Source organism: Variovorax stachyos (genome assembly GCF_051400855.1).
Lineage (GTDB): Bacteria > Pseudomonadota > Gammaproteobacteria > Burkholderiales > Burkholderiaceae_C > Variovorax.
Genome location: NZ_JBLFFN010000002.1, coordinates 389,745 through 500,573 on the forward strand (window position 1 = coordinate 389,745; position 110,829 = coordinate 500,573).

The 110,829-nt window shown below is 67.0% G+C and carries 106 protein-coding genes, 1 tRNA gene, 1 pseudogene and 1 riboswitch (2 of these 109 running past the window's edge); of the genes and pseudogenes, 42 read left to right on the plus strand and 66 right to left on the minus strand.

Translation table 11 applies throughout. From position 1 onward, the window contains the following. From ACMGEZ_RS05080 to ACMGEZ_RS05095, 4 genes are all read left to right on the plus strand, one after another. Window positions 1-930 carry the 3' portion of an adenylate/guanylate cyclase domain-containing protein gene (locus ACMGEZ_RS05080; protein ID WP_436821157.1) on the plus strand. It extends 18 nt beyond the left edge of the window, so the window shows 930 of its 948 coding nt (coding positions 19-948); its start codon lies beyond the left edge, outside the window; it ends in the stop codon at window positions 928-930. A gap of 106 nt (window positions 931-1,036) precedes the next feature. Next, window positions 1,037-2,425 carry a phenylacetate--CoA ligase family protein gene (locus ACMGEZ_RS05085; protein WP_436821158.1) on the plus strand — a complete coding sequence of 463 codons (1,389 nt, stop codon included), beginning with the start codon at window positions 1,037-1,039 and terminating at the stop codon, window positions 2,423-2,425. 100 nt (window positions 2,426-2,525) lie between these two features. Continuing rightward, window positions 2,526-2,750: a hypothetical protein gene (locus ACMGEZ_RS05090; protein WP_436821159.1), complete on the plus strand. Its 225-nt coding sequence runs from the start codon at window positions 2,526-2,528 to the stop codon at window positions 2,748-2,750. Window positions 2,751-2,884: 134 nt separating this feature from the next. Further along, window positions 2,885-4,312: a methyl-accepting chemotaxis protein gene (locus tag ACMGEZ_RS05095; RefSeq protein ID WP_436821160.1), complete on the plus strand. Its 1,428-nt coding sequence runs from the start codon at window positions 2,885-2,887 to the stop codon at window positions 4,310-4,312. Window positions 4,313-4,381: 69 nt separating this feature from the next. Here ACMGEZ_RS05095 and ACMGEZ_RS05100 read toward each other — a convergent pair whose 3' ends face one another. The 4 genes from ACMGEZ_RS05100 to ACMGEZ_RS05115 form a co-directional block, all read right to left on the minus strand. After that, on the minus strand, window positions 4,382-4,882 hold the full coding sequence (locus ACMGEZ_RS05100; RefSeq protein ID WP_436821161.1) for a GNAT family N-acetyltransferase: 501 nt from the start codon (window positions 4,880-4,882) through the stop codon (window positions 4,382-4,384). Beyond that, window positions 4,879-5,166 (minus strand): type II toxin-antitoxin system TacA family antitoxin, encoded by a 288-nt coding sequence (locus tag ACMGEZ_RS05105; protein WP_436821162.1) that lies wholly within the window; start codon window positions 5,164-5,166, stop codon window positions 4,879-4,881. Before ACMGEZ_RS05105 ends, ACMGEZ_RS05100 begins: the two co-directional genes overlap by 4 nt. A gap of 94 nt (window positions 5,167-5,260) precedes the next feature. Next, window positions 5,261-5,998, minus strand: a complete 738-nt coding sequence (locus ACMGEZ_RS05110) for an enoyl-CoA hydratase/isomerase family protein (RefSeq protein WP_436821163.1) — start codon at window positions 5,996-5,998, stop codon at window positions 5,261-5,263. A 56-nt stretch (window positions 5,999-6,054) separates the two neighbouring features. Then, window positions 6,055-7,278 carry a CaiB/BaiF CoA transferase family protein gene (locus ACMGEZ_RS05115; protein WP_436821164.1) on the minus strand — a complete coding sequence of 408 codons (1,224 nt, stop codon included), beginning with the start codon at window positions 7,276-7,278 and terminating at the stop codon, window positions 6,055-6,057. Between the two features lie 83 nt (window positions 7,279-7,361). Here ACMGEZ_RS05115 and betC point away from each other — a divergent pair, with 83 nt between their 5' ends. The 6 genes from betC to ACMGEZ_RS05145 all read left to right on the plus strand — a co-directional run bounded on the left by betC (window position 7,362) and on the right by ACMGEZ_RS05145 (window position 14,028). Beyond that, window positions 7,362-8,885 (plus strand): choline-sulfatase, encoded by a 1,524-nt coding sequence (betC, locus tag ACMGEZ_RS05120; protein ID WP_436821165.1) that lies wholly within the window; start codon window positions 7,362-7,364, stop codon window positions 8,883-8,885. A gap of 13 nt (window positions 8,886-8,898) precedes the next feature. Beyond that, window positions 8,899-10,398: an aldehyde dehydrogenase family protein gene (locus ACMGEZ_RS05125; RefSeq protein WP_436821166.1), complete on the plus strand. Its 1,500-nt coding sequence runs from the start codon at window positions 8,899-8,901 to the stop codon at window positions 10,396-10,398. A 33-nt stretch (window positions 10,399-10,431) separates the two neighbouring features. Beyond that, a complete protein-coding gene (gene mmsB / locus ACMGEZ_RS05130) occupies window positions 10,432-11,325 on the plus strand; it encodes a 3-hydroxyisobutyrate dehydrogenase (protein WP_436821167.1) in 894 nt (297 codons plus the stop codon). A 23-nt stretch (window positions 11,326-11,348) separates the two neighbouring features. After that, window positions 11,349-12,314: a Bug family tripartite tricarboxylate transporter substrate binding protein gene (locus tag ACMGEZ_RS05135; RefSeq protein WP_436821168.1), complete on the plus strand. Its 966-nt coding sequence runs from the start codon at window positions 11,349-11,351 to the stop codon at window positions 12,312-12,314. A 52-nt stretch (window positions 12,315-12,366) separates the two neighbouring features. Beyond that, window positions 12,367-13,029, plus strand: a complete 663-nt coding sequence (locus ACMGEZ_RS05140; RefSeq protein ID WP_436821169.1) for a GntR family transcriptional regulator — start codon at window positions 12,367-12,369, stop codon at window positions 13,027-13,029. Window positions 13,030-13,251: 222 nt separating this feature from the next. Next, a complete protein-coding gene (locus tag ACMGEZ_RS05145) occupies window positions 13,252-14,028 on the plus strand; it encodes an enoyl-CoA hydratase/isomerase family protein (RefSeq protein ID WP_436821170.1) in 777 nt (258 codons plus the stop codon). 136 nt (window positions 14,029-14,164) lie between these two features. Here the strand turns inward: ACMGEZ_RS05145 and ACMGEZ_RS05150 are convergent, their stop codons facing one another. Next, window positions 14,165-15,133, minus strand: coding sequence for a Bug family tripartite tricarboxylate transporter substrate binding protein (locus ACMGEZ_RS05150; protein ID WP_436821171.1), 969 nt, complete (start codon window positions 15,131-15,133; stop codon window positions 14,165-14,167). Between the two features lie 203 nt (window positions 15,134-15,336). On the opposite strand from ACMGEZ_RS05150, the gene ACMGEZ_RS05155 reads away from it, so the two are divergent. Both ACMGEZ_RS05155 and ACMGEZ_RS05160 read left to right on the plus strand, forming a co-directional pair. Continuing rightward, the gene (locus ACMGEZ_RS05155) at window positions 15,337-16,566 is read left to right on the plus strand and encodes a CaiB/BaiF CoA transferase family protein (RefSeq protein WP_436821172.1); all 1,230 of its coding nucleotides are present in this window, start codon (window positions 15,337-15,339) and stop codon (window positions 16,564-16,566) included. Then, a complete protein-coding gene (locus tag ACMGEZ_RS05160; protein WP_436821173.1) occupies window positions 16,566-17,183 on the plus strand; it encodes a glutathione S-transferase family protein in 618 nt (205 codons plus the stop codon). Before ACMGEZ_RS05155 ends, ACMGEZ_RS05160 begins: the two co-directional genes overlap by 1 nt. Window positions 17,184-17,200: 17 nt before the next feature. Here the strand turns inward: ACMGEZ_RS05160 and ACMGEZ_RS05165 are convergent, their stop codons facing one another. The 3 genes from ACMGEZ_RS05165 to ACMGEZ_RS05175 form a co-directional block, all read right to left on the minus strand. After that, window positions 17,201-18,034, minus strand: a complete 834-nt coding sequence (locus ACMGEZ_RS05165) for an amidohydrolase family protein (RefSeq protein WP_436821174.1) — start codon at window positions 18,032-18,034, stop codon at window positions 17,201-17,203. Further along, a complete protein-coding gene (locus ACMGEZ_RS05170; RefSeq protein WP_436821175.1) occupies window positions 18,031-18,570 on the minus strand; it encodes a carboxymuconolactone decarboxylase family protein in 540 nt (179 codons plus the stop codon). The genes ACMGEZ_RS05165 and ACMGEZ_RS05170 overlap by 4 nt, the downstream gene beginning before the upstream one ends. A 114-nt stretch (window positions 18,571-18,684) precedes the next feature. After that, window positions 18,685-19,725 carry a LysR substrate-binding domain-containing protein gene (locus tag ACMGEZ_RS05175; RefSeq protein ID WP_436821176.1) on the minus strand — a complete coding sequence of 347 codons (1,041 nt, stop codon included), beginning with the start codon at window positions 19,723-19,725 and terminating at the stop codon, window positions 18,685-18,687. A 182-nt stretch (window positions 19,726-19,907) separates the two neighbouring features. Between ACMGEZ_RS05175 and ACMGEZ_RS05180 the strand changes: the two genes are divergently transcribed. Further along, complete coding sequence (locus ACMGEZ_RS05180; RefSeq protein WP_436821177.1) at window positions 19,908-20,282, plus strand: helicase SNF2; 375 nt, start codon at window positions 19,908-19,910, stop codon at window positions 20,280-20,282. Between the two features lie 155 nt (window positions 20,283-20,437). Here ACMGEZ_RS05180 and ACMGEZ_RS05185 read toward each other — a convergent pair whose 3' ends face one another. The 5 genes and pseudogenes from ACMGEZ_RS05185 to ACMGEZ_RS05205 form a co-directional block, all read right to left on the minus strand. Then, on the minus strand, window positions 20,438-21,187 hold the full coding sequence (locus ACMGEZ_RS05185) for a class II aldolase/adducin family protein (RefSeq protein WP_436821371.1): 750 nt from the start codon (window positions 21,185-21,187) through the stop codon (window positions 20,438-20,440). Window positions 21,188-21,231: 44 nt separating this feature from the next. Beyond that, a complete protein-coding gene (locus tag ACMGEZ_RS05190) occupies window positions 21,232-22,263 on the minus strand; it encodes a Bug family tripartite tricarboxylate transporter substrate binding protein (RefSeq protein ID WP_436821178.1) in 1,032 nt (343 codons plus the stop codon). A gap of 39 nt (window positions 22,264-22,302) precedes the next feature. Beyond that, window positions 22,303-22,629: a Bug family tripartite tricarboxylate transporter substrate binding protein gene (locus ACMGEZ_RS05195; RefSeq protein ID WP_436821179.1), complete on the minus strand. Its 327-nt coding sequence runs from the start codon at window positions 22,627-22,629 to the stop codon at window positions 22,303-22,305. Between the two features lie 101 nt (window positions 22,630-22,730). Continuing rightward, window positions 22,731-23,303: pseudogene (locus ACMGEZ_RS05200) on the minus strand (tripartite tricarboxylate transporter substrate-binding protein); the annotation flags it as partial. Continuing rightward, window positions 23,303-24,739, minus strand: a complete 1,437-nt coding sequence (locus ACMGEZ_RS05205) for an amidase (RefSeq protein WP_436821180.1) — start codon at window positions 24,737-24,739, stop codon at window positions 23,303-23,305. The gene ACMGEZ_RS05205 and the pseudogene ACMGEZ_RS05200, both read right to left, overlap by 1 nt. A 118-nt stretch (window positions 24,740-24,857) precedes the next feature. Here ACMGEZ_RS05205 and ACMGEZ_RS05210 point away from each other — a divergent pair, with 118 nt between their 5' ends. Next, window positions 24,858-25,739, plus strand: coding sequence for a LysR family transcriptional regulator (locus ACMGEZ_RS05210; protein ID WP_436821181.1), 882 nt, complete (start codon window positions 24,858-24,860; stop codon window positions 25,737-25,739). Window positions 25,740-25,922: 183 nt separating this feature from the next. Here ACMGEZ_RS05210 and ligD read toward each other — a convergent pair whose 3' ends face one another. The 4 genes from ligD to ACMGEZ_RS05230 all read right to left on the minus strand — a co-directional run bounded on the left by ligD (window position 25,923) and on the right by ACMGEZ_RS05230 (window position 31,566). Continuing rightward, the gene (gene ligD / locus ACMGEZ_RS05215; RefSeq protein WP_436821182.1) at window positions 25,923-28,496 is read right to left on the minus strand and encodes a DNA ligase D; all 2,574 of its coding nucleotides are present in this window, start codon (window positions 28,494-28,496) and stop codon (window positions 25,923-25,925) included. 18 nt (window positions 28,497-28,514) lie between these two features. After that, entirely contained in the window at window positions 28,515-29,348 is an 834-nt protein-coding gene (locus tag ACMGEZ_RS05220; protein WP_436821183.1) for a tetratricopeptide repeat protein, read from the minus strand. Next, window positions 29,345-30,307, minus strand: a complete 963-nt coding sequence (gene ku / locus ACMGEZ_RS05225) for a non-homologous end joining protein Ku (protein WP_436821184.1) — start codon at window positions 30,305-30,307, stop codon at window positions 29,345-29,347. Before ku ends, ACMGEZ_RS05220 begins: the two co-directional genes overlap by 4 nt. Window positions 30,308-30,411: 104 nt before the next feature. After that, window positions 30,412-31,566 (minus strand): ABC transporter substrate-binding protein, encoded by a 1,155-nt coding sequence (locus ACMGEZ_RS05230; protein WP_436821185.1) that lies wholly within the window; start codon window positions 31,564-31,566, stop codon window positions 30,412-30,414. Window positions 31,567-31,767: 201 nt separating this feature from the next. Here ACMGEZ_RS05230 and ACMGEZ_RS05235 point away from each other — a divergent pair, with 201 nt between their 5' ends. Next, window positions 31,768-32,205, plus strand: coding sequence for a hypothetical protein (locus tag ACMGEZ_RS05235; protein ID WP_436821186.1), 438 nt, complete (start codon window positions 31,768-31,770; stop codon window positions 32,203-32,205). 24 nt (window positions 32,206-32,229) lie between these two features. Here ACMGEZ_RS05235 and trmB read toward each other — a convergent pair whose 3' ends face one another. From trmB to ACMGEZ_RS05255, 4 genes are all read right to left on the minus strand, one after another. Continuing rightward, window positions 32,230-32,964 (minus strand): tRNA (guanosine(46)-N7)-methyltransferase TrmB, encoded by a 735-nt coding sequence (gene trmB / locus ACMGEZ_RS05240; protein ID WP_436821187.1) that lies wholly within the window; start codon window positions 32,962-32,964, stop codon window positions 32,230-32,232. Window positions 32,965-32,966: 2 nt separating this feature from the next. Then, the gene (gene gluQRS / locus ACMGEZ_RS05245; protein ID WP_436821188.1) at window positions 32,967-33,881 is read right to left on the minus strand and encodes a tRNA glutamyl-Q(34) synthetase GluQRS; all 915 of its coding nucleotides are present in this window, start codon (window positions 33,879-33,881) and stop codon (window positions 32,967-32,969) included. Window positions 33,882-33,897: 16 nt separating this feature from the next. Continuing rightward, complete coding sequence (locus ACMGEZ_RS05250) at window positions 33,898-34,968, minus strand: NAD(P)/FAD-dependent oxidoreductase (protein ID WP_436821189.1); 1,071 nt, start codon at window positions 34,966-34,968, stop codon at window positions 33,898-33,900. Window positions 34,969-35,041: 73 nt separating this feature from the next. After that, complete coding sequence (locus tag ACMGEZ_RS05255; RefSeq protein ID WP_436821190.1) at window positions 35,042-35,995, minus strand: LysR family transcriptional regulator; 954 nt, start codon at window positions 35,993-35,995, stop codon at window positions 35,042-35,044. 155 nt (window positions 35,996-36,150) lie between these two features. Here ACMGEZ_RS05255 and ACMGEZ_RS05260 point away from each other — a divergent pair, with 155 nt between their 5' ends. The 4 genes from ACMGEZ_RS05260 to ACMGEZ_RS05275 are packed head-to-tail and all read left to right on the plus strand — an operon-like array spanning window position 36,151 to window position 38,870. Continuing rightward, the gene (locus ACMGEZ_RS05260) at window positions 36,151-36,852 is read left to right on the plus strand and encodes a pirin family protein (RefSeq protein WP_436821191.1); all 702 of its coding nucleotides are present in this window, start codon (window positions 36,151-36,153) and stop codon (window positions 36,850-36,852) included. 46 nt (window positions 36,853-36,898) lie between these two features. Beyond that, window positions 36,899-37,345 (plus strand): DoxX family protein, encoded by a 447-nt coding sequence (locus ACMGEZ_RS05265; RefSeq protein WP_436821192.1) that lies wholly within the window; start codon window positions 36,899-36,901, stop codon window positions 37,343-37,345. A gap of 26 nt (window positions 37,346-37,371) precedes the next feature. Next, window positions 37,372-37,935 carry a flavodoxin family protein gene (locus ACMGEZ_RS05270; RefSeq protein WP_436821193.1) on the plus strand — a complete coding sequence of 188 codons (564 nt, stop codon included), beginning with the start codon at window positions 37,372-37,374 and terminating at the stop codon, window positions 37,933-37,935. Between the two features lie 17 nt (window positions 37,936-37,952). Continuing rightward, the gene (locus ACMGEZ_RS05275; RefSeq protein WP_436821194.1) at window positions 37,953-38,870 is read left to right on the plus strand and encodes a pirin family protein; all 918 of its coding nucleotides are present in this window, start codon (window positions 37,953-37,955) and stop codon (window positions 38,868-38,870) included. 27 nt (window positions 38,871-38,897) lie between these two features. On the opposite strand, the gene ACMGEZ_RS05280 is transcribed toward ACMGEZ_RS05275, so the two are convergent. Next, a complete protein-coding gene (locus ACMGEZ_RS05280) occupies window positions 38,898-39,683 on the minus strand; it encodes a sulfurtransferase (RefSeq protein ID WP_436821195.1) in 786 nt (261 codons plus the stop codon). A gap of 62 nt (window positions 39,684-39,745) precedes the next feature. Between ACMGEZ_RS05280 and dnaE the strand changes: the two genes are divergently transcribed. Further along, window positions 39,746-43,246 carry a DNA polymerase III subunit alpha gene (gene dnaE / locus ACMGEZ_RS05285; protein ID WP_436821196.1) on the plus strand — a complete coding sequence of 1,167 codons (3,501 nt, stop codon included), beginning with the start codon at window positions 39,746-39,748 and terminating at the stop codon, window positions 43,244-43,246. A 97-nt stretch (window positions 43,247-43,343) separates the two neighbouring features. Here dnaE and tolA read toward each other — a convergent pair whose 3' ends face one another. The 19 genes from tolA to ACMGEZ_RS05380 all read right to left on the minus strand — a co-directional run bounded on the left by tolA (window position 43,344) and on the right by ACMGEZ_RS05380 (window position 62,162). After that, the gene (gene tolA / locus ACMGEZ_RS05290; protein ID WP_436821197.1) at window positions 43,344-44,321 is read right to left on the minus strand and encodes a cell envelope integrity protein TolA; all 978 of its coding nucleotides are present in this window, start codon (window positions 44,319-44,321) and stop codon (window positions 43,344-43,346) included. A gap of 3 nt (window positions 44,322-44,324) precedes the next feature. Then, a complete protein-coding gene (locus ACMGEZ_RS05295; protein WP_162575039.1) occupies window positions 44,325-44,762 on the minus strand; it encodes a biopolymer transporter ExbD in 438 nt (145 codons plus the stop codon). Between the two features lie 33 nt (window positions 44,763-44,795). Beyond that, window positions 44,796-45,512 carry a protein TolQ gene (tolQ, locus tag ACMGEZ_RS05300; RefSeq protein ID WP_436821198.1) on the minus strand — a complete coding sequence of 239 codons (717 nt, stop codon included), beginning with the start codon at window positions 45,510-45,512 and terminating at the stop codon, window positions 44,796-44,798. Then, entirely contained in the window at window positions 45,509-45,973 is a 465-nt protein-coding gene (gene ybgC / locus ACMGEZ_RS05305) for a tol-pal system-associated acyl-CoA thioesterase (RefSeq protein ID WP_436821199.1), read from the minus strand. Before ybgC ends, tolQ begins: the two co-directional genes overlap by 4 nt. Next, window positions 45,970-47,169 carry a pyridoxal phosphate-dependent aminotransferase gene (locus ACMGEZ_RS05310; RefSeq protein ID WP_436821200.1) on the minus strand — a complete coding sequence of 400 codons (1,200 nt, stop codon included), beginning with the start codon at window positions 47,167-47,169 and terminating at the stop codon, window positions 45,970-45,972. The genes ybgC and ACMGEZ_RS05310 overlap by 4 nt, the downstream gene beginning before the upstream one ends. Window positions 47,170-47,251: 82 nt before the next feature. Beyond that, a complete protein-coding gene (nusB, locus tag ACMGEZ_RS05315) occupies window positions 47,252-47,785 on the minus strand; it encodes a transcription antitermination factor NusB (RefSeq protein ID WP_436821201.1) in 534 nt (177 codons plus the stop codon). A gap of 10 nt (window positions 47,786-47,795) precedes the next feature. After that, window positions 47,796-48,266 (minus strand): 6,7-dimethyl-8-ribityllumazine synthase, encoded by a 471-nt coding sequence (gene ribH / locus ACMGEZ_RS05320; RefSeq protein ID WP_436821202.1) that lies wholly within the window; start codon window positions 48,264-48,266, stop codon window positions 47,796-47,798. Between the two features lie 28 nt (window positions 48,267-48,294). Continuing rightward, window positions 48,295-49,455 (minus strand): bifunctional 3,4-dihydroxy-2-butanone-4-phosphate synthase/GTP cyclohydrolase II, encoded by a 1,161-nt coding sequence (ribBA, locus tag ACMGEZ_RS05325; protein ID WP_436821203.1) that lies wholly within the window; start codon window positions 49,453-49,455, stop codon window positions 48,295-48,297. Then, complete coding sequence (locus tag ACMGEZ_RS05330; RefSeq protein WP_436821204.1) at window positions 49,452-50,105, minus strand: riboflavin synthase; 654 nt, start codon at window positions 50,103-50,105, stop codon at window positions 49,452-49,454. Before ACMGEZ_RS05330 ends, ribBA begins: the two co-directional genes overlap by 4 nt. Window positions 50,106-50,149: 44 nt before the next feature. Beyond that, window positions 50,150-51,247, minus strand: coding sequence for a bifunctional diaminohydroxyphosphoribosylaminopyrimidine deaminase/5-amino-6-(5-phosphoribosylamino)uracil reductase RibD (gene ribD / locus ACMGEZ_RS05335; protein ID WP_436821205.1), 1,098 nt, complete (start codon window positions 51,245-51,247; stop codon window positions 50,150-50,152). A gap of 31 nt (window positions 51,248-51,278) precedes the next feature. After that, window positions 51,279-51,884: a GspH/FimT family pseudopilin gene (locus tag ACMGEZ_RS05340; RefSeq protein ID WP_436821206.1), complete on the minus strand. Its 606-nt coding sequence runs from the start codon at window positions 51,882-51,884 to the stop codon at window positions 51,279-51,281. Further along, window positions 51,881-52,357, minus strand: coding sequence for a type IV pilin protein (locus ACMGEZ_RS05345; RefSeq protein WP_436821207.1), 477 nt, complete (start codon window positions 52,355-52,357; stop codon window positions 51,881-51,883). Before ACMGEZ_RS05345 ends, ACMGEZ_RS05340 begins: the two co-directional genes overlap by 4 nt. Next, the gene (locus ACMGEZ_RS05350; protein WP_436821208.1) at window positions 52,357-57,018 is read right to left on the minus strand and encodes a pilus assembly protein; all 4,662 of its coding nucleotides are present in this window, start codon (window positions 57,016-57,018) and stop codon (window positions 52,357-52,359) included. Before ACMGEZ_RS05350 ends, ACMGEZ_RS05345 begins: the two co-directional genes overlap by 1 nt. 1 nt (window position 57,019) lies before the next feature. Beyond that, window positions 57,020-57,646: a pilus assembly PilX family protein gene (locus ACMGEZ_RS05355; protein WP_436821209.1), complete on the minus strand. Its 627-nt coding sequence runs from the start codon at window positions 57,644-57,646 to the stop codon at window positions 57,020-57,022. Window positions 57,647-57,648: 2 nt separating this feature from the next. Then, window positions 57,649-58,587, minus strand: a complete 939-nt coding sequence (locus ACMGEZ_RS05360; RefSeq protein ID WP_436821210.1) for a PilW family protein — start codon at window positions 58,585-58,587, stop codon at window positions 57,649-57,651. Between the two features lie 50 nt (window positions 58,588-58,637). Continuing rightward, window positions 58,638-59,246, minus strand: coding sequence for a type IV pilus modification protein PilV (gene pilV, locus ACMGEZ_RS05365; RefSeq protein ID WP_436821211.1), 609 nt, complete (start codon window positions 59,244-59,246; stop codon window positions 58,638-58,640). A 153-nt stretch (window positions 59,247-59,399) separates the two neighbouring features. Next, window positions 59,400-59,843 (minus strand): transcriptional regulator NrdR, encoded by a 444-nt coding sequence (gene nrdR / locus ACMGEZ_RS05370; protein ID WP_106558758.1) that lies wholly within the window; start codon window positions 59,841-59,843, stop codon window positions 59,400-59,402. 19 nt (window positions 59,844-59,862) lie between these two features. Beyond that, on the minus strand, window positions 59,863-61,107 hold the full coding sequence (glyA, locus tag ACMGEZ_RS05375) for a serine hydroxymethyltransferase (protein ID WP_436821212.1): 1,245 nt from the start codon (window positions 61,105-61,107) through the stop codon (window positions 59,863-59,865). 42 nt (window positions 61,108-61,149) lie between these two features. Next, window positions 61,150-61,278: riboswitch (ZMP/ZTP riboswitch) on the minus strand. 38 nt (window positions 61,279-61,316) lie between these two features. Beyond that, complete coding sequence (locus tag ACMGEZ_RS05380; protein ID WP_436821213.1) at window positions 61,317-62,162, minus strand: lytic transglycosylase domain-containing protein; 846 nt, start codon at window positions 62,160-62,162, stop codon at window positions 61,317-61,319. A gap of 596 nt (window positions 62,163-62,758) precedes the next feature. Here ACMGEZ_RS05380 and ACMGEZ_RS05385 point away from each other — a divergent pair. Both ACMGEZ_RS05385 and ACMGEZ_RS05390 read left to right on the plus strand, forming a co-directional pair. Beyond that, window positions 62,759-66,559, plus strand: coding sequence for a DUF748 domain-containing protein (locus ACMGEZ_RS05385; RefSeq protein WP_436821214.1), 3,801 nt, complete (start codon window positions 62,759-62,761; stop codon window positions 66,557-66,559). Between the two features lie 93 nt (window positions 66,560-66,652). Then, window positions 66,653-69,481, plus strand: coding sequence for a DUF349 domain-containing protein (locus tag ACMGEZ_RS05390; RefSeq protein WP_436821215.1), 2,829 nt, complete (start codon window positions 66,653-66,655; stop codon window positions 69,479-69,481). 25 nt (window positions 69,482-69,506) lie between these two features. Here the strand turns inward: ACMGEZ_RS05390 and ACMGEZ_RS05395 are convergent, their stop codons facing one another. The 5 genes from ACMGEZ_RS05395 to ACMGEZ_RS05415 all read right to left on the minus strand — a co-directional run bounded on the left by ACMGEZ_RS05395 (window position 69,507) and on the right by ACMGEZ_RS05415 (window position 72,824). Then, window positions 69,507-70,304, minus strand: coding sequence for a M90 family metallopeptidase (locus ACMGEZ_RS05395; RefSeq protein WP_436821216.1), 798 nt, complete (start codon window positions 70,302-70,304; stop codon window positions 69,507-69,509). Further along, window positions 70,304-71,065 (minus strand): UDP-2,3-diacylglucosamine diphosphatase, encoded by a 762-nt coding sequence (locus tag ACMGEZ_RS05400; protein WP_436821217.1) that lies wholly within the window; start codon window positions 71,063-71,065, stop codon window positions 70,304-70,306. The genes ACMGEZ_RS05395 and ACMGEZ_RS05400 overlap by 1 nt, the downstream gene beginning before the upstream one ends. 2 nt (window positions 71,066-71,067) lie before the next feature. Further along, a complete protein-coding gene (locus ACMGEZ_RS05405) occupies window positions 71,068-71,577 on the minus strand; it encodes a peptidylprolyl isomerase (protein ID WP_436821218.1) in 510 nt (169 codons plus the stop codon). A 21-nt stretch (window positions 71,578-71,598) separates the two neighbouring features. Then, window positions 71,599-72,174 (minus strand): peptidylprolyl isomerase, encoded by a 576-nt coding sequence (locus ACMGEZ_RS05410; protein ID WP_436821219.1) that lies wholly within the window; start codon window positions 72,172-72,174, stop codon window positions 71,599-71,601. Between the two features lie 65 nt (window positions 72,175-72,239). Further along, window positions 72,240-72,824, minus strand: a complete 585-nt coding sequence (locus tag ACMGEZ_RS05415; protein WP_436821220.1) for a tetratricopeptide repeat protein — start codon at window positions 72,822-72,824, stop codon at window positions 72,240-72,242. A 193-nt stretch (window positions 72,825-73,017) separates the two neighbouring features. On the opposite strand from ACMGEZ_RS05415, the gene cysS reads away from it, so the two are divergent. The 7 genes from cysS (at window position 73,018) to ACMGEZ_RS05450 (ending at window position 79,036) form a co-directional block, all read left to right on the plus strand. Further along, window positions 73,018-74,394: a cysteine--tRNA ligase gene (gene cysS / locus ACMGEZ_RS05420; RefSeq protein WP_436821221.1), complete on the plus strand. Its 1,377-nt coding sequence runs from the start codon at window positions 73,018-73,020 to the stop codon at window positions 74,392-74,394. Window positions 74,395-74,410: 16 nt separating this feature from the next. After that, the gene (locus tag ACMGEZ_RS05425; RefSeq protein WP_436821222.1) at window positions 74,411-75,067 is read left to right on the plus strand and encodes a DNA-3-methyladenine glycosylase family protein; all 657 of its coding nucleotides are present in this window, start codon (window positions 74,411-74,413) and stop codon (window positions 75,065-75,067) included. Between the two features lie 15 nt (window positions 75,068-75,082). Beyond that, window positions 75,083-76,063, plus strand: coding sequence for an acetyl-CoA carboxylase carboxyltransferase subunit alpha (locus tag ACMGEZ_RS05430; RefSeq protein ID WP_106558746.1), 981 nt, complete (start codon window positions 75,083-75,085; stop codon window positions 76,061-76,063). A 33-nt stretch (window positions 76,064-76,096) separates the two neighbouring features. Further along, window positions 76,097-77,065, plus strand: a complete 969-nt coding sequence (gene tilS / locus ACMGEZ_RS05435; protein ID WP_436821223.1) for a tRNA lysidine(34) synthetase TilS — start codon at window positions 76,097-76,099, stop codon at window positions 77,063-77,065. A gap of 77 nt (window positions 77,066-77,142) precedes the next feature. Further along, window positions 77,143-78,411, plus strand: a complete 1,269-nt coding sequence (locus ACMGEZ_RS05440; protein ID WP_436821224.1) for an aspartate kinase — start codon at window positions 77,143-77,145, stop codon at window positions 78,409-78,411. A gap of 22 nt (window positions 78,412-78,433) precedes the next feature. Further along, window positions 78,434-78,526, plus strand: a tRNA-Ser gene (locus ACMGEZ_RS05445). A gap of 276 nt (window positions 78,527-78,802) precedes the next feature. After that, the gene (locus tag ACMGEZ_RS05450) at window positions 78,803-79,036 is read left to right on the plus strand and encodes a hypothetical protein (RefSeq protein ID WP_436821225.1); all 234 of its coding nucleotides are present in this window, start codon (window positions 78,803-78,805) and stop codon (window positions 79,034-79,036) included. Here ACMGEZ_RS05450 and ACMGEZ_RS05455 read toward each other — a convergent pair. The 3 genes from ACMGEZ_RS05455 to ACMGEZ_RS05465 all read right to left on the minus strand — a co-directional run bounded on the left by ACMGEZ_RS05455 (window position 79,033) and on the right by ACMGEZ_RS05465 (window position 82,227). Next, window positions 79,033-80,088: a trypsin-like peptidase domain-containing protein gene (locus ACMGEZ_RS05455; protein ID WP_436821226.1), complete on the minus strand. Its 1,056-nt coding sequence runs from the start codon at window positions 80,086-80,088 to the stop codon at window positions 79,033-79,035. The genes ACMGEZ_RS05450 and ACMGEZ_RS05455 overlap by 4 nt on opposite strands. A gap of 245 nt (window positions 80,089-80,333) precedes the next feature. Continuing rightward, window positions 80,334-80,789 (minus strand): hypothetical protein, encoded by a 456-nt coding sequence (locus tag ACMGEZ_RS05460; protein ID WP_436821227.1) that lies wholly within the window; start codon window positions 80,787-80,789, stop codon window positions 80,334-80,336. A gap of 205 nt (window positions 80,790-80,994) precedes the next feature. Next, a complete protein-coding gene (locus ACMGEZ_RS05465; RefSeq protein ID WP_436821228.1) occupies window positions 80,995-82,227 on the minus strand; it encodes an NAD(P)/FAD-dependent oxidoreductase in 1,233 nt (410 codons plus the stop codon). A 39-nt stretch (window positions 82,228-82,266) separates the two neighbouring features. Between ACMGEZ_RS05465 and ACMGEZ_RS05470 the strand changes: the two genes are divergently transcribed. Then, the gene (locus tag ACMGEZ_RS05470; RefSeq protein WP_436821229.1) at window positions 82,267-82,482 is read left to right on the plus strand and encodes a hypothetical protein; all 216 of its coding nucleotides are present in this window, start codon (window positions 82,267-82,269) and stop codon (window positions 82,480-82,482) included. A gap of 55 nt (window positions 82,483-82,537) precedes the next feature. Here the strand turns inward: ACMGEZ_RS05470 and ACMGEZ_RS05475 are convergent, their stop codons facing one another. From ACMGEZ_RS05475 to ACMGEZ_RS05495, 5 genes are all read right to left on the minus strand, one after another. Then, a complete protein-coding gene (locus tag ACMGEZ_RS05475; protein ID WP_436821230.1) occupies window positions 82,538-82,714 on the minus strand; it encodes a hypothetical protein in 177 nt (58 codons plus the stop codon). Window positions 82,715-82,835: 121 nt separating this feature from the next. Beyond that, entirely contained in the window at window positions 82,836-83,645 is an 810-nt protein-coding gene (locus ACMGEZ_RS05480) for a PPK2 family polyphosphate kinase (RefSeq protein WP_436821231.1), read from the minus strand. A gap of 48 nt (window positions 83,646-83,693) precedes the next feature. Next, window positions 83,694-84,122 carry an RNA-binding S4 domain-containing protein gene (locus tag ACMGEZ_RS05485; RefSeq protein WP_436821232.1) on the minus strand — a complete coding sequence of 143 codons (429 nt, stop codon included), beginning with the start codon at window positions 84,120-84,122 and terminating at the stop codon, window positions 83,694-83,696. Between the two features lie 20 nt (window positions 84,123-84,142). Beyond that, the gene (locus ACMGEZ_RS05490; RefSeq protein ID WP_436821233.1) at window positions 84,143-85,558 is read right to left on the minus strand and encodes a sensor histidine kinase; all 1,416 of its coding nucleotides are present in this window, start codon (window positions 85,556-85,558) and stop codon (window positions 84,143-84,145) included. Continuing rightward, window positions 85,555-86,235, minus strand: coding sequence for a response regulator (locus tag ACMGEZ_RS05495; protein ID WP_436821234.1), 681 nt, complete (start codon window positions 86,233-86,235; stop codon window positions 85,555-85,557). Before ACMGEZ_RS05495 ends, ACMGEZ_RS05490 begins: the two co-directional genes overlap by 4 nt. A gap of 104 nt (window positions 86,236-86,339) precedes the next feature. On the opposite strand from ACMGEZ_RS05495, the gene ACMGEZ_RS05500 reads away from it, so the two are divergent. From ACMGEZ_RS05500 to ACMGEZ_RS05510, 3 genes are all read left to right on the plus strand, one after another. Further along, the gene (locus ACMGEZ_RS05500) at window positions 86,340-87,299 is read left to right on the plus strand and encodes a Bug family tripartite tricarboxylate transporter substrate binding protein (protein WP_436821235.1); all 960 of its coding nucleotides are present in this window, start codon (window positions 86,340-86,342) and stop codon (window positions 87,297-87,299) included. Window positions 87,300-87,375: 76 nt separating this feature from the next. Beyond that, window positions 87,376-87,933, plus strand: coding sequence for a tripartite tricarboxylate transporter TctB family protein (locus ACMGEZ_RS05505; protein WP_436821236.1), 558 nt, complete (start codon window positions 87,376-87,378; stop codon window positions 87,931-87,933). Window position 87,934: 1 nt separating this feature from the next. Further along, window positions 87,935-89,452 carry a tripartite tricarboxylate transporter permease gene (locus ACMGEZ_RS05510; protein WP_436821237.1) on the plus strand — a complete coding sequence of 506 codons (1,518 nt, stop codon included), beginning with the start codon at window positions 87,935-87,937 and terminating at the stop codon, window positions 89,450-89,452. Between the two features lie 28 nt (window positions 89,453-89,480). On the opposite strand, the gene ACMGEZ_RS05515 is transcribed toward ACMGEZ_RS05510, so the two are convergent. Continuing rightward, entirely contained in the window at window positions 89,481-89,927 is a 447-nt protein-coding gene (locus ACMGEZ_RS05515; protein ID WP_436821238.1) for a hypothetical protein, read from the minus strand. Window positions 89,928-90,063: 136 nt separating this feature from the next. Between ACMGEZ_RS05515 and ACMGEZ_RS05520 the strand changes: the two genes are divergently transcribed. Then, on the plus strand, window positions 90,064-90,765 hold the full coding sequence (locus ACMGEZ_RS05520) for a Crp/Fnr family transcriptional regulator (RefSeq protein ID WP_436821239.1): 702 nt from the start codon (window positions 90,064-90,066) through the stop codon (window positions 90,763-90,765). Between the two features lie 35 nt (window positions 90,766-90,800). Here the strand turns inward: ACMGEZ_RS05520 and ACMGEZ_RS05525 are convergent, their stop codons facing one another. The 8 genes from ACMGEZ_RS05525 to ACMGEZ_RS05560 form a co-directional block, all read right to left on the minus strand. Then, window positions 90,801-91,439: a trimeric intracellular cation channel family protein gene (locus ACMGEZ_RS05525; RefSeq protein ID WP_436821240.1), complete on the minus strand. Its 639-nt coding sequence runs from the start codon at window positions 91,437-91,439 to the stop codon at window positions 90,801-90,803. Window positions 91,440-91,532: 93 nt separating this feature from the next. Then, window positions 91,533-92,276 (minus strand): carboxymuconolactone decarboxylase family protein, encoded by a 744-nt coding sequence (locus ACMGEZ_RS05530; RefSeq protein ID WP_436821241.1) that lies wholly within the window; start codon window positions 92,274-92,276, stop codon window positions 91,533-91,535. Next, on the minus strand, window positions 92,273-93,505 hold the full coding sequence (locus ACMGEZ_RS05535; protein ID WP_436821242.1) for an SDR family oxidoreductase: 1,233 nt from the start codon (window positions 93,503-93,505) through the stop codon (window positions 92,273-92,275). Before ACMGEZ_RS05535 ends, ACMGEZ_RS05530 begins: the two co-directional genes overlap by 4 nt. 18 nt (window positions 93,506-93,523) lie before the next feature. Further along, window positions 93,524-94,282, minus strand: coding sequence for an SDR family NAD(P)-dependent oxidoreductase (locus tag ACMGEZ_RS05540; protein ID WP_436821243.1), 759 nt, complete (start codon window positions 94,280-94,282; stop codon window positions 93,524-93,526). A gap of 14 nt (window positions 94,283-94,296) precedes the next feature. Next, entirely contained in the window at window positions 94,297-95,259 is a 963-nt protein-coding gene (locus tag ACMGEZ_RS05545) for an acyl-CoA dehydrogenase family protein (RefSeq protein ID WP_436821244.1), read from the minus strand. Window position 95,260: 1 nt separating this feature from the next. Beyond that, window positions 95,261-96,463 (minus strand): acyl-CoA dehydrogenase family protein, encoded by a 1,203-nt coding sequence (locus ACMGEZ_RS05550; protein ID WP_436821245.1) that lies wholly within the window; start codon window positions 96,461-96,463, stop codon window positions 95,261-95,263. Between the two features lie 8 nt (window positions 96,464-96,471). Next, window positions 96,472-98,613 (minus strand): acetate--CoA ligase family protein, encoded by a 2,142-nt coding sequence (locus tag ACMGEZ_RS05555; protein ID WP_436821246.1) that lies wholly within the window; start codon window positions 98,611-98,613, stop codon window positions 96,472-96,474. 1 nt (window position 98,614) lies between these two features. Next, complete coding sequence (locus ACMGEZ_RS05560; RefSeq protein ID WP_436821247.1) at window positions 98,615-99,385, minus strand: enoyl-CoA hydratase/isomerase family protein; 771 nt, start codon at window positions 99,383-99,385, stop codon at window positions 98,615-98,617. A gap of 232 nt (window positions 99,386-99,617) precedes the next feature. Here ACMGEZ_RS05560 and ACMGEZ_RS05565 point away from each other — a divergent pair, with 232 nt between their 5' ends. Next, on the plus strand, window positions 99,618-100,559 hold the full coding sequence (locus ACMGEZ_RS05565; RefSeq protein ID WP_436821248.1) for an SMP-30/gluconolactonase/LRE family protein: 942 nt from the start codon (window positions 99,618-99,620) through the stop codon (window positions 100,557-100,559). Window positions 100,560-100,569: 10 nt separating this feature from the next. On the opposite strand, the gene ACMGEZ_RS05570 is transcribed toward ACMGEZ_RS05565, so the two are convergent. Continuing rightward, the gene (locus tag ACMGEZ_RS05570; protein ID WP_436821249.1) at window positions 100,570-101,535 is read right to left on the minus strand and encodes a LysR family transcriptional regulator; all 966 of its coding nucleotides are present in this window, start codon (window positions 101,533-101,535) and stop codon (window positions 100,570-100,572) included. Between the two features lie 133 nt (window positions 101,536-101,668). On the opposite strand from ACMGEZ_RS05570, the gene ACMGEZ_RS05575 reads away from it, so the two are divergent. The 7 genes from ACMGEZ_RS05575 to ACMGEZ_RS05605 all read left to right on the plus strand — a co-directional run bounded on the left by ACMGEZ_RS05575 (window position 101,669) and on the right by ACMGEZ_RS05605 (window position 108,372). Further along, entirely contained in the window at window positions 101,669-102,748 is a 1,080-nt protein-coding gene (locus ACMGEZ_RS05575) for an LLM class flavin-dependent oxidoreductase (RefSeq protein ID WP_436821250.1), read from the plus strand. Between the two features lie 43 nt (window positions 102,749-102,791). Next, window positions 102,792-103,778, plus strand: coding sequence for a Bug family tripartite tricarboxylate transporter substrate binding protein (locus tag ACMGEZ_RS05580; protein WP_436821251.1), 987 nt, complete (start codon window positions 102,792-102,794; stop codon window positions 103,776-103,778). A gap of 219 nt (window positions 103,779-103,997) precedes the next feature. Next, window positions 103,998-105,065 carry an LLM class flavin-dependent oxidoreductase gene (locus ACMGEZ_RS05585; protein ID WP_436821252.1) on the plus strand — a complete coding sequence of 356 codons (1,068 nt, stop codon included), beginning with the start codon at window positions 103,998-104,000 and terminating at the stop codon, window positions 105,063-105,065. Window positions 105,066-105,083: 18 nt separating this feature from the next. Beyond that, a complete protein-coding gene (locus ACMGEZ_RS05590) occupies window positions 105,084-105,869 on the plus strand; it encodes an SDR family NAD(P)-dependent oxidoreductase (protein WP_436821253.1) in 786 nt (261 codons plus the stop codon). Between the two features lie 8 nt (window positions 105,870-105,877). Further along, window positions 105,878-106,243: a VOC family protein gene (locus ACMGEZ_RS05595; protein ID WP_436821254.1), complete on the plus strand. Its 366-nt coding sequence runs from the start codon at window positions 105,878-105,880 to the stop codon at window positions 106,241-106,243. Window positions 106,244-106,353: 110 nt separating this feature from the next. Further along, on the plus strand, window positions 106,354-107,334 hold the full coding sequence (locus ACMGEZ_RS05600; protein WP_436821255.1) for a flavin reductase: 981 nt from the start codon (window positions 106,354-106,356) through the stop codon (window positions 107,332-107,334). Between the two features lie 168 nt (window positions 107,335-107,502). After that, window positions 107,503-108,372, plus strand: a complete 870-nt coding sequence (locus tag ACMGEZ_RS05605) for a hypothetical protein (protein ID WP_436821256.1) — start codon at window positions 107,503-107,505, stop codon at window positions 108,370-108,372. A gap of 103 nt (window positions 108,373-108,475) precedes the next feature. On the opposite strand, the gene ACMGEZ_RS05610 is transcribed toward ACMGEZ_RS05605, so the two are convergent. Both ACMGEZ_RS05610 and ACMGEZ_RS05615 read right to left on the minus strand, forming a co-directional pair. After that, window positions 108,476-108,826: a hypothetical protein gene (locus ACMGEZ_RS05610; RefSeq protein ID WP_436821257.1), complete on the minus strand. Its 351-nt coding sequence runs from the start codon at window positions 108,824-108,826 to the stop codon at window positions 108,476-108,478. A 106-nt stretch (window positions 108,827-108,932) separates the two neighbouring features. Further along, window positions 108,933-110,829, minus strand: the 3' portion of a protein-coding gene (locus tag ACMGEZ_RS05615; RefSeq protein ID WP_436821372.1) for an efflux RND transporter permease subunit. 1,235 nt of this gene lie beyond the right edge of the window; 1,897 of the gene's 3,132 nt are visible here — the last part of the coding sequence; the start codon falls outside the window, past its right edge; its stop codon occupies window positions 108,933-108,935.

Genomic DNA, 110,829 nt, shown 5'->3' on the forward strand with positions numbered 1-110,829 from the left:
GTCGTCTTCGCTGACCTGACCGGAAGCACGCGGGTCTTCGAGGCCATGGGCAATGCCAGGGCCACCGAAACCGTCACGCGCCTCATCCAGTGGATCGGCGGCGTCTGCGAGGCGCACGGCGGCCGTGTCGTGAAATCGCTGGGCGATGGCGTGTTTGCAATATTCGCCGACGGCATCAATGCCACGAAGGCGGTGCTCGAGCTCCAGCGCAATCACCAGAAGCGCCTGCAAACCTGGCCGGCCCCGTTGCGCATGGAGTTGCAGATCGGCGTGGCGAGCGGCGAAGTGGTGGAGGTGGACGGCGACTGCTACGGCGATGCCGTCAACCTCGCTTCCCGGCTCAGCGACCTGGCGGGCCCCGGGCAGATCTGGGCCACCGAATCGGTCATCGACCAGCTGCAGGGCGGCGAGGCGCGGCATCGCAGCCTCGGGCCGATCAACATCCGCGGCAAGAACGAGATGCCGGTGGTGCACCGCATCGACTGGCAGGACGAGGTCACCGAGTTCCTCACCATGCCGGCCACCCTGGCCGTGCCGTCGCGCACGGCCGACTCTTCCTTCGCGCAGATCGAGCTCGCCTGGCTCGACGTGCGCTCGATGTTCCGCGCTGCCGAGCTGCCCATCCACCTGGGCCGCGTGGACGAGGCGCAGTTCGTCGTCAACGATCCGCGCGTGTCGCGCCTGCATGCGCGCATCGAGGCGCGGCAGGGCAGTTGCGTGCTGGTCGACATCAGCACCTACGGCACCTGGGTTCGGTTTCACGGCACGGCGGGCGCCAGCGGCGAGATCGCCTTGCGCCGCGACGAGTGCGTGCTGCATGGCAGCGGCGAAATTGGCTTGGGCGCGCCGTTGAGCGACTTCAGCGCGCCGACCATCTCCTTCAACACCACCGGCGGCAACGTGCAGCTCGCGCGGCGCGAAACGCGTTGAGGCGGCGACGCGGCGGGCCGATCGCCTGCCGCGTTCGACTGGTATTTCGATAGTCCTTGGCAAGCCGGGCGGCTGCGTCCACCATGGTGGGTTCTGCTCGCCCACGATGCTGCCACCCTTCGATCCCTGGCTCACCAGCCGCATTGCGCTCGATGCGGCCGCGGTCCCGCATGCCGGCGCCCGGGCGCTGGCCGATCGCCAGGCGCGGCGGCTGGCCGATCTCCTGCACGCGGCCGTGCGCGGATCGTCCTTCTACAGGCGACGGTACCGGGGACTCGATCCCTCGAGCGTGCAGCTGGAAGAACTGCCGGTGGTGCGCAAGGCCGAGCTGATGGGCGCCTTCGACGACTGGGTCACCGACCCGGCGCTGCGCCTCGATGCGCTGCGCCGCTTCACCGCCGACCGCTCCCGCATCGCCGACCCCTTCGCGGAGCGCTATGTGGTCTGGGAAAGTTCGGGCAGCAGCGGCGAGCCGGGCATCTTCGTGCAGGACGCGCGGGCGATGGCGGTCTACGACGCGCTCGAGTTCCTGCGCCGGCCGGCGGCGCGCTCGCTCGAGCGGCTGATGAACCCCTTCGGGCTCGGCGAGCGCATTGCCTTCGTCGGCGCCACCGGCGGGCATTTCGCGAGCACGGTCTCGATCGAGCGCCTGCGCCGGCTCAACCCGGCGCTATCGCTGAGCCTGCGCAGCATTTCCTTCCTGCAGTCTGCCGAAGCGCTCGCGGCCGAGCTCGATGCCCTGCGGCCCACCGTCGTGGCCACGTATCCCAGCGTGGCGCTGCTGCTGGCCGAGGAGCGCATGGCAGGCCGGCTGCACGCGGTGCCGCGGGAGATATGGACGGGTGGAGAGGAACTGTCGGCAACGCGGCGCGGCTTCGTGGCGCAGGCGCTGGGCTGCCCGGTGGTCAACAACTACGGCGCCTCGGAATTTCTCACCCTGGCCAGCGAATGCCGCCACGGCCGGCTGCATCTCAACAGCGACTGGGCGATCCTCGAGTCGGTGGACGCGCAAGGTCGCACGGTTCCGCCAGGGGAGCGCGGTGCCAGCACGCTGCTGACCAACCTCGCCAACCACGTGCAGCCGCTGATCCGCTACGAGCTCGGAGACCGTGTGCGCCAGGACGCCGAGGCCTGCCCCTGCGGCTCCGCCTTGCCGGCGATCGAGGTGGAGGGCCGCAACGACGATGCGCTGCAGCTCGGCCGCCCGGGCGCCCGCACCGTCTGCGTCCCACCGCTCGCGGTGAGCACCGTGCTGGAGGACGACGCTGGCCTGTTCGACTTCCAGCTGGTCCAGCAGGGCCCGTGCGAGCTGCTCCTTCGCACCGGGCTGCAAGGCGAGGCGGCGGATGCGAGCCTGCGCCGCGCACGTGTCGCGCTATCGGCCTTCCTGGTGCGGTTGGGCGCCAACGGCGTGCACATCCGCTGCCGCAGCGGCGAACGCGAATGCCGGGGCGTCAGCGGCAAGGTGCAGCGCGTGCTCGTTGCGCCCACTTGAAGGCGCGGGGGGCATCCACTAGGCTTCATGTTTCGACCCGGCGCAACGCGCCGCGGCCTTGCGAGCGACCCGCTTTCCATCCGAACACCTGGAGACCCCAATGACCCTCGCCTCCGCCGCCGATCTGTCGAACACGTACACGCCTTACGGCAGCTTCCAGCCGGTCCTCGAATGGCAGACCGCCATGATCGAAAACCTCATGCGCGCACAGCAGATCCAGCTGCAAATTCTGACCGCCTGGCAGCGCCCCTTCGCCGCCGTCAACCAGGAGCTCTGGGACCAGTGGGTCGTGCGCTTCGGCGGCGGCGTGCCGATCGACGGGTAGCCCGCCGCGGCCTGAAATCGCGATTCCGGCGCTTTCCTGGGGTTTACCCCTAGGCCGGTGCTCTCAAGTTCCTGCGGGTGCCTGCCGATAGGCCTCATGACGAGGCTCCGATCGGCGGCCGTCGAGGAACAAGCATGCGGAATATGAAGATCGCGACCCGGCTCGGCTGGGGTTTCGGGATCGTGCTTCTGTTGATGACAGCATCGATTGCAATTGGCATGGTGCGTTTGCGCGGCATGGCGGAGATCCACGAGCGTGCCGGGGCTGCGCAACAGGAGATGCTGCAGGGCGCCATCCGGCAGCTGGGGCAGGGCGCCGCGGGGCCGGAAGCCGTTCAGAAGCAACTCGCAGCCTTGGCGGAACAGCAGGGCCGCAAGGCCGGTGCGACGGCTGCCGAGCTCGAAAAGGCGATCGACGAGACACGCTGGCTCCTGCTGGGCCTGGGCCTGCTCGCGCTGGCGACAGGCATCGGCTGGACCATCGGACTGGTGCGCAGCATCGTCCGGCCGCTGGACGAGGCCATCTTCATCGCCGAAACGGTCGCGGCCGGCGACCTCAGCAAGGAATTCGAAACCGAGCGTGGCGGCGAGTTCGGCCGCCTGCTGCGCGGCATGGGCGAGATGGAAGACACGCTGACCGACGTGGTGACGCGCATCAAGGCATCGACGGATTCGATCGTGACCGCGTCGCAGCAGATTGCCGTGGGCAACCAGGATCTCTCGTCGCGCACCGAGGAGCAGGCCAGCTCGCTGGAGCAGACCGCGGCTTCGATGGAAGAGCTGACCTCCACCGTCAAGCAGAACGCCGACAACGCGCGGCAGGCCAATCAACTCGCGCTCTCGGCCTCCGACGTGGCCGTCAAGGGCGGCAGCGTGGTCAGCCAGGTGGTGGACACCATGGCCTCGATCCACGCCTCGTCGAAGAAGATCGTCGACATCATCGGCGTCATCGACGGCATCGCCTTCCAGACCAACATCCTGGCCTTGAATGCCGCGGTGGAAGCGGCACGCGCCGGCGAGCAGGGCCGCGGCTTCGCGGTGGTGGCCTCCGAAGTGCGCAACCTCGCGCAGCGCTCCGCTGCCGCAGCGAAAGAAATCAAGGGCCTGATCGACGACTCGGTGGGCAAGGTCGACGCCGGCACGGCGCTGGTGGGCGAAGCGGGCAAGACGATGGAAGAGATCGTGGGCAGCATCCGCCGCGTGACCGACATCGTGGGCGAGATCAGCGCGGCGAGCCACGAGCAGACCCAGGGCATCGAGCAGATCAACCAGGCGATCACCCAGATGGACCAAGTGACGCAGCAGAACGCGGCGCTGGTGGAAGAAGCCGCCGCCGCGGCGAGCTCGCTGCAGGACCAGGCCGGGAAGCTGTCGCAGGTGGTCGGCACCTTCAAGCTCGACGACGACGAAGCGCCGCGTGTACCTGCGCCGGTGCGTCCGGTGCAGATCAGGCCGTCGCCCCAGGCCGCCTCGCCGGCGAAGCCGCCCGTCCAGCGCATCGCCGCCGCCACGCCGCGCAAGCCCACGGCGTTGCCTGCCGGCGGCGATTGGGAGAGCTTCTAGAAAGCAATCGGAGGCCCGACAAGGGGACAAAAAAACCCGCCGAAGCGTACAGCCTTGATTGCCGCCAGCTCAGTTCTTCTTCGCAAGCGTCGCAATTGGAAGGACGAAGGTCAGCGGCTTGCTGCTGAATGCAGTGAAGCCGTGATGTTCATAGAACGCAGCGGCAGCCTCGTCCTTTGCATCGACAACCAACGCGAAGACGCCAATGCCTGACTGCATTGCGCGCAGCCCTGCATCCCATAGCAGTGCCGCTCCAAGCTGCCTCTTTTGGAACGCGATGCTCACTGCGAGGCGGCCAATGCGTGCGACGGGAACAAGGGGATAGCGAGGCAGCTTCTTCGCCATTGTCTCGGAAAGGTCCATGAGCGGCACGCTGCCGGCGGCCAGGGTGTAGTACCCAGCGATCGCATCCGACTTCGAATCGATGGCGACATAGCAGGCGCTGGTGCGGCGGCGCATGTCTTGCGACGCTTGCTGGCGCAAGTACTTGTCGAGTGCATCGCTCCCACAGACAAAGCCTGCGCGGTCATGCTCGGACGCAAGCGCCTCTATCCGGAACCGAACTGTCACCGCGAGGAAGCGATCAGTTTCTTGTGTGCCTTGGCCGCGCGTGCCATCGCAGGAGGGAGCGCTGGGGGATCGAGCAGCAGGGCGGCAAAGCGCTGCTGTTCTTCCATCGAGAGGCGAATAATCTGCGTCTGCTCAATCGTGCGGCGCGCGGCTTCTTGCGCAGCCCCGACGAGAAAATCACTGATGCTGCGTCCCTCGATCTCTGCGGCGCGTCGGACCACAGCCAGCACGTCAGGCGCAATGCGCGCTTCGACGCGTTCGGTTCGGCTGGTATCGGTGGGCATGGTAGACCTCGCTTTTCGCTCAAATGTACGGTACTTTACCGTACAAAGTCAACGGAAGACTGCTTTCCGCTTCCGAGCAAGCTCAACGATCACTTCATTGCCGATCCGCCAGGCTCGCCAGCCTTCTTGCGGTCTCCTTCGACGACAAGGACGCTTCGTACGCAGCCCTGCCCGAGCCCTCGTTCCATTCGCCTGCCGCAATGGCGTCTATGTGCCGTTTCATCGAGCGGACGGCGTCCACCTCGCAACGAGCAATGTGGTCCCGGTAGGTGTTGATCCGCGGCTGAAGCTCATCCCGTTCTACCAGCTCCGTGAGAAAGCCGATCCTTAGCAACTCTTCGCTGTCCATCGTCATCCCGGTCAGGAAGATCTTCTTGCTTGCGGAACAGCCCAGCCGTGTGACGAAGCGTCGCAGCCCGCCCGGGTAGTAGTGCAGGCCGAAGCTCGCGGCGGGCATGAACAGGCGGCATCCACGCACACCTATGCGGAAGTCGCACGCGAGGGCCAGGTCGGTGCCGCCGCCATAGGCACTGCCGTTCATGGCGCACAGCGTGGGTATCTCGATGGCCTCCAGGGCGTCGAGCATGTGTTCGAGCGAGCGGTCCAGGCGTGCGCCGATCTGGCCCAGCGTGTAGCCCGAGCAGAAGGTCTTTTCACCTTCGCCGGTCAGAACGAGCAGCCGCACCGAGGGCGTGGCTCGGACTTGCTCGATGTGTTGCAGCAGGACCGCAGGATCGTCCGGGTCGATGCGGTTGTGTTGCCCCGGACGACGCAAGGTGATGATCGCCATCGAGTCCACGATCTCCAGCGTGGGTGCCGAATCGCCGCTCATTGGAGTACCTTCGCCTTCGGCTGCGGTGCTGTTCGCCTTGGGAACGGCCCTGCGTCTCATGCGCCGACCTCTTGGGCATGCTGCACGATCACCCCCTTGCGAACCAGCGCCTGGAGGTCCGCCTCTGCGTAGCCGTGCTCCCGAAGCACTTCGAAGGTGTGTTCTCCCAGGGCCGGCGGTGCGCGACGGATCGACCCACCCAGGCGGCCATCGAACGAGATCGGGCTGCCCACCTGCCGGATCGCGCCGAGCTCGGCGTGCTGCACCTCCTCCACGATCCGCGAGTGGAGCACCTGTTCATCCGCGAAGACGTCGGCAAGGTTGTTGATAGGCCCGGCCGGGATGTCGGCGGCGAGCAGCCGTTGCGTCCATTCGGAGCGGCTGCGCTCCTTCAGTCTCGTCTCGATGAGCTCCTTGAGTTCCAGGCGCCGCTCGATCCGCGCGGCGTTGGTGGCGTAGCGCGGATCGTCGACCAGTTGCTGCAGCTCGAGCACCTCGCAAAGCCGCTTCCACATCTCGGCGGTCGCCGGCGCGATGTTCAAGGGACCGTCGGCGGTCTCGAACACGCCGTAGGGGGAGATGACGGGGTGGGTGTTGCCGGCGAGCGCTGGCACCTCGCCGAGGCTCAGGTAGCGCTGCGCCTGCACGCTCATGAGTCCGACCAGGCCGGCCAGCAAGGAGGTTTCCACCCGCCGGCCGCGGCCGCTCGCGTGCCGCTCTGAAATGGCGGCGAGCACGCCGATCGCGCACCACATGCCGGCGGTCTGATCTCCGATGGCCACCCCCACGCGAACAGGACCGGACTCGGCGGTCCCCGTGACGCTCATCAGGCCCGAGTAGCCCTGGGCGATCTGGTCGAAGCCCGGACGGCCGCTGGCCGGTCCCGTGCGGCCGAAGCCGGTCACGCTCGCGTAGATCAGGCGTGGATTCGCGGCCGCGAGCGTTTCGTAGGACAGGCCCATCGCCTCCATTGCGCCGGCGCGGAAGTTCTCCACGACGACATCGCAGCTTCCCGCCAGCTCTCGCAACAGGTCCAGCGCCGCAGGGTCGCGGAAGTTGACGGCGATGCCGCGCTTGTTCCGGTTGCCGCTCAGGTAGTAGGCACTGGTACCGCGGTCGAAGGGCCCCCAGTTGCGGATCATGTCGCCGCCGGTCGGCTCGACCTTGACCACGTCGGCGCCGAGGTCGCCGAGGACCATGGTGCAGAAAGGACCGGCCAGCGCGCGGGTGAGATCCAGGACGCGGACCCCGGACAGGGGCAGGGATGTGGGGTCGCTCATGTTTTCTCCGCTTGTCATATGGCTGAGGCCAGTCTATATTGCATACAACGGAAATGCAATCATTGTGCAATCAAGGAGACCCAATGCGAAAACCCAACATCCTGTTCGTCATGGCCGACCAACTGTCGGCCCCCGTCCTGCCGTTCCACGGCAACCCGGTCGTGAAAGCGCCTCACCTGCAGGCGCTCGCCGAGCGGTCCGCTGTTTTCGAGAACGCCTACTGCAACTTCCCACTGTGCGCACCCGCGCGCTTCTCGCTCCTGGCCGGCCAGTTCGCGACGCGCATCGGCGCGTTCGACAACGCCTGCGAGTTCCAGGCGGCCACGCCCACGCTGCCCTACTACCTCGCCCAGCAGGGCTACAAGACCATCCTCAGCGGCAAGATGCACTTCGTGGGGCCCGACCAGAAGCACGGCTTCGAAGAGCGGCTCACCACCGACATCTACCCCGCGGACTTCGGCTGGGTGGCGGACTGGACGGAAGGCGAGTTCAGCTTCTACTCGCCGGGCCACAACCTGAGCACGGTGGATGAAAGCGGCTCCTGCTTCAGAAGCCTGCAACTCGATTTCGACGAGGAAGTGGAGGCCAAGGCAATCCAGCGCCTGTACGACCTGGCGCGTGAGGACGAGCAGCCCTTCTTCATGTGCGTGTCCTATACGCACCCCCACCCGCCGTATCACATTCCACCGGAGTACCTCGAGCGGTACTCGCCGGAAGAAATCAACCTGCCCATCGTCGGCGACATGCCGATGCAGGAGCGCGACAAGCTCAGCCAGTGGGTCCAGTACTCCCACGGGCTCAACGAGAAGGGCGCGACCGACGAGCAGGTGCGCCGCGCGCGCCACGCCTACTACGCGATGGTCAGCTACATCGACGACAAGGTCGGGCGCCTGCTCGAAACGCTCAAGCGTGCCGGCTTCGACGACAACACGATCGTGGTGGTCACCTCCGACCACGGCGACATGCTGGGAGAGCGCGGCATGTGGTTCAAGCGGGTGTTCTTCGACTGGTCGGCCAAGGTGCCCCTGCTGGTCTTCGATCCCCGGGCACCCAAGCCGCGGCGCATCGCAGACCCGGTCTCGCACGTGGACCTGCTGCCGACCCTCGTGGACTACGCCACCGGTGCGAAGACGCCCGCCTGGGTCGAACCGATCGACGGCCGCAGCCTCGTGCCACTGGTGGCCACGGGCGATGGCAGCGGCGAGGCGGAAGCCTTCGTCGAATACACGGCCGAAGGCGTGACCGGCCCCTGCTGCATGCTGCGGCGCGGCAAGTACAAGTACGTGTACACGCACGGCCATCCCGACCTCCTGTTCGACATGGAGGCCGACCCGAACGAGCTCGTCGACATCGCACGGCAGCAACCGCAGGTCGTGGCCGAACTCAAGACGCGCGTGCTCTCCCGCTGGGACCCGGAGGCGATCACGCAGCAGGTGCTGGCCAGCCAGGCCAGGCGCAAGTTCATCAACTCGCTGCCCGACGCCATGCAGCCGGTCTGGGACTACCAGGCCACCACCGACGACACGCGCCGCTTCGTGCGCCGCGGCAGTGCCCGCGTGATCAAGGTCAAGAAGCGCTGGCCGCCACTGGCCGCCGCAGGCAAATGAAAGGAGGCCCAGCATGACCCATTCCAAGCTCATTGCGGATACCGATCCGCACCGTCTCGCCCGCGCCATCAGCGGGTACAACCTGATCGGCGGCGCATTGGTCGAGGCACGGTCGGGGCGCACCTTCCCGGTCGTCAATCCCGCCACCGGACGCGAAATCGGCCATGCCGCGCACAGCGATGCGAGCGACGTGGACCAGGCGGTCGCCGCGGCGGCAAGTGCCCAACCTGCGTGGGCTGCAACGGCCGCGCGCAAGCGAGGCACCCTCGTGGCCGAATGCTCGCGTCTCCTGGCCGAGCACGTGGAAGAACTCGGCCGGCTGGTCGCACTCGAGACCGGCAAGGCCTTGCGCACCGAGAGCCGCGTGGAGGCTTCGGTGGTCGCCGACGCGCTGCAGTTCTACGGCGGCCTGGGCTCGGAGCTCAAGGGAGAGACCGTCCCCTTCAGCCCCGACATGCTGACCCTCACCCAGCGCGATCCGATCGGTGTGGTGGGCGTGATCATTCCGTGGAACGCACCCATGATGCTGATGGCGCTGAAGATCGCGCCGGCGCTGGTGGCGGGCAACACGGTCGTCGTGAAGTCGGCAGAAGAAGCGCCGCTCGCGGTTCTGCGCGTCTGCCAGATCCTCAACCAGAAGCTGCCTGCGGGTGTGCTGAACATCGTCTCCGGCTACGGGGCGGACTGCGGGGCGCCGCTCGTCGCGCACCCTGGCGTCGGGAAGGTGACCTTCACCGGCTCGGTCGAGACCGGCCGCATCGTCGCGCGCACGGCCGGGGAAAAGCTCATCCCCGTCACGCTGGAACTCGGCGGCAAGAGCCCGATGATCGTGATGGACGACGCGGACCTCCCCAAGGCCGTCGCCGGCGCCGTCAGCGGCATGCGCTTCACCCGGCAGGGCCAGAGCTGCACCGCGGCCAGCCGCATCCTCGTGCACGAGAAGGTCCACGACGAATTCGTCGCCATGCTCAAGGCCCGCGTCGATGCGATGAAGATGGGCGACCCGCTCCATGAGGAGACGGACATCGGCACGATCATCTCGCGGCCCCAGCTCGACAAGGTGCTGGGCTACATCGAAAGCGGCCGCTCCGAGCCCGGCGCCCAGGCGCACGAATGCTCGCAGCTGCCCGCAGGCGAAGCGCTTCGCTCAGGCTTCTTCGTGAGGCCGGTCATCTTCACCGGGCTCGGCAACAACTCCCGCCTCGCGCGGGAGGAGATCTTCGGCCCAGTGACCTGCGTGATCCGCTTCTCCAGCTACGAAGAGGCCTTGGCGATGGCGAACGACAGCGACTTCGGGCTGGCAGCGACCATCTGGACGCAGAACCTGAAGACGGCGCTGGACGCCACCCGGCGACTGCAGGCCGGCTTCGTGCAGGTGAACCAGAACATCGTCGTCCAGCCCGGACTGTCCTATGGCGGCGTCAAGCAATCCGGGCTGGGGCGCGAGGCCTCGCTGGAGGCGATGCTGGACCACTTCACCCACAAGAAGACAGTGATCTTCAACATGAGCTGAGTCGACTGCTTTCCAAACCAAGGAGACAACACCATGGCTGTGATCGGTTTCATCGGACTGGGCAACATGGGCTTTCCCATGGCATGCCGCCTGAAGGAAGCAGGGCGCGAGGTGCGCTGCTTCGACGTGAGCGCGGGCGCCATGGAGCGCGCGCATGACGTGGGGCTGCACCCACGAACGTCCGTTGACGAGGCAGTGGCCGGCGCGCAGGTCGTGATCACGATGCTGCCCAGCGGGCGCCACGTACTGGACGTGCTCGCGGCGCGGCCGCTGCCTTTCGCCCCGGGCGCATTGGTCATCGATTGTTCGACGATCGATGTCGCGTCCTGCGCCGCTTTCCACGAGAGCTTGCAGGCCAAGGGGCTCGCCACGCTCGATGCTCCCGTCTCCGGCGGCGTCGGCGGCGCCGCCGCGGGGACGCTCACCATCATGGCGGGCGGGACGCAAGCGGCCTTCGCGCGTGCGCTCGAACTGCTGCGCGCCATGGGCAAGAACATCATCCACGCAGGCGCGGCCGGCGCCGGGCAGGCCGCAAAGATCTGCAACAACATGCTTGCCGGCATTTCCATGCTGGCGGTGTCCGAAGCCCTCTACCTGGCAAAGCGCCTGGGCCTCGATGCCCGGAAGTTCTTCGAGATCGCCTCGACATCGTCGGGCCAGTGCTGGGCCCTCACGAGCTACGCACCCGAGCCCGGCCTGGTGCCGTCCGCGCCCGCCAATCGCGGCTACGAGGGCGGCTTCGCGTCCGAGCTGATGCTCAAGGACTTGCGCCTGGCCGAGCAGGCCGCCGTCGAGAGCCACTCGCCTGCGCTGCTCGGCGCGGCCGCTGCGTCCGTCTACGCGATGCATTGCGCTGCGGGCCGGGGTCGGCTCGACTTTTCTTCCATCATCCAGATGCTCGGCGCTCCGCAGCCCGCGCGTTCCTGAACGAAGCGGACAAGGAGACGAGCATGAAGATGATCCGTCGCACCTTCAACAGCGCGATCGTCGCGCTGCTGTGCACCGGCAGCGCGGCCTTCGCGCAAAAGGACACGGGCAAGCTGATCGTGGGCTACCCGGCAGGGCAGTCCGTCGATGCGGTCGCTCGCCTCCTCGCCGAACGCCTGGGCCCGGCGATCGGCCGCACCCTGATCGTGGAAAACATGCCTGGCCAGTCCGGCAGCGTCGCCCTCGAGGCCGTCGCGCGAATGCCCCCCGACGGCAGCATCATGACCTTGTCGGCATCCGCAGCCGTCGCCGGCAATCCGGCCCTGTACAAGAACGTGCGCTACGACAGCGTGAAGGACTTCGAGCCTGTCGGCCTGATCTATGACGCGCCGCTCGTGCTGATGGTGAACGGCAGCCTGCCGATCAAGTCGCTCGAGGAGCTGATCGCGTACGCGAAGGCGAACCGGGGGAAGGTGAACTACTCGTCGCCGGGCAATGGCTCCGTGTCGCACCTCGCCATGTCGGAGCTCATGCGGCGCACCGGCATCGAAATGACGCACGTGCCCTACCAGGGCGCGGCCAAGTCGCTCACCGACCTGGCCGCGGGCCAGGTGCAGGTCTCCTTCGACGCCTATGCTGCTGCCCAGCCCTTCCTGGCGGGCGCGCGGGTGCGCCCGATCGCCGTGAGTTCGAGCGAGCGCATCTCCGTGCTGCCCTTGGTTCCGACGGTCGCAGAGAGCGGCCTGCCCGATTTCGATCTCGTGCCGTGGGTGGGCTTGCTCTCGCCTGCCGGCACGCCCAGGGCCGTCGTCGACAAGGTCAGCGAAGAACTCGCAAACATCGTGCGCTCGCCGGACTTCTCGCAGCGGATCATCGGCCTGGGCGGGCGGCCGCGAATCAAGTCGGCTGCGGAGTTCAAGAGCTTCGTGCGGGTCGAGGTCGACCGCTGGGCGGCCATCATCAAGAGCTCCGGAGCTCGGCTGGAGTGACGCCCGTCATCTCTTGTATAACGGTTGCATGACGCCAGAGAAGTCCAACGCGTTGCGAAAACGAAGTCCCCAGCCGCTGTCGGCCGAGCAGGTCTGCGACCGGATCCGCGCCGCGATCCTGAGCGGTGAGCTCAAGCCGGGATCGAAGCTCACCGAACAGGATCTCGCGGCCGAACTCGACGTGAGCCGCACGCCCATCCGCGAGGCCATCCGCCAGCTGGAGGTGGAGCGGCTGGTCAGCCGGACACCGTTCGTGGGGGTCACCGTGACCCAGCTGCGCCCGGAAGAAGTGATCGAGCTGCTGGACATCCGTGAAGTCCTCGAAGGATTGGTGGCTCGGCTCGCCGCGCGCAACATGGACAGCGTCCACCTGCAACGGCTCAAGAAACTGATGCAGCAGCTGGCCGCCAGCGCGAGGAAAGGCGACGTCGCCGTGTACCTCGATCACGCACTGGCGTTCCGGCGTGCGCTCGTGGAATGCTGCCGCAGCGCCACCCTGTCGGAGCATGTCATGGCGATCGAGAACCGCCTGCGCCTGACGGGCAGCCGCACCGCGCTGCTGCCGGGGCGCCTGGAAGCGGCCATCGAGGAACACCAGAAGCTGCTGGACGCGATCGCAGGTGGCGATGCCGAGGCTGCCGAACGGCTCAACCGCGAGCGCATCCGGCACATTCGCGATGCGGTCGCGAAGTCGATTTCGTTTTCCATTCTCTAGCTGTCGATCTGCGCCAGACCGCAGCGCCGCTTGCGTCGCACATGGGCTGCTTTGAACCGGCTTGACCCGATTTCCCGGGGGCGGCGCTCGCACCAGACACGCAGCGACTTGCGGAAAGCCGCATAGCAGCTCTGCGCAACCGATGGCTTCGTCAAATCCGGGCACGTCACTAGACTGGCAACACCGAACATGACGAGCGCCTTCGCGCCGGAAACGGAGACCATGAACGACCTGACCCAACTCGACTACGAGCTGAACGACTTCGTCGCCACCCTCACGCTCAACAGCCCGCCGGTGAATGCGCTCACGCGCACGCTCAACGACGAACTCACGCTGGCCCTGGACCGAATCTCTGAAATGGACGAAGTGCGCGTCGTCGTGCTGACCGGCGCAGGCAAGGTGTTCTGTGCCGGCGCCGACCTCAAGGGTCGCGCCTCGGTCATCAAGGGGCCGGGCGACCTGGCCGCACATTCGCGGAGAACGCGCGAATGCTTCCATGCGATCCGCGAGTGCGCCAAGCCGGTGATCTGCGCGATCAACGGCGCCGCGCTAGGCTCTGGCGTAGCGATGGCCGCCTCCAGCGACATCCTGATCGCATCGGACAAGGCATCGCTCGGCTTGCCCGAAGTTGACGTGGGACTGCTGGGCGGCTGCCGTCACGCAATGCGCCTGTTCAGCCACTCCCGTCTGCGTCGAATGATGCTGACCGGCATGCGCGTGCCAGGTGCCGAGCTCTATCGGCTTGGCATCATCGAAGAGTGCACTACGCCCGAGGACCTGATGCCCAAGGCGCTGGAGCTCGCGGCCACCATCGCGTCCAAGAGCCCGGTGTCGACCCGCATGGGCAAGCACACACTCAACGTCATCGAAGACATGAGCCTGCGCGACGGCTATCGCTACGAGCAGGACATGACGGCGCTGATCGGCAAGACCGACGACGCCAAGGAAGCGCAACGGGCGTTCGCGGAGAAACGCGCCCCGGTCTTCACAGGGCGCTGAGCTTGGGCCCTGGCGCGGGGCCTCCGAAGGACACAGAGCCCGCGGTGGCATCGTCGGACGCCACCAACATCCAGTGCACCATCGAGCGCGACGGCGACGAGTACGTCAATCACGGCGGCCGGCAAGGCCGCGCCGCTCACTCCATCTTGGCGCCTACCCCCTTTGCCAAGGTGCCCCAGCGTTCCGATTCGGCAGCAATGAAGGCGCCGAACTCTTCGGGCTTGCTGCCGACCACTTCCACGCCTTGCTGGTCGAACTGCTGCTTCAGTTCTGGCGAGCGCAACGCAGCCCCGACGGAGGTGTACAGCTTGTTGATGATCTCGGGCGAAGTGCGGGCCGGGGCGAGCATGCCGTACCAGTTGTAGGCCTCGGCCTTGGGCAATCCCAGTTCCGTCACCGTGGGCACGTCCTTGAGCACAGGGATGCGCTTTGTGTTGGTCACCGCCAGTGCGCGCAGCTTGCCCGACTGGATGAAGGGCAGTGCCACGGGAATGTCGACCAGCATCATGTCGACCTGGCCCCCCATCAGGTCAGTCAGCGCTGGTGCAGCGCCGCGATAAGGGATGTGGTTGATGGTCAGCTTGGCTTCGCGCTTGAGCAGCTCGGCCTGCAGGTGCGGCGTGGTGCCGCTGCCGGCCGAGGCGTAGTTGATCCTGCTGGCATCACCGATCGCGGCGGTCTTCAGTTCGGCAAAGGTCTTGTACTTCGAGTTGGCGGACACCACCAGGACTGCGGGCACCTTGAGCGCCTGGGTGACAGCCACGAGATCCTTCTGCGGGTTGTAGGGCATCGAGGGGACGATGTGCGGCACGATGGCCAGCGCGCCAGCCGAAGAGAAGAGCAGGGTGTAGCCATCCGCCGGCGACTTGGCGACCGCGTCGGCGCCCAGCAGCCCGCCCGCGCCGCCCTTGTTGTCGATGATGATGGATTGGCCCAGTGAAGTGCTGAGCTTGGCGCCGAGCGAGCGCGCCGTTTGGTCGACCGGTCCGCCGGCAGGGAAGGGCACGACCACGCGGATCGGCTTGGTGGGGTAGGCCTGCGCCCATCCTGAGATGGCGGCCGATGCAAGGGCCAGCGCGGCGGTGGATCTGACAAGTCGATTCATGGTCAATGTCTCCGGTTTCGTAATGAATGAACTTTAGGAACACGGCCGTCTCGTCGCATCGGTCTCCGGCGCATACCTGCTATGCAGCCTGGCACCATGCACATCTGCTGGTATGCGCCGCGGCGCATCACAGCGTTGCCGCCCAGCGCGTGGTCCGGAGCGCGTCGCAATTCCAGAATCGTCTCCAACCAAGGAGACTTCGCATGACCACCACCAAAGGCCCCCTCTCGCACGTCAAGGTGCTCGACCTGAGCCGCATCCTCGCAGCCCCGTGGGCCAGCCAGATCCTCGCTGACCTCGGCGCCGACGTCATCAAGGTCGAGCGGCCCGGGGCCGGCGACGACACGCGCACCTGGGGCCCTCCGTTCCTCAAGGATGCGCAAGGCAAGGACACGAAGGAAGCCGGCTACTACCTTGCCGTCAACCGTGGCAAGCGCTCGATCACCGTGAGCCTCGAAAAGCCCGAAGGCCAGAGGATCGTCAAGGAGTTGGCGGCAAGGGCCGACATCGTGCTGGAAAACTACAAGGCCGGCACGCTGAAGCGCTATGGCCTCGACCAGGCTTCGTTGCGCGAGATCAACCCGCGGCTCATCTATTGCTCGGTCACCGGCTTCGGCCAGACCGGCCCCCGCCGCGACCAGCCGGCTTACGATTTCCTGATTCAGGCCATGGGCGGCCTGATGAGCGTGACTGGCGAGAAGGATGGCCGCCCGGGCGGTGGGCCTCAGAAGGTCGGCATCCCCATCGTCGACTTGATGACCGGGATGTACACCGCCGTTTCCGTGCTGGCCGCACTGGCGCGCCGCAACGAAACGGGCGTGGGCGACAACATCGACATCGCCATGCTCGACGTGCAGGTGGCCACGTTGTCCAATCAGGCGATGAATTACCTGGTCTCGGGCAGGGTGCCGCGCCGCAATGGCAATGCGCACCCCAACATCCAGCCGCAAGACGTGTACGGCTGCGCGGACGGGGATGTGATCCTCGTGGTGGGAAACGACGGGCAGTTCGCGAAGCTGTGTGAAGTCTTCGGCCGTCCCGACTGGATCACCGATGAGCGCTTTGCCACCAACGCGCAACGCGTGCGCAACATCGGCGAACTCTCGGGCATGCTGCGCGACGTCTTTGCAGAATGGGAACGAGAACGGCTCATCGCCGCGCTAGACAAGGCCGGCGTCCCCTGCGGCCCCATCAACACCGTGGCCGACGTATTCAAGGAGCCGCAGGTCAAGGCGCGCGAGATGCTGCGCTACGTGCCGCATCCGTGCGGCGTGGACGTGCCGCAGGTGACGAGCCCGATGCGGTTTTCCGAATCCCCGCTGCAGACGCAAAGCGCGCCGCCTCTCCTGGGCCAGCACAGCGATGACATCCTGGCCGAGCTGGGCTACAGCGCTTCGTGCATCGAATCGCTGCGCTCTGCGGGAGCGATCTGATGACGGCGCAGATGAAACTGCATTGGTCACCCAAGTCGCCCTATGTGCGAAAGGTGATGATCTGCGCGCACGAGTTGGGCATGCTGCCCCGGCTCGAACTCGTTCGCTCGGTCGCGGCCATGCTCCAGCCCAACGCAACCATCATGGCGGACAACCCGCTATCGAAGATCCCGACGCTTGTGCGCGAAGACGGCTCGACGCTCTTCGATTCGATCGTGATCTGCGAGTACCTGAACGAACAGGCCGGCGGCTCGCTGTTTCCGGCACAGGGCGAGGCACGCTGGCAGGCCTTGCGCTGGCATGCGCTGGGGGATGGCCTGCTCGATGTGCTGATCCTGTGGCGCAACGAGCGCGAGCGAGAGCATCCATTGCAGGCATTGTTGGACGCCTTCGAGCTCAAGACACGCGCCTCGCTGAAGTTGCTGGACGCAGAGGCCGACCTGATCGGCAGCGCGCCTTTCTCCATCGGTCAGGTGACGCTGGGCTGCGCGCTCGGGTATGCCGACTACCGGTTCCAATCGCTGGGCTGGCGCACGCTGGCACCGCGGCTTGCCGACTGGTTTGCAGGCCTGCAGGCGCGTCCTTCCTTCCGATCCACGGAGCCTGTCGATGGCTGATCAATCACGATGCGCGTTCATCGGTAGAGCCCCTCCGGATTGATGCGCAGCACCCTGTCCGCAACGGCTTCGCTCCCCGCCCAGTCCTTGAACATGGCGAGCAGTTGCGCAGCATCCGGCGCAGGCGTCACGCGCAGGTGCGGCCAGTCGCTGCCCCACAGCAGGCGCTCCGGGTTGGCTTCCATCAACTTCTGCTGGAACGGCCGCCCCGCTTCCTGCTCCGTTGAACCGAGCAGGTTGCGGTAGGCGCAGAGCTTGACCCAGATCCTGCCGCTGGTCAGCAGGTCGAGCAGCGTGCGAAAGCCTGCATCGTCGATGCCGGCGTTGACGTCGAAGCCGCCCATGTGGTCTATCACGACGGGGACGGGCAATTCCAGCAACCGCGGCGCGACGGCCGGCAATGCCTTGCAATCTGTCCAGAGTTCCGCATGCAGGCCGGCATCGGCCAGTGCAGGGGCCAACGCACACAGGTCGTCGAACGACGCGCTGCCCGCGAAGTTGCTACCGGGGCCGCTGCGGTGGCTGAATCGCGCGCTACGCACGCCGCGTTCATGCAAACTGGCGAGTGCCAGCGGGTCGCCGGGTTGCACCACGACTACGCCGCGCAGGGCAGGCCGCGCTGCCAGCGCATGCAGCAGCAGCGAATGGTCCTTGCCATATGCGCTCGGATGCACCAGCACCCCATGGTCGAGGCCAAGTCGTGCAAGCAGCGCCAGGTACGCTGACTCCACCGCTTCAGGCGGCGTATAGCTGCGCTGGGGGGCCAATGGAAACTGCTCATAGGGTCCGAACAGGTGGGCATGGCAATCCCAACCTGTAGCAGCACTGGCCGTTGCAGCCGTGTCGATCATTGCAGTGCGGCGTGTTGAGGCAGTGGAAACGCCGGCGCCACGCCTTCCGGCAGCGGAATCTCGTGACAGTTGAGCGTCATCGCGACCATCGTGTAGTAGCCGACCAGTGCGGTCAGCTCGACCACGGTGCGTTCGCCGAAGCGTGCGAGTGCGACCGCGTAGGTCGCGTCGGAAACCGAGTTGTGGCGGTTGAGTTCAACGGCGTAGTGGTAGACGGCAGCGTCGTCTGCCGACATGCCGGGCGGTTCAGCCTGGGCGAGAAGCGCTTCGATGATCGGTTGCTCGATGCCCGCCCTCTCGGCTTCGGCCCGATGCGCGTACCACTCGAAAGGCGAATTGCAGGCGCGGCCGGTGACCAGGATGGCGATCTCGGACAGCCGAGGCGGCAGCGTCGTGCCGTAGCGCAGCAGGGCGCCGATCGCTTGCCATTTGTCCGCGAGCTCCGGGTTGTGGAGTGCGGCCCGCAGCGGACCTTGGATCCGCCCGCGCGGTCCGGAAACGATCTTGTCGTGGACCTTGCGCTGCTCGGGGCTCATGGTCTCCGGCGCGGGCAGGGAAATTCTTGGCATGCAGGTGTCTTCCTGGGGTATCGATACCGACGAGCTTAGGGGACAAGCGCAGCATGCGCATCTGCGTGCACCGCAACGCAGCTATGCTCGCGCGGGCAAGGCAGACCCGCCGAAATGCCACATGCCGCTGCGTGCGCTGTCTTCCACGATGCCGACGATCTCCGACGCAACAGCCGCTATCGCACGGCTCGGTCCCTTCGTTTGCGCCATTGCCATGGAAACGATCCGCTGAAGCGGTGGCGAGGTAATCCGGGAGGCCTGCAGTCGGCCCTCTTGCACCTCCGCCCACACGGCGTGGATCGGCAAGACCGTGTAGAGCTTTGCCTCGGCCACTGTCGATCGCATGAGGGGAAGCGAATCGGCCTCCAGCACCGGCGCCAGCGTGATGTGCTCGTGCCGCGCCAGGGTGTCGAGCGCTGTTCGCAATCCATTCGGCGCGCCTGGCAGGATGAACGGCAGTTCATGCAGCGACGAGAACGGGATCTCGGGTGCCTTCGTCAGGCGATCGCCCGCCGGACCGATCAGGTAGCTGTCGACGGTGGCAAGGGCTTGCTCCCGCTCCTGCAAGGCATTGCCGTACCTATAAAGGATGGCGATGTCGACGCGCGCATCCGCCAGCCATTCCTCCACCTGTCCGCTCGAGCCCTCGAGAATCTTGAGTTGAATGCCGGGGTGACGCTCGCGCAACTGCTTGAACAGGCGGCCGACGATCGGATTCGTGATCGAGGGCAGCGATCCGATCGTGACCCGACCCGCAGGCTCGCGCGCCTCGCCGTGAATTTCCAGCTCGAGTTGTTCCGCATCCGAAAGCAGTGCCTTCACCAGCGGGAAGATGCGCAGGCCCACATCCGACAGGGCCACACCGCGGCCGGTGCGGTTGAACAGGCGGGCCTTGCATTCGCGCTCCAGCGCATTCAGGTGCCGGCTCAACAAGGACTGGTTGCTGTCCAGGAACAGCGCCGCACGCGTCAGGCTGCCGAGTTCTGCAATGGCGAGAAACGCGCGCCACTTCTGCAGATCGGATGTGATGTCGAGCTGGATCTGGGTGGCTTTGCCGGATTGCATGGGACATGGCTCGCAGCGAGGGAAGCGTGCGATTGTCGTCCCGCCTGCGAGCGGCATGCAAATGCCGGCTTTCCTTGGGAGCGCTGTGATCTGAGTGCTCCGCCGCACGGCAGCATCCGAAGGGCCGGATTGTTTCCGCGACATGAACGCCGAGGTGCGAAAACGCACATCCATGAGGGCCCATGCCGGCGCAAACTTCATCCCACACCAACCCGTTCAACCACCTGAAGGAATCCGACATGAACACCGCTTCCAAGCTCCTCTCCGGTTTTGCGCTCGCGATCATCGCTGCCGCAGGCGTCCAGGCAGAAACCTATGACGGCGTCGCCAAGGTCAAATCGACCCAGAGCCGTGCTGCGGTCCGCGCCGAGGGCGTCGTGGCTGCGCGCAGCGGCGACACGTTCGGCGATGTGGCCGGGCAGGGCGTCGCCAGCGTCGCCAGTTCGGTCGACCGCGCTTCGGTTCGCTCGCAAGGAATCGTTGCCGCTCGCAGCGCAAACCCGTACGCGGAAGGCTACGGCCAAGGCGTGACCCGCGTCGAATCGACTGTCGACCGCGCCAGCGCGCGCATCCAGGCCCGCGCAGCCGCGCGCGGCGATCGCCTCGCGATCTGAAACGCGACGCTCCAGAGAAGCCGGGCCAGGCCCGGCTTTTCTTCGTGCATTCATTCCGCCGGCCGGCTGCTGGCGGTCAGGTCTTCCTCAGTGCTCGCCAGGTCAATCGCGAGAGCCGGCATCAATGCGCCACTCGCCGCGGTCGCGACCCTTGCTCACGTCCGGTAGGAGCTTCCGCGCTCGCGCTCCAGCTTGCGCAGCAGTCCCGGCCACTCCAGCTTGCCGACTTCCATGAAGCCGCCGGGGCCCAGCATCTTGCGGCCCTGGGCGCGGGTGTGCCGGATGGTGGCTTCGGAAAGTTCATTCAGCGGCACGCCGCCGGCTTGTCCGTCGATCTGGAACTGGCACGCCGTCTCCAGGCGCAGCATCCAGCAGAAGGCCTCCGCGACGCTGCGTCCCACCGTCAGCGCGCCGTGGTTGCGCAGGATCAGGACACGGCCCTCGGGGCCGAGGTCGCGCACAAGGCGCTCGCGCTCGTCTTCATCGAGCGCGGTGCCCTCGTAGTCGTGATAGCCGAGGAAGTCCAGCATGACGCAGGCCTTCTGGCTCAGGGGCCGCAGGCCCATGGCCTGCATCGCGATCGCATTGTTCGCACGGGTGTGGCTGTGCATGACGCACACGAGCCGAGTCTGCGCCATGTGGATGGCGCTGTGGATGATGAAGCCGGCAGGGTTGAGCCGTGACGGGTCTCCTTGCACCACGCGACCGTCGAGGTCGACCTTGATCAGGGCGGATGCCGTCATCTCGTCGAAGAGGGTACCCAGCGGATTGACGAGAAAGTGATGCTCGGGGCCCGGCAGCATCACGGAGATGTGGGTCGAGGCCAGGTCCGACATGCCGTGCAGATCGGTCAGCTGGTAGCAGGCCGCGAGGTCGCAGCGCAGCCGCCACTCGTCGGCATCCATCCCTTCGGGCTTGGCAGGCGAAGAAAGTTGCGCGATATCGTTGTTCACTTCGTTGTCTCCTTGGCATTGGGGGCGTCGGTGCCGAGCGTTCTGGACATGGCGATCCAACGTGCGAGATCCGCCTGCACGAAAGCCTGTGTCTCGGCGGGCGGTGCGGGTTGAATGACCAGCCCCAGGTCCTTGAGGCTGCCCTGGACATCGGGTGCCGCCAGCGCTTCCGACAGGGCGCGGGCGAGCGTGGCCAGCACCTGCGGCGGCAGCCCGGCCGGCGCCATCAGGGCGAACCAGTTCGAGATGGCCAGGTCGGGCATGCCCTGTTCGACGACGGTGGGCACCTGCGGCAGCGACGCGACCCGTGTGCTCGAGGTGACGGCGATCGCCTTGATCCTGCCCGCCTGGACCTGCTGGACGACCAGCGGCACGGTCATGGCCGTGACGCCGATTTCGCCGCGCACCAGGTCCGTCATCACCTCGGGCTGGCCTCGATAGGGCACGTGCGTCAGATCGATCTTCTGCTGGCGGTTGAGCAGTTCCATCGTGAAGAAGGGCGTCGTGCCGGCGCCCGCAGAGCCATAGTTGACCTGACCCGGCCGCGCCTTCGCGTAGCCGACGAGATCGGGCAGCGAGCGCACCGGCAATCCGTTGCTCACGATGATGGCCTGGGGAATGGTGCCGATCATCCCGATCGCGCTGAACGCAGTCTGCGGCTGCCAGGACGGCGCCGCCGCGCCGGGGGGCGCCATCGTCGTGGGGCCGCTGGCCACGACCAGCGTATAGCCATCGGGGGCCGAACGCGCGACCGCCGAATAGCCGATGCTGCCTGCCGCACCCGAGCGGTTGTCGACGACGAAGCTCTGCTTGAAGCGCTCGGAAAAATGCTGTGCGAGCCGGCGCGCAATCACGTCCACGATGCCCCCGGCGGGGAACGCAGAGACGATCGTCACCGGGCGCTCCGGGTAGTCCGCAGCGGCCGCACTCCCCGGCGGCAGCACGCACGCCGCCAGGAGCAGCGCCAAGGCCCGCACGGCTGCACGACGGTGCGTGCATGCGGAAGACTTCCTGATCGCTCTGTGCATGGTCATCTCCTTCGGTTGTGCGGTGGGCGCGCAGCGCCGTCACTCCTCGCTGCGGAATCCCGAGGCTTGCACCAGGGGCCGCCAGAAGTCACGCTCCGCACTCAGCGCGCGTTTCACCGCGTCACCGGGCAGGCCCGTGGCCACCATGCCCGCGCGGGCCATTGCGCTCTTGACCTGGGCTTGCTGCATGGCCGCCACGAAGGCGCGCTCCAGGCGCTGCACGACCGCCGCGGGCGTGCCTGCAGGAACGAAAGCGCTGTAGGAGGCGTTTGCATGGTCGAAGGCGTCGATGCCGGCCTCGTGCGCGGTCGGAACGTCGGGCAGGGACGCGTTGCGGCGCGTACCGAAGACAGCCAGGATGCGCACCTTGCCGGATGGAGTTCCAGCTGGCTGGCCAGGGCATCGGTGCTCAGGGGAACGTGGCCGCCCACCAGGTCCGTCACGAGCGGCGCACCTCCCTTGTAGGCCACGGGCGTCAGCGCAACGCCCACGCTCTTGGCCATGCCGAGGACGGCGAAGTGCAGGGTGCCGCCGAGGTTGGTGAGCCCGACGCTCGCCTGTGACGGGTTGGCGCGCACCCAGCTCACGTAGTCCTGCAAGGTCTTGTACGGCCGGTCCGCACCGGCGGAAATCACCGTGGGAACCTCGACGAGATGGGCCACGGGGATGAAGTCGCGATCGACGTCGTAGGCCAGCTGCCTGTAGGTCATCGGGAAGATGACCATCGGGGCGTTGGAAGACAGGAGCACGGTCCTGCCGTCCGGCGCGGCGCGCTTCACATACTCGATGGAGATCCGCGAGGCGGCGCCGGGCCTGTTGTCCACGACCACCTGTTCCTCGCCACCGATGCGCAGTTGCTCGGCCAGCGCTCGCGCCAGCGTGTCCAGTGCGCCGCCAGGCGGAAACCCGACCACGAGGCGCAGCGGAGGGGCGCCTGCGGCCGGCACTTGCGCCTGCGCGTGCGCCGGTGCCGAGGCGACTGCCAGCGCCGCGAGGCCTGCGATCCACAAGGTGGAACGGAAAGACTGGAACACATTCATCACTGCACCTCCATGTCCGGCCAACGGGCCAAAAGATTGCTGGCAGCCTCGAACACCGCGGCCGCGGCAAGAAGATCCGACTCCCGGCGCAGGCGCCCCACCAGCTGGAGCCCGATGGGCAGTCCGTCGCGCCCGAAGCCGCAAGGGATCGTGATGGCGGGGTGGCCCGTCAGATTGAAGGGCATGGTCCAGGGGAACCAGTTGGAGCGCACCTCGTCGAAGAGCCGCCCGTCGATCTCGAGCTTGCCGAACAGGTCCTGGTCGATCGGCAGGGCGGTTCGCGCCAGCGTCGGGACCACGATGAAATCGTGCTCCTGCAGCAGCGCCTGCACCTGCCGGAAGAGCCGGGTGCGGGCGAAATTTGCTCTCTGGTAGTCCACAGCGGTGTAGTCTTTCGCGAGCGCGATCTGCTGGAGCAATGAAGGGCTCAGCCGATCCGGCTGCTCCTCGGCCATCTTGCCGAAGCGTGCCTTCCACACCGTGTGATTGATGGTGCGCCAGAGCGGCTCGATGTCGAAGTCAGACGCCGGCGGCATCTCGGCCAGTTCCGCGCCGAGGTCGCGCAACAGGCCCAGGGCCGACTCGAAGCACGACGCAACGTCGGCCGCGATCGGCTTTCCGGGTGGCACGTCTGCGAAGAGGAAGCGCTTGCCGCGCAAGTTCCTCGCCGATTGCACGGCTTGCAGGTAGTCCTCGGCCCGAGCACCGGCCGACCAGGGGTCGCATGCATCCTCGCCCGCCATCGCCTGGAGCATGAGCGCGGTGTCTGCGACCGTGCGCGAAATGGGCGTGACGTAGGTGAGATTGCCGATGACGTCCTCCGCCTGCGAATGGGGAACCAGGCCGATCGACTGCTTCAGGCCCACCACCCCATTGCAGGCCGCCGGGATCCGGGTGGAGCCGCCGCCATCCGTGGCGATTCCGATCGGTGCGAGGCCTGCCGCCACCGCAACGGCTGCACCGCCGCTCGACCCGCCGCTCGTGCGCTCGGCGTGCCAGGCATTGCGCGTGCGTCCGAACAAGGGCGCATCGGTCAGGCATTTCGATCCGAACTCGGACGTCGTCGTTTTCCCGATCAAGATGGCCCCCTGCTGCCGCAGGCGAGCGGTGGCCACTGCATCCTCGGCCGGGACGTTGTCGGCGAACAGCAGCGAACCGAAGGTGGTCTTCACGCCCGTGGTGTTGACCAGGTCCTTGCAGGCATAGGGAATGCCGTGGAGCAGCCCCGTGGGCGCTCCTCGCATGACGGCCTGCTCCGCGGCCTTGGCGTCGCGCATGGCCTCGTCCGCGCAGAGCGTGATGAAGCAATTGAGCTTCGGCTGCAGCCGCGCGGCGCGGTCCAGCACCGCCCGGGTCAGCTCCACGGGCGAGACTTCACGGCGCGTGATCGCTTCGCGAAGCCGCACGGCAGTCCAAAGGCAAAGTTCCTCGGCCATCCAGCATTCCTCTGTGAGGTGCCGGCCACGTCAGCCGGCGACAAGACAAAGAGTGCCAACGACCTGCTTGCCGGTCCAATACTCGTTCACAATTCGCGCATACCGGAATCGTATGGGCATGGACCTCAAGAGCTTGCGCTATTTCGTCGCCGTGGCAGAGGCTCGCAGCGTCGGCAAGGCTGCCCAGCGGCTGCACATTGCACAGCCGCCGTTGTCCGTCCAGATCCGCAACCTCGAAGCCCAGATCGGTACCCCGCTGTTCCTGCGCGAATCGACGGGCATGCGGCTCACCGACGCAGGGGGCGCCCTCTTCGTGCGCGCTCGCGAAGCCCTTGCCCTGGCGCACGAAGGCTTCGAGGCCGCTCGCGCGGTCGGGTCCGGGCGGCGCGGCCGGCTCACGGTGGGCTACATGTTTTCGCTGGGCTACGCCATCCTGCCCAAGCTTGTCCCGCTTCTCCATCGTGGCCTGCCGGATGTCGAACTGCAATTCGTCGAGATGAGTGCAGCCACTTGCGAAGCGCAAGTTCTGCAGCACAAGGTGACCGTGGGTCTGTGCATGCCGCCGATCCAGCGCGCGGAGGTGGCGAACACCATCGTCGGATCGCAGCCGCTGCGGCTGGCCGTACCGGCAAATTCGTCGCTCGCTCGCCTCACGTCGATTCCAATGGCACGGCTTCAGGACCAGAAGATGATCGCGCTGCCCTCACTCAAAGAGGACGCGGACACGTCGATGGTCGCCGCGTTGCTTCGGCGGCATCAGGTAACGGTGCAAGTGGTCGAGCGTGTGGAAACGGTACATGCCGCGCTGGCGCTCGTGCTCGCGGGAGAGGGCTGTGCTGTGGTTCCTGCGTGCGCTGCCGCCGGCCTTCCTTCGGGCGTCGTCGTGCGCAAGCTGGCGGGTGTCACCGAAGGCTTCGATGTCGCCGTGAGTCGGCGCCACGATGTGGACAGTCCATTCATCGAGCCGTTCATTGCCGCTGCGAGACAGGCGCTGCAATGAGGTACCGGCGGTACTCGATTCACGATCTCGCTTGCACCTCCAGGATCGCGCCGATGCCTCGCGCACAGAAAAAACCCGCCGAAGCGGGTGAAGGACAGCCCTGGTTGAGGGAGGAGGGAGGAGGAGAGTGGGCTGCCGGGATGCAGTGTCTGCCGACAACCTTAGGGGAAACTTAAAGCACTCTCAACGCTTCGGCCGGAAGTCGAGCAGCTTCATCGCCGCCGCGAGCGGCTGCCTGCACTTCCAGTAGCCGGCCCACGGGTCCGCCGTCTGGAACGACAGATGCTCGCGCGCCGTGGCGATGCTCCACTGCGCGCCGCTCCTGAGCTTCGGGACTTCCTCCCACGCGATCGGCATGGAGACGCCCAGGCCCGGCCGGGCGCGCGCGGAGAAGGCGGCGGCGGTGGTGGCGCCATGCCCGTTGCGCAGGTAGTCGACGAAGATCCTGCCGACCCGGTTGGCCGCACCGCTGCGGGCCACGAAGCGCGACGGGATGACCCGCGCCAGGTGCTGGGCGACAGCCTGCGAGAAGGCCTTGACCGTGTCGTAGTCGTGGCGCGGGGCAATGGGCACGACCACATGCAGGCCCTTGCCGCCGCTGGTCTTGACCCAGGCCTCGAGACCCAACTCCGTCAGCAAGGTCCTGACCAGCAGAGCCGCCTCCTGGACCTGGGGCCAGGCCGTGCCTTCGCCGGGATCGAGGTCGAACACCATGCGGTCGGGCCGGTCGATGGCCCTGGCCTGCGAGTTCCAGGTGTGGAACTCGATCACGTTCATCTGCGCGGCGCCCGCCAAGGCTTGCGCGGTGCCGACCTCGAGCAGCGCCTGGTGCCCGGGCCACAGCGCAGGGTCCAGCTCCCGCACGCCGGGAATGCCGATCTTCTCGCCGTGCTTCTGGAAGAAGAGCTGGCCGCCCACGCCCTCCGGCCCGCGAACGAAGGAGCAGGGCCGGCCCGCCAGGTGCGGCAGCATCCAGTCGGCGACCGAGGCGTAGTAGCGCGCCAGGTCCAGCTTGGTGAGGCCGGTGCTCGGGTCGATGACGCGCTCCGGGTTGCTGACCTGGGTGTCGCCGATGAGCGCCGTGCCCGGCGAGCGGGTCGGTGCAGTGAGCGGCCGCGCGGTCTCGCGAACCACGGCCTCGGCGGGCTTGTCGCTGCGCAGCGAGACGAAGGATGCATGCCGGATCTGCCCGTCGGGCGTCCAGGCCGCGAATTCGACCTCGGCGACGAGGCGCGGCTCGACCCATTTCTCGCTGCCGGCGGAGCGCTTCGACCAGCGCCCCGGTTCGGGCGAGCCGGTGGGAAAGGGGGCCTGGGTTCGCTTGAGCGTCGCCAGCTTCTGCTTCAGCCGCTGAGCCTCGTCGCCGCTCCAGCCGGTGCCCACGCCGCCCACCGACTGCAGCACGCCGCCGGCATCGTGGACGCCGAGCAGCAGGCTGCCCACGCGGGCAGGGTCCTCGCTGTTCTCGGTGTAGCCGCAGACCACGAACTCCTGGCGCAACCTGCACTTGAGCTTGAGCCAGGTGTCGGTGCGCCGCGAAGAATAGGGTGCGTCGCTGCGCTTGGCGATCACGCCTTCGAGGTTCATGCGCGCGGCCGAGTCGAGGATGGACGCGGGGTCGGCCTCGAAGTCGGCGCTGAAGCGCACATGCTCGGTGCCGCGCTCGTCCAGCAGGGCCTGGAGAAGCTGGCGCCGTGCGACGAGCTCGACACCGCGAAGGTCGTAGCCTTCGAGGTAGGGAAGGTCGAACAGGAAGTAGACGATGTCGGCCGTCGCGACCCGGCTTTCCAGCGCCTTCTGCAGCGCATTGAAGCTGGGCAGGCCGTCGCTGCCGAACACCACGATCTCGCCGTCCAGCCAGCCGGACTTCAGGCCGAGCTTGCCGATCTCGCGCACCAGGTCCGGCATCTTCGATGACCAGTCGTGGCCGTTGCGGGTGATGAGCGTGGCCTTGCCGGCGTCGATGCGCGCAAGCAGCCGATAGCCGTCGAACTTGATCTCGTAGAGCCAGCGTCCACTGCGCGGCACCTCGGTCGAGAGCGTGGCGAGCTGGGGCGTCAGCCGTTGGGGCAGGGGCGCCTTCACCGCGCCGGGAACGGGCGCTTCCTCGGCCTGCTTGTTCGCCTTGGAGCGCTGCGCCTTCGCGGGGACCGGTGGCTGCACATCGGCACCTCGCGCCGCGGCGAGCGGCTTCAAGGGCTTGGCGATGACGCTGTCCGGCAGCGCGCTGACGACGTCGTACTCGGACCTCGGCCGTGCGAAGGCGTCGCGCTTCTTGAACAGGATCCAGGGTTCCTGGCGCTCGCCGCCCTTGGCGATCTTCACCAGCTCCCAGAGGCCTTCCATCTTCTGGCCGTGCAGGTGGAAGACCAGCTTGCCCTTGGCCAGGCCCTCGCGCGGATCGCCCACCGGTTCCCAGGTGCCGCGGTCCCACACGATGACCGTGCCGGCGCCGTACTGCTTCGGCGGGATGGTGCCTTCGAAGGAGCCGTAGGACAGCGGGTGGTCCTCGACATGGATCGCCATGCGCTTGTCCATCGGGTCGTAGCTCGGGCCCTTCGGCACGGCCCAGGAGAGCAGGACGCCGTCGAGCTCCAGGCGGAAGTCGTAGTGCAGCCGGGTCGCGGCGTGCTTCTGGATGACGAAGGAGAGCGCCTGCGTACCGGCCTTTGCGCGTTCGCCCCGGGGCTCGGTGGTCTTGGAGAAGTCGCGCTTGGCCCAATAGCGGGCCAGGGGATCGGCTTCACGCGCAGGCATGGGCAGCGGCCGTAGCGCTCAGCGGGTCAGTCGCCGGTACGCGTTGAGGTGGCGCAGCGCGCCGCGGGCGTCGCCGAAGAGCTCCTGCAGCCGGCCCAGGTTGTAGTGTGCGTCCGCAAAGTCCGGGTCGAGCTGCAGGCTGCGCTCGTAGTTCAAGGCCGCCGCACGCAGGCGGCCGAGTTCTTCCAGCGCGATCGCATGATTGAAGAACAGCAGGGCCGAGTCGGGGCAGCGCGGCAGGGCGAATTCGTAGAGCTGCACCGCGTCGTCATAGCGCTGCAGATCGCAAAGCAGGGCACCGAGGTTGACGTAGGCGTCGACATGGTCGGGTGCCGCGGCGATGAGCGCGCGGTAGGCGGCTTCGGCCTCGGCGGGATCGGTGTCCTCCAGCGCCTCGGCGCGGGCGAACAGCTGCTGCACGTCCACGGCGCTGGGCGGGGGAGCGGCGTTCGGCTCCAGGAAGGCCACGTGCCCGTCGACCGGCGCAACCTCGAAATCCAGCAGCAGTTGCCCCGAGCCCGCTTCCCAGGTGCCCCGGCGGTCACGGACTGCGACGTCGGCCCCCACGGCCGTGATGCGCATGCCGGTCAGCGGCAGCTCTTCCGGGAGCGTGGCCCGCAGCCTGCGCAGCGAGCGCAGGATCTTGCGCGGCGGGATCTGCGCCTCCTGCAGCCCCTGGGCCGTGCGCAGCAGCATCAGGTCCTGGAAGCTGAAGCGAAACTCGTTGCGCGTGCCGCGCGTCGGGGTGACGAACCCGGCGCTCACGAGGCGCTGGATCGCCACGCGCGAGATGCCGAGCATCTGCTGCACGCGCCGCATCGTGTACGGCGACGCGGTGCCTGCAGCGCTCATCCCTTCCTGGCACGCGCGCGCGCTGGCGTCGCGGCGGGTTCTTCGCTCTTGGCGGCGCGCTTGGGCGACTTTCTCTCACCGGTCTCGAACATCGGGGAGACGTTGCCGCGCGCGGTCTTTGCGGCGGTCTTGCCAGGCGCTGCGGGAGCGGCGGGTGTGGCAGGCGTGGCGGGCGTGGCGCGCGGCTTCTTGCCGAGACTGGCCTTGAGCGCGTCCATCAGGTCGATGACCTGGCCGCTGCCCGTCTCCTCGGCGCGGGCGGAGGCCACGATGTGCTTGCCGGCAATCTTCTCGTCGATCGCGGCGAGCACGCGCTTCTTTTCCTCGTCCTCGTATTGCGTCGGGTCGTAGGTGTCTTCCGAGATCTGCTCGATCAGCTGGAGCGCGAGCTGCAGCTCGGCCGGGGACACGCTGACCTTCTCGATGTCGAGGTCCTTCATCGAGCGCACCTCGTCGGCGTAGAGCAGCTGCTGGAGGATCAGGCCATCTTCCGCGGGCCGGATCTGCACCACGTACTGCTTGGCCTTCCATGACCACTTGGCCAGGGCGCAGCGCCCGCTCTTGCGCATGGCTTCGCTGAGCAGCGCATAGGGCTTGCCGCCGCGCTTGTCGGGCGCCAGGAAGTAGGCCTTGTCGTAGTAGATGGGGTCGACCGCGCGCTCGGGAATGAAGGCGGTGATCTCGACGATGTGGCTGCTGCCTTCCTCGAGCGCCTTCAGCTCGTCCGGCGTGAAAAGGACGAAGCGGTCCTTCTCGAATTCGTAGCCCTTCACCATCTCGGAGCGCGGCACCACGCTCTGGTCCTTCTCGGAGACGTACTGCTGCTTGACGCGGGAGCCGTCCTTGGCCAGCAGGTTGAACCTGACGGTGGACGCGCTTTCGGTCGCCGAGTACAGGCGCACGGGGATGGAGACCAACCCGAAACTCAGCGTCAACGAAGCAATGGAACGTACGGCCATGGTGTTGTCCTTCGCGCCCAAATGGCGTGTGCCGCGGACGGGGTGCCGCGGCATCGCGGAATCCTATGCGCTGCCCGGCAGGCTGTCACGTAGGACCTTTCCTGCTAGCGCAATACTCGCCCGTCCGCCGTGATGCTGATCAGGTCGATGGTGCGCTGCGGATCGCGCAGGCCCGGCCGGAGGTTGATGCGGAAGCCGCCGACGTCGTAGTCGGTCATGCCGGCCATCACCCGCTGCAGGCTCGCCGGCGTGAAGGCGCGCCCCGCGCGGCGCACCGCCTCGCCGGCGGCCTTGGCGGCGATGAAGCCTTCGAGCCCCTCGTAGGAGGCCGACTGGTCCGAGTTGTCGAGGGCGGCGAGGTATTCCTTGACGATGGGGATGGCCGCGGAGCGCGGCGAGGGCACGACCTGCGCGATCACGATGCCCCGGATGTCCTTGCCGAGCGTGGCGTAGAGCGGGTCGATGCCGACGACCGAGAAGGCCATGAAGTTGCCGGTGTAGCCGCTCTTGCGCAGCTTCCGGATGGCCTCCGCCGTGGTGCCCGAGAGCGACACCAGCACGACGGCCTGCGGCGAGGCCTTGAGCACGTCGGCCAGCGCGGCATCAAGCTGGCCGCCGGCGGACGGCACCAGCGCCTGGGCCGCCAGCGGGCCGAGCTTCTGCTCGCTCATGGCCTGCTGCACCGCGGCCAGGCCGGCGCGGCCCATGGCGTCGTCGTCGCCGACCAGCGCGATGCGGGTCTGGCCGACGGTGGCGCATTGGCGCACGATCTTGATGGCTTCGTCCGCCATGCTGGGCCGCACGTGGAACACGTTGGAATGGGCCGCGGAGCGCAGGCTGTCCGCGCCGGCGAAAGGCGCGAAGAGCACGGTGCCTTGCTGGGCCGCGGCTGCGGCGCCGGCCTCGCTGCTGGCGGTGCCCACGAAGCCGAACAGCATGTCGGCCTTGTCGTTGACCAGCAAGGTGCGCGCATTCGCCGCGGCGCGCTGCGCGTCGTAGCCGTCATCGAGCTGCAGCAGCTTCAGCTGGAGGCCGCTGGCCGCGTTGGCATCGTTGAACTCGGTCGCAAAGAGACGGCAACCCGCTGCGAAGGCCAACCCGATCTCGCTGGCGGCGCCCGTCAGCGGGACGGACTGCCCCAGGACGACCGTGCGGCCCGCGGGGCGGGGGGGTTGCGCCTGGCCGACCCTGGCAAGCCCGCCGCCCAGCAGCAGCGCCGCACCTGCCTTGCCCAGCCAGAGCCTGCGTGATCGATCCATAAGGCCCTTTCGTTACATCGAACAAAAAATGTAGCAACTTCGATGCCTTTACACGAAGGTAGTAAGTCACGTTAAGACGACTTCGGTGGATCGAAGATGAGTGTTAACTATTGTTTGTATTTCGTGGCTTATTGCACGCGGCGAAAGAAGGGTCCGATGGCAACATGCTGATTGATCCCGGATGACCCTTCGGCAACCGACATGAAGAAAAAGCCCTCTGATCTCTCCCTGCTGGAAAGCGCGCTCTGCGCCATCGAACAGGTGCTGGCGCGCGCCGACAGCGACATGCAAGGGGCGCCGTACCTCGGCCCCACCATCAATCTGCCACTGGATGGCCTGCAGGACGCTGCCTCTGGCGTAGCAGATGACGGCTTGCGGGTCAGCGCCGCACAGTCGGCGATCAACATCTGCCTCGGCTCGGCCGCCGCGCTGATCGATGTGAGCCAGGCACTGATGAACCGCAGCGTGGACCGTTCGCCCCAGAGCCTGGAACGCGAGTGGCAGACCATCATCGCCCACACCAAGATCGCGAGCCGCTCGGCCTACCGCGCGGCACTCATCATGGCCGCGCAGAAGCATGTGCTGGCGGCGCAGGGCGAAGTGCAATCGGAGACGGTTTACGGCGGTCTCGCGCAGTGAGCGAGGCCCGCCTTCGAGCGGGCTCTACACGCGCACGAAGACGAGATCCCACACCCCGTGGCCCAGCTTGAGGCCGCGGTTCTCGAACTTGGTGAGCGGCCGGTAGTCCGGTTTGGGCGCATAGCCGGCGGCCGTGTTGCGCAGCAGCGGCTCTTGCGACAGCACTTCCAGCATCTGCTCGGCATAGGGCTGCCAGTCCGTGGCGCAATGCAGGTAGCCGCCGGGCGCCAGACGCTCGGCCAGCTTGTGCACCAGGGGCGGCTGGATCAGGCGCCGCTTGTTGTGCCGTTTCTTGTGCCAGGGGTCGGGGAAGAACACATGCACGCCGGCCAGCGTGCCCGGCAGCAGCATGTGGTCGAGCACGTCGACTGCGTCGTGGGCGCAGATGCGGATGTTGGAAAGCTGCTGCTCGCCGATGCGCTTGAGCAGTGCGCCGACGCCGGGCTCGTGGACTTCGCAGCAGAGAAAGTTCGTCTCCGGCTTGAGCGCGGCGATGTGCGCGGTGGCCTCGCCCATGCCGAAGCCGATCTCGAGCACGGTCGGCGCGGCGCGGCCGAAAGCGGTTTCGAGGTCGAGCGGCTCGGCGCGGTAGGGCAGCAGGAAGAGCGGCCCCAGCTCGGCGAAGGCGCGCGCCTGGCCATCGGTGGTGCGGCCCGCGCGCCGGACGAAGCTCTTGAGGCGCCGGTGCAGGGGATGGGGCGGGCCGTCGCCGGAGGGCGGGTCTCCGTCGTGCGCGGGGTCGTTGGCAGGCAGGTTCATCATCAAGGGCGCGGATTGTAGAGAGCGCGCCAGCCCTCGACCCACCCGGCCAGGGCCTCGGCCGGCGTCGATGCGTGCACGGCAGGGAGGCCGAGCACGCCGGCCGCGGCATTCAGGGCGGCCACGGCAGCGGCGGGCGCGCCGGTGTCGATCGGCGCGGCGCCGTTCTGCTTCGACAGCTTCTCGCCATCGGGGCCGAGCACCACCGGCGTGTGGAGGTAGCGCGGCTGCGGCAGCCCCAGCGCGCGCTGCAGCAGGATCTGGCGCGCAGTGTTGTCGGCGAGATCCGCGCCGCGCACCACGTCGGTCACGCCCTGGTCGGCGTCGTCCACGACGACCGCGAGCTGGTAGGCCCACGGGCCATCCGCCCGCTTGAGCACGAAGTCGCCAACCTCGCGCGCGACGTCCTGGTACTGGCAGCCGAGCCGGCGGTCGGTCCAGCAGAGCCTTTTGGAGGTCCGGGCGGCTTCGTACTGCTCGGCGGCGAAGCGCCACGCCCGCGGCGGCTTGCCGTGCAGGCCGTCGCGGCAGGTGCCTGGGTAGACGCGCTCGCCGTGCCGGTGGTGCGGTTCGCCGCGCAGCGCGAGCGCTTCGTCGATGTCCTTGCGCGAGCAGCCGCAGGGGTAGGCCAGCTGCAGGGCCTTGAGGTGTTCCAGGGCGCGTGCGTAGAGCGCGCCGCGCTGCGTCTGCCAGACCGGCGGCGCGTCGGGCAGCAGGGCGCAGGCGGCCAGCTGCGACAGGATGTACTCGCCCATGCCGGGCAGACAGCGCTCGGTGTCGGCATCCTCGATGCGCACCAGCCAGTGCGCCTGCGGCCCGCGGGCGCGCACGTCGAGCCAGCTTGCGAGCGCGGCGACCAGCGAGCCGGCATGCAGGGGACCGGTGGGCGAGGGCGCGAAGCGGCCGACGGCAGTCATGGCGCGCACGCTCCGGTCAGGCCACCTTCAGCGCCAGGCTCAGGCCTGAGAGGAAGGCGTCTTCCACGCGGTGGCCGGTGCACCAGTCGCCGGCCAGGCCGACGCGGGCCTTGGCATCCCAAAGATGCGAGGCGCCGATCGGCACCTGGGTCTGCGCCTCCGGCCAGCAGCGCGTCTGCGCATGCGAAGGCGTGGCGCGGATGCCGGTGATCTCGGAGAAGGCGCGCAGCAGCTTGGCCTCGACCCGCGCGGCATCGTCGCGCAGGTGCTCCTTGGACCAGGCCGGGCTGGCTTGCAGCGTCCAGCGCTCGATGCGCTCGCGGCCCGGCTTGGAGGATTCGCGCGCGAGCCAGGCCACGCGATGGTGGTTGCTGCGGGCGGCGTTCCATTGCGGGCCGAGATGCGACAGCGTCGGCTGGTTGGCCTGGGGGAAAGCGATCATCAAGGTCCAGCAGGGGGCGATGCGCACCGCCTCGGTCTTTTCGCGCAACGGTGCCATGGCGGCACTGCCGCCGAGCAGCGCGCGTGCGCTCCCGGGCGGGACCGCCAGCAGGACGGCGTCGAAGCCGGAGTAGACATGCCGCACATCTTCCGCACCCTCGGTGCGCAGCTGCCAGCGCTGGGCGTCGAGCGCATCGGGCTCGATGGACGTCACCCGGGTACGGGTGACGAGCGCATCGCCCAACGGCGCCGCCCAGTTCGCGACCAGGGCATCCATGCCGGGCTGGGCCACCCAGTGTTGCTCCCGGCCCGGCAAGGCAGCCTCTGCCACGCGGCCGTGCGGGTCGAGCACGCGCACGAGGTTGGCGCTCCAGGGCCGGCAGCAGCCGTCCGCGGTCTCGAGCGCGCGTGCGAAGCGCGGATCGCGCACGGTGAAGTACTGGGCGCCGCTGTCGAAGCGCCCGAAGGGCGTCGACTCGCTCGCCATGCGGCCGCCGGGAGCGGCCTCGCGCTCGAAGACGCTGACGCGGTGCCCGGCCTGGACCAGGGTGCGGGCGCAGGCCACGCCTGCAATGCCCGCGCCGACGATGGCGTAGTGGCGCGGGGCGGGGGCTCGATGGCGGTCGGCGGGCGGGCGGAGGATCATGGCGTTGTCTCTCGATCGGTGGGGTTTGGCGGGGCAGGGGCCGACTCTAACCGGCTCGACGCACCGAGGGCGCTCAGCGTCCGCGATGGCGCTCCAGCAGTGCGCGGCGCGTGCCTTCGTGCTCGAACTGCTCGAGCCACCATTTGAGCGCGCGCCCCGGCTTGCCCGCGGTGCGCTCGCGCCAGGCGCAGTGCATGGTGGCCAGCGGCGGCGCACGCTCGGTCTTGCGCTCGACCAGGTGGCCGGCCTCGATGTACGGCCGCGCCATCGGCTCGGGCAGGAAGCCGCCGCCCAGGCCGTGCAGCTGCGCCGCCAGCTTGGCTTGCATGGTGGGCACGGTGAGAACGTCCTGGCCGCTCACGAGATTGACCGTCATGCTCGGCCCGGCGCGCGAGGAGTCGGCGGCGGCCACGGCGCGATGCTGGCGCAGCACTGCGTCGGACAGCGGGCCTTCAAGACGCGCGAGCGGATGGTGCGGCGCCACTGCATAGACGAAGCGCAGGTGCCCCAGCGGTCGGCTCCTGATGCCGGTACTGCCGAAGGCGAGGCTGGACGCATCGAGCACCGCACCCACGGCCAGGTCGGCCACGCCGCTGCTGAGCGCCTCGATGGTGCCGAGCAGGGTCTCGTCGCGCAGCTTGAGGCGGGTGGGCGGATCGAGGGCGAAGAAGGCGGTGGCCAGGTCGAGCATCGGGTCGCGAGCGATCACGCTGTCGATCGCGATGGTGAGCATCGGCTCCCAGCCGGTGGCAACGCGCTTGACCCGATTGGCCACCGCATCGATCTCGTTCAGCAGCCAGGAGGCCTCGCGCAGCAGCTCGGCGCCCGCTTCGGTGAGCCTCGCCTGCCGCGCGCTGCGGTCGAAGAGCAGCACGTCGAGCGCGTCCTCGATCTGTCGCACGCGGTAGCTCAGGGCGCTCGGGACCAGGTCCAGGTGGCGCGCCGCAGCGGCGAAGCTGCCGGTGTCGACCACGGTCTGCAGCATGGCGAGCGCATCGGGGGTGAGGACGTCGCGGGCACTGTGCATGGCAAACTCGATCGTTCAAACGATTTGAATGATGCCATCAAATCGCGGCGCTTTCGAGACCCCCGCGGGCCCCTAAAGTTCTCTACATCCGCTGCGCATGAGGCGCGGCATATGAAGGCTCCGAGCTTTGAGCACCGGGGCAGAAGGGTTCAGAGATGTTGAAGGTTCGCAAATCCCAGGAACGCGGTTATGCCGATCACGGCTGGCTGCGCTCCTTTCACAGCTTCTCCTTTGCGGGGTACTACGACCCTGCGTACATGGGGTGGGGCAACCTGCGCGTGATCAACGAGGATCGGGTCGCCGCCGGTGCCGGCTTCGGCACGCACGGCCACCGCGACATGGAGATCATCAGCTACGTCCTGTCGGGCGAGCTGGCGCACAAGGACAGCATGGGCAATGTCGAGTCGATCCCGCCGGGGGACGTGCAGCGCATGAGCGCGGGCCGCGGCGTGATGCACAGCGAGTTCAACCACAAGCCCGACGAGACCACGCACTTCCTGCAGATCTGGATCGAGCCCAACGTGCGCGGCATCGCGCCGGGCTACGAGCAGAAGGCCTTTCCGGATGCCGAGAAGCGAGGCCGGCTGCGCCTGGTGGCTTCGCCCGACGGTGCCGACGGTTCGGTGCTGGTGCATGCCGATGCGCGGCTGTACGCCGGGCTGTTCGACGGCGACGAGAAGGCCGAACTGGCGCTCGACCCGAAGCGCAAGAGCTACGTGCACCTCGTGAAGGGCGAGCTCGATGTCAACGGCACGAAGCTTGCGACCGGCGATGCCGCGCTGATCGAGGGCGAATCGCAACTCGCGCTCGGCGCCGGCAAGAATGCCGAGGTGCTGGTGTTCGACCTGGCCGCCTGAGACCGTCTGTTTTTCTTTCTTTTCATCAACCAGAGGAGTTTTTCCCATGTCCACCAGCACCACCACCGCATCGACCTTTGCCGCGCCAGCTACCGCGAGCGCGGCCCAGGACACGTTGGCCCTGATCGGGCGCGTGCTGATAGCGCTCTTGTTCGTTCCGGCCGGCTTCAGCAAGCTCACGGGCTTTGCCGGCGTTGTCGGCTACATCGGCTCGGTCGGCCTGCCGATGCCGCAGTTGGGCGCGGTGATCGCGATCGTCGTGGAGCTCGGCGTGGGCTTGATGTTCCTCGTCGGCTACAAGACCCGCATTGCTGCCGTCGTGCTCGCCGTGTTCACGGTCGCGGCCAGTGTCTTCTTCCACAACTACTGGGGCATGCCGGCCGACAAGGCCTTCGTGAACCAACTGATGTTCTTCAAGAACATCGCGGTGGCAGGCGGCCTGCTGGCGTTCGCTGCCTTCGGTGCCGGCCGCTTCAGCATCGACAAGCGCTGAAGAAGGTCGATCGCCAATAATCCCGCATGACCGACATCGTTGTTGTTTTTCATTCGGGGTACGGCCACACGCAGCGCATCGCGCAGGCGGTGGCCGATGGCGCGGAAGCCCGGCTGCTGCAGATCGACGCCGACGGCAACCTGCCGGCCGATGGCTGGGACCTGCTCGCCGCCGCCGACGCGATCATCATGGGCTCGCCCACCTACATGGGCGGTGTCAGCTGGCAATTCAAGAAGTTTGCCGATGCCTCCTCCAAGGTCTGGTTCGTCCAGGGCTGGAGGAACAAGCTCTTTGCCGGCTTCACCAACAGCGCCGCGATGAACGGCGACAAGGGCGCCGCGCTGACCTATCTGTGGCACCTGGCCAGCCAGCATGGCGGGTTGTGGGTGCCGATCGGCATGAAGCCGAGCAACGACAAGGCGGCGCGGCGCGATTCGATCAACTACGTCGGCGGCTACGGCGGCCTGCTGACCACGTCGCCGAGCGATGCCAGCCCGGCGGAAATGGCCAAGGGCGACCTCGAGACCGCCATCGCCTTCGGCGAGCACGTTGCCGAGGTGGCAGCATCACGGGGCCGGTCGCCGGCATGACCCACGGAGAACTAACCATGACCGAAGCACTGCTCCTCCAACCGCACGACAAGGACCTGGGCGGAGGCTTCAAGGTCCGCCGCCTGCTGCCAGCCGCCAAGCGGCGCTCGGTCGGCCCCTTCGTGTTCTTCGACCACTTCGGCCCGGCCACGGAGACGCCGGGCAAGGAGCACGACGTGCGGCCTCATCCGCACATCGGGCTGGCCACGGTCACGTACCTGTTCGAGGGCGCGATGATGCATCGCGACAGCCTGGGCGTCGTGCAGGAGATCCGGCCCGGCGCGATCAACTGGATGACGGCCGGGCGCGGCATCGTGCACTCCGAACGCAAGCCCGAGTCGCTGCTCGGTGCGACCTACGTCAACCACGGCCTGCAGCTCTGGGCCGCGCTGCCGCAGGCCTTCGAGGAGGTCGAGCCCGGCTTCTCGCACACCGCGGCCGACCAGATCCCGGCCGTCGAGGTGCAGGGCACGGCGGTGCGGGTGCTGGTGGGCGAGGCCTTCGGTGCGAGCTCGCCGGTCAAGACCTACTCGAAGACGCTTTACCTCGACCTGGCCCTGCCGGCCGGCGCACGCTTCGAGCTGCCTGCACTGGCGGATGAAATGGCGGTCTATGCCATCGACGGCGCCATCCGGCTCGATGGCGCAACGGTGGCGCAGCACCAGATGGCGGCCCTGCCGGACGGCCAGGGCGGCGTGCTCGAGGCGGACGCTGCGGTGCGCGTCGTGATCATCGGCGGCGAGCCGCTCGATGGCCCACGCTACATCACCTGGAACTTCGTCTCCAGCCGTCGCGAGCGCATCCTCGAAGCCGGCGACGCCTGGGCCGCGCAACGCATGGGCCAGGTGCCCGGCGAAACCGAGTTCATCCCGCTGCCGGGGCATCCGTTCCGGGTGCAGGGGCAGGAGCCGGACGTGAAGACCACGCCTGTCTGAATGCCGTGAAGGCGGGCTGTACGCTTCTCAGCCCTTGATCGCCAGGTCGGGATCTTCAGCGGCCCGAGCGCTTGCCCGGTTGGAGCGCGCGCTCAGATCCGGCGCCAGCGCCTCGCGGCCATCGAACACGAAGCACTCGCCGCGGTAGTGCGCGCCGCCCACCTGCTCGAAGTACTTGAGGATGCCGCCCTCGAGCTGGAGCACGTCGGCCAGGCCTTCCTCGCGCATCAGGATCGCGGCCTTCTCGCAGCGAATGCCGCCGGTGCAGAAGCTCACCACCGTCTTGCCGGCCAACTGCTCGCGATGCGTGCGCAAGGCCTTCGGGAATTCGGTGAACTTGCGGATGCGCCAGTCGATCGCGCCCACGAAGGTGCCGTGGTCCACCTCGAAGGCATTGCGCGTGTCGAGCAGCGCGATCGGCTTGCCCGCGTCGTCGTGCCCCTGGTCCAGCCAGCGCCTGAGCGTGGGTGCATCGACGCTGGGGGCTCGGCCGGCGGCGGGCTGGATGGCGGGATGATCCATGCGGATGATCTCGCGTTTGAGCTTGACCAGCATGCGCCGGAAGGGCTGCGCCTCGGACCAGCTCTTCTTGGCTTCGAGATCGGCAAAGCGTGCATCGGCACGCAGGCCATCGAGGAAGGAGTCCACCGCGGCGGCGGCGCCCGCGACGAACAGGTTGATGCCCTCTGGCGCCAGGAGGATGGTGCCCTTGAGCGCGAGCGCATGGGTGCGGGTGCGCAGCACCTCGCGCAGGGCCTCGGCGTCCTCGATGGCGACGAACTTGTAGGCCGCGATATTCAAAATCTCTTGCACGGGGGCGGATTGTAGGGATGACCAACTCACAGGGTGGAAGGGGGGCTTTCTACAATCGAGCCATGTTCGTTCACCTGCGCCTGCACACCGAGTTCTCCGTCGTCGACGGCACCAACCGCATCGATGAAGTCGTCAAGGCCGCCGCCGCCGACAAGCAGCCTGCGCTGGCGATCACCGACCTCAACAACATCTTCGGCGGCGTCAAGTTCTACAAGGAAGCTCGCGGCAAGGGCGTCAAGCCGGTGCTGGGCGCGGAGATCTTCGTCGACGGCCTGGGGACCGAGCCCGGCGCGCTGACGCGCATTGTGCTGCTGGTGCAGAACATGGAAGGCTACCTGCACCTGTCCGAGCTGCTGGCGCGCGCCTGGACACAGAACGTGGGCCGTGGCCAGGCGCAGGCAGTGTGCAAGCTGACATGGCTCGAAGAGCTGCAAGGCGGCCTGATCGCGCTGTCGGGCGCGCAGGCCGGACCGCTCGGTGCGCCGCTGCTGCAGGGCCAGGCCGAGCGCGCGGCCGAGGTCGCGTTGCAGCTCGCGGGCCTGTTCCCGCATCGCTTCTACATCGAGCTGCAGCGCGCCGGCCGGCCCGAGGACGAGCGGCACGTGGTGGCCGCGGTGCAGCTGGCCGCGCGCCTGAACCTGCCGGTGGTCGCCACCCACCCGGTGCAGTTCGCCACCGCCGAGGACTTCGAGGCGCACGAAGCGCGCGTGTGCATTTCCGAGGGCGAGATCCTCGGCAACGCGCGCCGCGTGCGCCGCTTCACGCCGCAGCAGTACTTCAAGTCGGCGGCCGAGATGGAGGCGCTCTTCGCCGACGTGCCGAGCGCGATCGCCAACACGGTGGAGATCGCCAAGCGCTGCAACCTCACGCTCACGCTGGGCAAGCCCCAGCTGCCGAACTTCCCGACGCCCAACGGCATGCCGATCGAGGAGTATTTCCGCGTCGCCTCCTACGACGGCCTGGAGGAGCGCCTCGAGCACCTGTACCCCGATGCCGCGAAGCGCGACGCCGAGCGCCCGCGCTACGTGGAACGGCTGGAGTTCGAGATCAACACCATCCTCAAGATGGGCTTCCCCGGCTATTTCCTGATCGTGGGCGACTTCATCAACTGGGCCAAGAAGAACGGCTGCCCGGTGGGCCCGGGCCGGGGCTCGGGCGCCGGCTCGCTGGTGGCCTACGCGCTGAAGATCACCGACCTGGATCCGCTCGAATACAAGCTGCTGTTCGAGCGCTTCCTGAACCCCGAGCGCGTCTCGATGCCCGACTTCGACATCGATTTCTGCCAGAGCAACCGCGACCGGGTGATCGACTATGTGAAGGACAAGTACGGCCGCGACGCCGTGAGCCAGATCGCGACCTTCGGCACCATGGCCGCGCGCGCCGCCATCCGCGACGTGGGCCGCGTACTCGACATGAGCTACACCTTCTGCGACGGCATCAGCAAGCTGATCCCGAACAAGCCGGGCATGTCGGTCACGCTGCAGTACCCGCCGGTGCCGAAGGTGGAGGGCGACAAGAACAACTACGCGATCGAGATGGAGCCGCAGCTCGCGGCGCGCATCGAGAAGGAGGAAGAGGTCCGCATGCTGGTCGAGCTCGCGCAGAAGCTCGAGGGCATGACACGCAACATCGGCATGCACGCGGGCGGCGTGCTGATCGCGCCGGGCAAGCTCACCGACTTCTGCCCGCTGTACCAGCAGCCGGGCAGCGACTCGGCCGTGAGCCAGTACGACAAGGACGACGTGGAGGCCATCGGCCTGGTGAAGTTCGACTTTCTGGGCCTGGCAACGCTGACCATCCTGGAGATCGCCAAGGAGTTCATCGTCAAGCGCCACAAGGGCCAGGAGAACTTCGCCTACGAGAACATCCGGCTCGACGACGCTGCCACCTACAGGCTTTTCTCCGAAGGCAAGACCGAGGCGGTGTTCCAGTTCGAATCGCGCGGCATGCAGGGCATGCTGAAGGACGCGCGGCCGACGCGGCTGGAAGACCTTATCGCGCTGAACGCGCTGTACCGCCCGGGCCCGATGGACCTGATCCCCAGCTTCGTCGCGCGCAAGCACGGCCGCGAGCCGGTGGAGTACCCGCATCCGCTGGTGGAGGAAATGCTCTCGGAAACCTACGGGATCATGGTCTACCAGGAACAGGTGATGCAGACCGCGCAGATCCTGGGCGGCTACTCGCTCGGCGGCGCCGACCTGCTGCGCCGCGCGATGGGCAAGAAGAAGGCCGAGGAGATGGCCGAGCACCGGCAGATCTTCCGCGCCGGCGCTGCCAAGAACGGCATCAGCCAGGACAAGGCCGACGAGATCTTCGACTTGATGGAGAAGTTCGCGGGCTACGGCTTCAACAAGTCGCACGCGGCGGCCTACTCGCTGCTGGCCTATCACACGGGCTGGCTCAAGGTCCACTACACGGCCGAGTTCTTCTGCGCCAACATGACCGTGGAAATGGACGACACCGACAAGCTGAAGGTGTTGTTCGAGGACGCGCAGAAGAACTTCGGCATGACCTTCGAGCCGCCGGACGTGAACCGGGGCAACTACCGCTTCGAGCCGGTGACCGACAAGGTGATCCGCTACGGCCTCGGCGCCGTCAAGGGCACCGGGCAGCTCGCGGTGGAGGCGGTGGTGCGGGCGCGGGAGGAGGGCGGGCCCTTCAAGAGCCTGTTCGACTTCTGCGTGCGGGTGGACCGCCAGCGCATCAACAAGCGCACGGTGGAAGCGCTGATCAAGGCCGGCGCCTTCGATTCCTTGCAGCAGAACCGGGCGGCGCTCGTGGCTTCCATCGATCGTGCCTTCGACTTCGCAGCGGCCACGGAGGCCAACGCGGCGCAGGTCGACATCTTCGGCGACTGCGAGCATGGCTCTGCCACGCAGGAGCCCGAGCTGGTCGACGCCACGCCCTGGGGCGTGAAGGAACGGCTGACGCTGGAGAAGACGGCCATCGGCTTCTACTTGTCGGGCCACCTGTTCGACGAGGTGGCGCACGAGGTGCGGCGCTTCTGCAAGCGCGAGATCGACGACCTGATCGACAGCCGCGAGCAACAGGTCATCGCCGGCATCGTGAGCGACTTCCGCGTGATCAATGGCCAGCGCGGGCGGCTGGCGATCTTCAAGCTGGACGACAAGTCTGCCTCCATCGAAGCCACGGCCGACGAGGCGCTGATCAACAACAACCGCAACACGCTGAAGGAAGACGAGCTGGTGATCGTGAGCGGGCGCCTGCAGCCCGGCCGCGGCGGCTTCGAGGCGCGCTTCCAGGTGCAGCAGGTGTGGGACTTGGCCACCGCCCGCTGCCGCTTCGGCAAGTTCCTGCGCGTGGCGGTCAACGGCAAGGCGCCCGACATCGCGCGGCTGGTGCGCGAGTTCCCGCCGCGGACCGAGCAGAGCGAACATGGCGAGCTGTTGCAGGGCTTGGGCGTGCGCCTGTCGATGGCGCGCGGCGGTGCACAGGTCGAATTGCAGCTGGGCGAGCGGGCGAAGTTCTTCCCGACCGATGCGGCGCTGGCGAGCTGGATGGCGCAGGCCGAGGCGGGCAAGGCTGCGATCGTGTACGAATAGGCTCTGCGCCCGGACGTTCTCTTTCAGAGGCTTCCGACCGGCGCGCCCGCCATGGACGCCCGCTCTACTACGCTCTACTGCGCACTACTGAGCGGTATCAGCGCTTCGGGCGCAGCGTAATGATCAGGCGGGGCGGCACGGTGCCGTCGACGTCGCGCGGCAGCTTCTCGGTCTTCTGCAGCGCGCGGAGGGCGGCCTCGTCCCAGTTCGACAGGCCGCTGCTCTTGACCAGCGCCGGCGTGCCGACGATGGTGCCGTCGGGCGCGAGGCGGACATCGAACTCTGCGCCTGGATTGCCGTTGACCAGGTCCGCCTCAGGGAACACCACGTTGGGCCGCACCGCCGCGGCGACCTTTCCGTTGTAGCTGCCCGAGGGGCCCGAGGAGCGCGCGGCATTGCCTTCGCCGCCGGTGCCGGCCATGGCCTGCATGCGCTTGAGCGTGGCGGCGCGGTCGGCTGCTGCCTGTGCGGCGGCCTTGGCTTCGGCTTCCTTCTTCTTGGCGGCTTCGGCCTCCTTCTTGGCCTCGGCTTCCTGCTTCTTCTTGGCCTCGGCCAGCTTCTGCTGCTGTTCCTTCTTGCGTTCGGCCTCTTCCTCGGCGCGCTCGCGCTCCTTCGCTTCCTGTTCCTTCTTTTCCTGTGCGGCCTTGCGGGCGGCCTCGAGTTTTTTCTGCTGCTGTTGCCGGGCCACTTCTTCTTCGCGCTCGCGCTCCTTCTGCTCCTTGAGCTTCTTCTCGCGTTCCAGGGCGATGTCGGGCTGCTTGGGTGGCGGAGGCGCGGGTTCCGGTGGCCGCGCGGCCTGTGGCGGCGGTGGCGGAGGGGGTGGCGGCGGTGCCGGCGTGGGGGCCGGGGCAGGTGCCGGCGGGGTCGGCGCAACGGCGCGCGGCGCTGCCTGCTGGATGGTCGAGGACCACAGCTCGGCCTCGACCGCGTCGTTCTCGGCCTCGCGCCGCCAGCTCACGCCCCAGGTCAGCGCAATGATCAGCAGCGCATGGGCGATCAGCGCCAGCAGCACTGCACGAAAGGTCCCGCGCTGCGGCGGCGGCGCGAACTCGGGGCGGTCGGCAGCCAGCGACATGGCTCAGCGGGTCCCCGTGGTCTGGACCGAGAGGCCGACGCGCTCGATGCCGCTGGCCTTGAGCTGGTTCATTGCCTTGACGACGGTCTCGTACTTGACGGACTTGTCGGCGCTGATGACGACCGGGCGCTGCGCATCGCCGCTCTGCGCGGTTCGCGCGGCGCTGCCGATCTGGGTCATCGGGATCGAGAGTGCGCCGGTGCCGGTGGACGGGTCCTTCTTGATCTGGATCTCGTCGTCGCTCTTGATCACGATCTCGACCGGCCGGTCGGGCTGCTTGTTGGCGCGGTCAACCGTGGGCAGGTTGATCACGCTCGGCGTGATCAGCGGCGCCGTGACCATGAAGATGATCAGCAGCACCAGCATGACGTCGATGAACGGGACCATGTTGATCTCGTTGATCGTTCGGCGGCCGCGGCCGCGGGAGGACATCGCTGGCATGGTGATTTCTCCGGCTGTCTGGCTGTGTGTCTGTCAGCGCACCGTGGCCGGGCCCATCTGGGATGGGTTGACGACGTGGGCCGTGAGGTTGCGTTGCAGGATGTTCGAGAACTCCTCGATGAAGGTCTCCAGGCCGATGGCGATCTTGTCGATCTCGCGGGCGAAGCGGTTGTAGGCAACCACGGCCGGGATGGCGGCGAACAGGCCGATCGCGGTGGCAACCAGCGCCTCGGCGATGCCGGGCGCCACGGTGGCGAGCGTGACCTGCGCCAGCGCGGCCAGGCCGGTGAAGGCATGCATGATCCCCCACACCGTGCCGAACAGGCCGACGTACGGCGAAACGGAGCCGACGGTGGCGAGGAACGACAGGTTCTGCTCCACGGCGTCGAGCTCGCGCTGGAAGCTCGCGCGCATCGCGCGGCGGGCGCCGTCGAGCAGCGTGCCGGCATCCGACACATGGCGCTCGCGCAGCTTCTGGTACTCGCGCATGCCGGAGGCGAAGATGCGCTCCATCGGGCCTGCGAACTTGGCGTGCTGGGCCGCCGAGGAGAACAGCTCGTTCAGGCTGGTGCCGGACCAGAACTCGCGCTCGAAGTCGTCGTTGAGCGAGCGCGTGCGCTTGAGCGAGAAGTACTTGCGGAAGATGGCCGCCCAGCTGGCGATCGACACCACGATCAGGAGCAGCACGACGAGCTGCACCGGAAGGCTGGCATGCAGCAGGAGGGAAAGGATCGAGAGTTCTTGATTCATGGCTTCTGAGGTTGAGACATGGAGCCCGCATAGCGCGCAAGGGTTCCCGAAACCTGCGCGGGGATGCGCGCGGGCCGCAGCGTGTCGGCGTGGACCCAGCCGATGCGGATCGTGCCCTCGCAGAGCACCGGGGCGTCGGCCGTCGGATCGGCGGCGGGGGTGCGTGCCGGCCGGGCCAACACGCGCTGGCCGATTATCAGGGACGCGGAGCCGATCTGGCGCAGCTCGGCGGTGACGAGCAGCTCATCGTCGAGCCGGGCGGGACGGTGGTACTTGAGCTGGGTCTCGCTGACCACGAAGATGCCACCGGTCTGCTCGCGCAGCGCGCGCTGCTCGATCCCCAGCGAGCGCAGCCATTCAGTGCGAGCGCGCTCCATGTACTTGAGGTAGTTGGCGTAGAACACGATCCCGCCGGCATCGGTGTCCTCCCAATAGACGCGGATCGGGAACGAAAAACTCATGCGGGAATGGCGGTGCCCGCCCAGGCCCGCAGGCGCTCCACCGATTCCTCGAGGTGTGCCATCGAGCTGGCCGTCGAGAAGCGGACGAAGCGAGCGGTCTGATCCGAGCCGAAGTCGCGGCCGGGCGTGATGGCGAGATGTGCCTTTTTCATCGCCTCGAAGGCAAAGTCCCAGCTGTTGGCAATGCCCAGGCGCTCGCCGAATGCGGAGCAGTCGGCCCAGGCATAGAAGGCGCCGTCGGGCACCACCGGCACGTGAAGTCCCAAGGCCTCCAGCTGCGGGATGAACCAGTCGCGCCGCGCCTTGAACTCGGCGCGGCGGCGCTCGTATTCGGCGATGCTCGCGGGCTCGAAGCAGGCCAGGGCGGCGTGCTGCGAGACCGTGCTGGCGCAGATGAAGAGGTTCTGCGCCAGCCGCTCGACCACCGGCACCAGTGCCTCGGGCACCACCAGCCAGCCCAGGCGCCAGCCGGTCATGCTGAAGTACTTGCTGAAGCTGTTGATGCTGATGATCTGGTCATCGATGCCGAGCGCGCTCTGGCCGAAGGTCTCGTCGTAAGACAGGCCGAGATAGATCTCGTCGATCAGCGTGATGCCGCCGCGCCGCGTCACCACCTCGTGGATGCGGCGCAGCTCGCCCGGCTCTATCGAGGTGCCGGTCGGGTTGGAGGGCGAGGCCAGCAGCACGCCGCGCGTGCGCTCGGTCCAGGCGGCCTCGACCTTGGCGGCGCTGAGCTGGAAGCGTTCCTCGGCGGTGGTCGGGATCAGCACCGCACGGCCTTCGGCAGCGCTCACGAACTGGCGATTGCAGGGATAGCTGGGGTCGGGCAGCAGGATCTCGTCGCCGGTTTCGATCAGCGCCAGGCAGGCCAGCTGCAGCGCGGCCGACGCGCCGGCGGTGACGACGATGCGGCGCGCAGGCACGTCGACGTTGAAGCGCTCGCGGTACCAGCCGCTGATGCGCTCGCGCAGGACCTCGAGTCCGGTCGCGTGGGTGTACTGGGTAGCGCCTGCCCGCACGGCGCGCAGGGCGGCTTCCTGCACAGGCAGCGGCGCGGTGAAGTCGGGCTCGCCGATGTTCAGGAAGATCATCGGCCGATCGGTGTGCGCGACCTCGCGTGCCAGTGCGGAGGCCGCCTTGGCGACCTCCATCACGTAGAAGGGCTCGATGCGCTCGGCGCGCTTCGAAATTTTCATAAGGCCCCCACGCTCGCCACTGGCGTGACATCGCTGTCCCCCGAGGGGGCGGTCGCTTGCCTGGTCCGGCCCGGCGCTGCGTTCATGGCCTGGCCTTGCCGCTCGCGCGGTCGGCTTCGACTTCGGCGGGGCGCAACTGCGGCGCGAGGCCGTTGAGCACCGCGTTCACGTACTTGTGGCCGTCGGTGCCGCCGAATTCCTTGGCCAGCTCGATGCACTCGTTGAGCACCACGCGCCAGGGCACGTCGAGGCAGTTCTGGAACTCGTAGACGCCGATCCACATCACGGCATGCTCGATGGGGGAGATCTCCTCCAGCTTGCGGTCGAGCAGGGGCACGATCAGCGCATCGAGCTCTTGCGCGGAGGCAATCGCGCCGTGCAGCAGGGCGTCGTAGTGGGCCGCGTCCGCCTTGTGGAAGCCGGCCAGGTCACGGGTGAACTGGTCGATGGAAGCGGCGTCGTTGCGCCCCACCAGGTGCTGGTAGAGCGCCTGCAGTGCGAACTCGCGCGCGCGGCTGCGGGTTGATTTGGCGGAGGCCTTGCGGGCGCCGGTGCTGGTGAGCCCCGGGCGCGACGGGCGCGGCCGCTCGCCGCTGGTCTTGATGTCGTCGGTCATGAAAGAGAAGTCAGGGCCTGTTGGCGGACCCGAGCAACCGCGCCATCTCGACCGCCACGCGTGCCGCGTCGCGGCCCTTGTCGGTCTGGCGGGCCAGTGCCTGTTCGAGGCTCTCGGTGGTAAGGATCGCGTTGGCGACCGGAATGCGATAGTCGAGCGCGATGCGGCTCACGCCGGCCCCGGATTCGTTGGCCACCAGCTCGAAATGGTAGGTCTCGCCGCGGATGATGCAGCCCAGCGCGACCAGTGCGTGGTACCGATTGCGTTCGGCCAGGGCCTGCAGCGCGAGAGGCACTTCGAGCGCGCCCGGCACGCTCACCCGGTCGATGTCCTCGGCCTCCACCCCCAGCTGCGCGAGCTCGCCGAGGCAGGCCGTCGCCAGCGCGTCGGTGATGTCCTCGTTGAAGCGCGCCTGCACGATGCCGATGCGCAGGCCTTTTCCGTCGAGCGTGACGGCGCCGCCCTTGTTCGCGTCCTGCATCAGTGTTCCTGCCTTGCCTGGTTGTGGGTCATTGTTCGTCCTTGCTGAGGTAGCCGGCGATCTCCAGGCCGTAGCCTGCCGCCATGCTGGGCATGCGGCGCGGCGTGCCCAGGAGGTTCATCCGGTGCACGCCGCACTCGCGCAGGATCTGCGCGCCGATGCCGTAGCTGCGCAGGTCCATGCGGCCGCGCTCGGGCGCCTGGGCCGGCCGTGCCGTGCCATCGAATTGCGACAGCAGCTCGGCGCCGGTCTCGCCGCAGTTGAGCAGCACGGCCACGCCCTTGCCCTCGGCCGCGATGTGCGCCAGGCTGGCATCGAGGCTCCAGGAGTGCAGCGAGCGGTTGACTTCCAGTGCGTCCAGCACCGAGAGCGGCTCGTGCACGCGCACATCCACCGTGTCGCCCGCATTCCACTTGCCGCGCACCAGCGCCAGGTGCACGCCCTTGCTGGGCTTGTCGCGGAAGGCATGGGCGGTGAACCAGCCCCAGGCGGTGTGGATCTCGCGACAGCCGACCTTCTCGATCAGCGATTCGGTGCGGCTGCGATGCTCGATCAGCGCGGCGATGGTGCCGATCTTGAGCCCGTGTTCGGCCGCGAAGAGCTGCAGGTCGGGCAGGCGGGCCATCGTGCCGTCCTCGTTCATGACCTCGCAGATCACGGAGGCCGGCGAGCAGCCGGCCATGGCGGCGAGGTCGCAACCGGCCTCGGTATGGCCAGCGCGCATCAGCACGCCGCCGTCGACCGCCTGCAGCGGGAAGATGTGGCCGGGCTGGACCAGGTCGGCAGCGACCGCATTGGGCGCGACGGCCGCCTGCACCGTACGCGCGCGGTCGGCGGCCGAGATGCCGGTGGTCACGCCCTCGGCCGCCTCGATAGAGACGGTGAAGGCGGTCGAATGCTTGGCGCCGTTGCGCGCCACCATCGGCGGCAGCTGCAGCCGCTCGCACATCTCGCGCGAGAGGGTGAGGCAGATCAGGCCGCGGGCATGCCGGGCCATGAAGTTGATCGCCTCGGGCGTGATGTGGTCGGCCGCGATGACGATGTCGCCTTCGTTCTCGCGGTCTTCCTCGTCGACCAGGATCACCATGCGGCCGGCGCGCAGCTCGGCGACGATCTCCTCGATCGGCGAAATGGGGGCGGGCGCCCGTCCGCTGCGGGGGGCGGGCATCGGGCTCACGGAAGCGTTCATGGCGTGGGGTCCTTGGGGGTGGCGGGCAGGGCGCCAGCCTGGAGCATGCGCTCGACGTAGCGTGCGACGGTGTCGATCTCGAGGTTCACGCGGCTGCCGGCCTCGAGGCCGCCGAGGGCGGTGTTCTCGACCGTGTGGGGGATGAGGTTGATGCTGATCTCGCTGCCGTCGGGGCCGTCGCTCACGCTGTTGACGGTGAGGCTCACGCCGTTGACGGTGATCGAGCCCTTGTACGCGAGGAATCGGGCCAGGGCTTGCGGCGCCAGCACCCGCAGTTCCCAGCTTTCGCCCACGGGGGCGAAGCGGCTGACGATGCCGATGCCGTCGACATGGCCGGAAACGATGTGGCCGCCCAGGCGGTCGCTGGCTCGCAAGGCCTTCTCGAGGTTGACCCGGCTGCCGGGCTCGGCAAGGCCGGCCGTCTTGTCGAGCGATTCGGCCGAGATGTCGATGGTGAAGAGGTTCTGCGCTGGATCGAGGGAGGTGACGGTCATGCAGGCGCCATTGAGCGCGATGCTGTCGCCCAGGCCCACGTCGTCGAGATAGCCGGCTGGCGCCGCAATGCCGAGCCGCTTGCCGTGGGAAGAAGAGCTGCCGAGGTCGTGGACGGCGGCGATGCGCCCCACGCCGGTAATGATTCCGGTGAACATCGCGGCATTTTCGCAGAGATGCGAGGCCGCCTCGGGAAGGCGGGCTAGAAGCGGTCCCGGTCGGCGATACGGGCGACGATCCGGAGGTCCGGGCCGACGGCCTCGAAGGACTTGAATTCGAGGCCCAGGGCCTGGTCCAGCCGCGTCAGGGCACCGGCGGCATGGGGCTGGTTCGCGATGCCCAGGCCCTCGCCGATGAGCTTGGGGGCGAGGTAGAGCAGCAGTTCGTCGACCAGCCCCTCGCGCATGAGCGAGCCGTTGAGCTTGTGGCCTGCCTCGACGTGCAGCTCATTGACTTCGCGCAGCGCGAGGTCGCGCAGCATGGCCGCGAGGTCGACCTTGCCTTGCGGGTTGGCGAGGTAGCGGACGATGGCGCCCTGCGCTTCGAGGGCTGCCTGGGCCGGCGCGTTGGGGGTGGCCGCATAGATCCAGACCGGCCGGGCTGGCTCGAAGAGGCGCGCGGTGGGCGGCGTCTGCAGCTGGCTGTCGACCACAACCAGCGGCGGCTGGCGCGGCGCCTCGACCAGGCGCACATCGAGGCGCGGATCGTCCTCGAGCACGGTGCCGACGCCCGTGAGCACGGCACCGGCGCGCGCGCGCCAGGCATGGCCATCGGTGCGGGCGGCTTCAGAGGTGATCCATTGGCTGGTCCCGTCGGCCAGGGCGGTCTTGCCATCCAGCGAGGCGGCGACCTTGAGCCGGACCCACGGGGTCTTGCGGATCATGCGGCTGAAGAAGCCGATGTTGAGTTCGCGCGCTTCCTCGGCGCCGGGGCCCACCTCGACTTCGACGCCGGCGGCGCGCAGGCGCTCGAAGCCCTGGCCGGCGACCAGCGGGTTGGGGTCGGTGAGCGAGGCGACGACCTTGCGGATGCCAGCGGCGACCAGGGCGTCGCAGCAGGGGCCGGTGCGGCCATGGTGGGAACAGGGCTCGAGGGTGACGTAGGCGGTGGCGCCGACGACGGAATGGCCTTGAGCCGCGGCATCACGCAAGGCCATGATTTCGGCGTGGGGGCCACCAGCGGATTGGGTGTGACCCACCCCGACGATTTGTCCGTCTGGTGCGCAGATGACGCAGCCTACGCGCGGATTGGGGTCTGACAGGGCGGTGGCATCAGCGCTCAGGTCCAGCGCCAGACGCATTGCTGGGTCCAAGGCTGGCGGGCGGCAGCTGTCAGTCGCTGTCGGAAGAATCAGGATCGGTGGATATGTGGCACTTGGCATCCGGAGCGCTGACAGGGCGACATGAACGCACCCGGCCAGCAAGGGAAATGATAACGCTCCGGGTATCGGTAAGAGCGGCCGCTCCGGTGAGGTCGGACGGGGCGATGGTGATGGTCAAACCACCAAATCCACCACCTATGGTCTTCGGATAGCCCGAAGCATCGAACATGATGTACGGTGGACTCGCGTTGCCAGTGCCATTGGCATTGGCTGTGAGATAGCTGGCCAGCGGCGCCTGCGTAAAGATGATCTTTTTGTCATCTACAGTGAATTTCTGATCTCGATTTTCATCGATGAACGCTATCCATCCATTCGTCCACTTGGTCCCGTCTGCAGGAACCAGCATTGCAGCCATTCCCGTCTTCATCGCCTCGCTGCGGACGGTCGCAATGGCTGAAATCAGGCGATTGGTGGTCGACGTCAACTCGGCATTGCGCTGGAACGCCATGAAGCCGGGCACAGCGATGACAAGCAAGATCGCCGCGACGGCGAGGGTCACCATGAGCTCGATCAAGGTGAAGCCTCCCTCGATCTCATGGCTGCGTTTCGAGATCATGGCCAGCAAACCCTCGGAGGAGAGGAAGTCGTGGTGCCGGCTGTTCCGCTGCAGTTCTTGGCACCTGAGCTCGTGGCCCACAGCGAGCCAGCTTCGGCATCCGTGAAAGTCGGTGTGGCCGTGACCCTTACGCATTCGGATATTGCTGGGCTGGCAGAGGCAGAGCATCTTGTGGCGGACAGTTGGTAAGGCGGGTTGGTTTCACTGTCTCCTGAAAAAGTCTTGAATGGAACGGTGGCGGGGACGGTTACACCAGCGACGTTTGAAAATTCCAGATAGGTGTTGTACTGGGTCATGTAGCGTTCCTGCTGCTGCAGCAAGTCCAGAATCGCCGTTCGGGCTTGCGCTCGTTTACCCTTGAGCACAGCCCAGGTGTAGGACGGGTACGCAATCGCTGCCAGGACGGCAACGACTGCCACCACGATCATCAGTTCGACGAGCGTGAAGCCCTTTTCTTGCATCCGTTTCGTCATCACTTGTTCTTCAAGTCCTGGTAGTTGTGAATCTGCCGCCAGCTCAGGCGCCCGGCAATCTGTACGGTCGTGACGGTTGCACTGGTGGCCAGGCCGGTGCTCCCTTGGCTCAAGGTCTGTGTCTTGATGGTGCGAGTACGCCGGCCCGTGCTGTCAGTGATCGTGGATTCCGTGGCCGATTCGACATCCATGGCCATGCTTGCGCCCAGAAGACCGACCGTCGAGGTGGACGAGGTGCCGTCGCCCGTATTCACATCCAATCGGTATTCGCGGCCACTTCCCACGGCGCTGCAGCTGCTCGCGTTGGTGCCCTGATTGGGGATGAGGCTGCTGAAAACCAGCGTGTCGCCTCGCAGCAGTGATGCGAATGCCTGGCGCTCTCCAGTTGCCGGAAAATCGAAGTACCAGCCTGACCGCTGCGTGGCATCGGTATCGCTGGTGGGGCGGCCCCACACGAAAGCCGAGACATCGATTCGACCCGTCTTGCTGTCGAACACTCCAGCTTGCAGCCGGCCGCGCCCCGTGATCGCGCTAATGGCGGCGGTACCGGTGCTGTCCACCGTCTTGGTGCCGTCGTCATGCACCACATAGAACGAATTGACTGCCGTCGAGGAGTGATCTGTGCCCTCGAGAAACTTTCCGGTGCCGAAAGCGACGTAGATTGATTCCCGGCCTTCGCCGCGGATCAGGAAGGGAGTAGCGCTGATCGGCTGCACATTGCCCAGACCATCCTTGGCGATATAGAGAGGGAAGGGATTTCCGCTGGTGTCGGCGAAAGCTGAAAGGTTGCTGATGTTCCAGCCGGTCGAACCCTGATCTCTGAAATCCAGCTTCCAAAGATTGCCATGCATGTCGCCCATGAACACCTTGTTGACTTCCTGTTGTGCGCCCAGCGTCACCTTAAAGTTCAAGAGACCCGTTGCCTTGCTGGCGCTTAAGCTGACGTCGACAGGCAAAGAAATCTTGTAGTAGTTGGTGTCGAGCATCCAGGCCGCGCCTGGGGCCTTGGCCAAGTCGAGCAGGTAAAGCGCAGGTTTGCCAGTCGTGCTGAAGTTGCCGGCGTTGTCGCGCACATAGTTGTTCACGCCACTGGCCACGACTGCAAACCATTTGTAGGTGGGAGTGGTGGCATCCGGCGCGCTGGTGCGGAACTTCAGAATCTCCGGACGACCAACCACATAACCCAGATCGATGTCGTCGGCAGATGTGAACTCCCACATGACTTTCGATGCGGAAAACTGGGTCGGATCGGTGACGTCGAGCGCGAAAACACCTCGACCTCCGGCGCCGGTACCACTGACGAGCACTGTCTTCCAGTCGGCTTTCGTACCGGCGCTGCCGACTTGAGCTTCAGCAACGACCGGGGTGGCATCCACATAAGCTTGGTGGTTGTCGAGGTACTTTTTGCTGGTAAGGGCCGAGAGCTTTGGACCCAGCCAACTCGGGATGTAGCCGAACAGTTCGTCGCCATTGCTCGCATCGAAGGCATGAAGCATGCCGTCGTTGGCACCAACAAACACGGCAGCCTTGCGGTCCTTGTTGTCCTTGAAAAAATCCGGATAGGTGGTCGATTGGATCGTGCCGCTGGGCGCGCCGGAATAAACAACCCCTGAATTCACGATGTCTCCAAGACGCTGGCCGTCGCGATCGCGAAACAGGCTGACTTCCTTGGAATGATCTCCGCGAATAAAAGCGAGGCGCTCCTTTGCGTGGCCGTCGGACACGGATGGAGTCACCGAGTAAGGGTCTTTGTCCAGGCTCTGCTTCAGATCGTCGCTGATCGAATTCCAAGTGAAGTTCGATGCGGTCTGACTGCTGGTGGCGCCGCTGTTTCCTATGACGATCTTGCGTGCGTCGATGCTCGCCAGCGCCTTGAGTCTGTTCGAGGCCCGCCATACAGGCGTCTTGGATACCTGCACCACCTTGTCGGTATTCGTCGATACGGCATACGCGGCAAGATCCCCGCTCCAATCCTGGGAACTGAATTCCGCCTGATAGATGATGTTGCCTGCGTCAGTCAGGGTGCTGGATTGGGCTGCGGCGCCAGCGATGCTGCGAATCCTCTCCCCGGCCTTCTTGAAAATTTTGTCGAAGGCAGTCAGTACTGAGCGCGCATCGCTTTGTCGTGCATAGGCAGATGCTTCACCGCGACGCTCGGGGTCTTGCCAGACGTTGTTGTTCGGATTCTCCTTCGTATCGACGAATGGGTTGCCCCATGTGTTGTAAGGCTGAATTTCTTCTCCGTTCGAAGAGAGCATGGACTCGAAGCCACCGTACTTCGCAGCCAGGAAGAATTGGTTCCTATAGCGACGAGTAGCGTCGTCATTCTGTTTGCCGTATGCATTCACATCGAAGAAGAAGCTCTTGACGCGCAACCCGGGACGTTGCTTGTCCTTTTGGTCGGTCCATTCTTTTCCTCGAATGTCATTCGTGTGGGCCCAATAGGCGGTACCGACGATATCGAACTGGTTGCCGAAGGCATAGGGGTTCGGAGGGTTCGGATTGCCCGTTTTCCGATCCTCACCCTGTCCATCGATGTATGGAACCACAAGACCAGCCTCGAAAGCCGCGGCAGTGTCGCGCCACGCTTTGAAATTGGGATGATTCTTTGCAGGATCGACGCTCGGAAAACGCGCATAGTTCGAGCTGTCGTGGGTTTCGATGTCCCCTATAGCAACGATGTTGCTTTTGACACAAGAATAGTTGCCTGTGGCGGACCCGTCGGCAAAGGGGTCAAGGCCGGTCCAGTTTTTGAAGATGGGAAAGCCGTCGTACATCTCCGGCGTCAGGCCCTTTACAGCGTCGTCGCTGGGTGGCAACCCCTGCAAGTATCGCAATGTCTCGTAGTAGAGCTCTCCCACCGGATCCCAGGACTTGTATCGTCCTGGGATTCCCGTGCGGCCGAACTTGTTCAGGTAATTGATCACGCCACTGATGGCGGGTGTTTGCGTGGTATCGCCATCCGGGTTGGCCTTGAATATGCCCGTTTGAGGATCCCATTCGGCTCCAGGATTCCCGTTGGCAGGCGTATTCTCTTGGCCATTGGCGCCGTAGGTCTTGCTGCCGACCCATTTCATGGGGGCGCGCAGCACGCCTCCGTAACGACCAGGCTCACCCTGTGCATTCCGCCCGTAACTCTGAGTCTGGTCCAGTGCATATCCGAACGCTGCCAGCCGGAATGAGTTGCTGTATCTTTGTATCGCGCCGGTGGGCTTGTGCTGGTTGTTCGGATATCGGGTGCAGAAGCCATGGTCAAGTCCGTAGTCGCGAACATCCAGCAGCTCGCCTGAGGCATCCTGGTCGCAGACTTTCACGCGGGAGTAAAAAAAGCCGTCGCTGTTGAGCGGTGCGGGTGACCAAGAACCTGAATAGTTGCGCGCATAGCACTTCTTGGCACCACCAGTGGCGGGATTGCCAAGCGCCTCGGTGCTGCACGAGATCGCACCTGTAATCGGGGCAACGATCCATCCCGCGTCTGCGCCATACCAGATCTCCTTGGTTCCGATGACCGTACATGTGCCGCCTTCGGATGCACATTCCACAGCTTCAGTGGGCAATGGCTGGGTTACGGTGGTGACAGGGCCAATTGTGGACATTGTGGGCTTCCACTGGCCTGAGTAGTTGCGTGTGTAGCATGACTTCTCCACTCCGAATATTGGATCGCCAAACACGCGATTGGCACTGCAGGTGATTCCCCCGGATGCGGGTGCCACGGCCCAGTGCGTGCCTGCGCCATACCAAACCTCCTTGATCCCGCTGAACGCGCATGTTCCTCCGTCGGTTGCGCACACGGACGAAGCATCGGCGGGCAAGTTTTGGGTCATGCTGACGATGGGGCCTACTGTCGATTGAACGCCGGACGCGAGTCTATAGGCGCCGCTAATGCCGCAAGTGCCGGATCGCCTTGTTCCGAAGAAGATCTGATTGAGTTCGTTGGCTACCCAGATGTCATTGGTTCCGGCGTCTGTACGCATCCTCAGAGGAACGGCTCCCCAATAGTTGCCAGCACCACCACCATCGCGTTGCAGTTGTTTGGCTGGAAAGCTGATGCTGTTCCACAGGCACGGCGCGCTGGGAAGCACCGCGCGCTGAAGAATGGTCAAGTCTTCGCGGTCAATGTAGCGATCGCCTCCCGACAACGAAAGGCGAAGCATGTCGATGGCAGAACTGCTGGCCCAATTGAGGAAGTTGCCGCTGAATGCATCGGCGCACGTCCGGTTGGTCGCAGGGCCGGTGCGGTCGAAGCGCTTGTAGTCTGCCTTCGACTGGCCGGTCGACGGTGTCTCGGCTGGGTTGTCGTTGTAGGCATAGCAGGATTCGGCATCGTAGTAGCCGATGTATTCCTTGCCATTCTCGTAAGAGTCATCGATTGGGTTGGTCGGCCCCTTGAAATATTGCGCACCCACGGTCGGCCACTCGACCGAAAGGGCCAAGGCCATGGTCGGCTTCTCTCTCGCGCCGGTCGCGTACAAAGGATCGTCCGCGAGCGCTACGGGCGGGATTGAAGGCGGAGCCGTCTGGCTATGCACGACGAGCGAAATTGCAATGGCAACAGAGGGGAACGCCAGGCATGCGAGCAGGCGTTGGCGCGTGGCCAAAAAGTTCTGAAACCAGCGTCCGAAATTGCAGAGGTAGTCGAACATAAGGATGAGCGTCGCCACGCTAGTTTCTATAAATGATTTGAGTCACTGCCTGGATGTCTTTGCGCGGTCCGAATCCCATGGCAGTCACTCGAAAGACATATTTGTTGGTCGAGGAAAGATCCCGTTCGCCGGGGTCGGGAATGGGCTCGATTACATAGCGAGGTGCTTGGAACGGCTCTATTCCATTGGGAGTTGTGGAGTCGTTGGCTGCGAAGCTCCTGCCGGTGAAGCGGCCGAACTTGGCGGTTTGTGCATCGCTGCCGGTGACTGTGAAATCCACCGTTTGCCACGCCGGCTTTCCGCTCACCGGGAGTGCGCACAATCCCAGCGAACTGATGGTGCCCGAGGTCACGTCTTTCCCGCAGCCCGTAACGAACATGTTGGTGTTCTGAAGCGAGCCAAGAACAGCGTTGCGATTGCCGGTGCCGGGTCCATGGATGTCGAATTCCGCGTCCTGCAGCGCTGCCTCCGCGGCTTGCCAGGCCACTTGCATGTCGCGGTCATTCCGTGCCCCGCGCTCTGCCAAGAGGGCGATCTGTGCGCCGCCAACGCCGAGGATCGAAACGACGATCAGGATCAGCAGCACCACGATCAGAGAAGCGCCGCTCTGGCGCCTTGGGCGTCGGGCTTGCAAAGGTGGCTTCATATTTACTGCCCCTGGTCGTTGCGCAGATGGACCGTGAAGCTCACGACTTGCCGCAGCCTGCCATCATCGGCCGGCGCCTCATACGCGCTGCCAACGTCATCAGTGGAGGCGAAGCTGGCACTGCCGAGGGGAAAAATCGGCCGCTTTTCGGATTTCTGAGTGGATGCGGCGTCGCTGCGCAGGACAAGTCCGATTCGCAGGCTCCGCACGCGCCGCCAATTGGCCCGCGTGGCTGCGATATCGCCCGCGACCGACAACTGGCCGGCACGGAGGTAGCTGTCGGGAACGGTGTCTGGCTTCGAAGCGGCGTCAGTGGGGTCAATGGCCGTATTGGCCTTGACCCCATCGACGCCGTATAGCACCTGAAAATTTTCGACGCCGCGGATCAGCGTCACCGCTGACTTGAAAGGAGGTGAACCCGTCGCGGATCGATAGCATTTCAGCGTCGGTTCGCCATCGTTGGACTTGTCGACGAAGAACACGCTGGTTCGCGCGTCGTCTCGGTTGCTCGCTGGCGTGTCTGCCGGATACCCACTGCAATCGATCATCCCCGCATCTGCCGTCCCCGAGCCAGGAAAGGTTTCGGTGGGTTGGAAACGCAGAACGAGAACATCGCCCCAGGAACCCGGAGGTCGTGTTTTGCCGTTGTCCAACGAATCCTTGTCTGCCAGGGCATTGTCGAAGCCGAATACGTAGGGCAGCGGGTTGGCAGTTAGTCCGGCAGTGCCACTGCGCTTCGTTGCGGAATTGGACACATCTCGATAGCCGGCCTGAACTGCCAGGCGCTGAATGAGGCTGGTGGCGAAGCGCGCGTTGTCACGCAATTGCGAAGCCGAATCGACAGTTGTGAAGCCTCGGCGCGCTGCGAGCAATGCAGAAGTCGCCGCCAGGACGATCAGCAAGCCCACCATCATGGCAACGAGCAACTCGACGAGCGTCATGCCACCCAAACGACGATGCCCTTGAAGGGAGCCCAGACGAGATGCGTGTTTCATAGCGTAGTGCTACCCGCGGTCACGGGCACGATGACGCCTGGCCGGTTTTCAGAGCCGGTTGCGGTCGCGCGAATGCTCCGGTTTTGTTGTCCGGCTTTCGTCGAGAGATGGCTCCAGCCGATCTTGATGACGAGAAGGTCATTCGTTGCACTTGCCGCGCAATCCCACCGCGGCAATCCCTCGTCGGTGTACGGTTCCGTGTCTGAGCAGACCTTGACCCGTGCGCCCGGAAGGTTTTCGTCAACACGGGCCAGCCAATCTGTCATTTCAGCGTTGGCAACCAGTGTTGCGCTGGCGCATGATGAGCCGACTGACAAGCAGTCGGAAACCGTGGCCGGGGCGAGCGGGGAAGAGAAATCGCCGATGTAGGGATTGGCGGTGTCCAGCATCGCGACGTTCTTGTTGCCGCGCATCATTTCGGCCAGTTCGCGTGCCAGATCAACGGCGACTGACTGCAGTCGGGCTTCGCGGTTGTTCTGCAAGGCCATCGCCTGCAAGCCCACCATGCCCAGCAAGCCAAATGAAAGCACCAGCAGTGCGACGAGCACCTCGATCAGAGAAAAGCCCGATGCTCGCCTGCGCCGTTGAATACTCGACTGCACCACTGCCCCCAGCAAAGAGGTCGCCGGGATGGCGACTCAGCCGGCGATTCTGGGAGGCAGGGGGGAGAAAGAAGGGGCCGCTGGGCGGCCTTGCGAAGCCGTTGAGCCCGGAACTCTGACGCCATCTGACGATGACGGCGAGCTTTTGTCAGAAAGTCAAATGTCCCGCAGCAACTGCCTGAACTCGTCCACGTCCTCGAAGCTGCGATACACCGAGGCAAAGCGCACGTAAGCCACCTTGTCCATGCGCTTGAGCTCGCGCATCACCAGCTCGCCGACCTTGGTCGATTCGATCTCGCGCAATCCACTGGAAAGCAGCTTCTGCTCGATGCGCAGCAGCGCATGGTCGATCTGTTCGATGCTCACCGGCCGCTTGCGCAGCGCCAGCATCATCGAGGCGCGGACCTTCTTGGCGTCGAAGTCGGCGCGGCTGCCGTCCTTCTTGACCACCACCGGGAAGTTGACGTCCGGCCGCTCGTAGGTGGTAAAGCGCTTTTCGCAGGTGCCGCACTGACGGCGGCGCCGCACGAAGTCGGCATCCTCCGACACGCGGGTCTCGACGACCTGCGTTTCGAGATGACCGCAGAAAGGGCACTTCATGCGGACGCCATGTGCAAGATCAGCGGTAAACCGGAAAGCGGCTGGTCAGCGCATGCACCTTCGCGCGGACGGCCTCGATCGTGGCGGGGTCGCGCGGGTTGTCCAGCACGTCGGCGATCAGGTTCGCGGTGAGGCGCGCCTCCTCGTCCTTGAAGCCGCGGGTGGTCATGGCGGGCGTGCCGATGCGCACGCCGCTGGTCACCATCGGCTTCTCGGGATCGTTGGGGATGGCGTTCTTGTTGATCGTCATGTGGGCACTGCCCAGCACGCTCTCGGCCTCTTTGCCGGTGATGCCCTTGGCGCGCAGGTCGACCAGCATCACATGGCTTTCCGTGCGACCGCTGACGATGCGCAGGCCGCGCGCGCTCAGCGTCTCGGCCACGATCTGCGCGTTCTTCACGACCTGCTGCTGGTAGGCCTTGAATTCAGGCGACAACGCTTCCTTGAAGGCCACGGCCTTGGCCGCGATCACGTGCATCAGCGGACCGCCCTGCAGGCCCGGGAAGATCGCGCTGTTGATGACCTTCTCGTGCTGCGACTTCATCAGGATGATGCCGCCGCGCGGGCCGCGCAGGCTCTTATGGGTGGTGGAGGTCACCACGTCCGCGTGCGGCACGGGGTTGGGGTACACGCCGGCCGCGACCAGGCCGGCGTAGTGGGCGATGTCGACCATGAAAATGGCGCCGACGTCCTTCGCTACCTTGGCGAAACGCTCGAAGTCGATGCGCAGCGAATAGGCCGAGGCGCCTGCGATGATGAGCTTGGGCATGGCGTCGTGCGCCTTGCGCTCCATCGCGTCGTAGTCGATTTCTTCTTTTTCATCGAGGCCGTAGCTCACGACGTTGAACCACTTGCCGCTCATGTTGAGCGGCATGCCATGGGTCAGGTGGCCGCCTTCGGCCAGGCTCATGCCCATGATGGTGTCGCCGGGCTTGAGGAAGGCGAGCATCACGGCCTCGTTCGCAGACGCGCCGCAATGGGCCTGCACGTTGGCCGCGTCGGCACCGAAGAGCTGCTTGACGCGGTCGATGGCCAACTGCTCGGCGACGTCGACATGTTCGCAGCCGCCGTAGTAGCGCTTGCCGGGATAGCCCTCGGCGTACTTGTTGGTGAGCTGCGAGCCTTGCGCGGCCATGACGGCCGGGGAGGCGTAGTTTTCGCTCGCGATCAGCTCGATGTGCTGTTCCTGGCGGGCGTGCTCGGCCTGGATGGCGGCCCAGATTTCGGGATCGGTCTGTTCGACCAGGGTTTGGCGGTTGTACATGGCAGTCCTTTAAGACGGATGGTCCTTGTTCTTCAAACAAACAAGGGCTGCCCAGGCGAACGGCGGAGCGCCTGCTGTGGGCCGCAGGCGGCACGCTTCCCAGTGGTCATCCACGTCAGCGCATGGCACCTTGAGGAGGTGCTGCGCCTATCGCCAGTCGCGTGCGGTGCGAGTGTAGCCGACGGCTTCGTACACCGCCGCAAAAAAGCCTAAAGATCCGATGCCAGCGCCACGTTCTGCGGGCTCGGGCTGTTGCCCTCCGGCTTGGCTGGCGCCACCACCGGCATGGGCTGCGCGCGCATGCCCGGCGGGGTGGGGGTAGGGGAGGTGGAGGGCGCGCGGCCGGCGATCACCAGTTGCAGCCGCGCATGCTCGGCCATCACCTTGCTCGCATAGCCGCCGTCGTCCGGCAGGTTGGCGGCGCCCACGTAGTACTTGAGGCCGCCTTCGAGCGAACCCGCCCGGGCAATGCATTCCTGCAGGACCTTCACGCCGACACGCATGTTGGTCACTGGGTCGAAGGCGGTCAGGGTGCCGCCGGCGCTTTCATATTTCTCGCCGTGCACCCGGGTCATCACCTGCATCAGGCCCTGGGCACCGACATGGCTCTGGGCGAAGGGATTGAAGCTGGACTCGACAGCCATGATCGCCAGGATCAACGTGGGATCGAGCTTGGTCCGCTTGCCGATTTCGAAGGCCTCGGACACCAGCACGCTCAACGGCTCGACCGCCACGCGGTACTTCTTGCTCAGCCAATAAGCAACCGCGGCCTGCGGCTTCGGCAACTCGTGCGGGTTGGCCGCTGTTGTGCGGTCGATGGCCGTGGGCTCCAGGTCGGAGACCTCGGGCGGCGGCTTGCGGGACTGTAGCCAGCCCATCAGCTGCTCTTCGCCCGACTGGCGCAGATCCGGGCGTGCGGCCAGGGCCAGCACGCCGAACACGATGGCCAAGCCGAGCAGGGCAAAGCCGTTGTGGGTCACTTCGAAAAAGCCTTCGGCCACGTCGGACATGAAAGTCCGCAGCCCGCGGGCTGTGGCACCAAACGCCTGTTTCATCGCTCTTCCTCCTTCTGTGCGGCACCTAGGTCGCAAAGCCGGAAGGCAATGGTCGAAGGCGGCAGCGCTTGTGGATTGGTACGAGTCAGGTGCCGCGCAAGAGGGTTGAATCGCGGCTGCCTGATTAAGCCGAAAGTACTCGGCAGCGGGTGTAGGACAAAACCGGCCGGCAAATGGGCGGCACGGGGTAGCGCGGATTCTAGGAGGCGCTTAATACCCGGTCAAGAATAACGAAGCGAGATCTTATGCTATAGGGGCCTTAGACAGAGCCCGCGAAATCGCCCACCATCCATCCATTGAAAAGCCTATTTGCATTCTCATGAGAGTGGGCCTACCCTTTGTTGGCCTGAATCTTCAGGCGTCAAACCGAGGTCCGGTAGCCGAGAGAGAAAACCCTCGAACGGCTCAGTGGCCGAGGCCCCACGGTGGCAATCTCTTGCCGCCAGCATGACCGGAACAATCCAACTTCCGGTCGAGCGAAAAGATGGCATGGGCGTGGCGCCCGCCATCGAGCCCGGAGGCCAGACGTCATGTCAGGCGTCCGGGCTTTCTTGCTTCTGGGAAGCTCCATCGGTTTGGGGCACACTCGCCGTCCGATGAATGCTGCTTCGCTGAAACAAAACAAGTGGGTGAGGCGAGCGGTCCTGGCCCTGCTGGTCCTGCTCGTATTCTGGCTGGTCGCCTGGCTGGCCGTGCCGCCGATCGCCAAGAGCCAGATCCAGAAGATCGCCAGCGAGAAGCTGGGGCGCCAGGTGACGGTCGGCAAGATCGACTTCAAGCCATGGACCCTCGAGCTCGCGCTCGACGACCTGCGCATCGCGACAGCCGACGGCAGCCGCTCGCAACTCGCGGTGGGTCGCATCTATGCCGATGCCGAGCTGCAATCGATCCTGCGGCTGGCCCCGGTGATCGACGCGGTCACCATCGACGCTCCCGCGGTGCTGCTGACGCACCACGCCGATGGCAAGTACGACATCGACGACATCGTGGCCAAGCTGGCGAGCGCCCCGGAGACGCCCAAGAGCGAGCCGCCGCGCTTCGCGGTCTACAACATCGCCATCACCAACGGCTCGGTCGACTTCGACGACCAGGCGGTCAAGCGCAAGCACGAGCTGCGCAACTTGGTGCTCAAGGTGCCGCTCCTGAGCAACCTGCCTTCTCAGCGTGAAATCAAGACCGAGCCCAAGCTGGCCTTCGTGCTCAACGGCAGCGCTTTCGATTCGGCCGCCTTGAGCACGCCCTTCGCCGACGATCGCAAGACCGATGCGCAGATCAACTTCAAGGACCTGGACCTGGCGCCCTACCTGGGCTACATCCCCGGCAGCCTGCCGGTCGCCCTGCGGGCAGGCAAGCTGGACGCGGACCTGAAGATCGACTTTGCGCGGACCACCACGACCGGCCTGAAGATCACCGGGACCGTGGCGGCGCACAGCATCCAGCTGGCCGACTCGAAGGCACGCGACCTGCTTCGCTTCGACTCGCTCAAGCTGGCGCTGGCCGATGTGCGGCCGCTGGAGCGCGTGGTGCACCTGAGCGAGGTGGCGCTGGCCGCGCCGCAGCTGGTGGTCGCGCGCGATGCGGCCGGTCGGCTCAACCTGCTGCCTGCCGGGCAGGCCGCCGGCGCAACCGAGAAGGCCCCGCCGCCCGGCGCTCCGCCGAATGGCGAGGCCGACGCCAAGCCCACGGCGGCGGCGCCGGGCTGGCGTGTGCAGGTCGACAAGCTGGCGCTGTCCGGTGGCGAGATCGGATGGCGGGACCAGAGCGTCCAGCCCGCGGCGGCGGTCGACATGAAGCAGCTCCAGGTCGATGCCAGCGCCATCGTCTGGCCGATGGAGAAGCCTGCCGTCTTCAACGGCTCCACGGCCGTGGGTGGTGCTGTCCTCAAGTTCGGCGGCGAGGCGACCGACAAGGTCGCGAAGGTGCAGGCCGAGGTCGAGGCGCTGCCGCTGTCGCTGGCTGCGCCGTACCTGGCGCAGAGCCTGGAGCCCACGCTGGACGGCAAGCTGAGCGGCAAGATCGATGTCGCCTGGAATCAGCCTGAGCTCAAGTTCAAGGCAGCCCGCGTCGCCCTCGACGGGCTGGCACTGACGCAAGCCAAGACCGCGCTGGCCAGCGTGGGACGCTTCGAGCTGGTCGATGCCGAAGTCGACATGACGAAGCACACGCTGAACATCGCCTCGCTCAGCGCCAGCAACCCCAAGGTCCTGGTCGAGCGCGACAAGGAGAAGCGCTGGATGTTCGAGCGCTGGCTCAAGGCCCCGCCCGGTGGCGCCGAGACCGAAGATGCGGGTGCAAAGGTCGCCGCGCCCAAGGATCCGAAGGCCGCCGGCGCCGACGCCACGAAGCCATGGGAGCTGAGCATCGGCACCGTGGCGGTCGACAACGGCGCGCTGTCCTATTCGGACAAGGCTGACACGACGCCGGTCGCCTTCGAGATCAGCGCGCTGAAGCTCAACGCGCAGAAGATCGCGCCCAACACCGCAACCGCCTCGCCGCTGCAGGTGTCGGGGCGCATCGCCGCCGGCCGTGCGGAGCCCGGACGTTTCGATTACAAGGGCACGGTGGTCCTCAAGCCCGTGGCGGCCGAGGGCCGCCTGGAAGTGGCCTCCATCCCGGCACATGCCTTCAAGGCGTACTACGCGGACGCGCTCAATATCGACATCCGCCGCGCCTTTGCCAGCTATCGCGGCACGGTCAAGTACACCGCCGCGCCTGCCGGCATGAGCGTGAAGCTGGTCGGCGACACGTCGCTGGACGACTTCCGCGCCAACAGCGCGACGCTCACGCAGTCGCCCGGCCTCGCCAATCGAAGCAACCAGTTGCTGAGCTGGAAGACCCTGAACCTGCGCGGACTGCAGGTCAACCTGGTGCCCAAGACGCCGCTGACCGTGGACGTGCGCGAAACCGCGCTGACCGACTTTTTCGCCCGCGTGATCATCGACCCGAATGGCCGCCTCAACCTGCAGGACCTGACCAGGAAGCCTGCGGAGCCGGTGGCGGTGGGCGAGGCCAGCACCCGGCGCAGCCTTGGCGGCACCACCACGACCACGGCAACGATCCCCAAGGCACCGGCTGCGCCCGCCCGCGGTGCCCCGGCGTCCGCCGAGGCCATGGTTGGTGGCGAGCCCAGGCCACCCGCTGCCGCTGTTCCCACCGCAACGGCGAAAGCGCCGGAAGCCGAGAGCAGCGGTCCCGCGCCGGTCATCAATTTCGGGCCGATCAACGTGGTCAACGGGCGCATCGACTTCAGCGACCTGTTCGTCAAGCCCAACTACTCGGCGGACCTCAGTGAACTGACCGGCAAGCTCAGCGCCTTCTCGTCCAAGCCACAGGGCGACAAGCCCGCGCTGGCCGACCTCGAGCTCCGCGGCAAAGCCCAGCAGACGGCTTCGCTGGAGATCACCGGCAAGCTCAATCCGCTGGCCAAGCCGCTGGAGCTCGACGTCACCGCGAAGATGCGGGAGCTCGATCTGCCGCCGCTGTCGCCCTACTCGGTGCGCTACGCCGGCCACGGCATCGAGCGCGGCAAGCTCAGCATGGACGTGAACTACAAGATCACGCCGGACGGCCAGCTCACCGCCAGCAACAAGCTCGTGCTGAACCAGCTGCAGTTCGGCGAGGAGGTGCAGGGCGCCCCCAACAGCCTGCCGGTGCGGCTCGCCGTCGCCCTGCTGGCCGACCGCAACGGCGTGATCGACATCGACTTCCCGATCAGCGGGTCGCTCAACGATCCGCAGTTCAGCCTGGGTCCCCTCATCCTGAAGGCGATCGTCAACCTGATCGCCAAGGCCGCGACCGCGCCCTTCGCACTGCTGACGGGCGGCCTGGGCGGCGGAGGCGGGGATTCGAGCACCATCGCCTTCGCGCCCGGCAGCGCGGCCCTGTCCGCCGAGGCCAAGCAGAGCCTGGACAAGGTGGCCAAGGCGCTCACCGACCGGCCCGCGCTCCGCATGACGGTGGTGGGCACGGCGAGCCTCGAGCAGGAGCGGGAGGCCTATCAGCGCCAGCGTCTGCGCCAGCTCGCGCAGGCCGAGAAGCGGCGCGCGGCAGTGCGCAGCAACCAGAACGCGGCCGATGTGGCGCCTCTCACCGACGCGGAATACCCGGAGCTGCTGGCCGCGGTGTACAACCGCGCCGACCTCAAGACCAAGCCCCGCAACATGATCGGCCTGGCCAAGGACGTCCCAACCAAGGAGATGGAAGACCTGCTGATGGCCAGCATCCCGGTCGACGAAGAGGCGATACGCCAGCTCGCCGTCGAGCGCGGCGCCGCTGTGCGCGACTACCTGCTGGCCCAGAAGCTGCCCAGCGAACGCTTGTTTCTCGGCGCGGTTCGCACCAGGGCCGGCGGTGCCGACTGGAAACCCGGTGCGGAACTGAATCTGGCTACTCGCTGACCCTCCGCGCCGCAAGTCGGCCAAAATAGTGGGGTGCGCCGGCAAATGCCGGCGCCTTCGCTTTTCCTCTACAGATCAGGTTTTATTCGCGCAGTGACTTCAACATCGACCAAGCCCCACGACCTCCAGTCCCTCGACACGATGACGGGCGGCGCCTTCACTGCACCGACGTCGGGCGAGCGTGCGCAGCGCATCCGCGACTGGCTGGCGGGCAATCCGGCGCCCGAGCAGATGCAGGAGGTGTTCAAGGAGCTGAGCGGCCGCGACAAGGGTGCCGCGCGCCTCCTGCGCGAGAAGCTCGACGAGCTCAAGCGTGCCCGAGGCCAGGAGGCCATTGCCGCCGAATGGGCCCAGAAGGCGGAAGCGCTGCTGGCCCAGCCCAAGCTCAACATCGCCGATGCGCTGGCCTGGCAGCGTGATGCCGCCAAGGCCGGCGCCCCCTTGTCGCGCGAGCCGCTGGCGAGCTTCAAGGCCCGCCTCGCCGAGCGCGTGAAGGGCATCGAAGACCTGCAGCACCGTGCCCAGGTGCACCGCGAAGCGGCCGTGCTGCTGGCGCAGCGCTTCGAGGTGCTGTCGACCAAGAGCTGGCGCGACGCCCAAGCCGCCGAAGAATCCCTGCGCGCCGACGTGGCACATTGGCAGCAGCAGGCCGACGAGATCGCGGCCGACCCCAACTGGAACAGCCTGGACGCCAAGTTCGCGCCGCAGCTGGAATCGTCCAAGGCGCAGCTGCTGGTGGTGTCCGACGCGTTCCATCAGGCGCTCGCGCAGACCGTGGCCGCCGCCGAGGATGCGGCAGCGCCCCTGCCGCCGGTGCCGGTGTGGGCCGACGAGCTGCGCGTCGCGCGCGGCGGTGCACCCGAGGCGCAGCCCGCCGCGCAAAAGCCGCCGGCGCCGAAGGTCGATCCCGAGAAGCGGGCCGCCGCGCAGGCGGCCGTGGAGGCCGCGCTCGCCAAGCTCGAGCAGGAAACCGCCGAAGGCCATGGCAAGGCCAGCGCCGGCGCCGCTGCAGCGCTGCGCGCGGTGCTCAAGGAGCACGGCAAGATGGTCGACGCCGCCCTCGAAGCCCGCGTGCATGCGGCCCTGGTGGCCGCGGGTGAGCTCGAAGGCTGGCAGCGCTGGAGCGCCGACAAGGTGCGCGAGGAACTGGTGGCCAAGGCCGAGGCACTGCTCAAGCGCCCCGAGGGCCAGGCCCTGGGCGGGCGGAAGATGCAGGAGACGCTGCGCAGCCTGCGCGAGCAATGGAAGCAGGCCGACCAGGGCGGCGTGCCCAACCATGCGCTGTGGAAGCGCTTCGACGAGGCGTGCAACGAAGCCCACAAGGTCGTCGAAGCCTGGCTCGAGAAAGTGCGGGCCGATGCGGCCGGGCACCGTGCCCAGCGCCTCGCGCTGATCGAGGAAGTAAAGGCCTGGACCGAGGCGCAGGCCGGCAACACCGACCTCAAGGCCTACAACCGGGCGCTGCACCAGTTCGCCGATCGCTGGCGCGATGCGGGCCACGTGGGCGAGAAGGTGTTCGCCGAGCTCCAGCCTCAGTGGAACGCCGCATTCGGCGCCGCACGAGCCCCTTTCGAGGCCGCGCAGAAGGCCAGCATCGAGCGTCGCCAGGCCATGATCGCCGAGGCCGCCGAGCTCGGCGCCGCGCCGATGCTGCGCATCGATGCCGTCAAGGCCCTGCAGCAGCGTTGGCAGGCCGAGGCGCAGACCGTGCCCCTGGACCGCCGGCAGGAACAGAAGCTCTGGGACGCCTTCCGCGCCCCGATCGACGAGGCCTTCAACCGCAAGACCGCCGAGCGCGAGAAGGCGACGGCCGCGATGAGCGAGCACGACCGCCATGTGCTCGACGCCTCGAAGGCATTGGACGCCGCGAACGCCACGGGTGATGCCCAGAAGATCCGCGCTGCCGTGGCCCAGCTGGAAGCCGCCCTGCGCGGTGAAGCACCGCCCCCACCCAAGCCCGTGGCCGCCGACAAGCCGGCACCCACGGATGGCCCGCCCGTGGGCGCGACGGAGGTGGTAGCGCCGGGCCAGGCAGCGGCCGAGTTCGGCGAGAGCGCCGAGCAGGCGCCCGCGTCGAGCGATGCCGAGGCTTCGCCCCCGTCGACTGTCGACGAAGTCGCGGCGCCGACGCCCAACCTGGTGGCGCCGGCCGACGGCGCCGATGCGTCGGCCCGCGCCGACGCAGGCGACGCCCAGACGGACGCCGAGCCGACGCCCGTGGCACCGCCCAAGCCGGCTCCCAAGCCCGTGATCGCGGTGCGCGGCGACGACCGGCCCGGCAACAGGAAGGCCGAAGCCTTGCCTGCGGGACGCGGCGCCGGCCGCTTCGGCGGCGATCGCCGCGACGGCCGTAGCGGCCCGCCCGGCCGTGCCAACGAGCGGCCGCCGCGCCCCGGCGACCGCGGCCCGGGCGCCGGCCGCTTCGGCGACCGTCCGCAGCGCGACGAGCGTGGCCCGCGCCTCGGCGATGCGGCCTTCCGTGCTCAGCGCGATGCGCTGGAGCGCGCCGACCAGGCCTTGCGCAAGCTTGCCGCCCAGGCGCACGGCGAGGCTCTGACCCAGGTGCTGGGCGCGTGGGAGCAGCGCGATGCGACGAAGTTGCCCAGCGTGCAGGAACTCGGCCGCGTGGTCACGCCTGCCGTGCGCGGACAGTGGTCCCAGGCCCTGGCCTCCGGTCCCTCGGCGAAGCCGGAAGCAGCCGCCGAGGCCCTGCTGCGGCTGGAGATGGCGGCCGAGGTGCCCACGCCGGCCGAACAGCTCGAGGCGCGCCGCGCGCTGCAGCTGAAGCTGCTGACACGGCGCGGCGATCCCGCGCCGGCGCAGACCTGGGGCCAGGATGCCGGCACGGTACTCGCCACCGCGCATGACCCGGCTTCGGCGCGCCGCCTGCAGAACGCGCTGAAGGCGCTCCTGCGCAAGTGAGGGGGAGGGCGCCTGCGCCCGGTTGTTAGCTGGCCGACGCTTGGCGCCTGAAGAATTCGTCGAACAGCGCCACCAGGCCGGCGAATTCCGACGCCAGATTCGCGCGGTTCACGAAGTAGGCCTCGCAGGCCACGGCAAAGAACTCGCCCGGCGACGTGGCGCCGTAGGCGTCGAGCCACGGCGCCTGGCCGCCGAAGCGCTCGGCGACGATGGTCCTCTCGCGAAAGTCCTCGTAGGCCGGCTGCAGCACCGCGAACCAGGCGAGTCGCGCATCGCGCGCGGTCGACGTGCCCGCGAAACCCGCCGGCAGCGGCGGGCAGCCGTCCGCTTCGCCGCTCTTCATGTCGATCTTGTGGGCGAACTCGTGGATCACCACGTTGTAGCCCGCGTCCTGCGTGACGCTGCCCGCGAGCACGTCCTGCCAGCTCAGCATCACGGGGCCGCGGTCCATCGCCTCGCCGGCCAGGATCTCGTCGTACTCGTGGACGACGCCGGTCTCGTCGACAGTCTTGCGCCGCGCCACCGCCTCCGAAGGGTGGATCACGATGCCGACGAAATCGTCGTACCAGCGCAGGCCGCCCGGCAGGTGCAACACCGGCAGCACGGCCTGCGCCGCCACGGCGAGTGCGACCTCGTCGGTGATCGCGAAACCATGGGCGCCATGAAATTCCTTGTCGCGCAGGAACTCCGCCGCCAGACGGCGCAGGCGCTCCACATCGCGTCCGTCGCGGTCGGCAAGAAAGGGGTAGCGCAGCAGCGTAGCGTGCCACGCCGCATCGGGGATCGGAGGCGGGGCGCGCAGCCTGCGCAGCCAATCGAACATCAGCGCAGGTCGACGCGCTGCGCGCCCGCGCTCGACAGGCACAGCAGCTGCGCGCGGGCCGGATGCGCCTTCAGGTCCCAGTCGCTCAGCACGATGCGCTCGAGGCCATCGCCGAGCGAGTGGGTCGCCGGCCGGTGCGTGTGGCCGTGGATCAGCGTCGTCGCGCCAGCTTGCCGCAGCCAGGCGCGCGCGGCGTCGGCATCGACATCGGCCCAGACCATGCCGGGGCTGCGCTTGCGGTCCTCGCTCTGCGCGCGCATCGAACGGGCGAGGGCGCGGCGCTGCGCCAGCGGACGCGCGAGGAATGCCTCCTGCCAACCGGGGCTACGCACCTCGGCGCGAAAGCGCAGGTACTCGGTGTCCTCGAGGCAGAGAAGATCGCCGTGGCTCAGCAGCCAGCGCCTGTCATGCAGGGCCAGCACCGTCGGGTCGTCGAGCAGCTGCATGCCGCATTGCGCGGCAAAGGCGGGGCCGACCAGGAAGTCGCGGTTGCCGTGCATGAAGAACAGCGGCCGGCGCGCGCCGGCCTCGCGCAGCAGCTCCGCGCATTGCGCCTCGAAGCCGGGTTCGGCAGCCGCGTCGTCGCCGACCCAGACCTCGAACAGATCCCCGAGGATGAAGATCGCGTCCGCCGGCGTGGTCTGCAGATAGCCGCGCCATACCTCGATGGTCGCCGGGTCCGAGGACTGCAGGTGGAGGTCGGAAATCAGATCGACCGTGCGCCACGCCGCGGGAGCCACGAGCTCGGCGAAGGCCGTCATCTTCAGCCTTTGACGACAGCCTTCTCGATGACCACGTCTTCCAGCGGCACGTCGTCGTGGAAGCCCTTGCGGCCCGTCTTCACGGCCTTGATCTTGTCGACCACTTCCTTGCCGCCGACCACCTTGCCGAACACTGCATAACCCCAGCCCTGCGCCGAGGGCGCGGTGTGGTTGAGGAAGCCGTTGTCGGCCACGTTGATGAAGAACTGGGCCGTGGCCGAGTGCGGCGCGCTGGTGCGGGCCATGGCCACCGTGTAGTTGTCGTTCTTCAGGCCGTTGCTGGCCTCGTTCTGGATCTCGGCGCCCGTCGGCTTTTGCGACATGCCCGGCTCGAAGCCGCCGCCTTGCACCATGAAGCCCGGGATGACGCGGTGGAACACCGTGTTGTCGTAGTGGCCCTTGGTCACGTAGGCGAGGAAGTTCTCGACCGTCTTGGGCGCCTTGTCCTGGTCCAGTTCGAGCGTGATGACGCCTTGGTCCTTGATGTGCAGTTCGACTTGGGGGTTGCTCATGAGGGCTCCTTGTTGATTGGCTTACTTCGCCACGGTGGCGGATTGAATGGTGACGCTTTCGAGAGGCACGTCTTGCATGCCGCCCTTGTTGCCCGTGCGCACGGCGCGGATTTTGTCGACCACCTCGGTGCCCGCGACCACCTTGCCGAAGACGGTGTAGCCGTGGCCGTCGGGATTGGGGGCGTTGAGCATCGCGTTGTCCTTCACGTTGATGAAGAACTGCGAGGTCGCGGAATTCGGATTGGCGGTGCGGGCCATCGCGATCGTGTACTTGTCGTTCTTCAGGCCGTTGCTTGCCTCCAGCGGAATCGGCGCGCGGGTGGGCTTCTGCTTCAGCTCGGGCGTGAAGCCGCCGCCCTGGATCATGAAGCCGTCGATCACGCGGTGGAACACAGTGCCGTCGTAGTGCTTGTCCTGCACGTACTGCAGGAAGTTCTCGACGGTCTTGGGTGCCTTGTCGGGTGCGAGCTCGACCACGATGTCGCCGGCCGAAGTGGCGAGCTTGACGCGCGGCGCAGCTTGTTGCGCCCAGCCGGCGCTTGCCAGGCTCAGCGTCGAGACGAGGATCAGTGCCGCGCGACGGGAAAGGATGTGCATGGTGAAGAAGTAGGACGGACTGGAAAAGACAACGAACGCCGGGCAGGGCGCGGACAGGCAGCGGGCTAGCGGCGCACCGGCTTGCGGGCTTCGGCCGGCGCGGCGGGCAGCGAACTGCTGCCCGGCGCGCTGAACAGCTGGCGGATCAGCGCGAGCTTGGGTGCGATGCTGGTGTTGCCTGCCTCGAGCTGCTGCGCTCGGCCGTAGGACTGGCCGGCGAGGCGCGCGTAGACGTCACCCAGGTTCTCGTGCGCGGTGGCGTAGTTCGGATTGAGCTTGATCGCCATCTCGAGCGCCGCGCGCGCCTTGTCGAACTGGCTCTGGCTGGCGTAGAGCGCCGCCAGGTTGTTGTAGGGCTCGGGCAGTTCGGGGAAGTCCTGGGTGAGCTGCGTGAAGGCCGTGACCGCCTCGGCCTGCTTGCCCTGTTCGGTCAGGATCACGCCGCGCAGGAAGCGCATCTGCGGATCACGCGGCTTGCTGGCGATGTAGGCATCGGCCTTGGCCAGCGCCTCGGCAGCCTTGCCCTGGCGCAGCAGGGTGTTGACGTCGAGGTAGTCGTCGGCGTGTGCCGCGACTGCGGCAAAGGCGAGCAGGAGAACCGACAGGAAGCGCGGGATGAAGGAGGGGGAAGGGGCAGCGGCGTGCTTCATGAGCCTCGAGAGATGGAGGGGAACGCGGGCCTCGAAAACACCCGGGAAAATAACGGAACCGGCCGTTTATACTGACGCGGGATTGTAGCCGAGGGGCTCCGTTCATCCCCTCGTTGCCATAGCATCCTCACCCCTGAAAAAATCTGTGTCGCTCGCCCTGTCGCGCGGGCGAATTCCGGCATTCCCCTGTCTCATGAGCCTTCGCATCTACAACACGCTGTCGCGTGAACTGGAGGATTTTTCTCCTCTGCAACCCGGTCGGGTGCGCATGTACGTGTGCGGAATGACGGTGTACGACTACTGCCACCTCGGCCATGCGCGTTCGATGGTGGCCTTCGACGTGGTGCAACGCTGGCTCAAGGTCTCGGGCTTCGCGGTCGAGTACGTGCGCAACATCACGGACATCGACGACAAGATCATCCGGCGCGCGGTCGAAAACGGCGAAAGCATCCGCACGCTCACCGACCGCATGATCCAGGCGCTGCACGAGGACGCCGACGCGCTGGGCATCGAACGGCCCACGCACGAGCCGCGCGCCACCGAGTACGTGCCGCAGATGCTCTCGATGATCGCCACGCTGGAGCAGAAGGGCCTGGCCTACCGCTCCACCAATGGCGACGTCAACTACGCCGTGCGCAAGTTCCCGGGCTACGGCAAGCTCAGCGGAAAGTCGCTGGACGAGCTGCATGCAGGCGAGCGCGTGGCCGTGCTGGACGGCAAGGAGGATCCGCTCGATCCGGTTTTGTGGAAGAGTGCCAAGCCCACGGAGCCCGAGGAAGCCAAGTGGGCCAGCCAGTTCGGCCCCGGGCGCCCGGGCTGGCACATCGAATGCTCGGCCATGGCCTGCCAGTTGCTCGGCGAGACCGTCGACATCCACGGCGGCGGCATGGACCTGCAGTTCCCGCACCACGAGAACGAGATCGCGCAGAGCGAAGGCGCGACCGGCAAGCCGCTGGCCCGCACCTGGATGCACAACGGCTTCATCAACATCGACGACGAGAAGATGTCCAAGAGCCTGGGCAACTTCTTCCTCATCCGCGACGTGCTGAAGCAGTTCGATGCCGAGACGATCCGCTTCTTCGTCGTGCGCGCGCACTACCGCAGCCCGCTCAACTACAGCGATGTGCACCTTGACGATGCGCGCGCCTCGCTCAAGCGGCTCTACACGGCGCTGCACCTGGTGGCGCCGGCCGAGGTCGCGATCGACTGGGCCGACCCGCATGCGGCACGCTTCAAGGCTGCGATGGACGAGGACTTCGGCACGCCCGAAGCCGTGGCGGTGCTTTTCGACCTGGCCGGCGAAGTGAACCGGACGAAGTCGGCCCAGGCCGCCGGCTTGCTGAAGGCGCTGGGCGCCTGCCTTGGTCTGCTGCAGGCCGACCCCCAGGCCTTCCTGCAGGCTGGCAGCGCCCTCGACGACGCCTCGATCCAGGCCCTCATCGCGCGCCGTGCCGAGGCCAAGGCGGCGAAGAACTTCGCCGAGGCCGATCGCATCCGCGGCGAGCTGCTGGCGCAGGGCATCGTGCTCAAGGATTCGCCGACCGGCACCACCTGGACTACCGTCAAGTGAGGGCATGAGAACCGCAATGCCTGCCGCCAAGAAGTCCCCCATCCTCGACATCCACACGCCCCCCTACTGGGAAGAGGCCTGCAAGCACCTCGCGAGGAAAGACCGCGTCATGAAGCGGCTGATCCCTCAGTTCGGCGACGCCTGCCTGGAATCGCGCGGCGACGCCTTCACCACGCTGGCACGCAGCATCGTGGGCCAGCAGATCTCGGTGAAGGCCGCCCAGTCGGTGTGGGACCGCTTCGCCAACCTGCCGCGCAAGATGACGCCGGCGAACGTGCTCAAGCTCAAGGTCGACGACATGCGCGCGGCCGGCCTGTCGGCGCGCAAGGTCGAGTACCTGGTCGACCTGGCGCTGCACTTCGATTCCGGCACCGTGCACGTCGATGCCTGGGAAGACATGTCGGACGAGATGATCATCGCGGAGCTGGTCGCGATCCGCGGCATCGGCCGCTGGACCGCCGAGATGTTCCTGATCTTCCACCTGATGCGCCCCAACGTGCTTCCGCTGGACGACGCCGGGCTGATCACCGGCATCAGCCGCAGTTATTTTTCGGGCGATCCGGTCAGCCGCAGCGATGCGCGCGAGGTGGCCGTCGCCTGGGCCCCTTATTGCAGCGTCGCGACTTGGTATATTTGGCGATCGCTCGACCCCCTGCCGGTGGTCGCATACTGACAAGAGGAGAAGACGTTGGCGAAACGAACCTTTCTCGACTTCGAGCAGCCCGTCGCGGAGCTCGAATCCAAGATCGAAGAGCTGCGCTATGTGCAGACCGAATCGGCGGTCGACATCTCGGAAGAGATCGACCAGCTCGGCAAGAAGAGCCTTCAGCTCACCAAGGAAATCTACAGCGACCTGACGCCCTGGCAGATCACCAAGATCGCCCGGCATCCGGAGCGCCCCTACACGCTGGACTACGTCCACGAGATCTTCACGGACTTCGTCGAGCTCCACGGAGACCGCCACTTCGCGGACGACCTCTCCATCGTCGGCGGCCTCGCCCGCTTCAATGGCACCCCCTGCATGGTGCTGGGCCATCAGAAGGGCCGCGACACCAAGGAGCGCACCGCGCGCAACTTCGGGATGAGCAAGCCCGAGGGCTACCGCAAGGCACTGCGGCTCATGAAGACGGCCGAGAAGTTCAAGCTGCCGGTCTTCACCTTCGTCGACACGCCGGGTGCCTACCCGGGCATCGACGCCGAGGAGCGCGGCCAGTCCGAAGCCATCGGCCGCAACATCTTCGAGATGGCGCAGCTCGAGGTGCCGGTGATCGTCACCATCATCGGCGAGGGCGGCTCGGGCGGCGCGCTCGCCATCTCGGTCGGCGACCAGGTGCTGATGCTGCAGTACTCGGTCTACTCGGTGATCAGTCCCGAAGGCTGTGCCTCCATTCTCTGGAAGACCAGCGACAAGGCCCAGGAGGCGGCCGACGCGCTGGGCATCACTGCGCACCGGCTCAAGGCGCTGGGCCTGGTCGACAAGATCGTCAACGAGCCGGTCGGCGGCGCGCACCGCGACCACCGGCAAATGGCCGCCTTCCTGAAGCGCGCGCTCAACGATGCCTTCCGCCAGGTTGCCGATCTGCGGCCGAAGGAACTGCTCGACCGGCGCTACGAGCGCCTGCAGAGCTACGGCCGTTTCGCCGACACCAAGGCCGAGAGCGCCAAGTAGTCCGCGGCCCGAGGAAGGGCTGCCCCATGACCGATGGAGAATCCCGCCGCCCTCGCGCTTGCGTCCTGGGCGGCGCCGCTGCCGCTCGGCATCGCTTACAGCGGCGGTGCGGACTCCACCGCATTGCTGCATGCGGCCGCGGGCCTCTGGCCAGGCCAGGTGCAGGCATTGCACGTGCATCACGGCCTGCAAGCGGCGGCCGACGATTTCGAATCCCATTGCCTCGCGACCTGCCAGGCCTTGGGCGTGCCGCTGCACGTGGGCCGCATCGATGCTCGGCATGCGCCCGGCGAGAGTCCTGAAGATGCGGCGCGGCGGGCCCGCTATGTCACGCTCGCGGCGCTGGCGCGGGCGCACGGGCTGGGCGATGTCGCGCTGGCCCAGCATGCCGACGACCAGGTCGAGACCATGCTCATCGCGCTCAGTCGCGGCGCCGGCCTCGACGGACTGGCCGGCATGCCGCGCCAGATGCAGCGGCATGGCGTGAATTTCCATCGGCCGCTGTTGGAAGTGCAGGCAATCGCGCTGCGCGAATGGATCGCACGCAGCGGAACTGCCCACGTCGACGATCCCAGCAACGCCGACCTGCGCTACACGCGCAACCGGATCCGGCTGCAACTGCTGCCCGCGCTCGCCGCGACGCTGCCGCAGTTCCGCGAAACCTTTGCGCGCTCCGCCCGCAACGCCGCCAGAGCCTCGCGGCTGCTGGCCGAGGTCGCCGCTTCGGACATCGCGGCCGCAGGCTCGCCGCCCGCCCTGGCTGTCTTGCGTACCCTGCCACGCGAGCGGCTCGCCAACGTGCTGCGCCACTGGCTCAAGCGCGAGCACGACGCCGTGCCCAGCGAAGCCCAGCTCGAGCAGCTGCTCGACCAGATCGAGGCCTGCAGCACTCGCGGGCACCGCATCCGTCTCAAGGTTGCGGACGGTTACGTCCAGCGCGAGGGCGACGTCCTGCGTTGGTACAATGCCCGGCCTCCGTCGCAGCCTGCAGCCTTGCGCTGAAAGAACAACCAGGCATACGACAGGGCCCGGACGCCGGCATTGCGCAGGCATCCGAATCCTTCTCCTTGACTTCACCCATGGCATTGATCGTTCACAAATACGGCGGCACGTCGATGGGCTCGACCGAGCGCATCAAGAATGTCGCCAAGCGCGTTGCCAAGTGGGCACGCGCCGGCCACCAGATGGTCGTGGTCCCGAGCGCCATGAGCGGCGAGACCAACCGCCTGCTCGGCCTCGCCAAAGAGCTGGCCCCCAGCAAGGTCGACGACGACCACAACCGCGAGCTCGACATGCTGGCCGCCACCGGCGAGCAGGCCTCGTCCGCACTGCTGGCGATCGCGCTGCAGGCCGAGGGCGTGCAGGCCGTCAGCTACGCCGGCTGGCAGGTGCAGGTGAGGACCGACAGCGCCTTCACCAAGGCCCGCATCGAGAGCATCGACGACGAGCGCGTACGCGCCGACCTCGACGCCGGGAAGGTGGTGGTCATCACCGGCTTCCAGGGTGTCGATGACGCCGGCAACATCACCACGCTGGGCCGCGGCGGCAGCGACACCTCGGCCGTTGCGATCGCGGCGGCGATGAAGGCACATGAATGCCTCATCTACACCGACGTCGACGGCGTCTACACCACCGACCCGCGCGTCGAGCCGGATGCGCGCCGCCTGACCACGGTGAGCTTCGAGGAAATGCTGGAGATGGCGAGCCTCGGCTCCAAGGTGCTGCAGATCCGCTCGGTCGAATTCGCCGGCAAGTACCGGGTGCCCCTGCGTGTGCTGTCGAGCTTCACGCCCTGGGACATCGACATCAAGGAAGAGGCCCGCTCGGGCACCCTGATCACATTCGAGGAAGACGAAAACATGGAACAAGCCGTCGTATCCGGCATTGCGTTCAATCGCGACGAAGCCAAGATCTCCGTGATCGGCGTGCCCGACAAGCCGGGCATCGCCTACCACATCCTCGGCGCGGTGGCCGATGCCAACGTCGAGGTCGACGTCATCATCCAGAACCTGAGCAAGGACGGGCGCACCGACTTCAGCTTCACGGTGCATCGCAACGACTACGCCAAGACCGTCGACCTGCTCAAGGAAAAGGTGCTGCCCACCTTGGGCGCGAGCGACATCGTCGGCGACACCAAGATCTGCAAGGTCAGCATCGTCGGCATCGGCATGCGCAGCCACGTGGGCGTGGCCAGCAAGATGTTCCGCGTGCTGAGCGAGGAGGGTATCAACATCCAGATGATCTCCACCAGCGAAATCAAGACCTCGGTCGTGATCGACGAAAAGTACATGGAGCTCGCCGTGCGGGCCCTGCACAAGGCCTTCGATCTCGATCAACCGCCCGCTTAAGCTGGCATAATTGCGGCTTCCTGGAAACGTGACCGAGTGGCCGAAGGTGCTCCCCTGCTAAGGGAGTATGGGGTGTAGAGCCTCATCGAGGGTTCGAATCCCTCCGTTTCCGCCAGGACCCCAAAGCCCCGCCAGACGGGGCTTTTTTACGCCTGCACAAATTGCGAGGCGACATCGCTACAGGGTGCCGCGTGCGTCAGGCAACCCGCACCCCGCAAAATATCCAAAGTACCCGCGACGACGGAATAGGGACATACTGGCCTCACGCCGTCCCAAGCGTCCTGACAACTCGCTTCCGACTCCAGCACCGCGCCTCGGCTGATCCAGAGGAGCCTGCCTTGCGAGACCTCCAATGACCTTTCAGTTCGACGTCCAAGGAGGAGCGATGCCGATGCATCTGCTTCACATGCTGGGCTTGAGCGCCTTGCCGGTTTGCATCACCGACCTGGCCGACATCGAGAAGGTGGCGAGGCTCGAGTCTGCCGGGATGGTGACGGCGACGCTGCCCAAGTGGCGAGAGAGCTGCCGCGCCGTCTGGGCCACCGTTCATTCGGTCACCCCTCGCGGTCACCGGGCGTTGAGCCGCTTCAAGCAGGCCGAGGCCGCGAACGCAAGCTCGCTCTAGGAGGCTGCGGCGGAAGGAATCGTGTGAGCGATCGAGGTTCCCGTCGTGGCCACGGTGGGCTCGGTCAGGGCCATGAGCACGTCCGCGTACCAGGCGCAATTGAGCCCGAGCGATTCGTCCTGCACGAGGTCACGCGTGCGCATGTCCATGCGCGTGGAGTGCACCCCCAGCAGCTGCCAGGGTAGCTGCGACCGGTCTGCGCTGGTGCCGTGGCTGCGCCGCAGCACCGGGGCGCCGCTGCTGCCTCGATGGGTCCGGGCGTCCGTCAGAAAGTAGCCCTGCTGCTGGAAGCGCACGCCGAAGGCCGAGGCAATGGATGCGCTTCGAACCACGGGCAGATGGTGCACCGTGTCGTGAAAGCCCAGTGGGAAGCCGACGATGACCAGCGCGTCTCCGACCTCTGCCAGATCACCGGAGGGTTCGAGGTGCTCGGGTCCGAACGCGTGCAGGATGCTGGAGCCGGGCAAGTTGCCGACGTCGATCTCGATGGCGGCCACGTCCACGTCGCCGGCACTGTCGGCGGCCTGGCGCCATTGGCTCAGGCCCTCGCGGTACAGCGGCACCGAGACTGCCGCGTAGCGTGTCAGGTTGAGCGCGTCGGTATGCACTTCGACCTCGATCCGGTCGGGGAAGTGGCTGCTCGTTTCATCGGCAAGTACATGACGGCTGGTGACCAGGAACAGCCGCCCATCGCGGCGAAAGAAAAAGCCGCTGGCACCGGACAGGGAGTAAGGCCCCAGGAAGGTGCTGACGCGCGTCGTGGTCAGGAGCGCGGCTTCCGTTGCGCTGCGCGGCGCGGCCGGGGCAGTTCCCGCGAGCACGGCGCGCATGCGGGCAATCTCGCGCTCGAAGGTGGCAAGCACCTGCTCGGAGAGCGGGACGGGCTGCATCACCGTACGCGCGGCCTCGGCATGCGCCTCGAACGAGCGCACCAGCTGAGCGTGGGAGGCGACGGGCAGCGCCTCCAGCAGTGCGGGAAGGAGGGCATCGATCGCGAGCAGGCTTCCCTTGAGCTCGCAGATGCGCTCGCTGGCATCTTGCAGGTTCTTCATCGCGTGCGCCTTCCAAAAAAGAAACGCGGTCAAGCCGCGTTCTCGAGACAGGAGCTGCCGCCGACCCCGCCAGGGTGGCGACGATCAGGTGCAGCGCAAATGTGGGAGGACGGGACCTCCTTGGCGCCATGCCGGTACGGCGCAGTGTACGCCGCAGAGCCGCACGCACGCGTTCGCGGGGTCAGGCTTCGCGCGCGCCTCGCAATGCAATTGCTCGCTGCGCGCCGCGGGCCGATCGGTCCGCTTTAGCGGCCCGGCCAGCGACCAAATCGCTCGTAGATGGCCGACTTGAGCCGCTTGATCTCCATCAGCGCATCCAGCTTCGGTGCTTCCTTGCCCGAAAGGATTGCCGCGATATGGCCGGTGACGTCCCTGGAGGCCTGCGCTTCGCATGCGCAGCGCGCCAGCTCCTTCTGGCGCTCATGGGGCCCCAGTGGGGCAAAGTCCTGCATCAGCGCTTCGCTGACGCGCAACGATGCGGCCGCGGCGGCCAGGCTCATCTGGATGGCTGCGCGCACGCGATTGCCGAAGTCGTTTTCCTCCTCGATGCGCGATTCGGCCTCCTGCATCGCGGGCGGCAGGCAGCCGATATCGGTCGGTGCGAAGTACGGAACGGCAGCGGTCAGGTGGCTGCGCGCCTCGATGACTTCTTCGATGAGCGCGCGCGCCTTCTCAACTGTCTCAAGGTCCGGTGATTCCATGGCAACTCCTCCAGGTCCTCAATGTTGTACCCGACGAAGTGTCGTTGTTGCCAAAGGAAGCTCAGGCCTGCAGGCGCGAGAAATGCACCCGCGTTGTTAAATCCTCGACGCTTGCGGAGAGCGAGTCCGGAGCACGAAACCGCCGCGGCGGTCGGTATTGATACTTTCCACTTCGGCTGAGCCGGGCGCATCGCATCTCTGCGGTTCAGGGCGTGACGGACCGCGCCCCGAGCATGCTGCTGGCAATGGACTGCGCGGTGTTGATGGAATCCGTCAGGCCCAGGTGGCCGTGGCCCACCGCCAGCCACAGCCCGGCCCGTCCGGCTGCCGGGCCGATGATCGGCACCGAGTCGGGCATGCAGGGCCGGTGACCCATCCACTGCGTCGCCTGCAGGTCGTCCAGGCCTTCGAAGGTCTCCCGCGCGATGCGCTCCAGGATCGCGGCACGGCGCGGGTCCGGCGGGCGCTCCAGGCCTCCGATCTCCACCGTGCCGCCCACGCGCAGACCCTCTTCCATCGGCGTCACGAAGATCTTGCGGTCGGCCAGCACCACGGTGCGCGAGACCGTGCCGTGCCCGCCCTGAAACTGCACGTGGTAGCCCCGCTGGCTCTCCAGCGCCAGGTGCACGCCCAGAGGGTCCAGCAGCCGGCGCGACCAGGCACCGGCGGCCACCACCACTTGGTCGAAGCAGTCCCCGGCGCCGTCGGTCGCGCCTGCCGTGGCGAGGCGCCAGCGCCCGCCTTCAAGCGGCGTCATCGCGCGCACCTCCTCGCGCCGCAGCAGGCCGCCGCGCGCGGTCAGGGCACGCACCATTGCCTGCACATACCGGAAGGGATTGACGATGGTCGCATGGTCGGCGACGAACATGCCGATGCGGTAGCGCTCGCCCACGTGCGGTTCCAGCGCAAGGATGCCCTCGCGGTCCAGCTGTGTGGATGGGTAGCCGTAGTGCTGGCGCATGCGCCAGCCGGCGGCGTCCTTGGCCAATGCGCGGGCGTCGGGGTAAAGGTGCAGGTGGCCGCGGCGCACGAAGAGCTCCGGCACGCCGAGTTCGCGCGCCAGCGCTTCGTGGCGATCGACGGCCCCCGTGTGCAGCGCCGCCAGCTTGGCGGCCGAGAGCGCGACCCGCGACGGCTGGGCGGAGGCGACGAAGCGCATCAGCCAGGGCGCCGCCTTCGGCAAATAGGACAAGGGCAGATGCAGCGGGCTTTCTTCGTCCAGCAGCATCTGCGGCACGGACGACAGGATGCCGGGCATGGCCAGCGGCGCCACCGAGCCGGGGCTGATCGCGCCCGAGTTGCCGTAGCTGCAGCCATGACCGGGCTCGTCGCGGTCGATCAGCGTGACGGCCGCGCCGCGCTTGCGCAGTGCCAGGGCGATGCAGCTGCCGACCACGCCGGCGCCGACGACGGCGACGCGCAATTCAGATGGCAGCATGGAGTTGGCGGATGAAAGGCAAAAGCCGCACTCTAGTACGTGGCACATCGCTTTGCCAGCCTGCACGCGGTGAGCGTCGAGGTGCACGTGGGCTCGCGGCTGCCGGCGTACTGTGGCGCGGCCGCTCGCGCTCTCGTGGCGGCGGCGCTGACCAATCGCGCGGGGAAGCCGATCGGTGCCGTCAACGTCGCGGTGCCTTCACCGCGCCAGTCGCTGGCGGAGGTGCTGCGCCGCGGGATGTGCCGCAATTGCTGAGGACGGTGCGGCAGATCGACTGGGAGCTGGCCCAGCTCCAAGGGGGCGCACGGGCTCAGCGGCTGCTTGAGTCCTTGCAGGTGTCGAGCAGTGCGATCGAGTGCTCGACCCGTCGCGCGATCTCTTCGTGCAGTGCCTTCGGTGCCCTGCTGGTGACCAGCAGGAACAAGTAGCCGGTGCCGAGCACCGACACAAGCCCGGTCATCAGCTCTGAAGCGGTCAAGACGTCCATCTGAGGGGTCCTTGGAGTAGGTGGCAGCTCGGGGGGAGCGGGCACGCAGTCTCTCATTGGGCGGGCCTCCTCTCAATACGCCATTTGGAGGAGAAAACAAGGCCAGGAACGCGGCGTTGTCCTACTTGACCTGCAGCCCATCCAGCGACGGATCCGCGGGCGGCACCGCAAGCTTCATGTCGCGCATCGTCCTGACCAGCAGTTCGGCGACCATCAGGTTTCGATGGCGCTTGCTGTCGGCCGGAATCACATGCCAAGGGGCGTAGCTGCTGGAGGTGCCGCGCAGCGCCTGCTCGTAGGCACGCTGGTAGACGTCCCACTTCTTGCGCACCTCCAGGTCGTCGAGGCGGAATTTCCAGCGCTTGCCCGGGTCGTCGACGCGTGCCTGCAGGCGCTCGCGCTGCGTCTTCTTGCTGATGTGCAGCATGCACTTGACGACAACGGTGCCGGTTTCGACGAGCAGGCGCTCGAAATCCTGGATCTGCGCGTAGCGGCGGCTCAGCTCCGCCTTGTCGATCCAGCCTTCGACCCAGGGCACCAGCACGTCCTCGTAGTGGCTGCGGTTCCACACCATGATCTCGCCGCCGCGCGGCACATTGGCATGGCAGCGCCACAGATAGTCGCGGGCGCGCTCGTCCTCGCTCGGGGCCTTGTAGGCCGTCACGCGCACGCCGAGGGGCGAGGTGCGCGAGAAGACCCAGCGGATGGTGCCGTCCTTGCCGCTGGTGTCCATGCCCTGCAGCACCAGCAGCACCTTGCGCCGGCCCTCGGCATGGAGCAGGTTCTGCAGCTCGTCGAGCTCGCCGGCCAGTTGGTCGAGCCGCTCCAGCTGGGCCTCCTGGTCGCCTTCCAGGAAGGGCGAGTCGGCGGGGTCGATGCTCCCGAGCTTGAACTTGCTGCTGCTGACGCGGTACTTCTTGAAGCTGGCCATTCGCGACGAGTCCTTGTTGTTGGCAATGGGCCCGAGGGTACGCGATGTTCAGTCTTCGTCGGGTTCCAGCGAGGCGCTCCAGCGGTTGTCCCAATCCACATGCCGGGCCTGGTCGAGGTCGCGTCGGTCGCGCTTGGTCGGGCGGCCCTGCACGATGCTGAGCGCCGGCTCGCTGCCCATGCGCCGCTGCTCGCGCGCGGCTGCCTGCGCGGCCAGGCTCTCGGGCGTCTCCTCGTAGAGCTGCTGTGCCACCGGCGCCGGCCCGCGCTGGCCGCTCAGGCCCCGCACCCGCACGATGCGGTCGAGCCCGCCGCCGACCCGCAGCGCGACCAGGTCGCCGGCCTTCACCTCGCGCGAGGCCTTCGCCACCTCGCCGTTGATCTGCACGCGGTTTTTTCCGATCTCGTCGGCAGCCAGGGTGCGCGTCTTGAAAAAGCGTGCGGCCCAGAGCCATTTGTCGATGCGCAGGCGGTCCATGTCTCCGTGTGGGTGGGGTTTCAGCGATTGTCGCCGGCCAGCGGCAGTTGCACTACGGCATCGAGCCCGTCGCGCTGTCCGCCGATTTCCCGGTTGTCCAGGGCGATGCTTCCGCCCAGTGCGAGCACGATTTCGCGGCAGATCGCCAGCCCAAGCCCGGAGCCGCTGACGACGTCGCCCGCTGCGAAGGGCGCGAACAGGCGCTGGCGCAGTTCGTCGGGGATGCCGGCGCCCCGGTCGCTCACGACGAAGACGGCAGTCCCGTTCTGGGCGCCTACGCGCACCACCAGCGCACCGCCGGGCGGGCTGTGCTTGATGGCGTTATGCAGCAGGTTGCGCGCCAGCTCCTGCAGCATCCAGCGGTGCGCACGGACGAGCACCGGCGAGGAGCCGGCCGAGAGCTCCACGTCCAGCGCCTTGTCGGCCATCAGCGGCGACAGGTCGAGCGCGACCTGGCGCACCGCGCCGCCCAGGTCCAGCACCTGCGAATCGGGCTGCTGGCGCAACTGCTCCACCTTGGCGAGCGACAGCATCTGGTTGGCCAGCGTGGTGGCGCGCTCCACCGTGTCGCTGATCTCGGCGAGCGCCTCGCCGGTCGGCACGTCGCCGCGGCGCGCCGACTGCACCTGGGCCTTGAGCACGGCCAGCGGCGTGCGCAGCTGGTGCGCGGTGTCGCGCACGAAGCGCTTCTGGTGGTCCAGCACCCGCTGCAGCCGCCCCATGACCTCGGTGGTGGCATCGACCAGCGGGCGCAGCTCGCGCGGCGTGTCGGGCGCATCGATGGGCGAGAAGTCGTCGGGCGCGCGCCCTTCGATCAGCTCGCCCAGGTGGCGCACCGGCCGGGTGGCGCGCTGCACCACGAACACGGTCACGCCGGCAATCACGGCCAGCAGTACGAGCTGGCGCCAGAGCATGTCGACCAGCAGCTTGCGCACCAGTGTCTCGCGCAGTTCCAGCGTTTCGGCCACCTGCACCACGGCCATGCCGCGCCCCCGCGCGCTGGCCACCGGCTGCAGCAGCACGGCCACCCGGACCGGTTGACCGCGAAAGCGCGCGTCGTAGAAGTCCACCAGGGCCGCATAGGGCGGCCGGTCGGGCAGCTGGCCGCGCCAGAAGGGCAGCTCGGCGAAGCCGGAGATCATCTCGCCGCCGAGCGTGGAAACCCGATAGAAGATCTTGCTCTGGTTGTCGGCCTCGAACGCTTCCAGCGCGGAGTAGGGGACGATGGCGCGCAGCAAGGCCTGCGCGTCGTAGCCTTCGACGTCGAGCTGCTCGCCGATGGTCTTGGCCGAGGCGAGCAGGGTCCGGTCGTAGGCCGTGGTCGCGGCCGCGAGGCTCTGGCGGTACAGGCTCACGCTGTTGATCACGATGAACAGCGCGACCGGCACCAGGATGCCGGTGAGCAGCCTGGCGCGCAGCGAGACGGCCCGCGTCACGGTTCTTCGCGCAGCAGGTAGCCCAGGCCGCGCAAGGTCATCAGCGCCGCGCCGGTGCCGGCGAGCTTCTTGCGCAGGCGATACACCACCACCTCGACGGCCTCGTATTGCACTTCGGTCTCGCCGGGGAAGACCAGCTCGAACAGGCGCTCCTTTGCCACCGCATGGCCAGGCTTCACCATCAGCGCCTTGAGCAGGGCGAGCTCGCGCGGCGTCAGCTCCAGCACCTGGGCGCGGTGGTAGATGGCGCCGTTGTCGGGCTCGTAGCGCAGGCCGCCGACCTGCTGCGGGTTGTGCGCGGCATCCGGCGCGGCACTCTGATGGCGACGATGCAATGCGCGGATGCGCGCCTCGAGTTCGTCGAGGTCGAAGGGCTTGGGCAGGTAGTCGTCGGCGCCCGTGTTGAGGCCCACCACGCGATCGCCCACGGTGCCGCGCGCGGTCAGCAGCAGCACCGGCGTGCGCAGGCCTTGCGCGCGCCCCTGCGCCAGCACCTGCAGCCCGTCGACGTTGGGCAGGCTGAGGTCCAGCGCGACCACGTCGGGGTCGAGCGCGCGCCACTGCGTCAGCGCCTGCGCGCCGTCCCCGCACAGGCGCACGTCGATCATGCGACGGCCGAGCGAACGCTGCAGCGTGGTCTGCATCGAGGGATCGTCTTCAACTAACAGCAGCTTCATGCCCGGAATTTCGGTGTTTACCCCAGTGTGCAGGACAGCCAACTGACAGCAGGGGCGCGCATCATAGCGGCGTTCCGCCTTTCAGATCCTCCAAGGAGACATGCATGCGTCGAGATACCTTTCTGAAGTCCATGGCCGCGCTGGCCGCCACCGGAGCCCTGCCGCTGTCGGCCTGGGCCGCCCCCAACGTCAAGATGATGATCCCGGCCAACCCGGGCGGTGGCTGGGACACCACCGGCCGTGCACTCGGCAAGGCCTTGACTGACGGCAAGCTGGCCGACACCGTCACCTACGACAACAAGGGCGGTGCCGCCGGCGCACTGGGCCTGGCGCAGTTCGTCAACGGCTCCAAGGGCGACCCGAACGCGCTGATGGTGATGGGCGCCGTGATGCTCGGCGGCATCATCACCGGCAAGCCGCCGGTGAACCTCTCGCAGGCCACGCCGCTGGCGCGCCTGACCAGCGAATACAACGTGTTCGTGCTGCCGGCGAGTTCGCCCCTCAAGACCATGAAGGACGTGGTCGAGCAGCTCAAGAAGGACCCGGGCAGCGTCAAGTGGGGCGGCGGCTCGCGCGGTTCCACCGAGCACATCGCCGCGGCCATGATCGCGCAGAAGGTCGGCGCCGATCCCTCCAAGATCAACTACGTGGCCTTCCGCGGCGGCGGCGAGGCCACCGCCGCCATCCTGGGCGGCAACGTCACCGTGGGCGGCAGCGGCTACAGCGAGTTCGCTCCGTACATCGCCGACGGAAAGATGCGCGCGATCGCCGTGACCTCGGCGCAGCGGCTGCCGGGCATCAACGTGCCCACGCTCAAGGAGCAGGGCATCGACGTCGAGATCGGCAACTGGCGCGGCGTCTACGGCGCCCCCGGCATCACCCCCGAGCAGCGCAAGGCGCTGACCGACATGGTATTGGCCGCGCTCAAGACACCCGCCTGGAACGAGGCGATGAAGAAGAACGACTGGACCCCCGCCGTCCTGGCCGGTGACGCCTTCGCCAAGTTCGTGGACGAGGAGTTCGCGACCTTGCGCGCGACCATGCACAAGTCCGGCATGGTCTGACGCGCTTCGCGCGCGTGGGAGTGCGGCGTGGGGCCGCGCTCCCTTCTTCCTTCGATCACACGTAAGGTCCAGAACAATGTCCAACATCGACCCCACTGCGAGTGGGCACGTGCCGCTCGAACCCGATCCCAGGCCACCCGCGGTCTGGCCCCAGACCCTGGTCGGCGCCGGCGTTCTCCTCACCGGCCTGGCACTGGCCTACGGCGCGATCGGCATCTCGTCGGACGCAGGCTACGGCGGCGTCGGGCCCAACTTCCTGCCCTGGCTGGTGTCGGTGGCGCTCACCCTCTGCGGCGCCTGGATCATCTGGGAATCGCGCACCGGCGGCTTCCGCGACATGGAGGCCCCTTCGGACGGACCTGCCTACTGGAGCGGCCTGGCCTGGGTCTCGGCCGGCTTGTTGCTCAACGCGGCGCTGATCACCACCATCGGCTTCATCCTGAGCTGCACTCTGTGCTACCTGCTCGCCGTGCAGGGGCTGCGGCGCTCGAAGGGGCAGGGCGGTGTGAATTCGCCGCGCACCTGGCTCATCGACATTCTGACGGGCCTGCTGATCTCGGCCCCGGTCTATTGGATGTTCACCAAGTTCCTCGCCATCAACCTTCCAGGCCTGACCGCCTCGGGCTGGATCTGACATGGACATCTTCAATGCATTGCTGCAGGGCTTCGCCGCCGCGATCACGCCCGCGAACCTGCTCTGGTGCCTGGTGGGCTGCGCCCTCGGCACCGCCGTAGGCGTGCTGCCCGGCATCGGTCCCGCGGTGGCGGTCGCCATGCTGCTGCCGATCACCGGCAAGGTCGACATCACGGCCTCGATGATCTTCTTCTCGGGCATCTACTACGGCGCCATGTACGGCGGCTCGACCACCTCCATCCTGCTGAACACGCCCGGGGAGACGGCCAGCATGGTGACGGCGATGGAAGGCAACAAGATGGCCAAGAGCGGCCGGGCCGGGGCCGCGCTGGCAACCGCCGCGATCGGCTCCTTCGTCGCCGGGACCATCGCCACCGTCATCGTCACGCTGTTCGCGCCCTACGTCGCGGAGTTCGCAGTCAAGCTGGGTCCGCCGGAGTATTTCCTCTTGATGGTGCTGGCCTTCACCACCGTGAGCGCGGTGCTGGGCAAGAGCACGCTGCGCGGGATCACGGCGCTGTTCATCGGCCTGGCGGCGGGCTGCATCGGCCTCGACCAGATCTCCGGCCAGGGGCGCTACACCGGCGGAATTCCCGAACTGCTCGACGGCATCGAGATCGTGCTGGTCGCGGTCGGCCTGTTCGCGGTGGCGGAGGTGCTCTACGCGGTGCTCTACGAAGGTCGGGTGATCGAGACGCAGAACAAGCTCAGCCGCGTCCACATGACCGCCCGCGACTGGCGCCGTTCGATTCCGGCCTGGCTGCGCGGCACCGCCATCGGGACGCCCTTCGGCTGCATCCCGGCCGGCGGCACCGAGATCCCGACTTTCCTGAGCTACGCGACCGAGAAGAAGCTGGTGAAGGACCCCAAGGACAAGGCGGAGTTCGGCAGCCGCGGCGCGATCGAGGGTGTCGCCGGCCCCGAGGCCGCCAACAACGCCACCGTGACCGCCGCGCTGATCCCGCTGCTCACGCTCGGCATCCCCACCTCGAACACCACGGCCATCCTGCTGGGCGCCTTCCAGAACTACGGCATCCAGCCGGGGCCGCAGCTCTTCACCACCTCGGCCGCGCTGGTGTGGGCCCTGATCGCCTCGCTCTATATCGGCAACGTGATGCTGCTGGTGCTGAACCTGCCGATGGTGGGCCTGTGGGTCAAGCTGCTCAAGATCCCGAAGCCGCAGCTCTACGCCGGCATCCTGATCTTCGCCACGGTGGGCGCCTACGGCATGCGCCAGAGCGCCTTCGACCTGGTGCTGCTCTACGTGATCGGCGTGCTGGGCGTGGTGATGCGCCGCTTCGACTTCCCGACCGCGCCGGTGGTGGTGGGCATGATCCTGGGGCCGCTGGCCGAGGCGCAGCTGCGCAACGCGATGTCGATCGGCGAGGGCAGTGCGGCGGTGTTCTTCCAGCGCCCGATGTCGCTGGTGCTGGTCCTGATCGTGCTGGCGGTGCTGGTGCTGCCGCGCGCCGCCAAGTACATGAGCGACCGCAGGCAACTGCGCGCCGCGGCCGGCTGAGGCCGGCGGCGCGGCGCGCCGCCTCGGCCTACTCGTCGGCGGGCGTCGCTGCCGCCTGCGCGGTGGTGGCGAACCTGCCCGCGCCCTGGACGCGCGCGACTTCCGCGGTGAACTCCGGTCCATGGCGCAGGCGCTGGTACATCGCCACCTTCGCGCGGTAGTGCCCGCGCGCGGGATCGAAGTCGTCGCGATAGGCGCTCTGGCCAAGGCCGGAACGCAGCCACAGGTTCAGGTCGGCCACCGCCTCCGCGCGGCTCAGTCCGCCAGGCTGCGCGTCAGGCGGACCGACGCGGAACTCCTGCGGCGTTCGCGCGTCGGCGGGCGCCGTGGCGATGTAGTCGGCCATCACGGCCGAGCGGCTCAGGGTGCTGGCCGATGGAATCGGAGCGCCGACCCATTGCTCCGGAGGAACCGTCTGCGCAGACACGAAACCGGTGAATGTGACAGCCAAAAAAGCAAGAACTTTTGTATTCATGATGAAATCTCCTCTGCGGGGTGTGCGGGTGCGGAAATCGCATCCATCACGGTCCTTACTGTGATGGGCCATCGTCCCGTGGGCTGTGCGTTAGCGCACAGGTTTTGCACGAGGCCGTCGTCGCGGAGGCCGTGCCATGCCGCCTGATCGCTCCAGCCTGGGCCTGCAGCACATCGCGCTGCTGCAGGGCCTCTCGCGCGAGCGGCTGGAGCAGCTCGCGGCGCGCTGCCGGTGGCAAAGCCTGCCGGCGGGCAAGGCGCTGCTGCTGCGCTCCGAGTGCAAGAGCGATGTCTTCTTTTTGGTTTCCGGCCGGCTGCGGGTGACGATCTACGCAGCCAATGGCCGGCAGGTCACCTTTCGCGATTCGCACGAGGGCGAGCACTTCGGCGATATCTCGGCGATCGACGGCCAGCCGCGCTCGGCCGACGTTGTGACGCTCACGCCCAGCGTGGTCGCCAGCCTCGATCGCGACGCCTTCCTCGCGCTGCTGCGCGAGGAGCCGGCGGTGGCCGAGCGTGTCATGCGCAACCTCACCTCGCTGGTGCGCCAGCTGTCCGAGCGCGTGATCGACCTCAGCACGCTCGGCGTTCAGAACCGCGTCCACGCGGAGCTGCTGCGCCTTGCGCGGGCGGCGGGCATCGAGGGCAACCGGGCGCGGCTGGAGCCGGCGCCGACCCATGCCGAGCTGGCCAGCCAGATCAGCACCAACCGCGAGCAGGTGACGCGCGAGCTCAACGCCCTGCGGCGCGAAGGCCTGCTGGCCAAGGACGGCCGGGCGCTGGTGCTGACCGACGCGCAGCGGCTCGCGCGGATGGTGGAAGAGGTGCGTGGTGCGTAGGCGTCATTGCGCCTTCGCTCCTGCTTTAGCTTTCGCTAGTCAGCCCGCCAGGCCGGCAGCTTCCAACCCGTCAGCATCGCCAGCGCCCGCAGCAGCGTGACCGTGCCCGCCGCGGCCGTTAGTCCGATCCACTGCGGCATCGCCAGCTGATGGGCCAGCACCACCAGCCAGGCCCCGGCGAAGGCGCACAGCGCGTAGGGCCGGTGGTCGCTGAAGGCCCGCGGGATCTCGTTGCAGACGATGTCGCGCAGCACCCCGCCGCACACCGCCGTCACCATGCCCATGAGCACCGCCACGATGGGCGGCATGGCGGCGTCGATCGCGATCTGGGTGCCGCCGGCGGTGAACAGGCCGAGGCCGAGCGCATCGGGCCACTGCATGGCCCTTTCGGTGAGCGCGAAGTGGCGCGAGCGCATGAAGAACATGGCGCCGACGCACAGCGCGAGCAGCACCCAGAGCCAGGTCGCGTGCTGGACCCAGAAGAAGGGCCGGCGGTCGAGCAGCACGTCGCGCAGCGTGCCGCCCCCGAAGGCCGCGAGGCCCGCCACCACGCAGACGCCGACCGCGTCCAGCCGCTTGCGCGCTGCCTCGATCAGGCCCGAGAGCGCGAACGCCAGCGTGGCCGCGGCCTCGATCGCGATCTGGGCGTTGGACAGAAGGAGCACCTGGGACAACTGGAGGCTCGACATGGCGGGGACGGGCAAGACAAGGTGCGTCGATGGTAGTTGGGCCCGTGCTCGCGGCCTTGTGCGCCACGCGCTCGTGCGCTACCCGGAGCCCTGGATTTGCCCGAACACATGGGCACCGAGCGCGGTGCCATGGACTGCCAGATGGGCCCCCAACTGGATGGCCTGCAACAGCTCGGCCGGCGTCAGGTCTTGCGACAGCGCCGTGGCGACGAGCTGCCGTATCGCGTCCGGGTTGAAAGCCGTGAAGCACGCGTGCAATGCAAGTTGCACCAGGCTTCGCTCTGCCGGAGCCAGGCCCGCACCGGGGCGACCTTGCTCGACAAAGTCGAGAAGCACCTCGGCATAGCGAGGGTCGAGCCGTGCGACGGAAGTCAGGCCCAGGGCGTGCGCGGGACCGAGCCTGTTGATGCGGGTCTGGAGTGCTTCGTCGATCGCCGTTGCACTCAAGTCGGCGAACTCGGCCAGGATGTCAGTCGCCTGGCACACGCTGGAAATGCCTTGCACGGCAACCAGGTGCAGCACGTCGAAGATGTCGGCCTGTGTGGCGCCCACCTCGAGTGCCCGCTTCACGTGGGTGTGCAAGCCGGGCTCGTAAAGATGGGAGGAGGAGGAGTCGAGCGCCACATAGATGAGCTCCACCATGCGCTGCGTCAGCGGCCCGGTGCGCGCGGGGTACCCCGCGTAGCGCGCGTACTGCTGCACGAAGGCGGGACACGCCTGCAGCATGGTCTCGGTCCATGGGCGCCAGTAGCCTCGCTCCGCGATGAAGGATTCCTTGATCTGCGCACGGGCGGCATCGGTCATGTCGTCTGGTGTTTTCATCGCGGCTCCTGTGGCGTCGTGCCCCGGCAGGCAAGCGTCTGCCCCGTCAGGTACTGGGCGGCAGATCCGCAGACGAAACGCAGCAACGGGTGCAGTGCGTCGGGGTCCACGCCCCGCGGTACTTCGAGTGCATTGATGCGCAAGGCCCGGCTGCCCCACTCGCAGGCGAGCGTCGAGACCAGCATCCGTGCGGCGGCAGCATCGCCGGCCTCTTGCCACCGAGTGGCCTGGGCGGCTGGCAGCAGCACCGTCAGGCCGGCTTGCCGGGCGTAGCGCGCTGCAAAACCTGCGGCCGCGGCGTGCACGGCCTGCAACAGGCATCCCGCTTCGCAGTGCAGCGGCGACAGGTCGAGGCACGCTGCATAGCGCGGGCCCGCCTCGGATGCATGTGCCACGCCTTGCCACGGTGCGGCGTCTGCGCCGCGGACTTCCAATTGCACTGGCGTGTCGAAGGGCTGTGGGTCCAGCGTGGCCGGCGCGAATGGCTGACTGCCGCCGTAGATGGAAGAGCCGCCATTCACCGCGAGCACCTGCCCACTCAGCGGCCGCGCTCCGGCGCTGGCCAGAAAGTACAGCGCCCGCGCCATTTCCTCCGGCGCCGCCATGCGGCCGAGCGGAATCTTCGCCACTGCGGCTTCGGGCTTGAGTCGACCCGCCCGGATCAGCCCGTCCACCAATTCGGTCCGCACGAATCCGGGGGCCAGCACCGTCACACACCAATCGGGCCGCGCCTTCGCCAGCGCCAGCGTCTGGGCGATGAGTCCTGCCTTGCTCGGGCTGTAGGCGCCGCGCCACGGAATGGCATGCAGGCCCGCGCCCGAGGCCACGTTCACGATGCGCGCCCCGGGCTTGAGCAGTTGGGTACACGCATCGACCACGGCCGCCGGCGCTGCCAGATTGAGCGCGAGCAGGCGACCCATCTGCGCCTGGCCTTGTTCCGCCAGGGGCGTATTGGACGTGTCGGACATCCCGGCGTTGTTGATGATCGCGTCCAGTTCAGGCGTGCCTTCGCGCAGGGATGCGATTTGCTCCGGGTCGGTCAGGTCGACCGTGCGCAGCACATGCGCCACGTGCGTGGCCGAGGCAGGGGAGGGCAGGCTTTGGCCCAGCGGATACAAGGCCTGCTCGTTGTTGTCGACCAGCACGCATTGCCAGCCTGCGCCGGCGAACAGCCGTGCGGTGTCGCGCCCGATGCCGGAAGCAGCACCGGTGATCAGAACCGTGGGCATCTGCCGGTCCCGGGAAGATCAGATGTTGGTCAGCGTGATGCCGCCATCCACCGTCAAGGCCTGCGCCGTGATGAAGCCCGCGTCATCGCTGGCCAGGAAGCAGATGCTGCGTGCGATGTCTTCCACGGTGCCCAGCCGGCCCAGGGGCGTGCGGGCAATGCGGTTGGCATCGCGCTCGGCGTTGCGGTTGCGCTGCGTGCCTTCGGTGGGAACGGCCGACGGGCACACGGCATTGACGCGGATGTTGCGTGCACCCAGTTCTGCTGCCGCGGCGCGGGTGATGCCCAGGACACCCGCCTTGATGCCGGAATAGACCACCGAGTTCGCGGCCGAGCGCATGGCCGCGACCGAGGCCACGTTCACGATCGAGCCGCCGCGCTGCGGGTCCATCACGGCCACCGCCTCCTGCAGGCTCCAGATCACGGACTTGAAGCCCACGTCCAGCATGCGGTCCACCGTCTCCGGCATGATTTCGGGGATCGCCTGGTAGCGCACCCAGGCCGCGTTGTTGACCAGGATGTCGAAGCGCTTGCCCTGCTCGAAAGAGCGCTGGATGGCCTCGCGAATGCCTTCGCGGCTGGCGATGTTCAGCGCGATGCCGATGGCTTGCCCTCCGCGCGACTTGATGTCGTCCACCACGGGCGTCACCAGTTCTTCCTTGAGGTCGTTCACGCAGACGACGGCACCGCGGGCCGCCATCTGGAAGGCGGTTTCGCGGCCGATGCCCGCGCCTGCGCCGGTGATGAGGGCCACGCGGCCGAGCAGATCCTGATTCATTGCTGTTCCTTGGTTCATACAGACCGGATGAAGTCCCGGCCGACCTGGCTGGCGAGCGCACCCGAGCCGAATGCCGCGTCGAATTTCCGCACTTCGCGAAGCGCATAGTGCAAGGGCACTTCCCAGGTAAAGCCCATGCCGCCATGCAGGTGGATGGATTTCTCCAGGACGAAGGCCGCGCTGGCCAGTGCATTGGCCAGCACAGGCTGGGTACCGCGCACGCTGCCGTATTCATCGGCGCCGAGCACGCGCTGGATGCCCGCGTTGGAGGCTTCCTGCAGCAGGCGCATGCGCGCGAGCAGGTGGCGCACCGCCTGCTTGGCAGACAGCGGTCGTCCGAACTGCACCCGGGTGGACATGTACTCGGCCGTGGTGGCCAGGGCGGCTTCGGCGGCGCCGTTGACGAAGCCGGCGATCAGGATGTGGCTGTCGCGCTGCAGCGCCGCGAAGGTGGCGGCATCCAGCTCGGCCAGCACCTTGGCGCTGTCCAGCGCCAGCCACGATTGGGGGTGCTCCGGGTCCAGCGCGCCGTCGTCCTGGATCTCGACGGAGCTCAGGTCGAGCAGGGCGCCACCGCCCTGGCCGTCGGCGACCAGCACCCAGTCGCTGTCCCTGGCGAAGCGAGCCTGCCCGGCGTACCGGTCCTGAAGACTGCCTTCCAATGCCCACGTGGCGACGCGCGCGCCGCTCGTAAGTTCTGCAGCGAGAGGAGACTCGCCCAGCGCCTTGGCGATCAGAATGGTTTCGAGCAGCGGCCACTGCAAGCGCAGCTTGCCCGCTTCGGCTGCGATGGGCAGGGCGAACTCGATGCCCAGTCCAAGGCCGCCGGCGTCTTCTAGGGCGCACACGCCACACAGCCCAGCATCGGCCAGGACTTGTGCGGCATCGCGGAAGGTGCGGTTTTGCGCATCGGCAATGGCCTCGGCCGCGGCCTGTGCAAACTCTTCGGGCTTGAGATCGTTGTCTGAGCTTGTCATCTCAAAGGTCCTTCGGCAGATTCATGATTCGCTGCGCAATGATGTCCAGCTGCACTTCCGTGGTACCGGCATAGATGGTCTCCGCGCGGGCGTACAGGTAGCCCGAGCTGAAGTGCTTGCGGGCGCGTTGCGCCAGCGCACTGGAGCGCGGGTTGACGTGCGACACGATCGACAGCGCCAGGCCCATGAAAGCTTGATGGCACTCCGACCAGAAAAGCTTGGTCAGCGAACCGCGGGCACCGATCTTGTCGCCGGCCATCATCTGGTTCACCGTGCGCTCGACCAGGCCCTTGAGCGCGTCGATCTCGCCCACCACGTCGCCGATGCGGCGCTGGTAGTAGCCGTCGTCCAGCAACTTCGACAGCTGCGGGTCGGACTTGCATGCGGCGACGAGCTGGCGCAGTTCGCACTCGAAGCGCCACGCACGGTACATGCGGTTGGTGGCGCGCTCGATCGACAACACGCGGATGGCCGCATTCCAGCCCTCGTCCGGTGCGCCGAGGCGTGCACTGTCGGGCACCGCCACGTTGTCGAAGAAGACTTCGGCAAAGGACTCCTTGCCGTCGATCGACTTGATGGGCACCACCCGGATGCCGGGCGTGTCCATGGGCACCGCGAACATCAACAGCCCTCGGTGCTTGTCGGCCACCGTGCCGGTGCGGGTGAGGAGCAGGCAATAGTGCGCCTTGGCAGCGCCGCTGGTCCAGATCTTCTGTCCGTTGATGCGCCACGTGTCGCCCTCCTGCACGGCCTTGGTACGCAGGCGCGCCAGGTCGGAGCCCGCGTCGGGCTCGGAAAAGCCCTGGCACCAGTAGTTGCGCATCGAGAGGATGTTCGGCAGGAACAACTGCTTCTGCTCCTGGGTGCCTACCGTCTGGATGATCGGCCCCGCCAGTTCCTTGCCGATCGAGCTCACGCTCTCGGGCATGGCCAGCGCACCCACTTCCTTGTTGACGGCGAGATGCTCACGCAGTGTCAGCCCGAGGCCGCCATAGGCCTTGGGCCATGTCATGCCCGCCAGGCCTGCGTCGTACATCGACGCCTCCCAGTCGCGGCACTCGTCGAGCGTGGGCGTGCGGTAGTCGACGCTGTCCGCACGCATGTGCTCGGGCAGGTTGGCGCGCAGCCACTGGCGCGCGTACTGGCGGTAGACGGCCGGACCTGCTGCGGCGTCCGGAATGGCCGGGTTCTTTTCCATGTGCATGGGGGGCTTCAATGTGCAGGGGTGTTGCGGGAGGTCGGGACCATCAAGGCATCCAGAACGAGGGCACCCTCGCCCTCGGGCCTGACCAGGATGGGGTTCATGTCGATCTCGGCCACGTCTTCGGCGTGGCGGCATGCAAACTCGGAAAGCCGGGCCACCGTGCGGGCGGCGGCGGCCACGTCGGCCTTGGGCTGGCCCCGGGCGCCGTCCAGCAACGCGAACATCCTGAGGCCGCGGATCATCCGCAGGGCTTCTTCCTCGGAGACAGGCGCAACCTGCACCGCAACGTCCTTGAGGATCTCCGCATGGATGCCGCCCAGCCCGACCATGACCACCGGGCCGAACACGGGGTCGCGCGAGACACCGGCGATCAGCTCCACGCCGCCGCGGACCATCGGGGCGACCAGCACGCCATCCAGCCGCGCCTGCGGCGCGTGCTTCGCGGCATTGGCGACGAGGCGGCCGTAGGCTTGCCGCACGGCGTCATCGTCCTGCAGGTTCAGCGCCACGCCGCCGATCTCGGTCTTGTGGGCGATGTCCTCCGACGCGATCTTGAGGACCACGGGGTAGCCGGTGGCCTGCGCGATGCGCACGGCATCGTCGGCCGAAGTCGCCACCTCCTCGCGCGGCACGCTGATCCCCGCAGCCGCCAGTGCCTTCTTGGCATGAAACTCGTTGCGGAACACGGCCGGATCGACCGTGTCGACCGGACCGCTATACGCAGGAGCAGGGGGCAAGCTGGCCAGCCGACCGAGCTTGACCAGGCCTGCCAGTCCCCTGGCCGCCGATGGAATGCCGGGGAACACCGGAATGCCCAGCGCATTGATCTCGGCGACCGCATCGGGCGGGCCCTGGCTGATGAGGATCAGCAGGCGGTCGGGATGGCTGGCGCGGATCTTCGACAGCGCCTCCAGGTACACGCCCCGCAGGCGTGGGTTGTACAGCGACAGCGCGAGCAGCAGCACCAGCGTGCCGCCGTTCTCGTCATCCTGGAGGGCCGTCAGCATCTTCAGCAGGATGTCGGGCCGCGCGGACATCTGGGCCGAAGCGTCCACCGGATTGTTGGTGCCGGCGGTCGGCACGGCCTCGCGGATCAGGGCCTTCGTCGTGTCGGCGAGCTGCGGCAGCGTCATGCCGGCTTCCACCATCGCATCGGCCATCATGATTCCGAATCCGCCGGAAGCGGCCACCAGCGTCACGGCGTCCATGGCGGGCAGCCGCGCCGCGCCCAGCAGGGCAACTGCGTGTCCCACCTCCAGCAGCTCTTCGAACGAGCGCACGCGCAGGGCGCCATAGCGGCGGAAGACGGCATCGAACACCGCGTCGGAACCCATCAGCGCGCCGGTGTGCGAGGCAGCGGCCGCCTGGCCCTGCTCGGTGGCGCCGATCTTGAGAACGATCACCGGCTTGTGCTGGCGGCGCGCCATCTCGAGCGCCTCGATCAGGCGTCCTGCATGGCGGCAGGTTTCGATGCAGCACAGGATGATGCGGGTGGCGGGGTCGTTCGCCAGCGCGGCAATGCCGTCGGCCACGTCCACGTCGGCTTCGTTGCCGGTGGCGATGAAGCGGCTCACGCCCAGGCCGCGGTCGGCCATGTTGCGCATGGTGAAGCTGCCGATGTTGCCCGACTGCGAGACGATGCCCACCTGCCCGGCGGGCGGCATGCTTTGTTCGAGCGCGATGGAGAAAGAGCCCACCAGCTTGTCCACGACGTTGACGGCGCCCAGGCAGTTCGGTCCCAGCAGCCGCATGCCGTGGTTGCGGGCCACCCGCACCAGCTCGGCCTGCAGCGCTGCGCCTTCGGGGCCGGCCTCGGCAAAGCCGGTGGACAGCACGATCACGCCGCGCACGCCGCGATCGCCGCAGTCGCGCACGGCTTGCAGCGTGGCTCCGGCGGGCACGGCCACGATGGCCATCTCGGGCGCCGCGGGCGTGTCCAGGATCGACGCGTAGGCCTGCAGCCCCTGGATGGTCCCACCCTTGGGGTTGATGGGATAGATGGCGCCGGCATAGCCGTACTTGCGCAGCAGCTGGACGGGGCGGCCGCCGATCTTGGTGATGTCGTCGGAGGCACCGATCACGGCCACGCTGTCGGCCTTGAAGAACGCATCCAGCCCGGCGCCGGGGGCTGCTTGAACCTGGGTCAGCATCTCAACGCCCCTTGAAAACCGGTGCGCGCTTCTCGAGGAAGGCCATGCGCGCCTCGCGGGCGTCCTCGGTCTTCGACAGCGCCATGGTGAACTCCTGCTCGAAGCGATAGGCGTCGCGCTGCGGCATCACGTCGACCATGTTGGCTGCGCGCTTGGCATAGGCGATGGCCAGTGGTGCCTTGGAGGCAATCTCGCGGGCCAGCGCCATCGTCACGGGCAGCAGGTCCCTTTCGGACAGCACATCCTCGATGACGTTGCGCTTGAACAGGTCGTGCGCGCTCAGGCGCTGGCCCGTGAAGAACATGCGGCGCAAGGTGGAGCGGCCGAACAAGGTCTTGAGCATCGAGGCGCCGCCCGCCAGGCCCACGTTGATCTCAGGCATGCCCACGGTGGCGTTCTCCGAGGCATACAGGATGTCGCAGGCTGCGGCCACGCCGAACCCTGCCCCCAAAGCTGCGCCGTTGATGGCGGCAATCACGGGCTTGGCGCACTCGCGAATGGAGTTGCCGGTTTCGCGGGTGATGCGGTTGTGCTCGAGGAAGTCGCCGGCAATCCCGGCGTCGGGGCGATCCTTCAGGTCGGCGCCCGCACAGAACACATCGCCGGCGCCGGTGAGCACCGCACAGCGGATGTCCTCGCGTTCGGAGATGGCGTCGAAGGTGGCCACCAGCTGGCGGCGCATGTCGCGGCTCAGCGCGTTGACAGGCTTGCGGTCCATGGTGACCAGACCCACGCCGTCGGAAACTTCCAAACGAACCCATTCTTCACTCATACACCACCTCTATAAAAAGCCAGTTTGCTGCGGCAGGAATTTGCTCGGTCGATTATAGAAATCGCGGTCGAATTCATTTCCTGTCAATCTGAAAGAGTGTTCTGCAAAAAATGAAGCATTCGCCGGTTGGTGGGTGGGCGCGGGGTTGCTACCATGCGGCCGGCATTCGAATCAGGCTGGCGACGCCATGTGCCAATGGCGCGGGTTTTTACCTATTTGAATTAGCCATTCATTGCGCCTTCAAATCAAAAGGCGGCTTGCAGATCAAAAGACGTATTGGAAAAGCAAAATGGAAATCAAGCGCCTGGGCGAACTGAAAACAGCATTGGGGGAGTGCCCGGTGTGGCATGGCGCGCAACTGTGGCTGATGGACTGTCGCGAGGGCCTGATCCTCGCGCTGGATCCGGACACGGGCCAGGTGACGGCGCGCCATCGGGCGCCTCCGCCTTTGGGTTCGTTCGCGTTCAACGGCGACGGCTGCGACTGCAGCATCGTGCTGGCGCTGAAGGAGGAAATCGCCGCGTTGAACCTTCGCACCGGGCAGCTGCGCACGCTCGCGCGTATCGAGGCGAGCAGCCCCCATCTGCGGCTGAACGACGGCATTTCGCTGGCCGACGGCAGCTTCGTGGTCGGCACCATGCATGTGTTTCGTGCGGCCGATGAGCCACCGCTGGGCGGCCTGTACCGGCTCGATACCGGGCTGCACCTGCACAAGCTCGACGACGGGCTGGGGATTGCCAACGGACCCTGCGTGAATCCGGTCAGCGGGCGCCTGCACGTGGCGGACAGCGCCGCGCGGGTCATCTATTCGTACGTGATCGCGGCAGACGGAACGCTGGCGGACAAGCAGGTCTTCGTGCACACCGAGATCCATGACTCCGGGCCGGACGGCTGCGCCTTCGACAGTGAAGGCGGGCTATGGACTGCGCTGGTGCGCAACGGGGCGCTCGCGCGCTTCGACATGGAGGGGCGGCTCACCCACAAGATCGATCTTCCGGTGGCCCACCCGAGCGCCTTGTGCTTCGGCGGGCCGGAGATGGCCGATTTGTTCGTCACCAGCATCAGCGACAGTGGCCGGCTGAGCGCATCGGGGCCCCTGGACGGAGCCGTGCTCAGGGTGACCGGGCTGGGCTTTCGCGGGTCGGCGCGGCCGGTGTGCCGCATGCCGCTGTAGGCGGCGCCGGCTACGCGGCAGGTGTCGAACCCAGGCCCGCGAGCCCCGCGGCCTTGCCATGCGCCGCAAAGCGCAGCTCCGGACCGGCCACGTGCTCGGCGACGAAATCCAGGAACAGGCGGATCTTGGCGGGGATGATGGGCGTGTCCAGGATGGTGGCGTACATGCCTTCGTCGAAGCCCTTGTTGCTGATGCGATAGTCGGTCAGCACCCTGACGAGCCGGCCCGCGCGGATGTCGTTGTGCACCGTGTAGTCGTCCAGCAGCACCAGGCCTTCGCCCAGCCGGGCGAGCTCCAGCAGGGCGATGCCGTTGTTGCTGACGTGGCGGGGCTTGAAGGCGATTTCGGTGAGCCGCTCCTCCTGCTTGAAGATCCAGGTGTATTCGTTGCCGGGCAGCTCGTAGGCCAGGCAGTCGTGCTCCAGGATGCCTTGCGGGGCGTGCACCGGGGGCTTGCTGGCCAGGTAGGCGGGGGTGGCCGCGAGATGGCGCTCGCTCTGGAAAAGCATGCGGCGCTTCACCCCGGCCTCCACGGGCGGCGCGATGCGAAAGTCGACGTCGAACTGGTTGCGCCGCAGGTCCACGGCGGCCTCGGTCAGCGTGAGTTCGATGTGGATCTCGGGATAGCGCTTGCGGAACGCAGCGATGAGCGGCGGCAACACGCCGAGGCCGAACATCACTCGCGAATGCACACGCAGCACGCCCTGCGGCGCGGAGCTGATGGCCGTGATGTTGGCCTGCAGTTCGTTGATGCGCCACAGGATGTCCTCGAGCTGGCGCGCATATTCCTGGCCTGACTCGGTCAGGGCGACCTGGCGCGTGGAGCGCAGCAGGAGCTTGACCTTCAGCTCCTCTTCGATGTCGGTGATCATGCGCGACACGCCGGTGGCCGATATGCCGAAGCGCCGCGCCGTCTCGGAGAAATTCCGCGTCTGGGAGATCGATAGAAACAGCTCCATGGCCCGCAATCTATCCATGAATCCTCCGGTTTGCGCAGTTCAGATCTGCAATTTTTGCCATATTCGATCCTGTTTGTCTATCTAGAATTTAGCAGCCATTTGGGTGGTGCCTGTCGGCGCCAAGCGGGTGTTAATTTTTGCGGGGATATACATGGAATTCGGCGTATTTATTTTGGCTCAGCAGCGGGGCTATCACCAGACTTCGCAGCAGGTCATCGACAATTCGATCCAGCAAACCGTCGCGGCGGAACAGGCGGGATTTCACAATGCCTGGTATGCGGAGCATCATTTCAACAATTACTCGCTGTCTCCGTCTCCGCTGATGATGGTGGCTCACATGGCGGGCAAGACGAAGCGCATTCGCCTCGGGACAGCGGTGTGCATCCTGCCGCTCTACCAGCCCGCGCGTTTCCTGGCGGAGGTCGGCTTCGTGGACACCGTGTCCGGCGGCCGCCTCGACCTGGGGGTGGGTTCGGGCTACCAGGAATTCGAGTTCGCCCGCTTCGGCGTGAAGATTGCCGAATCGGGCGCGATCTACAACGAGTTCCTGGACATCCTGAACAAGGGCCTGACCCAGAAAATCTTCGAGTACGAAGGCCGGTTCCTCAAGATGCCGCCCAGCTCCATTGCGGTGCGCTGCGTGCAGGACCCCATGCCGCCGCTGTGGATCACCTCGGGCAATCCGGCTTCGCTGGGCCGCGGCGTGCGCGAGAAGCACAACCTGTTCGTGACCGCGCTGCTCAAGGGCAACGAGGGCATCCAGGAGCTGCGCGGACGCCTGGTGAAAGTGGCCGGCGACAACGGCAAGGACCTGGACCGCGATGTGAAGTTCGGCTTTCTCCGCTGCGCCTACGCCTCCGACAACAACGCGGAGATCGATTCCTACCTGGACTGCGCACGCTTCCAGCGCCGCATTTCCGAGAGCCTGAAGTTCCGCCGCTCGCAGTCCGACGACGGCTACATGATCAAGGAGGTGCCCTCCGAGACCGACCCCACGATGGAGCAGTTGCGCACGAACCTGCCCGTGGGCTCGGTCAACGAGGTCATCGACAAGATGCTGGAAGAGATCAGCATCCTGCGCCCCAAGCACATCGCGCTGCAGACCCAGCTGGGCGACTTCGACCAGAAGACCATGCTCAAACAGATCGCGCTCTGGGGCGAAAGAATCATTCCCGCCATCAACAAGGAGCTGGCACGCAACCAGCCCGATGCCCGCGCGCTCGCTGCGTAGGGCGGTCCTTCACTACCACACAGCCAAATACAAGGAGACATCGATGATCCACACACCCCTCAATCGACGCACCGTCCTGCTCGGCGGCATGCTGCTCGGCGCCGGCGTCAACGCCTTTGCTAACACTGGCAGCTGGCCTGCGCGCCCCATCCGTCTGGTGGTTGCCGGCTCGCCCGGCGCCGGCGGCGATGTCTTTGCCCGCTTGATCGCGGAGCCCTTGTCGAAGGTGCTCAAGCAGCCCGTCCTGGTGGAACCCAAGGCTGGAGCCAATGGCCTGATCGCGTGCGACACGGTGGCCAAGGCGGCGGGCGACGGCTACACGCTGCTGTTCGCCCCGTCGTCTGCCATCCTGATCAATCCGGTGATCCACCCCAAGCTTCCCTACGACGCGGAGAAGGACCTGGTCCCCATCACGCAGGTGGGCGCGGCGGGCATCCTGCTGGTGGCAAATCCGAGCACGGGCTTCAAGAACCTGGCGGACATGGTGGCCTATGCCAAGGCCAACCCCGGCAAGCTCGCCTACGGCTCCTGGGGCACGGGCTCGTCCGGCCACCTGGCCATGGAAGGCATCAAGGCGCACTACGGTCTCGACATGCCCCATGCGCCGTACAAGACGCTCGTCACCCAGGTGACGGACCTGATCGCCAACAACATCAGCGTCGGCTTCACCGACATCCAGTCTCCGCTTCCGCACATCCGCAATGGCCGGCTGGTGGCACTGGGCCAGACGGGTTCGCAACGCTGGCCTGCCACGCAGGACCTGCCCACGCTGTCGGAGCAGGGATACAAGTTCGAGGCCGACGGCTGGTACGGCGTGTTCGCCCCGGCAGGAACGCCCGTGGAAATCATCGACCGGCTCAATGCGGAGATCAACCGCCTGCAGAAGACCGACGAGGTGCGGCAGAAGATCGAAGGGCAGAACATGATCGTGCCCCCGGCGCGGTCCGCCAAGCAGTTCGCGGCGTCGATCAAGAAGGACGCTGCCATCTGGCAGGGGCTGGCGAAGACGACGGACCTGAAGGACAAGTAAGCGGCGGGCTGCTCTCGCCACTCGCACTACATGCGGCGACAGACCGGGGCACAGGCCCCGGTCTTTTTTTGCGCGCATGCAGCGGTGAGAGTCCCTCTGTGCGGCGGCATCCCGTACTTTTCTGCAGGACTGAATGACGCTCCTTCCATATTCCCGATCGGCGCGTCGGGCCGGAGAATTCTCTTCATCGCACATCCACCCATTCGACTCGGAGCAAACATGGAATTCGGCGTATTCATCCTGGCGCAGCAACGTGGCTATCACCAGAGCTCGCAGCAAGTCATCCAGAACTCGATCGAGCAGACCGTGGTGGCCGAGCAGGCCGGCTTCGACACGGCCTGGTATGCCGAGCATCACTTCAACAACTACTCGCTGTCGCCATCGCCGCTGATGATGATCGCGCACATGGCGGCCAAGACGCAGCGCATCCGGCTGGGCTCTGCCGTCTGCATTCTTCCGCTGTACCACCCCGCGCGCTTCCTGGCCGAAGTGGGCTTCGTGGACACGGTGTCGAACGGTCGCCTGGACCTCGGCATCGGCTCGGGCTACCAGGAGTTCGAGTTCGAGCGCTTCGGCGTGAAGATCGAGGAGTCGGGCGCGATCTACAACGAGTTCCTGGACATCATCCCCAAGGGCCTGACGCAGAAGATCGTCGAGTACGACGGGCAATATCTCAAGCTGCCGCCCAGTTCCATCGCCGTGCGGCCCGTGCAAGACCCGATGCCGCCGCTGTGGATCACCTCGGGCAACCCTGCCACCCTGGGGCGCGGTGTGCGTGAAGGCCACAACCTCTTCGTGACGGCACTTCTCAACGGCACGGACGCCATCGTGTCGCTGCGTAGCCGGCTGGAAAAGGTTGCAGAGGACAACGGCGCCGATCTCGACGACGACGTGAAGTTCGGCTTCCTGCGCTGTGCATTCGCATCCGACAAGCAGTCCGAGATCGATGCCTACCTGGACAACGCGCGCTTCCAGCGCCGCATCTCGGAGAGCCTCAAGTTCCGCCGCGCCCAATCGGACGACGGCTACATGGTCAAGGAAGTGCCGTCGCCCACGGACCCCAGCTTCGAGCAGTTGCGCCAGAACCTGCCGGTGGGGTCGGTCAACCAGGTGATCGACAAGATGCTCGAAGAAATCAGCATCCTGCGCCCCAAGCACATCGCGCTGCAAACGCAGCTGGGCGACGTCGACCAGAAGACCATGCTGCGCCAGATCGAGCTGTGGGGCGAAAAGATCATCCCGGCGATCCGCAAGGAAGTCGAGTCGATGAACGCCGTGCCGGCCTGAAGAACTGAACTGTTGGCGATGTCCTCTCCCAACCCTTTCGACAGCCGCGCCTTGCAGGGCAGGGTGGCCGTGGTCACCGGCGCCTCCGGAGGTCTCGGCCTCGCCATCTGCCAGCATCTTCGCGCGATCGGCGCGCAGGTGGTGCAGGTCGACATCAGCTATCCGGCCGCGCCCACCGAGGCCGATGGCTTGCTGAGCGTGCACTGCGACATTGCAGATCCTGCTTCGATCGCCGCGATGGCCGAACTGACGCGCTCGCGCTTCGGCCGCTGCGATGTGCTGGTGAACAACGCAGCCATCACCTCGTCGCCCGTGGCACTCGAAAGCTTCCCGATCGACTTGTGGGACCGCATCTTCCAGGTGAACCTGCGCGGCGCCCTGTTGTGCGCGCAGGCGCTCGTGCCGATGATGTTCGACCGCGAGGCGGGCAGCATCATCAACGTCGCGTCGATCGCGGCCCAGGTGTCCACGCGGGTTGGCGCCTATGGGCCGACCAAGGCTGCCCTGCGGGCGCTGACCCACCAGATGGCGGTGGAATGGGGCCCGCGCGGCATCCGCGCGAACTCCGTCAGCCCCGGCATGATCCGCACGCCGCTGTCGGAAGTGCACTACCGCGACGAGGCCGTGCTCAAGGCCCGGACCTCCAGGATTCCTGCACGGCGCATCGGCGTCCCCGAGGACATCGCGGGCGCCGTCTCCTTCCTGGCGAGCGATGCGTCCACGTACATCAACGGACAGGACATCGTGGTCGACGGTGGATTCCTGAAGGCCTCCCTGGCCAACGTCTACAACCCCACCCCGTGAGCCCCACCATGGAATCTCCAAAGCGCCTGCAGAACGTGTTCGTGGTGGCCGAGCGGCCCGCCGAACTCCATGCCTTCTACGAAACGGCACTGGGGCTGCAGCTCAAGTTCCGCGACAAGGACCGATGGATCCAGTATGGGGTGGGCAATACCAGCGTCGCCCTCGCTTGCCGCGAGGAAGCGCTGCCTGCGACATCCGGTGTCGTCATGGTGTTCGAAGTGGACGACTTCGTGACCACTGCCGAACGTGTGGCGGGTGCGGGCGGCGAGGTACTCGGCACCCGGGACATGGGCTCGCACGGCGCGGTGCTGTCGCTGCGCGACCCCGAGGGGAACATCGTTCAACTTTTCAAGCGCCAGGGGAAGACACCATGAGACGCACGGCCGCTCCGAAGGCGAATAGCACCGCAGCCGAAGGCGAAGGTACTCCAGTGAGACGCACGGCCGCTCCGAAGGCGAACAGCACCGCAGCCGAAGGTACTCCAATGACCCATCCGACACCGCACATCGATGCCATCGAGCCCAAGCTGTTTCGCCAGTTGCTGGGCTGCTTCCCGACCGGCGTCGCCGTCATCACGACCAATAGCGCCGACGGGCGGCCCGCGGGCCTGACCTGCAATTCGTTCAGCTCGGTCTCGTTGGAGCCGCCCCTGGTGCTCTTCAGCCTGCGCAAGGCGAGCAGCCTGCTGCGCGCGTTCGTCGAGGCCGATACCTTCGCCATCAACATCCTGTCGCAAAGCCAGGACCAGCTGTCCGCCCGATTCGCATCGAGCAAGATCGCCGACAAGTTCGAGGGCGTGGCCTGGCGCCCGGGCCCGCTCGGGACGCCGCTCATCGACGACTGCCTTGCCAGCTTCGAATGCCGTGTGCACGCCCGTCACGAGGCCGGCGACCACGAGATCTTCATCGGCGAGGTGAAGCACATGGCCACCGGTTCGGCCGACCATGCGCTGGTGTTCTACAAGGGCGCCTACATGATGCTCGCCGAGTCGCTGCGCAAGCTGGTGCTCGAGGGACAACTCGGCACGGCCGACATCGACGAGGCCTACCGCTCGCTCTACGGCACGCTGCTTCGACTGGCCTGCGACCGGGCCTCGGACGCAGAGGTCGAGGCGATCGAAGCCGCTGCGGACGAGATCGAGCAGCACCAGGGCAAGGAGGCGCTTCCGCAGCGCATCGAGGCCACGGCGCGCTTCTTCTCGTCGATCGCACTGGCCGGCCACAACGAGGCGCTGCGGCTCATGGCGCAGACGATGACCACGGTGCTGCGCGAGCGCATGACGCACGTGATCCCCGTGCGTCCGAGGCCCGACGCGTTCCCGCTGCGACGCAAGGTCGTGCAATGCCTGCAGGCCCGCGATGCGGACGGCGCAGTCGATGCGCTGGACGAGCTGATCGCGACCTTGCGCAAGGACGATGGCGCGCACGACCAGGCGGGCGTCGTGCCGGCGCCGGCGGAAGGCTGAATCGCCGATGTTGCCCCCGCGCGGCTGCCGCGACAGCGCCCATCGCGGGCTGCTCGGCTGCTTGCGCTGCATTCCTACGCTGCGTCAAGCGCGGTCCGACATCGCCCGTGAGCCGCTGTCTTAGCCTGTCAGTCCCACTTCCGTGGAGACGACACAGGAGATTGGCATATGTACTCACGTGACGATGACGAGGCACGCCGCCGCGGCGGCCAAGGGACGGCGCGCGACTGGCGCGACGACGACGAACGGCGTGGCGGCCGGCAGGGCCGCGGCCAGCAGGAAGCCTTTCAAGGGCGCGGGACCCAGATGGGCGGCTACGACCCCTACGAGCAGGGGCAGGACTACGGCCGGGGTGCCGGCGGCTCCGACTACGGCAGCGGCGAAACGGCCTTCTGGCGCGGCGACGAACAGCAGCGCATGCACGAACGGTCGCGCGGCGGTGCCTATGGCAGCGGCTACCAGGGCCGCGACAGCTGGCGTACCCATGGGTCGGACGAGTCGCGCTACGGCGGCTTCGACCGTGGGAGCAGCGGCGGCGTCGGCGGCAGCTACATGAGCGACTACGGCAGCGGCCAGCAGGAATCCTGGCAGGGGACGACCGGCATGCCGCGCCACACCGGCACGGCGGGCGGCATGGGCGGAATGAGCGGCGAGTACGGCCGGGCCGGCGGGTACGGCGGCGGGCGCGAGCAGGAGCGCCAATGGGACCCCGACTACCACCAGTGGCGCAGCGAGCAGCTGCGCCGCCTGGACGAGGACTATGAGGCCTTCCGCAAGGAGCGCTACGGCAAGTTCGCCGAGGAGTTCAACACCTGGCGCTCGAATCGCGCAGGCCAATCGTCCTCGGCCGGGTCCGGCGGCACGACCGGCGGAGGCTCGGGCAGCGCCTCGCCGTCCTCGCGCGCCAGCACCGCCTCATCGGGAATGGCCACGAGCGGCAGCAGCACCGGCGGCAGCAGCACCGGCGGCAGCGCCAGCAGTGGCGGCAGCAGCACAGGCAGCAGCGGCAAGAGCTCCGAGACCAAGCAGCAGGGCTGAGCTCCCCGCGTGCCATGCGCAACCGTAGGCGCGGCGACCGCGGTCCGATCCGCGTGACCCGCGCGATCCGCGCGATCCGCGCGATCCGCGCCGCAGCGTTGGACTAGCGCTGCGGCGCAGTGCGGTCGGCCGGCAGGACGATGGTCGCGCGGCCGTCGCTCGAGGTCGTAGCGTCAGATCCGCTGGAGGGCGCCGCGCCCGGCGGCGCGACGATGGTTGCGCGGCCGTCGGCGGAGGGTTGCGGCACCTCCAGCGGAGGGCCGCCCCGCGCACGGTCCAGTGCATTGCCGGCCGCTCGGATGCAGGCCTCGCGTGCCGGCGCGGGCAGGTTGCCCCGGTTGCAGGCGGCAATCTCGCGCTCGTAGCGTTGCTGCAAGGCGTCCGGCGCCGGCTGGGCCGTCGCGCTCGAGGCCGCCGCCAGGCCGGCGCAGAGGAAGGCAAGAATTCGCTTCATGGGCTTTCTCCATCGCGTTTTCCGGCCAGGATCGCACGGCCTCGGTGGCCACGCTGTGCGAGCGGCCAGCGACTGCGGGTAGGCGCAGCGCGCGCCCGCCGCGCCCTCAATTCGCCGCCGGCTGTGCTCCTCGCTCCAGCGGCGGCGGCCCCTCCGGCGCGTCGGCCGGGTCGGGCTGGCGCCCGCGGATGCGCGCCACCATCCGATGCAGCCAGTGCTCGATGTCGTCCACATAGGTGAACACCGCCGGCACCACCAGCAGGCTCAGCACCGTGGAGGTGATCAGCCCGCCGATCACGGCCATCGCCATCGGCGCGCGGAAGCTGGAGTCGGCCGCGCTCAGCCCGAAGGCGATCGGCGCCATGCCCGCGCCCATCGCCAGCGTGGTCATGATGATCGGGCGCGCGCGCTTGTGGCAGGCGTCGCGCAGCGCCTCCCAGCGAGTCATTCCGTGGTCGCGGCGCGCCACGATCGCGTACTCCACCAGCAAGATCGAGTTCTTGGTGGCCACGCCCATCAGCATGATGAAGCCGATCATCGAGGGCATCGACAGCGCCTGCTGCCCCAGCAGCAGGCCGATGAAGGCCCCGCCCAGCGCCAGCGGCAATGCGCACAGGATGGTGACCGGGTGCAGGAAGTCCTTGAAGAGCAGCACCAGCACGATGTAGATGCACAGCACGCCGGTCAGCATCGCCAGGCCGAAGCTGGCGAACAGCTCGCTCATCATCTCGGCGTCGCCCACCTCCGCCACGCGCACGCCGGGCGGCAGGTTGCGCACCGACGGCAGCGCTTCCACCGCTGTCTTCGCGTCGCCGAGCCCGACGCCCGAGAGCTCGATCTCGAAGTTGACGTTGCGCGAGCGGTCGTAGCGGTCGATCACGGCCGGGCCGCCTTCCATCGTGAGCGCGGCGACCTGGCTCAGCATCACCGGGCCGCGCGCGCCGGGGACGGTCAGGCGCTCCAGCAGCGACAGGTCCTGCCGCGCCGAGTCCTCCAGCTTGACCACGATCGGCACCTGGCGCTGCGCCAGGTTGAGCTTGGGCAGGGCCTGGTCGTAGTCGCCCATCGTGGCCACGCGCAGGGTCTCGGCAATGGCCGAGCTGGTGACGCCCAGGTCGGCGGCGCGCGCGAAGTCCGGCCGCACCGCGATCTCGGGGCGGATCAAGCTGGCGGTGGAGGTGATGTTGCCCAGGCCGGGGATGGTGCGAAGGTCTTTCTCGACCGCGCGCGCCGCGGCCGTGAGCGCGTGCGGCTCCTCGCCGGTCAGCACCAGGATGTACTTCTCGCCGGAGCCGCCGAGGCCGACAGTTGTGCGCACGCCGGGCAGGGTTTCGAGTGTCTTGCGGATGTTGTTCTCGATGCCTTGCTTGCGCGGCCGGTCGCCGCGGTCGGCCAGCTTGATGGTGAGCGTGGCCTTGCGCGTCTCCGGCGTGCCGAAGCTGGCAAAGGGATCGCCGCCCGCGCTGCCGCCGCCCACGGTGGTGTAGACGCTCTTCACATGCTCCACCGCCATCACCCGCTGCCGGGTCTCCTCGGCCATGGCCAGCGTCTGGGCCAGCGTCGCGCCCGGCGGAAGCGAGAGGTAGACCTGCGTCTGCGAGTTGTCGTCGGCCGGAATGAAGCCGGTCTTGAGCAGCGGGATCATCGCCAGCGAGCCGAAGAAGAAGAGGGTGGCCAGCACCATGGTGGTGAAGCGGTGCCGCAGGCTGAGTTCGGCCAGACGCATGTAGAAGCTGAGCCAGCGCGGCTCCTTCTCGGCGCCGACCAGGGGCTTGAGGATGTAGGCGGCCATCATCGGCGTGAGCATCCGCGCCACCACCAGCGAGGCGAAGACCGCGAGCGAGGCGGTCCAGCCGAACTGCTTGAAGAACTTGCCGGCTACGCCGCTCATGAAGGCAGTGGGCAGGAACACCGCAATCAGCGTGAAGGTGGTGGCGATCACCGCCAGGCCGATCTCGTCGGCCGCCTCCATGGCCGCCTGGTAGGGCGTCTTGCCCATGCGC

Coding starts and splice junctions, on each gene's coding strand:
- ACMGEZ_RS05555 (WP_436821246.1), bottom strand. CDS start 98,613: ATGCTGACCCAGGTTCAAGCAGCCCCCGGCGCCGGGCTGGATGCGTTC.
- ribD (WP_436821205.1), bottom strand. CDS start 51,247: ATGCGTCTGGCGCTGGACCTGAGCGCTGATGCCACCGCCCTGTCAGAC.
- ACMGEZ_RS05175 (WP_436821176.1), bottom strand. CDS start 19,725: ATGCCGCTCGCAGGCGGGACGACAATCGCACGCTTCCCTCGCTGCGAG.
- ACMGEZ_RS05105 (WP_436821162.1), bottom strand. CDS start 5,166: ATGCCCACCGATACCAGCCGAACCGAACGCGTCGAAGCGCGCATTGCG.
- ACMGEZ_RS05340 (WP_436821206.1), bottom strand. CDS start 51,884: ATGATCTCGAAACGCAGCCATGAGATCGAGGGAGGCTTCACCTTGATC.
- ACMGEZ_RS05295 (WP_162575039.1), bottom strand. CDS start 44,762: ATGCCAGCGATGTCCTCCCGCGGCCGCGGCCGCCGAACGATCAACGAG.
- gluQRS (WP_436821188.1), bottom strand. CDS start 33,881: ATGACTGCCGTCGGCCGCTTCGCGCCCTCGCCCACCGGTCCCCTGCAT.
- cysS (WP_436821221.1), top strand. CDS start 73,018: ATGAGCCTTCGCATCTACAACACGCTGTCGCGTGAACTGGAGGATTTT.
- mmsB (WP_436821167.1), top strand. CDS start 10,432: ATGGCTGTGATCGGTTTCATCGGACTGGGCAACATGGGCTTTCCCATG.
- ACMGEZ_RS05425 (WP_436821222.1), top strand. CDS start 74,411: ATGCCTGCCGCCAAGAAGTCCCCCATCCTCGACATCCACACGCCCCCC.
- ACMGEZ_RS05205 (WP_436821180.1), bottom strand. CDS start 24,739: ATGGCCGAGGAACTTTGCCTTTGGACTGCCGTGCGGCTTCGCGAAGCG.
- ACMGEZ_RS05165 (WP_436821174.1), bottom strand. CDS start 18,034: ATGATCGACACGGCTGCAACGGCCAGTGCTGCTACAGGTTGGGATTGC.
- ACMGEZ_RS05545 (WP_436821244.1), bottom strand. CDS start 95,259: ATGACAAGCTCAGACAACGATCTCAAGCCCGAAGAGTTTGCACAGGCC.
- ACMGEZ_RS05150 (WP_436821171.1), bottom strand. CDS start 15,133: ATGAATCGACTTGTCAGATCCACCGCCGCGCTGGCCCTTGCATCGGCC.
- ACMGEZ_RS05250 (WP_436821189.1), bottom strand. CDS start 34,968: ATGATCCTCCGCCCGCCCGCCGACCGCCATCGAGCCCCCGCCCCGCGC.
- dnaE (WP_436821196.1), top strand. CDS start 39,746: ATGTTCGTTCACCTGCGCCTGCACACCGAGTTCTCCGTCGTCGACGGC.
- ACMGEZ_RS05395 (WP_436821216.1), bottom strand. CDS start 70,304: ATGTTCGATTGGCTGCGCAGGCTGCGCGCCCCGCCTCCGATCCCCGAT.
- ACMGEZ_RS05095 (WP_436821160.1), top strand. CDS start 2,885: ATGCGGAATATGAAGATCGCGACCCGGCTCGGCTGGGGTTTCGGGATC.
- ACMGEZ_RS05160 (WP_436821173.1), top strand. CDS start 16,566: ATGACGGCGCAGATGAAACTGCATTGGTCACCCAAGTCGCCCTATGTG.
- ACMGEZ_RS05265 (WP_436821192.1), top strand. CDS start 36,899: ATGTCCACCAGCACCACCACCGCATCGACCTTTGCCGCGCCAGCTACC.
- ACMGEZ_RS05460 (WP_436821227.1), bottom strand. CDS start 80,789: ATGGAATCACCGGACCTTGAGACAGTTGAGAAGGCGCGCGCGCTCATC.
- ACMGEZ_RS05180 (WP_436821177.1), top strand. CDS start 19,908: ATGAACACCGCTTCCAAGCTCCTCTCCGGTTTTGCGCTCGCGATCATC.
- ACMGEZ_RS05330 (WP_436821204.1), bottom strand. CDS start 50,105: ATGTTCACCGGAATCATTACCGGCGTGGGGCGCATCGCCGCCGTCCAC.
- ACMGEZ_RS05385 (WP_436821214.1), top strand. CDS start 62,759: ATGAATGCTGCTTCGCTGAAACAAAACAAGTGGGTGAGGCGAGCGGTC.
- ACMGEZ_RS05110 (WP_436821163.1), bottom strand. CDS start 5,998: ATGAGCGGCGATTCGGCACCCACGCTGGAGATCGTGGACTCGATGGCG.
- ACMGEZ_RS05600 (WP_436821255.1), top strand. CDS start 106,354: ATGACCCATCCGACACCGCACATCGATGCCATCGAGCCCAAGCTGTTT.
- ACMGEZ_RS05520 (WP_436821239.1), top strand. CDS start 90,064: ATGCCGCCTGATCGCTCCAGCCTGGGCCTGCAGCACATCGCGCTGCTG.
- ACMGEZ_RS05475 (WP_436821230.1), bottom strand. CDS start 82,714: ATGGACGTCTTGACCGCTTCAGAGCTGATGACCGGGCTTGTGTCGGTG.
- ACMGEZ_RS05400 (WP_436821217.1), bottom strand. CDS start 71,065: ATGACGGCCTTCGCCGAGCTCGTGGCTCCCGCGGCGTGGCGCACGGTC.
- ACMGEZ_RS05355 (WP_436821209.1), bottom strand. CDS start 57,646: ATGAAGCCACCTTTGCAAGCCCGACGCCCAAGGCGCCAGAGCGGCGCT.
- ku (WP_436821184.1), bottom strand. CDS start 30,307: ATGGCCGTACGTTCCATTGCTTCGTTGACGCTGAGTTTCGGGTTGGTC.
- ACMGEZ_RS05495 (WP_436821234.1), bottom strand. CDS start 86,235: ATGAAGCTGCTGTTAGTTGAAGACGATCCCTCGATGCAGACCACGCTG.
- ACMGEZ_RS05155 (WP_436821172.1), top strand. CDS start 15,337: ATGACCACCACCAAAGGCCCCCTCTCGCACGTCAAGGTGCTCGACCTG.
- ACMGEZ_RS05530 (WP_436821241.1), bottom strand. CDS start 92,276: ATGAAAACACCAGACGACATGACCGATGCCGCCCGTGCGCAGATCAAG.
- ACMGEZ_RS05480 (WP_436821231.1), bottom strand. CDS start 83,645: ATGGCCAGCTTCAAGAAGTACCGCGTCAGCAGCAGCAAGTTCAAGCTC.
- ACMGEZ_RS05585 (WP_436821252.1), top strand. CDS start 103,998: ATGGAATTCGGCGTATTCATCCTGGCGCAGCAACGTGGCTATCACCAG.
- ACMGEZ_RS05185 (WP_436821371.1), bottom strand. CDS start 21,187: ATGGATGCCGACGAGTGGCGGCTGCGCTGCGACCTCGCGGCCTGCTAC.
- ACMGEZ_RS05310 (WP_436821200.1), bottom strand. CDS start 47,169: ATGAAAATTTCGAAGCGCGCCGAGCGCATCGAGCCCTTCTACGTGATG.
- ACMGEZ_RS05415 (WP_436821220.1), bottom strand. CDS start 72,824: ATGAAGCACGCCGCTGCCCCTTCCCCCTCCTTCATCCCGCGCTTCCTG.
- trmB (WP_436821187.1), bottom strand. CDS start 32,964: ATGAACCTGCCTGCCAACGACCCCGCGCACGACGGAGACCCGCCCTCC.
- nusB (WP_436821201.1), bottom strand. CDS start 47,785: ATGACCGACGACATCAAGACCAGCGGCGAGCGGCCGCGCCCGTCGCGC.
- ACMGEZ_RS05125 (WP_436821166.1), top strand. CDS start 8,899: ATGACCCATTCCAAGCTCATTGCGGATACCGATCCGCACCGTCTCGCC.
- ACMGEZ_RS05595 (WP_436821254.1), top strand. CDS start 105,878: ATGGAATCTCCAAAGCGCCTGCAGAACGTGTTCGTGGTGGCCGAGCGG.
- ACMGEZ_RS05260 (WP_436821191.1), top strand. CDS start 36,151: ATGTTGAAGGTTCGCAAATCCCAGGAACGCGGTTATGCCGATCACGGC.
- ACMGEZ_RS05275 (WP_436821194.1), top strand. CDS start 37,953: ATGACCGAAGCACTGCTCCTCCAACCGCACGACAAGGACCTGGGCGGA.
- ligD (WP_436821182.1), bottom strand. CDS start 28,496: ATGCCTGCGCGTGAAGCCGATCCCCTGGCCCGCTATTGGGCCAAGCGC.
- ACMGEZ_RS05135 (WP_436821168.1), top strand. CDS start 11,349: ATGAAGATGATCCGTCGCACCTTCAACAGCGCGATCGTCGCGCTGCTG.
- ACMGEZ_RS05575 (WP_436821250.1), top strand. CDS start 101,669: ATGGAATTCGGCGTATTTATTTTGGCTCAGCAGCGGGGCTATCACCAG.
- ACMGEZ_RS05455 (WP_436821226.1), bottom strand. CDS start 80,088: ATGAAGAACCTGCAAGATGCCAGCGAGCGCATCTGCGAGCTCAAGGGA.
- ACMGEZ_RS05450 (WP_436821225.1), top strand. CDS start 78,803: ATGCATCTGCTTCACATGCTGGGCTTGAGCGCCTTGCCGGTTTGCATC.
- ACMGEZ_RS05360 (WP_436821210.1), bottom strand. CDS start 58,587: ATGACGCTCGTCGAGTTGCTCGTTGCCATGATGGTGGGCTTGCTGATC.
- ACMGEZ_RS05220 (WP_436821183.1), bottom strand. CDS start 29,348: ATGAGCGCTGCAGGCACCGCGTCGCCGTACACGATGCGGCGCGTGCAG.
- ACMGEZ_RS05230 (WP_436821185.1), bottom strand. CDS start 31,566: ATGGATCGATCACGCAGGCTCTGGCTGGGCAAGGCAGGTGCGGCGCTG.
- tilS (WP_436821223.1), top strand. CDS start 76,097: ATGGAGAATCCCGCCGCCCTCGCGCTTGCGTCCTGGGCGGCGCCGCTG.
- ACMGEZ_RS05255 (WP_436821190.1), bottom strand. CDS start 35,995: ATGCACAGTGCCCGCGACGTCCTCACCCCCGATGCGCTCGCCATGCTG.
- tolQ (WP_436821198.1), bottom strand. CDS start 45,512: ATGAATCAAGAACTCTCGATCCTTTCCCTCCTGCTGCATGCCAGCCTT.
- ACMGEZ_RS05345 (WP_436821207.1), bottom strand. CDS start 52,357: ATGACGAAACGGATGCAAGAAAAGGGCTTCACGCTCGTCGAACTGATG.
- ACMGEZ_RS05510 (WP_436821237.1), top strand. CDS start 87,935: ATGGACATCTTCAATGCATTGCTGCAGGGCTTCGCCGCCGCGATCACG.
- ACMGEZ_RS05380 (WP_436821213.1), bottom strand. CDS start 62,162: ATGAAACAGGCGTTTGGTGCCACAGCCCGCGGGCTGCGGACTTTCATG.
- ACMGEZ_RS05090 (WP_436821159.1), top strand. CDS start 2,526: ATGACCCTCGCCTCCGCCGCCGATCTGTCGAACACGTACACGCCTTAC.
- ACMGEZ_RS05500 (WP_436821235.1), top strand. CDS start 86,340: ATGCGTCGAGATACCTTTCTGAAGTCCATGGCCGCGCTGGCCGCCACC.
- ACMGEZ_RS05560 (WP_436821247.1), bottom strand. CDS start 99,385: ATGAGTGAAGAATGGGTTCGTTTGGAAGTTTCCGACGGCGTGGGTCTG.
- ACMGEZ_RS05580 (WP_436821251.1), top strand. CDS start 102,792: ATGATCCACACACCCCTCAATCGACGCACCGTCCTGCTCGGCGGCATG.
- ACMGEZ_RS05210 (WP_436821181.1), top strand. CDS start 24,858: ATGGACCTCAAGAGCTTGCGCTATTTCGTCGCCGTGGCAGAGGCTCGC.
- ACMGEZ_RS05610 (WP_436821257.1), bottom strand. CDS start 108,826: ATGAAGCGAATTCTTGCCTTCCTCTGCGCCGGCCTGGCGGCGGCCTCG.
- tolA (WP_436821197.1), bottom strand. CDS start 44,321: ATGTCGCTGGCTGCCGACCGCCCCGAGTTCGCGCCGCCGCCGCAGCGC.
- glyA (WP_436821212.1), bottom strand. CDS start 61,107: ATGTACAACCGCCAAACCCTGGTCGAACAGACCGATCCCGAAATCTGG.
- ACMGEZ_RS05550 (WP_436821245.1), bottom strand. CDS start 96,463: ATGCACATGGAAAAGAACCCGGCCATTCCGGACGCCGCAGCAGGTCCG.
- ACMGEZ_RS05145 (WP_436821170.1), top strand. CDS start 13,252: ATGAACGACCTGACCCAACTCGACTACGAGCTGAACGACTTCGTCGCC.
- ACMGEZ_RS05085 (WP_436821158.1), top strand. CDS start 1,037: ATGCTGCCACCCTTCGATCCCTGGCTCACCAGCCGCATTGCGCTCGAT.
- ACMGEZ_RS05410 (WP_436821219.1), bottom strand. CDS start 72,174: ATGCACATCCTTTCCCGTCGCGCGGCACTGATCCTCGTCTCGACGCTG.
- ACMGEZ_RS05235 (WP_436821186.1), top strand. CDS start 31,768: ATGAAGAAAAAGCCCTCTGATCTCTCCCTGCTGGAAAGCGCGCTCTGC.
- ACMGEZ_RS05270 (WP_436821193.1), top strand. CDS start 37,372: ATGACCGACATCGTTGTTGTTTTTCATTCGGGGTACGGCCACACGCAG.
- ACMGEZ_RS05440 (WP_436821224.1), top strand. CDS start 77,143: ATGGCATTGATCGTTCACAAATACGGCGGCACGTCGATGGGCTCGACC.
- betC (WP_436821165.1), top strand. CDS start 7,362: ATGCGAAAACCCAACATCCTGTTCGTCATGGCCGACCAACTGTCGGCC.
- ribBA (WP_436821203.1), bottom strand. CDS start 49,455: ATGAACGCTTCCGTGAGCCCGATGCCCGCCCCCCGCAGCGGACGGGCG.
- ACMGEZ_RS05505 (WP_436821236.1), top strand. CDS start 87,376: ATGTCCAACATCGACCCCACTGCGAGTGGGCACGTGCCGCTCGAACCC.
- ACMGEZ_RS05485 (WP_436821232.1), bottom strand. CDS start 84,122: ATGGACCGCCTGCGCATCGACAAATGGCTCTGGGCCGCACGCTTTTTC.
- ACMGEZ_RS05590 (WP_436821253.1), top strand. CDS start 105,084: ATGTCCTCTCCCAACCCTTTCGACAGCCGCGCCTTGCAGGGCAGGGTG.
- ACMGEZ_RS05605 (WP_436821256.1), top strand. CDS start 107,503: ATGTACTCACGTGACGATGACGAGGCACGCCGCCGCGGCGGCCAAGGG.
- ACMGEZ_RS05405 (WP_436821218.1), bottom strand. CDS start 71,577: ATGAGCAACCCCCAAGTCGAACTGCACATCAAGGACCAAGGCGTCATC.
- ACMGEZ_RS05515 (WP_436821238.1), bottom strand. CDS start 89,927: ATGAATACAAAAGTTCTTGCTTTTTTGGCTGTCACATTCACCGGTTTC.
- ACMGEZ_RS05465 (WP_436821228.1), bottom strand. CDS start 82,227: ATGCTGCCATCTGAATTGCGCGTCGCCGTCGTCGGCGCCGGCGTGGTC.
- ybgC (WP_436821199.1), bottom strand. CDS start 45,973: ATGAGTTTTTCGTTCCCGATCCGCGTCTATTGGGAGGACACCGATGCC.
- ACMGEZ_RS05115 (WP_436821164.1), bottom strand. CDS start 7,278: ATGAGCGACCCCACATCCCTGCCCCTGTCCGGGGTCCGCGTCCTGGAT.
- ACMGEZ_RS05190 (WP_436821178.1), bottom strand. CDS start 22,263: ATGCACAGAGCGATCAGGAAGTCTTCCGCATGCACGCACCGTCGTGCA.
- ribH (WP_436821202.1), bottom strand. CDS start 48,266: ATGCAGGACGCGAACAAGGGCGGCGCCGTCACGCTCGACGGAAAAGGC.
- nrdR (WP_106558758.1), bottom strand. CDS start 59,843: ATGAAGTGCCCTTTCTGCGGTCATCTCGAAACGCAGGTCGTCGAGACC.
- ACMGEZ_RS05570 (WP_436821249.1), bottom strand. CDS start 101,535: ATGGATAGATTGCGGGCCATGGAGCTGTTTCTATCGATCTCCCAGACG.
- ACMGEZ_RS05540 (WP_436821243.1), bottom strand. CDS start 94,282: ATGAATCAGGATCTGCTCGGCCGCGTGGCCCTCATCACCGGCGCAGGC.
- ACMGEZ_RS05170 (WP_436821175.1), bottom strand. CDS start 18,570: ATGAGCCCCGAGCAGCGCAAGGTCCACGACAAGATCGTTTCCGGACCG.
- ACMGEZ_RS05535 (WP_436821242.1), bottom strand. CDS start 93,505: ATGCCCACGGTTCTGATCACCGGTGCTGCTTCCGGCATCGGGCGCGAC.